The following is a 111,170-nucleotide window of genomic DNA, read 5'->3' on the forward strand; positions in this document are numbered from 1 at the left end:
CAACGTGCCGGGCAACGACGAGGTCAACCGCGAACTCTCAGCGCGCTTCGCGGAGCGGATCCCCGAGCTGTGATCGGCGCGAGCTGCGCCGACAGCTCGAATCGCGCCGCCGAGTAGGTCGACACCGTCCGCTCGACGACGACGCCCTGCGACTCGGACGTCCGGATGAGCTCGAGCACGGGAGCGCCGGCGGCCAGGCGCAGGGTCGCCGCGTCGTCGTCGTGCACGATGCCCGCGCGGATCACCTGCTCGCCGGCGTCGAAGCGCACGTCGTACTCCTCCAGCAGCACCCGGTACAGCGAGTCGGCGGCGAAGTCGTAGCGCTCCAAGCCGGGAAAGGCGTCGGCACGCAGGTGCGTGCGCTCGATCGCCATGGGCGTGCCGTCGGCCAGGCGCAGCCGCACGAGCACGAGCACCGGATCGCCCGGCGCCATGCCGAAGATGGCCGCCTCTGCGGCATCCGCTGCGACGGTCTCGAGCCGCAGCACGGTGCTCGAGGGCTCGTGGCCGCGGGCTCGCATGTCTTCGGTGAAGCTCGTCAGCTGCAGCGGCATCGAGACGGCGGGCCGTGAGACGAACGTCCCGCGACCGACCTCGCGCGTGAGCAGCCCCTGGCGCACGAGCTCGTCGATCGCGCGCCGGGCCGTCATGCGCGAGACGCCGGTCTCGTCGGCCAGCTGACGCTCGCTGGGCACGGGCGCGCCGATCGCGGACGAGCCGATGCGCTCGAGGAGCATGTCGGCCAGCTCGCGGTATTTGGGCGCGGTCACGCTCCGATCTTCCCACCCGCTCCCCCGGGCGCCCTGAACGCGTCGCGGGTCAGTGCCCGCCGACCGATCCGGTCAGACGTCCGTGCAGGGCGGATGCCGTGGCGTTGAGCCCGGCGATCGTCACGGTCTTGCCGTGCCGCTCGTACTTGTTCACGACGGCGTCGAGCGCGGCGACGGTCGAGGCGTCCCACACGTGCGACCGGCTCATGTCGATCACGACGCGCTCGGGGTCGGCGGCGTAGTCGAACTGCGTCGTCAGGTCGTTGCTCGAGGCGAAGAACAGCTCGCCGTCGACCGCGTAGTGCGCCGTCGGCACGCCGTCGTCGGTGCGCAGCGACCGCGTCACGGTGACGAAGTGCGCGACGCGGCGGGCGAACATCACCATGGCGGCGACGACCCCGAGCACCACGCCGATGGCCAGGTTGTGCGTCCACACCGTCGCGATCACGGTGATCAGCATGACCGCCGTCTCGCTCTTGGGCATGCGCCGCAGCGTGCCGGGGCGCACGCTGTGCCAGTCGAAGGTGGCGACCGACACCATGACCATCACCGCGACGAGAGCCGCCATGGGGATGATCGCGACGATGTCGCCCAGCACGAGCACGAGGATGAGCAGGAAGACCCCCGCGAGGAAGGTCGAGATGCGGGTGCGCGCACCCGACGCCTTCACGTTGATCATCGTCTGGCCGATCATCGCGCAGCCGCCCATGCCGCCGAACGCACCCGAGAGGATGTTCGCCGCGCCCTGCCCGAGCGCCTCGCGCGTCTTGCGCGAGTGGGTGTCGGTGATGTCGTCGACGAGCTTGGCGGTCATGAGCGACTCGAGCAGCCCGACGACCGCCATCGCGAGGGCGTTGGGCGCGATGATCCGCAGCGTCTCGAGCGTCAGCGGCACGTCCGGGAACAGGAGAGCGGGCAGGCTGTCGGGCAGCTCGCCCTGGTCGCCCACGGTCGGCACCTGCCACCCGAAGGCTACGACCGCCGCGGTGAGCAGCACGATCGTGACGAGCGGGGCGGGAACCACCCGGGTCAGGCGCGGCATGAACGCGAGGATCAGCAGGCCGACGGCCACGAGCGGCCAGACGAGCCACGGGATGCCGTCGCCGAACAGCTGCGGCAGCTGCGCCGTGAAGATGAGGATGGCGAGCGCGTTGACGAAGCCGACCATGACCGAGCGCGGTATGAATCGCATGAGCTTCGCGATGCCGAGCACCGCCAGGACGATCTGGATGAGACCGCCGAGGATGACGGTGGCGATGAGGTAGTCGACGCCGTGCTCGCGCGCGACGGGTGCGATGACGAGCGCGATGGCTCCGGTCGCCGCCGTGATCATGGCGGGCCGGCCGCCGAGGAAGGCGATGGCGACGGCCATGACGAACGATGAGAAGAGACCGAGGCGCGGGTCGACGCCCGCGATGATCGAGAACGCGATCGCCTCGGGGATCAGCGCGAGCGCGACGACGAGACCGGCCAGCACCTCGCGGGTCAGCAGGCGCGGGCTGCGCAGGGCCTGCAGCACGGTCGGCTCGATGCGGTAGCGCGCGGCGGCGTCACGGCCGGGGATGACAGCGGACACGGGGCCTCCAGACGGGCGCGGATGCCGTCCGCGGGCGGAGAGAATGAGAGGGGCGCGAGAACCGCGCCGAGAGCAAATGTTACGTAACGTGAGGTTTGCTGTCGAATCGAGGAGGGCGACCGCGTGACCGAGGAACGCACGATGCGCATCGGAGAGGTGACCGAGCGCACCGAGCTGTCGTTCCGCACGCTCCGCCACTACGACGAGATCGGCCTCGTCACCCCCTCCGCCCGCACCGACGGCGGGTTCCGGCTGTACACCGAGAGCGACGTCAGCCGCATCCTGCTCATCCGCCGGATGAAGCCGCTGGGCTACAGCCTCGACGAGATGCGCGAGCTGCTGGATGTCGTCGATGCGCTCGCCGCGCGCCCCGGCGACGCCGAGCTGCGCGCGCGACTCGAGACGATCCGCGCCGAGGCCGCCGAGCGCCGCGCCAAGCTGAGCCGTCAGGTGGCGATGGCCGACGAGTTCCTCGAGCAGCTCACCGACATCTGACGGCCGCGCTCACGCGTATGCGCGATGGACGTGCCACCCGGCTTCGCCGCAGTAGACGTCGAAGACGAACGAGCAGCCCTCCGGGTCGGTGCCCTGGAATCGCCACCCGTACAGGCCGCGACGGCGGTCATCCGCGACGTCGAGCGACCACACCGAGTCGCGCAGCCTCGTCGGGGTGTCGCTGACCGTCCAGCGCCGGCCCGCGTAGAACATGCGGGCGGGGATGTCGTCGACGAGCCAGAGGGTCACGTCGTGCGAGCTCGTCGTATCGGTCATGGCATCCGAGAATAGAACAAATCTTCGATTGTCTCTACCCGCCGGTGGTGAGGCTCACCTTGCCTGCCATACCAGGTGAGCGCTCCCACGGAAAGAGGTGCCTCTCGCGCTCACGCTCCGCAACACTGAACCTGTAGGGCGCAAGTGCAGGGGGATCCATGGCAGTGCAGGACGAAACGTCATCGGCGGCAGCCGTACTCGACGCGCTTTCGGCGTACGAAGCGGCCGAGGGCGCCATCCGGGTCCGCCTGCGCGACTCGATGCTCGTATGCGAGAACGACCTGCTGGCGCTCGAGCAGCTGATCGACGCGCAGGACCGCCACGTCGCGCTCACGCCGTCGAACATCACGCATGAGCTGGGCATCTCGTCGGCGAGCACGACCGCGATGCTCGACCGCCTCGAACGCGCCGGCTACCTGCGACGCGAGCCGCATCCGTCCGATCGACGCAAGGTGTTCGTGACGCTCGGCGACCGCCCCATCGAGAACCTGCGACGCTCGGGAACCGACATGCACCACCGCGTCGAGACGGTCATCGCCGACATGCCGGCCGGGTCGGCGACCCTGCTGGTCGACTTCCTCTCGCGCATGCGCGTCGCCGCCGAAGCCGCCTGACCCACCACCCGGCTGAACGGACCTCAAGCCGCTCCAGCGCGGGCGTACGGGGCCACGCGCCCGGCCGGCGCCCACCCGAACAGCAGGAGCGCCACGGCCACGCTGACCGGTCCGACGACGTCGAAGATCAGCGACGCCGCCGACACCTGGCCCCCGGTGGCCGCGAAGCTGTCGGCGATCGACATCCCGATGCCGAAGCCCGAGAACAGGCGCAGGAACAGCGCCGCCCCGATCACCGCGAGGTAGAGGATGCCGAGCCGGCGCGGCGTCAGCCAGGCCCCGCGCGGCCCGAGCGCGACGGCGGTCACGGCGATCGCGACAGCGAGCCACACCCCTGCCCACACGGCGACGAAAGCGACCGCGACCGCCGGCTCGAACCTGTCTCGCTCGATCATCGCGGCGTAGATCGCGTCGAGGCCCCAGCCGGGCACCTTCGCAAGCGGGTTCCAGACCAGTGTGTCGACCGCGCCGAGGCCGAGCAGCGCGGCCACGGCCGCGAGGCCTGCGAGCGCGATCGGCCGTCGCCGCCGAAGCGGTGCGGAGCGCCGCTCGAGGACGAGGGGCATTGCGCGCCAGGCGGCAGCGAGCCCGACCGCGGCACCGGCCAGCGTCAGCCCGACCACCGCGGCGGCGATCTCGGCCGAAATGGCGCTCCCCCACCCGAAGGTCAGCACAGCGACGCCGGCCGCGGTGACGACGAAGGCGATCCGTGCGGCGACAGAGCGCGACAGCGCCGCGGCGCCCGCGAAGAGCGCGACGGCGACGAGCGCGCCGATGAACGCGAGCACCCCGAGTACCGAGTGCGCGGCCGCCAGCACGAGCTCGAGCGCAGACGGGATGCCGCTGCCCGAGCTGCCGGCATCACCGGTAAGCCACTGCGAGACGAGCACCGCGACGATCGCAGCGATCAGTGCGATGCCTCGCCGGCTGAGGCGACGCGGGGCGGCGCCGCGGGGTTCGCCGGTGAGCGCCGGAGCGTCCCGGTCCGCCGTCAGCGCCACGGCGATCGCTCCTCGCACGACATCGCCCGGTCGCATCCCGACACCGGAGGCCCCGGCGACATCCGCCCGCCACTGCTCGAGGTGACGCGAGCGCGAGGCGGCCGGCATCGTCCGACTCACGGCGCGCAGCACGAGGTCGACGTTCATGCGTTCACCCCCAACGCGTCGCCCGGGTCCGGCGCAGCCGTTCCCGCCGCGCTCGCCCGCCGGCGCTGCATCCGGAGGGCGTGCGCATCGATCGCGGCGCGGGCTGCTGCGGCTCCGTCCGGCGTCAGCCGGTAGAGCCGCCGCCGGGGGCCGCTGCGACGCGCATTGACCTCCCACTCGGAGCTCACCCACTCGATCGACTCGAGCCGCTCGAGGATCGGATAGACGCTGCCGGCGGGCCGCCCGGTGCGGCTGACGACGAGCAGACCCCACACCGGCTCGGATGCCTCGACGAGGGCCACGAGCACGTCTACGGTCGCCGGAGTCACGCGTTTCAGGGCTTGCATGGCGCCGACTTTATCTCTATATAGCTAGAGATGACTCGACGCTCCATCTCTGCCTCCCAGGTCAGGGACGGATGCCGAGCACCCGGGCGATCTCGCGACGCGTCGAGACCCCGAGGCGACGCATGATGTTGGCGACGTGGTAGTCGACGGTGCGCTTCGACAGGTGCAGCAGGCCCGCGATCTCGCCGCTCGTATACCCCTGCCCGACAGCGTCGGCGACGATCCGCTGCTGATCGGTCAGGCGGGCTGCGGGGTCTTCGCCCTGCGATCCGCGCACCACCTCGGTCGTCGCCGCGGCCACCGCTTCGTCGTATCGGCGCGCGAGCCCGCCAGCGCCGAGCTCCGTCAGCTCGGCGCTGGCGTCTTCGTAGACGACGAGCGCGCGCCGCGGGTCGGGCCGGCCGTGCGCGCCGAACAGGCTGTAGTGGATGCCGGCGACCACCCGCACCCAGGCGCGCCCGAGGGGGTCGTTGTCGAGCGAGAGCAGTCCGAGGGCTCGGTCGACGGCGCGGGTGGCCTCGGCGTAGCGCCCCTCATGCTCGGCGAGGATCGACACGAACGCCCAGCGGTACGCGCTCTCGTCCGCCCCGGGCTGCGCCGACCAGGCGAGCACGCCGCTGCGGAACTCGTAGATGCGCCCGAGGTGCCACGAGGCCAGCAGGTTCAGCATCAGCCATTCGTCGGGGCGGTACGGATGCCGGTACCCGGGCTCGGCGGCATCGTCGAGGGCTCGTCGCAGGGCCGGCCAGTCGCTCAGCGAGATCGCCGACATGATGCGCGCGTGGGTGAGCACCATCTGCGCGAGGAACGTCGGGGTGTCGCGGCACAGCAGCGCGACGCGGTCGAGCACGGGCCGGCTCGCGTCGAAGTCGCCGCGCAGGGCGAGCAGCAGTCCGTGCACCGCGAGCGCTTGCGGCTCGAGCCAGTCGTGTTCGATCGCTCCGGCAGGGGCGGATGTCCCGCGCACCGCTTCCGCGGCCTCGCGCCACCGACCCTGCCGGATACGGACGAGTGCGAGCTCGACCTCGGCGTGCAGGCGGACGCCTCGCCGCCATGCGGGAGCAAGCCGCGCGCCCCGCACGAGGTTGAGCGCCGCTTCCCCCAGCCGGCCCGAGACGTGTTCGACGCTTCCGAGGCTCACGAGTGCGAGCGCGTGGACGGGCGAGAGGTTGTTGCTCAGCCGAAGAGGAGCGAGGGTTTCGACGAGCGCGCGATGTGCGGCATCGCCCGCGCCCGTGTGCAGCTCCACCACCGCATCGACGCCCAGCAGGTCGTAGGGCACGTACTCGGGCGGTACGCGGCCGTCGACCTCGGATGCCGCAGCGATGACGGCACGCGCGGCGTCGATGCACCGACGCGCCCGCACCCACCAGCCGGCCCCGGCGCAGGCACTGGCCAGGTACGCGAGCAGAAGGGGCAGCAGCATCCCCTCGTCGTCGAGCGGATCGGCCGGCGGGTCGCCCGGCGCGGACGGGGCGGCATCGGCGGCTGCGAGGGCAATGATGCGTGTCACGGCGCCGTCGAGGTTTCCGTCCGCGATCTGCAGCATCGCGAGCACGCCCTCGCGGGGCACACTCGTCGGCAGCGCGGCGACGGCCTCGCGATGCGGGGCGAGCAGATCGGCGCGATATCCCCGCAGCGCGATCGAGCACGCCAGCGCGAGGGCGTCGGAGTCACCGGCAGCGTGCGCGGCGAGCGCCGCGTCGACAGCGGGCTCGGTCTCCCGACGCCGCCACGCCTCCCGGGCCTCGTCGAGGAGGGGGTGTGCTGGCATCCGCCGCCCTTCTGTCGGCGTTCAGTCTGTCAGGTAAGGCGGTGGTCCCGAATGCGTAGCAAGACGCGAGCGCTCGGCCGGATGCTCCGTACGCGCTACCCCTAGGGCGTGTTGATCAAGAGGTTCAGGCTCAGGATCGGCGAGTCTCGATGGTGTGACGCGTCAGGAGATCTCGGATGAGGTGTGGGCTGTTCTGGAGCCGCTGATGCCGGTGCCGGTCGGCAGGTCGCGGCCGTGGACGGATCATCGTCTCGCGGTCGAGGGCATGGCCTGGAAGTACCGCACGGGGGCGCCCTGGCGGGATGTGCCGGAGCGGTTCGGGAAGTGGAACTCGATCTACAAGCGGTTCGCGCGCTGGGCCGAGGACGGCACCTGGGAGAAGCTGCTCGCCGAGGTGCAGAAGCAGTCGGACGCGGCGGGCAAGCTCGACTGGGTGGTGTCGATCGACTCGACGATCGCGCGCGTGCACCAGCACGGCGCGACCCTCAGCCGCGACACAGGGGGCTGTGTCGAATCACAAGAATCCGCGGGAAGAGCCGCCTGATCACGGGATCGGCCGCTCCCGTGGCGGGTTGACGAGCAAGGTGCATCTCGTCTGCGACGGGCGTGGACGTCCGCTGAGCTGGGTGATCACCGGCGCGAACATCAACGACACCACGATGATGACCGCCACACTCGAGCAGATCCACGTCCCTCGAGCTGTCGGCCGTCCGAGGCGGCGCCCGGATCGGGTGCTCGCCGACAAGGGCTACCCGTCGAAGAAGAACAGGGCGTGGCTGCGGGAGCGGAAGATCGCCGCGACGATCCCGGAACGCGACGACCAGATCGCGCACCGCCGCAGGAAGCCTGGCCGGCCCATCGACTTCGGGGAAGCCCAGCAGGAGCGCTACAAGGGACGCAACGTCGTCGAGCGCTGCTTCAACAAACTCAAGCAATGGCGCGGCATCGCGATGCGCTCAGACAAGACAGCCCGCTCCTACCGCGCCGCGATAGCCCTCGCCGCCACGCTGATCTGGATCAAGACCGACTTAATCCACACGGCCTAGTACGAAATACGAGTGCCGCCCGAACACCGCCCCGCGCGGGATGCCGCCTGACCGGGTATTTTCGCGTCTTGTCCCCCAGATGGCGGACATCGCTGACACCAGTGGCAGAGCTACCATCGGCGAGGGGGAAGAGAGTGACGTTCGGCGATCCCTACGTCACATATCGGACACATCTGGCAGGTATTCTCTCCCCGCACCAACCCCAGACCAGCAGTGAGGGAGGACGTCATGCCGTACGACTTCTCCGCTGCGACCACGTGGCCGGCGACCGCGTCCCGCGAACCAGCCGACCCCCCGATCCCCGCGCCGCCCCAGCGCCCGGTGACATCCTCGTCGCCCACGGCGTTCCGCGGTCCGCGCGACTGGCGCCGCCGCTATGCCACTCTGCTGCGGGTCACCGACCTGCTCGTCCTCGTGTGGGTCGTCTACGGAACGCAGATCGCCTGGTTCGGGTTCGGCAATGCCCAGGTGGCGATCCGCGAGGACTCGCGCATCACCGACATCTCCTACTGGCTCTTTTCCGCCGGCCTCATCACCGTGTGGATGTGGACGCTCAGCCTCGCCGACACCCGAGACCATCGAATCATCGGCGCTGGGGCCGAGGAGTACGCGCGTATCGCGCGGGCGAGCCTGTCGCTGTTCGGCGTCATCGCGATCATCGCCTTCCTCACGCGCGTCGACGTCGCGCGAGGGTTCCTCCTCCTCAGCCTTCCGATCGGCGTGGGTCTCCTACTGCTCTCGCGCTGGCTGTGCCGCCAGTGGCTCGTCGCGAAGCGCTCGACCGGCGAGTACTCGGCGCGGGTGCTTCTCGTCGGGTCGGAGGCATCCGTCACGCACCTCGCCCGCGAACTGCAGCGCATGCCCGGCTCGGGCTATCGCGTCGTCGGCGCATGCGTGCCGTCGGGTCGCGTCGCCGGCTCCGTTCACGGAACGAGCATCCCGATCATGGGCAGCGTGGATGCCGTGCCGCAGGCACTCGCCGCGACGGATGCCGACACCGTCGCCGTCACGAGCACCGACGAGCTGCCGCCCGACAAGGTGAAGCAGATCTCGTGGGGCCTCGAGGCCGGCCGCCAGCATCTCGTGCTCGCTCCGAGCATCGTTGACATCGCGGGCCCGCGCATTCAGACGCGCCCCGTCGCCGGCGTGCCGCTGATGCACGTCGAGACTCCTCGGTTCAGTCGCGGCCAGCTGTTCCTGAAGCGCACCGTCGACATCGTCGCCAGCACCGCGGGCGTCATCGTGCTGAGCCCGCTTCTGGTGTTCCTCGCCATCACCGTGCGCTTGTCGAGCCAGGGGCCGGTGTTCTTCCGACAGAAGCGCATCGGCCTGCGCGGCCGCGAGTTCACGATGCTGAAGTTCCGCTCGATGGTCGTCGACGCCGAGGACATGCTCGAGCAGCTTGCCAAACAGCAACGCGACTCGGGCAACGAGGTTTTGTTCAAGATGAAGAACGACCCCCGCGTGACGCCCGTCGGCCGGGTGATGCGGAAGTACAGCCTCGACGAGCTGCCCCAGCTGTTCAACGTCATCGGCGGTTCCATGTCACTCGTCGGCCCACGCCCGCCCCTCCCGTCCGAGGTCGAGCGATACGCGGCCCACGTGCACCGTCGCTTCCTCGTGAAGCCCGGCATCACGGGCCTGTGGCAGGTGAGCGGCCGGTCCAGCCTGTCGTGGGAAGAGTCGGTGCGGCTCGACCTGTCGTACGTTGAGAACTGGTCGCTCCTCACCGACGTAGTGATCGTTGCAAAGACAGCTAGGGCTGCGATCGCGCCCGGTGAGACCGCACACTGAGATTGACGACCAGCGATGCCCTCAAGCAACGCCCGCCAGCACCTGAGGAGACACCATGACCGGCATCATCATCCACGAGTGGATAGAGCGATCAGGCGGCGCAGAGCGAGTGGTCGATGCGTTCACAGCGCAGTTTCCCGACGCGCCAGTATTCACGCTTTGGAGCGACGTCTCGGGCCGATATGACAACGAAGTCATCGAATCCTGGATCTCACGGACACCGTTGCGGCAGCGAAAGGCGCTCGCCCTCCCGTTCATGCTTCCGACCTGGCGCCTCCTTCGCGCAATCGACGAGCCGGAATGGGCGCTCATTAGTTCCCACCTGTTTGCGCATCATGCACGTCATCCTCGATTCCCCGACGTGCCGAAGATGGTTTATGCCCATACGCCGGCCCGCTACATCTGGGAGCCTGAGCGCGATTCACGAGGAGCGGGGCCCCTAGCGCGCGCAGCCTCTCGAGCATTACGCCCCATCGATCGCAGACGGGCACGGGAGGCGACAGCGATCGCAGTCAACAGCGAATTCACTCGACACCGAACGGAACGGGCGTGGAACCGAGACGCCGAAGTGATTTATCCCCCAGTCGACACCGCACGGCTTGTGAGCGGCGGCGATTGGAGCTCGCACCTCTCCGCGCGAGAAGAAGACATCATACGCCGTCTTCCCGAGACCTACCTACTGGGCGCGTCGCGAATGGTTCCTTACAAGAGACTCGACCTGGTGATTGCGGCGGCGGAAGCGAATGACCTGCCCGTAGTCCTCGCCGGCGCGGGGCCCGATCGCGGCCGTCTCGCGTCTATCGCTGAGGGAGCGCACGTGAACACCTTGATAATCGACAATCCGAGTGATGCCCTGCTATATACGTTGATCCAGCGTGCTTTGGTGTTCATCTTTCCAGCGATAGAGGATTTCGGGATATTGCCAGTCGAAGCAATGACGCTTGGAACCCCCGTCGTCACCGCAACGTACGGCGGCGCGGCCGAGTCGGTGCAGTCCGTAGGTGGCGGCTCGCATCTTGAGGGCGTCTCGCCAGAGAACTTTCGTTCCGCTTTGCAAGCAGCCCTAAGCGTCAATACTGAGGCACTACCTGAGCGCTGTTCCGTTTTCTCCGTCGATCGCTTTCAGCGGGACATTGACTCGTGGTTTGAGCGAAACTCCGTTCCTGTCCCGTCCATACGAAACGAGCACTGACGTCCATGACTAGGCAGGCAACGCGCGTCGCGATCCTCATCCTTGGAACCGCCGACTGGAATCAACAGATAGCAACCAATCAGCACTACATGACCCGAGAGCTAGCAGCTATCGACGGCGCTCGTGTTTGGTTCACCGAATCGTTGGGACTCCGAAAACCAGAACTGCGTGTTCGTGACATGAGGCGCGTCGCGCACCGCGTGTTCGGCAAAAGCCGGGGCGGCAGCACCGGCGAACGTCGCCCCGTACCGGACAACGTCCATATCATTTCACCCTTGGTCGCACCATACCACGGCATCAGCACCGCAACTATAAACAGACTGCTCCTCTCACGGTCGGTACGTGAATGGCTACGCAGTCCCGGAGAAAAGGTTCTCTGGTCCTACTCGCCGGTGACGTACGGACTCGAGAAGTATGCAGATGTCAGCTATTACCATTGCGTTGACCTTCTCGATACTATTCCAGGGATCGATGCCGGGGTCATCCGCCGCAACGAGGCTCGTCTCGCCAGTCATCGACACGTCCGAGCAATCGCATCCAGTGATGTGGTCAAGAAGCATCTTGAATCGAGAGGCTTTATCGACCCCGTACTCTGGGAGAATGTTGCAGATGTTTCCAGGTTTGGTACACCTGCGGAACCGGACGTAGCGGCCGGTGAGGCTCGCATTATCTTCGCCGGGAACCTGGCGCCTAATAAGGTGAACTTTGAACTGCTGACTCAGCTCGCCGAGCGTGGTTTGCACGTTTCTTTAGCGGGCCCCCTTGCTGAGGGAGGCGGCGATGTGGCAAACCAGATGGATCGTCTGCTGGCCAGTGGTTGCAGGTATTTAGGATCGCTCAGCATCGACGAGCTATCTGATGCTCTCGCCGCCTCTTCGATCGGCCTAATACCCTACTTGCAGAATGACTACACACGTGGCGTCAGCCCACTGAAGACATTCGAATACCTGGCCTCCGGCTTGCAGGTTGTTGCTACTCCCATACCCGGCGTCCACGCTTCGGAGCGCGACGTCGTTGTCGTTGAACCAGCTCGTTTCGTCGACACAGTTATGCGCTTGGCGTCCGCGAACAGAACGCTCGCTGACGTACAGCGCCGCCGGCAGATTGCGGAACAGCATAGCTGGCACCAACGAGGAGCGGACGCGAGAGCCTTGGTCCGCGGTGACCTCGAACGACGACGAAATACCACGAGGGTGGCAGTCGTTGCTCACGCCGATGTCTGGGGAGGCGCTGAACGATACCTATGTGAACTATATTCTCGCCTCGGCGACACGGTTCAAACGGAACTCGTGGGCGCGATCCCGAACTGGCCCCCTAGCGCTGGTCCGACCGCCGACGCGAGGTTGAGCGCGAAATGGTCGCGGAAGAGCATGCTCCTCGCGCTCCCTCGCGCTCCTCGGGAGCTTAGACGTGTGGAACGTATGGTGGCCGCGTGGGCGCCCGACGTGATTCACATGCAGTACAAACGGGAACAGATCGTATTCACGCGGCGGTTGTCGAGGATAGCGCCTGTTATCTGGACCGAGCACGGAACCCTCCCCCAGAGATCCCTTGCTGCCCGTGCGCTAATGGCGCTTTACCGTGCCGCATCCTCGCACGCATCGGCCATCATCTGCGTATCCAGCGAAGTCGCGCACAGCGTGACCTCGGTGACACGACATTCGCGAGTGACGGTCGTCGAGAACGCCATCGACTCGAGGGCGTTCGCACCGGCGTCCGCGCAACAGCGGGAGGCAGCACGTGAGGTCTTGGGTATCGATCAGGAGGTTCCTCTCGCTCTCTGGGTTGCGCGACTTCATCCCGGCAAACTGCCGGAACTCGCAGTGCGCATCGGCCGGCACTGGCATGGGGTGACCATCATCGCGGGCGATGGGCCTTCCCGCTCTGAGATCGAGGCGGCCGCTAGGACCTCACCTCGAGTCCGCGTCGTCGGCCATGTAGCCGATACTCGAGAGCTTTATGCGGCCGCAGATCTGATGATGTTCACCTCTGCTGGAAGGGGTGAGGGCTACCCGACGACAACCATTCTGGAAGCGTCGGCCATGGATCTTCCGATCATCACTCATAGGTCCTCAGGCGCGGGAGACGTCGTGGAGGCGGTCGACGGCGGGGTGGTGGAGGAAGCTGACGACATCACCTCGTGGCTCACAGGTATGGACGAGGTGCGTAGTCGGTCGTCGAGTGCACGGCGTGCGGAATGGGTAGCTCAACACTCCACGGACCAATGGACTTTGCGTCACGCCGACATCATCGCTGAAGTTCGCAAATGAGCCTCGGGTGAGGGATCTGGTTTACCGAGTCGGTGTCCGTATCGTCGCCGCACTGATGCAAGCTACCAGCCTAGTGTTGCTCGCCCGCCTGCTCGGGGCGAACACCTTCGGACTCTTCACGGTGTGGTACTCTGTCGCTCTTCTGGTATGCGCGACTCTTGGATTCGGCGCCTCCGCTCGGGTGCTGCGTCTCTCCGCGCCCGACGAGCCGATCTACTTACGCGCCTCCCTCGCGACTACCCGCCTAATCAGCGTGGCGATCGTGCTCGCTGTAATGGCAGCAATCGGCTCGATACTTGGCGCCCCTGCATTGTTGCTGGCCTCCGCCACTATTCTTGCGGTCGGTGAATTCACTTCGGAGTTCATGCAGGCTCTCTATGCGGGAGCATCACGCCAGACAGCTTCTCTCGGGATCATCGCATTGTCACGGCTGACGACACTGAGCGCGGTTGTCGCGGCCGGCGCTACGCTCGCAGCACCACTGATCGCGGTCCTGATAGCTTCCTCCGCCCTATCGCTTCTGATGCTCACACTCATCGGCGCAAAGGCGGTGGGTACGAGACGGCTTGCATACGTAATGCAGACTTCTCGCGGGTTCTGGTTCGCCTCGATGGTCGGGAACCTGCGAAATGTGGAGCCACCGCTCCTCGCCAGCGTGGCAACGCCCGCGGTGGCTGGCGGCTTCGCCACCGTGTCCAGATTGACTAACCCACTACTAATCGTTACAAGTTCTATGCAAGCAGTGTTCTTGCCACCACTCAGCGCCGCCGCCGAAAACGTTCTCGAGTTCCGTCGACAGTTCCGCAAGTTGATGCTCGTCGGATCTGCATATGGCCTTACGCTGATGACGCTCTCGCCTTTAGGGGCATGGCTGTTGATCACGACTTTGGGGCCAGATTATGAGTTCCTCTTGCCGGTCGCGATCGGCGTCATAGCCGCGACCGGCTTCTCGTCCATCTCGAATGTGTATCAGATTGGGCTATACGCTTTAGGAAAACCGTCACCAGTCGGGTGGATCGTAGGGTTGACCTCGCTGGCGGGGCTTCCTGTCCTCGCTATTGTTGGTTCGGTGGCCGAGGCGAGTTTCTGGCTTGGGGCCGTTCCGATAGGCGTGCAAGTCGCTCAGCTCGTCGCGAGCAGGGCCGTGTTCAAACGTTTGGAAGGCTGATTCGTGTTCCACAACCGCTCATCCGACGAGAACGCTGACCTCGTTGCACCTATGCTGTCAATCGTTGTTCCAGCGTATAACCTAACTGTTCCGATCCAGCAGTGCTTGCGTTCGATATCGATCAGCGGCCACGGCGAGGAGCGCTTCGAGGTTGTCGTCGTCGACGACTGCTCGACAGACGATACGGCCGAACGCGCAAGACAGCTAATCGCTGAACTGCGGCTCCCGGGTATCGTGCGTAGCACATCCATCAATAGCGGGGTAGGAGAGGCCCGCAAGCTGGGGGCGCAGCTCGCTCGGGGGCGTTGCATATGGTTTGTGGACGGAGACGATGTGGTGACGCGTCCCGCTGTAGCGACCGCCCTCGCAATGGCCGCGCAGCTGCGCGACCATGAGTTCGGGTACTTCTTCCAATTTGAGCGGCTGGACGACATCGGCAACCCAATGGCGGGGGTGCGGTTCCGTCCCGGCAAGCTTCGTGACAATGAGGACGTGATCGTGTCGTACCTCAGAGGAACCATGTCGCAGCTGATGTGGGACAAGATCCTGCCGCGTCACGAGATACTTCCGCACTTGTCGTCGCGGAGAACGCGAGAAGAAGCGCAAACGATGGCAACTTACCTCCCCACAGTGCGAAGAGTGCGCACGTCACCGATCGCGGCTTACGGCTATCGGCAGCGCCGGGGCTCGCTCACCAACGCCGCGCACTACACCGCAACCGTGCTCTCGTCGCAGGCCCAGAAGCGTGAAGAGCTCGAGATATTGGTTGCGAACAGCGCGTCGCCGCGAGTCAAACGCGCCGAACGGGCATTTTGGTCGCGTAATGCTGTGAGCGATGCACTCACTCTCGCACGAATCAAGGGCTCCGTTTCGCAGCGCGACGCAACCTATCGGTGGCGCGATCTGATTGCATTTAGTCGAAGCGCCGCGAGCGGAAAGTCAGTCCTGCTCGCGGGATCTCTTAAATTGTCGCCTCGCTTGTTCAACCTCGTCATGAGGAAGGTGCGACCCCAATGACACCTGTACGCGCCCGCGCTCACGCGACACCCCCCTGGCGCGACCTCGCATTGGCAGCAGTTCTTGCCAGCCTCATAGCGATCCGCATCCCCGGCCCGGGTACGCCGCTGCTTTTTGCCTTTGGGCTTTTATGTATCGCATTCCTAGGCCCGTTGATCGCCAGCCGCCGAGAGTATCAACCCTGGATTCTTCTATTCCTCGCTGGAGTCGGAGGTGCCAGCGTCGCAATCATCGTGAACGGTGCCGCCGTATCTAGCATTCCAACGTCTCAACCCTTTCGTCTACTTGTCTACACGGGGGCGCTCGTCGCATGGAAGACGATCTGGCGTTGCACCTGGCAAAGCATGACGGCCGGCATAGCAATCGGCATCGGTGCACTTTGGCTGCAGACAGCGAACACAGGTTCGCCAGAAGCGACTTGGAAGTACGCTCTCGCGTTCCCCGTGTGTCTGATGGTACTTCTGTTCGTCGACAGCACGAAAAGGGGTAGCCTATTGGCGGGTTTCTGCGTGGCAACGCTTGCAATCACCGCACTTTTCTTCGCTCACAGGACGATGGCGCTGATCCTGATTGCCGCCTTGGTGATCTGGTCGGTTGCGCGCCGCAGGCAGCAGCTGTCTCGCACCGCGCTCTTTCTGTGCGCCGGCGCCTTCCTAGCCATCGCCCAAGTGCTGATATCGAGCGTGCCTCAACTCGCGGAAGACGGTGCCCTGGGCGCCACATTGCAACGCTCATTCGCGCAGAATCAAGAGCGGTCATCGAATGTGATCTTGGGTGGCCGGTCAGAACTCCCAGTCTCTCTATCCGCTGCCCTAGAGAGTCCTGTCCTCGGATCTGGTATGACGCCCCAAGCAGACACGGATATCCTGAATCGAGCGACCGGGTTTGCTCAGGAGCTCGGTGTCGCAGTCAATGACGCGACGCTGCGCACATGGATAAACCCGTCATCTGGTGCGGTTAGCGCTCACTCCGCCATCATGGAGTTCTGGATCGTGGGCGGCGCCCTGGGATTGATCGTCGGCATCGTCATGGTGATAGCTTTTGCGCGCGCACTACGCCCGAATCGTTCACTCATAACCGGCAGCTTGGGGTTCACTTTTCTCCTTACGTGCTCGCTTTGGGATCTCTTCTTCTCCCCCTATCTGACGGGCCGTGACCTAGTTCTCGCGTTCGCTGTATGCCTCGTAGGCGCCTCAGTCTCACAAGATAGAAAAGCGGAATCAGAGCCTCGAGCGAGCGGTCCTGATTTCCCCACGCCGCACGAGCCGCTTCGTAGTACATTCGTCTGAGCAATGTCTTTTCGACCTTGACAACCTACGTTCGCGACGGTGTGGGGCTCAAAACGTCGACGAAGTGCTCAAGCGGAGTCGCTCACGCTTGCGCGGGGGGGCGGGGGCAGGTCGCGCGGGTACCGGGCCCTCACACCCCGATCACGCGGGGACTCGGGCCAAGCCTTCCGTTGAGCTGACGATCAACCCTCGCACCCATTCACGCCTCACTGCCGCCCGAATTGTGCGTATCGCGCTCCCCTGCGTCACGTATGCCAGAGAAGACGTGAACCCGCCTCACCTGTGCATCCCAGACATCTTGAGCTCGAATCCGCCGCGCGGCACGTCGGCGCGATGGTGACCGGCACTGGCGGGCACATGGTGTCGCTCAACGCGAAGGTACGGAGGGCGCTCGGCAAAGACATCGGTGACGTGGTCGACGTCGTCACTGCCCCGCGCTAGCGGCTCCCCGGCCTCCGGGCGAAGTCGCTCCTCCCCCTCCGCCACCGACGACGACTTATCCCCATTCGTTCTGATCTTCGACCTGAGTGTCGTACCCACTTGGCAAAATGGGAACATGCAGACGACAGGCGATGAGTTCGACGACCGGGATGCCGCGTCGTTCGAGTCACCGTACGCGAGCATCATCGACCGGCTGACTGCGGCCGATGACGTCCTGCATGCCGCACAGATCGAGTTGACCCGGGTGCTCGCCGATGCGGGTCGAGCGGCGTTGCAGCGCGCAGCGCAGACCACGACCCGCCCGCGCGGCATGAACTCCGACATGGAGATGCGGTCGATCGCGGCAGAGGTCGCGGGCCTGCGGCGCTCGCACGATCGTCGCGCGCAAAACGAGATCGACAACGCCCTCACCATCGTCGACGACTACCCCGCGGTGTTTGACGCGTGGCAGGCCCGGCGGGTCACCCGCGAGCACGTCGACCTGGTCGTGCGGATGGGATGCGGTATCGGCGACGACCTACGCCCCGAGTACGAGCAGGCCGCGATCGCGATCTGCGAGCGAGATATCGCATCGCGCGTGCGCGAGCCCCTGCGCAATCTCGCCGCCCGCCTGCGCCCCGAGTCCTTCACCGAGCGCCACCTCACCGCCGCCGCCAAGCGCGGCGTGTGGGTCACCCACGGCGACGACGGCATGTCCGAGCTCGCCGCGACGTTGCCGGTGCTCATCGCCACCGGCATCCACGACCGCCTGACCGCCATGGCCCAGTCCGTCAAAGACGCCCGCCAGAGTGCACCGGCCGACCCGAATGCCACCCACTCGACGGATGCCGCGGGCGAAGCGTTCGGGCTACACGCCTCCGCCGCCGTCGACGCGGGCGACCCCGACCTGCGCACGATGGACCAGCTCCGCGCCGACGCACTCAGCGACCTGCTGCTCGGCGGTGCGCCGGTCGTCGATCCCACCTACGGCACCGACGCTGCCAGCCCGCTCGGGGCGATCCGTGCGCGCGTGCAGGTCGTCGTCACCGCAGACACGCTCACCGGCGTCGACGACGCACCGGCCGAGGCCGCGGGCGCATCGCTCATCGACGCCGACACCGCCCGCGAGGTCGCCGCGCGCAGCGCCACGTGGGACCGCCTCTTCATCGACCCCGTCACCCGCACCCCGGTCGAGACCGACACCTACCGGCCCACCGCCTCGATGCGACGCCTCCTACAAGCCCGCGACCAGCACTGCCGATTCCCCGGATGCCGCCGCGCTGCGATCCGCTGCGAGATCGACCACACCATCGACCACGCCCTCGGCGGCCACACCCACATCTACAACCTCGCCCACCTCTGCCAACGACACCACTCGATGAAGCAATTCACCAACTGGAACGTCCGGCAACTCGGCGGCGGAGTCCTCGAGTGGATCTCACCCCTGGGTCGGGTCTATCGCGAGGACGTTCCCGTTCCGAGCGTGTGCTTCGTCCCCGAGTCGGCCAGCGCACCACCCGGGCAACCAGGCGATTCCGGCGGGCCACCGGACGACCCACCACCCTTCTGACACGCGGCCCCCTCCCGGCCCGCGCCACACATCGAACCCCCTCCGCTGCCCTCTGGCTCGTCCGCACTCCCGGCTCTCACGCCGCCCGAATGCGCTCCGCCTCTGCCAGAACAAGAGGATCCACGCACCCGCGCGCGAAACCGGCAATCCGACGGTCGATGTCACGCTGCAGCAGGAACTGCCCCACGCGCTCCGCGACCGGAGCCAACCACCGAGGACGACACGTGAAGTTGTATCGCCACACCGCCAGCGTGCTCGACGCATCGCCCTCGACCGCGGTGAACCGCCAGCCGCCACCCATCCGCTCGAAGAACCACGACCCGCGCGTCATCTTCATCCCGACGTTCGACGGCGGGATGTACGAGACGTACTCGCTCTCCATCCGCAGACCGAACCGCTGCACCGTGAACGTCCGCACACCCTTCGCCGGCCGGTCCGCGTCGATCAGGTGCTGCGGCGGATGAACGGATCCCACCGCTTCCGCGCCTCGCCCTGCGTCTGCGACACCGCGAACGCCACCTCGACGGGAACAGGAACGACGCAACGCGACTCGACGACGGGCACGCGCCCATCGTGGCACGGACCGCCCGCGATCGAGCGGCCCCGCCCCCTCGCGACTGCCGCAATACTGAGAACGAACCCGGCACCGGAACATCCCGGCACCGACCCCGCCCTGAGTCAACGGAGAATCATGCGCCACGTCCCCCTCGGTCGAAGCAACATTCAGGTCCCCAATGTCGTCGCCGGCATGATGCGCATCGAAGAGCTCTCCGATGCCGACATCCGCGCCCTCTACGACAGCTCGCGCGCGGTGGGCGTCGACTTCTTCGACCACGCCGACATCTACGGCTCGACCCGCCACGCCTGCGAGCGACGCTTCACCGAAGCGCTCAACCTCTCGGCATCCGAGCGCGACGAGATCACCCTGCAGACCAAGACCGGCATCATGACCGACGAGTGGCACTTCGACCACTCCTACGAGCACATCGTCGCCTCGGCCGAGGAGTCGCTCGAAGCGCTCGGCACCGACCGCATCGACATCCTGCTGCTCCACCGCCCCGACGCTCTCGTCGAGCCCGACGAGGTCGCCCGCGCGTTCGACCACCTCGAGTCATCCGGCAAGGTCCGCGCCTTCGGCGTCTCGAACCACACGCCCCGCCAGATCGACCTGCTCAAGACGGCGGTGACGCAGCCGCTCGTCGCCAACCAGGTGCAGCTGTCGATCACGCACTCGACGATCATCGCGCAGGGCCTCGCCTCGAACATGGCCGGCGAAGACGACTCCATCACCCGCGACGGCGGCGGCCTGGTCGACTACTCGCGCATCAACGGCATCACCCTCCAGGCCTGGTCGCCCTTCCAGAAGGGCTTCTTCGACGGGGTCATCTTCGGCGCCGAGGAGTATCCCGAGCTCAACGCCAAGCTCGACGAGCTCGCCGCGAAGTACGGCGTCACGCCCACGGCGATCGCCACCGCCTGGATCACCCGCCACCCCGCCGGCATGCAGGTGGTGCTCGGCACCACGAACCCGCAGCGCGTCGCGGATGCCGCCGAGGGCAGCGACATCCCGCTCACCCGCGCCGAGTGGTACGGACTCATCCAGGCCGCCGGCGACAAGGTGCCCTGAGCCCCGCCGCCCCCTCCCGCGGGAGGGGGCACCCGCGGTCAGCGCCCGAACAGGTCGCCCAGGTTCGGCAGCTCGAAGTTCGACAGCTGCTCACCGAAGCCCGACACGTGATCGGCGGCGCCCGACACCTGCTCGCCCAGCCCACCGGTCAGCGCCTCAGCGTCGAAGCCCGACACCAGGGTCTCGGGATCGATGCCCGACGCGATCGCATCGAAGTCGACCAGGCCCGCGGCCTGCTCGAGCAGCGGCGCCGCGACGGCGCTGACCACGGCACCACCCGCGACCGCGGCCAGCAGCCCGCCCGCCGCAGCGACGCCGACACCCGCACCCACACCGGCGAGCGCACCAGACCGCGCGCCGCCGCCGGCACCGCCGCCGATGCCCCGCACGCGCGCGAGCACGCCGCGCAGCGAACCCGGCCGCATCATCTCCGCGCGCGTCGCCGCACGAGCGAGGTGCTCGGGCTCCGCCGAGCGAGGTCGTTCATGCGGCGGAAGGCCGCTCGACAGCCGCTGCTCGACCTCGGCACGCTGCGCCGACGTCAGCTGCGCGAACGCGTCGCGATGGATCTGCTCGAGCCGCGTCGGGTCCGCCGTCTTCACGAGGTAGTCGTATCGGGCGATCGCCGCGCGATCCGCGTCCGTCAGCCCACCCCCGGCCGCAGCGCGAGCGCCCGAAGCGGGCGGAGTCAGCCCCACCGGCCCCCGCGCCGGCGCACTGGTCCCGGCGCCCACCCCTGCCCCGGCCCCCGGCCGACCCGCGTCACGCGCATCACCGGTCAACGCATCCGCAGCGCTGCGCACGACCGACCGCCAGTCCGACCCGCTCGCGCCAGCCGAACCGGAACCGTTCTTGTCGCCGAGCGCCTTCGAGGCCATACCGATCAGACGATTGAGCTTGCTCATCCCAGCACGCTAAGCGGGCAGCTGATGAGACCTCTGAGAACCGCGTGTCAGGTCCCGCAGAAAGTCCGGTACCCGGCGATGAAGTCCGCCGTCGCGGGCTCGGCATACCGCTGCGCCCCCGACCGCTCGGTGAACGGCGTCGACAGCACGATCGTCAGCCAGCGCAGCGGCTCGAGATCACCGGATGTCGCCGCCGCCAGCGCCTCTTCCACGAGGTGGTTCCGCGGAACGTAGATCGGGTTTGCGGCATCCATCACCTCGGCATCCGGCCCGAACGACCGCCACCGCTCGACCCACGCCCCGAGCGCGTCCGACGCGCCCACCGCGAGCTCGAGCGTCGCCGCATCACCGCGCGCGGCGCTCGAGAGCGCCCGGAACGACGACGTGTAATCCGCACGAGTGCGCGCCAGCAGATCGTGGAACTCACCGGCGAGCGCCTCGACGTCCTCATCAGCGACCCCCACCGCAGAACCGTCCGCACCGACGAGCCCGAGCTTGCGCCGCATCCCCGCCGCACGCGCCTCGGCGAACAGCGGCCGGAACGTCGCCAGCGCCTCCTGCGCCAGCTCGACGGCACGCTCCAGCTCGTCGTCGAACAGCGGCAGCATCGCCTCGGCGAGACGCGCGAGGTTCCATTCCGCGATGTACGGCTGATTGCCGTACGCGTACCGTCCCTGCAGGTCGATCGAGCTGAACACGGTCGCCGGGTCGTACGCATCCATGAACGCGCACGGCCCGTAGTCGATCGTCTCGCCCGACAGCGTCATGTTGTCGGTGTTCATCACGCCATGCACGAACCCGACGAGCATCCACCGCGCCACGAGATCCGCCTGCGCCGCGACCACCGCGCGGAACAGCCCGAGCGCCGGCACCGCGTCGTCCGCCACCTCCGGGTGATGCCGCGCGATCGCGTAGTCGACCACCGCACGCAGCAGCTCGATGTCACCCGTCGCACGAGCGAACTCCACACTCCCCACCCGCAGGTGGCTCGCGGCGACCCGCGCGAGCACCGCACCCGGCAGCGCAGACTCGCGCTGCACCTCGCGCCCCGTCGCGACGACGGCGAGCGACCGCGTCGTCGGAATCCCCAGCGCGTGCATCGCCTCGCTCATCAGGTACTCGCGCAGCATCGGCCCCACCGCGGCCAGCCCGTCGCCCGCACGAGCGAACGGCGTCGGACCCGACCCCTTCAGGTGCAGGTCGCGCAGCGAACCGTCCGGCGCCCGCAGCTCACCGAGCAGCAGCGCACGACCGTCACCAAGCCGCGGCGAGAAACCGCCGAACTGGTGCCCCGAGTACGCCTGCGCCACCGGCGTCGCGCCCGGCGGCACCGCGACCCCGACGAGCGTCCGCACGCCGAGCTCGCTCCGCAGAAACGCCACGTCGAGCCCGAGCTCCTCGGCAAGCGACTCGTTCAGCACGAGCAGCCGCGGATCTGGCGCTGCATCCGCCGGCCACCGCACCGCCATGCTCGGCAGCGCATCGGCGAACTCGTGCGACAGCGAAAGCGAAGGCGACGTCGAAAGCGCAGGCTCGGACATGCATCGAGGCTACGCGCGTGCCGAACGCCGGGGGCCGGATGCCGCAACACGGCGCATCCCGGATCACCTACAGTGGGCGGTGAGTTCCAGGACACACCGCCGTGAGCACCTGGGACTTTCGCATTTTGAAGGGGGACAGCATGATGGCCAGTCGTCGACGCCGCCGCCGTCGCGTGAACGCAGCACCCACTCGCCCACCGGGATCCAGCCCTCGCTGGGTCTACGTCGGCCTCGCGCTCGTCGCACTCGGCGCGATCGCCCTCGCCGCCGCGGCGCTCCTCACCCGCTGATCACACACCCGCTCATCACGCCCGCGGTCGCGATTCGCACCCGCGTTTACACGCGCGTCGCATGAAGTTGGTATGAAGAGACGTCGACCCTCCCCGGGTTCGCGGAAAGAGAGCACCATGCGTCTGTCCGTCATCGGCTGCGGCTACCTCGGCGCGGTCCACGCCGCGGCGATGGCCTCCATCGGGCACGAGGTCGTCGGCATCGACGTCGACGAGCGCAAGATCGCCTCGCTCTCGCGCGGCGAGGCCCCGTTCTTCGAGCCCGGCCTGCAAGACATCCTCAGCGAGGCGCTCGCCTCGGGTCGCCTGCGCTTCTCGACCGACATGGCGGATGCCGCCGGCGCCCAGGTCCACTTCATCGGCGTCGGCACCCCGCAGAAGAAGGACGGCGACGCGGCCGACCTCACGTACGTCAACGCCGCCGTCGACGCCCTCATCCCGCACCTCGCCGAGGGCGACATCGTCGCGGGCAAGTCGACCGTCCCCGTCGGCACGGCCGCCACCCTCGCCGAGCGCGTCACCCCCACCGGCGCGACCCTCGTCTGGAACCCGGAGTTCCTGCGCGAGGGCTGGGCCGTGCAAGACACGATCGACCCCGATCGCCTCGTCGCGGGCGTCCCCGCGGGTGCCGAGGGCGAGCGCGCCGCCGACATCCTGCGCGAGGTGTACCACCCCTCGGTCGCGAAGAACACGCCGTTCATCGTCACCGACCTGGCCACCGCGGAGCTCGTCAAGGTCGCCGCCAACGCTTTCCTCGCGACGAAGATCAGCTTCATCAACGCCATGGCCGAGATCGCCGAGGTCACCGGCGCCGACGTCACGACCCTCGCCGACGCGATCGGCCACGACGCCCGCATCGGCCGCCGCTTCCTCGGCGCCGGCATCGGCTTCGGCGGCGGCTGCCTGCCCAAGGACATCCGCGCCTTCTCGGCCCGCGCCGAAGAGCTCGGCCGCGGCGAGTCGGTCGCCTTCCTGCGCGAGATCGACGCGATCAACATGCGCCGCCGCGACCGCGCCGTCGACCTCGTCGTCAGCGCGTTCGGCGGCTCGGTGTTCAAGAAGAACATCACCGTCCTCGGCGCCGCCTTCAAGCCGCACAGCGACGACACCCGCGACTCCCCCGCGCTCGACGTCGCCGTCCGCCTGCACGGCCTCGGCGCCTGGGTCACCGTCACCGACCCCGAGGCGATCGAGAACGCCCGCCGCATCCACCCGCAGCTGAACTACGTCGAAGACCGCGACGAGGCTCTGCGCGCCGCCGACGCGGTCATCGTCGTGACCGAGTGGGATGAGTACCGTCGCCAGCTCGACCCCGAGCACGCGTCCTCGCTCGCGACCGGCCGCGTGATCGTCGACGGCCGCAACTGCCTGGATGCCGCCGCCTGGCGCGCCGCCGGCTGGGACTACTACGGCATGGGCCGCCCCTGATCAGGGCAGCCGCACCGAATCGGTGCGCGGGTGCTCGCGCGGCATCCGGTCACGGTCGTACGTGATCGCGGAGTATCCGTGCGGGATCGGCTGACCCGCCTCGTCGACGCTCACGAACACGAGCCGCTCGATCGAGAGGATGCGCTTGCGCGTGATCATGTTGCGCACGACGGCGCGCATCGTCAGCGACGTGCGCCCGAAATGCGTCGCGGTGAGCCCCATCTCGATCAGATCGCCCTGCACCGCCGACGACTCGAAGTTGATCTCCGAGATGAGCTTGGTCACGACCCGATAGTTGCCGAGCTGGATGATCGCGTAGATCGCGGCCTCTTCGTCGATCCAGCGCAGCAGGCTGCCGCCGAACAGCGTCCCGTTCGCGTTGAGGTCTTCCGGACGCACCCACTTGCGGGTGTGGAAGTTGATGCCGTCCTCCGACCAGTACCACTCGGAGTTCGCTCTGCCGGGATTCGCTTCGTTCGGGTTCGTTGCATCGGTCACGTTCATCCAGCGTAGCCGCGCGAATCTTCGCACGCCCGGGCCGCCCGCGCGAGAGCTTTCCCGGCACCGCGGATCGATCGAGGATGGCGGCATGGACAAGCCCACGAGAGACTACGACTCCGCCGAGCTGGTCGACGAGGTCACCGGTCGCGTCAGCAAGCGCCTGCCCGACGTCGACGGCGACCTCATCCGCCGCGAGGCCGAGGCATCGGTCGAGAACCACTCCGACGCCCGGGTCACCGACTTCCTGGGCATCATCGCCGAGCGCGAGACGCGCGAGCGCCTGTCAGGAATCGCCGAGGCGAGCGACGACGTCGACACGACCGTCCCGCCCCCGAGCTGACCACATCCGCTCGATCCGCTCGATGCGTCCCTCCAGCGCGTCGAGCGAGCCCACGACATCGAGGCTCGGGCTGATCGCGTGCACCTCCAGCCGGTCGCCGTCCAGTCGGGCGGTGAGGCTGCCCGGCATGAGGTTCGCGATCAGCGCGAGCGCCCCGCGCGCGGTCGGCGTGGCCAGCGCGGTCGTGTACGAGAACCATTCCGGCGCGATGTCGGGACGCGGCAGCCACAGCGCCCGGCGCGCCACGTCGAGCCCGCCGAGCACGGAGCGCCACAGCACCCACCCGGCCAGTTCGACGCACCACAGGATGCCGCGCACCCGGCCCCCGAACCGCACGCGGCCGCCTCGTGGGCGCCCGGTCAGCACGTACGACGCGGCGACGACCAGCGGCACCGCGACCGCACCATAAGCCAGGGCTCCCGGCGACGCCTCGGTCGCGGCGAGCCACACCGCGGCGATGACGACGACCCGCCCGACCACCGAGCCCATCACCGACCCGATCACGGCACCCCTCCCCCACCGACGAAGAACCCGGAGAACACCGCGGCGCACAGCGCGACGGCGAGCGTGACCACCAGCACGACGCCCGAGCCGCTCCAGGTTCCGATCGCCCGCTGCATCCGTTCGACGAACAGCCCCGACTTCGGGCCCGCGACGATGCGGGCGACGGCGGCGCCGCGCACGCGACCCAACGCCTCCGACCCGGCCGTCAGCCCGCGCACGAGCCCGCGCGCCGCGCGCTCCTCGAGGACGACGATGTCGCCGGGCGGCACGCTCGGGGCAGGCCGCGACCAGCGCCGCGCCGAACCCCACGCCGCGGCGGCGAGCACCAGCCCGAGCAGCAGCGGCCACGACTGCGCCCACAACGCCGACGGGTCGAACCACCCCGGCAGGCTCAGCGGTGGTTGCCGCGCCCCCGCGAGCACGGCGACCGGCACGACCGCCCCCACCGAGAGCACCGCCCACGCGAACGCCCGCGTCCGCGCCGTTGGCTTCGGGGCGCGCTCGCGACGCAGCAGCACGACGGCGAACCGGGCCATCAGCAGCGTCGACCCGACACCGAACCAGGGCAGCACGTCGCCGACACCCACACCGACACCGACACCCGGCAGCACCGGCACAACGACATCCCCGACGGCCTCCTTCGCGGCATACTTCGCGATGAACCCGCTCGTCAGCGGTGCTCCGACGAGCGCCACGGCGGCGACCGCGAGCGGCGCGACCACCGCCCACCGCGGCATCCGCTCGGTGTCCCACGCCTGCACACCGAGGAACAGCGTCCCCTTCACGAGTCCGTGCGACACGCTGTACACGACGACCGCCGCGATGCACGCCGGCGCCGCGGCGGGAGCGACGAGAGCGGCCCCCACGAGCGCGGCGATGAAGCCCATCTGACTGATCGAGCTGTACGCGAGCACGACCTTCGGGTTGCGCTGCAGGATGCCGGCGGGAACCGCGGCCAGCCCTCCTGCGAGCCCGAGCACGAGGAACGCCGCGCCCCACACGGGCTCTCCGGCGCCCTCGCCGAGCGGCAGGAACCGCAGCCACCCGACGACGCCCGCCTTCAGCATCGCCCCCGACAGCACGGCGCTCGCGGGACTCGGGGCGGCGGGATGGGCCAGCGGCAGCCAGACATGCAGCGGCACGGTGCCGGCCTTGACCCCGAACCCGACGAGCAGCAGCAGGATGATCAGCCCGCCCGCGGGCGAGGCGGCCACCGCGGCCGGCGCGTCCTGCACCCGCGTCACCCCGTCGGCGGCGAGCATCAGCAGCGCCACGAGCACGGCGCACTCGCCGAGCACCGTCAGCACGAGGTAGATCGCGCCGGCCCGACGAGCCCCGCGCGAGCGGTCGTGCACGACGATCGCGTAACCGAGAAAGCTCATCGTCGCGAACGCCAGGTAGAACGTCACGAGGTCGTCCGCCACGAAGACGGCGATGTTCCCGGCGAAGCACAGCAGCAGGAAGGCCGTCAGCACGTGCGGGCGCTCGGCCTTCGACCGCACGACGAACGCGAGCGCCAGCCCGTAGAGCGCGACGGCCATCAGCACGAGCGGCCGGCCGACGTCGTCGACCCGGATCGAGGTGCCCAGCAGCATCCACGCCACCTCGTGACGCTCGGCGCCGTCCCCGAGCGCGGCCGCACCGGCGGGCACGACGGCGATCCAGGCGAACCGCGTGACGAGGTGGCGCGAGCCGAGCGCCCGGGCGCCGCCGACACCGCTCAGCACGGCGATGGCCGCGGCGAGCGCGAGCGGCAGGGCGAAGGCGGGGATCCAGATCACGGCCACGCTCCGTCCGCGATGAACTGCGCCAGCGACCACGGTGAGAACTCCCACCCGGCCCCGACCCCCAGCGCCACCACGAGCACGGCCGTCACGAGCGCCGGCACGAGCAGCGCCGCCGGTGCCTCGATGCGGCGCGTGCCGCGCTCGCTGAGGCGCGGAGCACGCTCCTCCGACGCGGGGATCGCCGCCGGCCGCGTCCACATCGCGATGATCACCGGCAGGAAGTACCCCGCGTTGAGGACGGTGCTCGTGATCAGGACGCCGACGACCCACGGCTGCCCCGCGTCGAGCGCGCCGACCCCGAGCGCCCACTTCGAGATGAACCCGGCGAACGGCGGCAAGCCGATCATGCCGAGGGCGGCCACCGTAAACGCCGCCGCCGTCAGCGGCATCCGCCGCCCCACCCCGGCCAGCTCGCTGACCCGATGCACCTTCAGCTCTTCGGCGAACAGGCCCGCGCAGAAGAAGAGCGTGATCTTCATGACGCCCTGGTTGACCATGTGCACGATGGCCCCCGCCGTCGCCACCGGCGACAGCAGCGCGGCCCCGAGCGCGATGTAGGCGACCTGCGACACCGTCGAGTACGCCAGTCGCTTCTTCAGATCGTCCTGCGTCAGCGCGCGCAGCGAGCCGTAGACGATCGTGACGGCCGCCGCCACCGCGAGCACCTGCAGCAGCCCCAGCTCGGCGAACAGCGCGAAGCCGAACGTGTCCTCCACAACGCGGATGATCCCGAACGCCCCGGCCTTGACCACCGCCACCGCGTGCAGCAGGGCGCTCACCGGCGCGGGTGCGACCATCGCGATCGGCAGCCACCCGTGCAGCGGGAACAGCGCCGCCTTCACGCTCACACCGGTCAGCAGCAGCGCGCCGATCACCGTCGCGGTCGCCGGGTCGCGAGCCGCGAGCTCCGCGACGGCGGGGATGCCGCCGGCGACGAACTCGACGGGCCCGACCTCGAGCGTCAGCCACGCCACGCCCAGCAGCAGCACGACCCCGCCCGCGAGCGTGTAGCCGAGGTAGGTCCGCGCTCCGCGCATGGCCTCGGGCGTACCGCGGTGGGCGACGAGCGGATAGGTCACGAGCGTCAGCAGCTCGAAGAAGACGAGGAACGTGAACAGGTTCTGTGCCAGCGCGATGCCGGTCGTCGCCGTCACGCACAGGCTGAAGAACCCGAAGAACCGGCTGCGGTTGGGCGAGCCCTCCAGGTAGCCGATCGCGTAGATCGTCGTCACGAGCCACAGCGCCGACGACAGCCCGACGAAGAAGAGCGAGAACGTGTCGGTGACGAAGACGATCTCGAGGCCGGGGATCCACGCGAACGACCAGCGCAGCTTCTCGCCCGACAGCACCACCGGGATGAGCACCACCACGATCGCGGCCTTCACGAACGCGCCGCTGAGGTTCAGCGCGGTGCGCACCCGTCGCTGGTCCTCGCGCAACCCGAAGATCACCAGCGCCGGCACGAGCGAGGTCAGCAGCAGCACGAGCGGCAGCACGCTCGGCACGACGGTCGATCCGGGGATCACAGCGCACCCCCCAGCGGAGCGGCCGCCTCGATCAGCGCGACGAGGGGCGCCGGGAAGATCCCGACCACGACGGATGCCGCAGCGAGCGAGAACGCCGCGACCGAGACCGTCCGCCGCGGCGGCGCGTGCGGGGGCGCGGGGTCCTCGCCCGGGGGCGCGAACATCGCGCGGATCATCGTCGCGACGTACGCGAAGGTCAGCAGGCCGCCCACCAGCAGCACCGCCACCCACCACCAGGCGCCGCGCGCGAGCGAGGACTCGAGCAGCTGCCACTTGCCCGCGAAGGCCAGCGTCGGCGGCAGACCCGCGAGGCTGACGCCGGCGATACTGATCGTCGCCGCCGCGAGCGGCATCCGCGCGTGCGCGCCCCGCAGTCCCGACAGCTTGTCGCTGCCGTACGCGACGACGAGCGCCCCGGCGGCGAGGAACATCGCCGCCTTCGCGAGACCGTGCGCGATCGCGAGCACGACCCCGCCGCTCCATCCCGCGACCGCGGCGCCTTCGCCGCCCGGGCCATCGGCCAGCATGAGCGGCAGGATGAGCACGAGGTAGCCCACCTGCGCGACGGTCGAGTACGCGATGACGGTCTTCAGCCGGTCGCGGCGCAGCGCCATGACCCCGCCCCACAGCACCCCGGCCGCACCGGCGGCGGCCGTCGCGATCGCGAACACCGGGGCGAGGTCGATGGCGGTGCCGACCGCGGCGTAGACGCGCCACAGCACGAACAGCGACGCCTTGATGACCAGCGCCGACAGCAGCGCACTGACGGCGGCGGGCGCGGCGGGATGGGCGACCGGCAGCCATGAGTGCAGCGGGAAGAGCGCGATCTTGGCGGCCATCCCGACGGTGACGAGTGCGAGCGCGGCGGCCGCGACGGGGCCATCCGTCAGGCGATCGGCGGCCAGCGTGAGATCGAGCGTCCCGGTCTCGCCGTAGACGAGGGCGACCGCGAGCAGATAGAACAGCGACCCCGTGACCGCGACGAACAGGTACCGCAGCGCGGCGGCGGATGCGCCCCGACCGCCCAGGGCCACGAGGGCCACGGCGGCGAGGGTCAGCAGCTCGAGCAGGACGTACACCGAGAACATGTCGGCCGCGACGAACACACCCGAGATCGCGACGGCGGCGAAGAGCACGAGCGGCCAGAACGCCTCCGAACCCGTCAGGCGCGGCTCGGCGGCCGCCGCCGCGAACACAGCGAGCAGCACGACGTGCGTCAGGGCGAGCATCGCGACCGACGCGCCGTCGACCTGCAGCGCGATGCCGAGGGGCGCCGCCCACCCGGCGAGCTCGACCCGCACGATCCCGGATGCCGCGACCCCGGCCCACAGCACGCCGACCACGACCCCTCCGGCGAGGGTGGCGGCGATCGCGACCGTCCCGCGCGCCCGCACCGGAACCATCGCGCACACCACAGCCGCCACGAGCGGCACGAAGACGACGAGCGGAACGAGCGCGGCCAGGGCCGCCGGCGCGGGCGGCATCACGCGTCCGCCCCGGTCTCGGTCCGGATCTCGGTCTCGTTCTCGGGGTCCTCCACGCGCCGCGCCAGCGCCAGCGCGAGCCCGGTGATCGCGGCCATCACGACGATGCCCGTCAGCACGAGAGCCTGCGGCACGGGATCGGGCGCACCGGTCCCGCGGTCGGCGATCGCGAGGAGCACGAGCATCACGCCGCCCGAGGCGACCCCGAGCGTGACGATGCGGCGGATGAGGTCGCGCACGACGAGGTGCGCGACCACGCCGACCACGAACACGGCGGCTCCGGCGCCGAGGAACAGCAGCGTCGAGGTCATGCCGCCACCTCCGCCGGTGACGCCTCGTCGACGGCACCCGCCGCGGAGAAGATCGCCGCGAGGGCCACGCCGATGCCGACGGCCAGCACCGCCTCGATCGCAAGGATCGCCGCGCCGGCCCACGCGGGATCGAGCCCGAGCCACGAACCCGTCGCCAGCAGGCCGCCGACCGCCAGGGCGACGAAGGCCAGCAGGCTGCCGCCCGCGATGGCTGCCGTGACGCCGGCGCGGGGCGTGACGAAGGAGAAGCCGCACAGCCGCGCGATCACGAGGGCGGCGGCGATCAGCGCACCCGACTGGAACGCACCGCCGGGCTGCACGCTGCCCGCGACGAGCACCCAGACCGCCAGCACGAGCACGACCGGCACGAGGACGACCGCGAGCGCCCGCCGCACCGGGTCGGCCGGCGGCACGGGCCGCAGACGCTCGCGCCCGATCGCCCCGGCCGCCACCGCCGCGACGACGAGCACGGCGATCTCGAGCAGCGTGTCGAGGCTGCGGTAGTTCAGCAGCACCGCCGTGATCGGATGCGACACCCCGGCCTGGTCGGTCGCTTGCACGGCCTGCTGGGCGAGGTCGGCCGGCACGACGCTCATCGCACGCAGGGCGCTCAGCAGCGCGACGAGCCCGACGGCGCCCGCGACGGCGGCGACGCCGACCGTCGCCCATCGCGAGCGCGACGACGCGGCCGACACGGCGGGCGCGGCCGGGCGGCGGCGTTCCAGGGCGTCCACGAGCAGTGCGCCCGCGACACCGCCGCCGAGCGCCGCCTCGGCCATCGCGACGTCGGGGGCGTCGATGCGCCCCCAGAGCACCGCGAGCAGAATGCCGAACACGAGGAACGCCGTCGTCGCCGCCGCTCGCCCGCGCACGAGCACCGCCACGAGCGCCGCGACCACGACACCCGCGACCGCGAGCACGTCGAGCACCTTGAGCACCTCGCCCGCGCCGGACGCCGCGCCGCTCACCGGGCACCCCCGTCGTGGAAGCGCTCGCTGCCGGCGAGCAGATGCGAGTTGCCCGCGGTGCCGAGCAGCGCCAGCACCCAGATGAGCAGCAGCTTCGCGGTGACACCGGCGATCGACATCCCGTCCTCGCCGCGTGCGAACGCGTCGACGATCAGGGCGGCGACGATGAAGCCCAGCCCGAGATTGTCGGCCTTCGCGACGGCGTGCAGGCGGGTCGGAAGATCCGGAAAGCGCAGCAGTCCGAGCGTCCCGACCACGACGAAGGCGCACCCCACGAGCAGCAGCACGATCACGACGGCATCCATCAGCGCACCGACCGGCGGGTGTAGACGATCACCACGACTGTCGCCAGGGCGACGACGGTGATCGCGACGTCGCGCAGCGCTGGCACGTCGAGCGCCGAGGCGAGCACGATGAACAGCGCCGCGCCGCTCGTGCCGAGCAGGACGAACGCCGTCAGCCGGTCTTCGGGAGTCGGACCGCGCACCGCGCGCCACAGCCCCGCGAGGATGCACACGAGCAGCACCGCGGCGGCAGCGGTCAGCGCGATCTGCACGGCAGCCATGGCGTCCCCCATCTGACGTCAAGCTCCAGGCTATCCAGAATACGAAGATTCGCCTGTGCCGACGCTGGGCGCTATCGGCGGTCGTCGGTGGTCTGTCCGTAAACGTTCTGGTACCGGTCGTACAACCTGTCGATCGATTCCTGCGGGATCGGGATCAACTCCCCCGCCTGCCGGGCGATGTGCACCGTACGGGCGACGTCCTCGACCATCACCGCAGCCTTGACCGCATCCTTCGCACTCGACCCGATCGTGAACGGCCCATGATTCTGCATCAGCACCGCACGAGACCGATGACCCCGCAACGTCTCCACGATGCCCCGACCGATCGAGTCATCCCCGATGATCGCGAACGGGCCCACCGGAATCGGACCCCCGAACTCATCGGCCATCGCCGTGATCACACACGGGATCTCCTCACCCCGCGCCGCCCACGCCACCGCATACGTCGAATGCGTGTGCACCACACCACCCACCTCGGGCATGTTCCGATACACATACGCATGAGCCGCCGTGTCACTCGAGGGAGCCCGATCACTACCCGGCGTCCCCGGCACCACATTGCCGTCCAGATCACACACGATCATGTTCTCCGGAGCCAGATCGTCATACGACACCCCCGACGGCTTGATCACGAAAAGATCAGCCCCCGGAACCCGACCCGACACGTTACCCCCGGTCCACACGACCAGCCCGTACCGCACCAGCTCCGCATGCAACGACGCCACCTCGGCCCGAACCCGCGCCACCGACTCGTTCTCCATGGATGCTCCTTCGCCTCGAGCAGATGTTACCGGTAACACTTCGAACGGCCCAGAACCGGGGCTCTGGAAGACTGGCGGGATGGATGACAGCGTCTTCCTCGGCGCGATCGCGATCGGCCTGGGTGCCCTCATGGCCGTCGTGCTCTTCGTGCCCTTCGTCGCGATCCAGTACCGCCGCACCGGATCGCTCACGGCGGCGCAGCTCGTCCTGTGGGGCGCGGCGCTGGTGTACTTCTTCGCGATCTGGACGTACACGCTGCTGCCGCTGCCCGATCCGACGACCCTGCGCTGCGCCGGAGTGAACCTCGACCCGCTCGCCTTCGTCGACGACCTGCGCGCCGCCGCGACCCGGTCCGGCGGCAGCGCCCGCGCCTTCGCGACCGACACGGCCGTGCTGCAGCTCGCGCTCAACGTGCTGCTGTTCCTGCCGCTGGGGTTCTTCGCCCGCGTGCTCGCGCGCCGCGGCATCCTCACGGCACTGCTCCTCGGTTTCGGCATCTCGCTCGTCGTCGAGCTGACGCAGCTGACCGGCGTGTGGGGCATCTATCCGTGCGCGTACCGCGTGTTCGACGTCGACGATCTGCTGACCAACACCACCGGCGCCGTCCTCGGCTCGCTCATCGCCCTCGTCGTCCCGCGCCGCCCCGCCGCGACGGCGCCCGATCGGCCGCGGCCGGTGACGCGCCGGCGCCGCATCCTCGGCATGGTCTGCGATGTGCTGGCCTACACCCTCGTCGGCGTCTTCGTGTCGGTCGCGGTCCAGGCCGCCCTCGTCTTCAGCGGCAACCGCGACCTCGCGATCAGCACCGACATCGCGGGCCAGTTCGGCTCGTACGCCGCGCTCGCGGCCGTCACGGCGACCGTCCTGGTCACGGGCCGCACGATCGGCGACCTCGCCGTGCGGCTGCGCTACGCCGGCGGTCCGCTGCCCGTCGCCGTCACCCGCCTCACCCGCTTCGTCGGCGGCATCGGGGGCTACGCCCTGCTCGATCAGCTGCCCGCCGGCTGGGGACTGCTCAGCGCGGCGTTCGTCCTGACCGCGGGCATCCTCGCGGTCACGACCCGCGGCGGCCGCGGTCTGCCCGGCATCCTCGGCCGCCAGGGGCCGCGCGACAGCCGCGAGGATCCCCCGACGGGACGACCCGATATCACCCGATCGGGGGACGCGCGCCGACCGTGACGGCCCGTAGCGTCGCAGGCATGGACGTCTCAGCCCTCGCCCACACCGCCACCGGCGCCCTCGTCGGCATCGCCCTCGGCTTCGTCGTCGGCCTGCTCACCCTCAATCCGATGCTCGGCGTGATCGTCGGGGGCATCGCGATGGTGGTGTTCGCGATCGCCGCGCCGCTGCTGCTTCCGCGGGTCAACGCCTCGCGCTGACTTGACCCTCACGCGGCGTGAGGGCTCACGGTGGTCATATGACCGACATGTACGACGCGTTCGACATCAGCCCCGTCCCCGCTCCTGCACCGGATGCCGTCGCCCCTGAGCTGTATCGCGGCATCTACGGCATGCCGGCTTTCGTCACCATCCCGACGACCGACCTGGCCACGTCGACCGACTTCTGGGTGCGGGGGCTCGGGTTCTTCGAGCTGTTCGTCATCCCCGGCACGCTCGTCCACCTGCGCCGATGGGCCTTCCAGGACGTGCTGCTCGTGACGGCGGACACTGTTCCGGATGCCGCGCCGGCGGCGAGCTTCAGCATCGCCGCCGTCCTCGGCCAGCTGCCCGAGATCGCCGACGCCTGCCGCGCACTCGCGCCGGAGGCCGTGACGGGTCCGCGCGACACCGCGTGGAACACTCGCGACATCGAGGTCATCACCCCCGAGCGGGCGCGTATCGTCGTCACCGCGGCGAAGCCGTACGATCCCGGCAGCGACGCGGCGCGCGCGCTCGCCGATATCGGGATCGGCACCGCACCTCGAAAGGCCGACGATGACCGACGCTGACGGCCTCACCGTGGGCCAGACGGCGGCGCGCCTCGCTATCACGGTCCGGACGCTGCACCACTGGGACGAGATCGGACTCGCTCCGGCGTCGTCGCGCACCGACGCCGGGTACCGCCTCTACACGGCGGCCGACATCGAGCGCCTGCACCGCGTCATCGTCTACCGCGAGATCGGGCTCGGACTCGACCAGATCCGCGCCGTGCTCGACGAGCCGGGGGTCGAGCCGCTCGCCGCGCTGCGCACCCAGCGCGACGACGTGTCGCAGCACCTCGACCGTCTGCGGCACCTGCGCACCGGCCTCGACCGCATGATCGAGGCGCACGAGCGCGGCGTGCTCCTGACCGCTGAGGAGCAGGCGGTGATCTTCGGGCCCGACTGGAACCCGGACTGGCCCGCGATGGCCCGCCGACGCTACGGCCACACCCCGCAGTGGCAGCAGTACGCCGAGCGTGCCGCGACCCGAACGCCCGACCAGTGGCGCGACGTGACCGCGGCGATGACCGACGTCGACCTCGAGCTCGGCGCCGCGCTCGACGCCGGCGTGCAGCCCGGCAGCGCCGAGGCCGACCGCCTCGTCGAACGACACCGCGACGCGATCGGCGCCTTCTTCCCCGTCACGCGCTCGATGCAGGTGTGCCTGGGCCGCATGTACGAGGCCGACCCCGCTTTCACGGCGCACTACGAGGACATCCGCCCCGGCCTGACGTCGTGGTTGCGGCGGAGCATCGACGCGAGCGCGCGGGCGCACGGGATAGACCCCGACGCGGCGACGTGGGAGTGAGCGCCGGCCTCAGCGACGCCCGCCGGTGAAGGCGCGCCACATGACCGCCGCATGCGACTCCTTCGCGTGCTCGACGCCGACCTCGTCGCCCTCCCGCGCGCTGAACCACTCCTGTACCCGGTATCGCGCGGCACGCCAGACCAGAGCGATCCCGCCGTACGCGGGGTCGGGAACGCGGGCCTCGGCCTCGGACATCTGCCCGCGCCGCGGCAGCGCGTCGGCCACGAAGGCGTTCGTCAGCTCGGCCACGCCGACCGCGCTGCCGTTGATGACCGAGTGCGCCGCCCCGTGGACCTCCCAGCGCGAGGCATCGCGCGCCGCCGCCACGAGCGCGGAATGGAAGTACCGCGGTGACGAGAAGTCGCGCGCTCCGCGGATCAGCAGCACGCGGGCCTCGACGTGCGCGAGCCGCGCAGCCACGGGGTAGCGCATCATGTGGGGCGGCACCCGCATGGAGTAGGCGAAGCCGCACAGCAGGTACGCGCTCACGGCGAGCAGCACGAGCCGGACCGGCTCGAAGAACGACGACTGCGCGAACCGGATCGCCTGCAGCACGAGCGACCGCTCGCGGTCGTTGACGACCGGGCCGATGAGCACGCCGTGACGGATGCCGCGGCGCCGGGCCAGCACCTCGGTCACGATCTGCGCACCGAAGGAGTGCCCGAGCAGCACCGGGTCGTCGAGCTCGAAGCGGTCGAGCACCGCCTCCACCTGGTCGGCGAAGAACGCCACCGACGGATCGGTTCGCGGCGCCCGCTGCCCCGCGAAGCCGGGCAGGTCGAGGGCGTACACGCGGCCGCGCTGGGCGAGCAGCGGCGCGAGCAGGTCGAAGTAGGTCGCGGCGACGCCGATCCCGGCGATCAGCACGAACGCGCGGCCGGACTCGCGCGAGCGCGCCGTGGTGACCCGGGTGACGCGCGTGCGCACCCCGTCGAACTCGACCGTCTCGACGTCGATGTCCGCCGGCTCGTCGTCGACCTCCGCCATCATCCGTCTACCGTCTCATACGGTCCGTTTCCCGCCGTCCGCGGGGCGCGGTGGGGCAGACTGAGCCGATGAGCGTCACCTTCGGAATCGTCGGCAGCGGCTGGCGCAGCGAATTCTTCCTCCGCATCGCCGCCGCGATGCCCGAGCGCTTCACCGTCACGGGCCTCGTGACCCGCAGCGCCGACACCGCCGCCGACATCGAGCGCCGCTGGGGCGTCCGAGGTCACGCCGACCTCGACGGCCTGCTGGCGGCCGGCACGCCGGACTTCGTGGTCGTCTCGGTGCCGCGCGACGTCGCCCCCGGCGTCATCGTCGAACTCGTCGACCGCGGCGTCCCCGTCCTCACCGAGACCCCGCCGGCCGGCACCCTCGACGACCTCGTGGCCCTGTGGGAGCGGGTGCAGCGCCCCGGCGCCCCCACGGTGCAGGTCGCCGAGCAGTACCACCTGTCTCCGCTGCTGTCGGCGCAGCTCGCGGTCGCGCACTCGGGACGACTCGGTCGCCCCACGCAGGCCCTCGTCGCGCAGTGCCACGACTACCACGGCGTCAGCGTCATCCGGCGAGCGCTCGGCATCGGTGCCGACGACGCCGAGGTCACGGCATCCGTCTTCCGCTCGCCCCTCGTGGCCGGTCCGGGACGCGCGGGCGACCCCACCGAGGAGCGCATCGTCACGGCGACCCAGACCACGGCGCGGTTCACGTTCGGCGACCGCCTCGGCGTCTACGACTTCGCCGGCGAGCAGTACTTCTCGTGGATCCGCGGCAACCGGCTGCTCGTCCGCGGCGAGCGCGGCGAGATCGAGAACACCGAGGTGCGCTGGCTGCGGCGCTTCGACGAGCCCGTCTTCGGCTCGCTGCGACGCGTCATGACGGGCGAGGGCGGCAACCTCGAGGGAATGTTCCTGCGCGGCATCCTGCTCGGCGACGAGTGGGTCTTCCGCAATCCCTTCCTGCCCGCCCGCATCAACGACGACGAGATCGCGATCGCGCGGATGCTCGACGGGATGCCGCGGGCGATCGCCGGTGAGGCTCCGGTGTACTCCCTCGCCGAGGCCAGCCAGGACCACTACCTGGCCCTCCTCATGCAGCACGCCGCCGAGACCGGTAACACCCTGCGATCGACCCGTCAACCCTGGGCCGACATCGTCGACGACGAATTGCACGCCCGCGCGGTCAGCGGGTAATTTTTCGGTATGCCGAAAACTCTGCGCCGCCGCGTGACCGCCCTGGTCTCGCTCGGCGTCGCGGTCGCGCTGCTGGCCGGCTGCGGCTCCGCTGTGGAGGGCGGCGCGGACGGTGACGGCTCGAACGGTGACCGCCCGGTCGTGCTGACGACGTTCACGGTGCTCGCCGACATCGCGCAGAACGTCGCCGGCGACCACCTCGAGGTCCGCTCGATCACGAAGGCCGGGGCCGAGATCCACGGCTACGAGCCCACCCCCCGCGACATCGCGGCCGCGTCGGACGCCGACCTGATCCTCGACAACGGCCTGGGCCTCGAAGCGTGGTTCTCGCGGTTCGTCGACACCGCCGACGCCCCGCACGCCGTCGTGTCGGAGGGCATCGAGACGATCGACATCACGGGCGACGCCTACGCCGGCAAGCCCAACCCGCACGCCTGGATGAGCCCGCTGAACGTCCAGACCTACGTCGCGAATATCGTCGCCGCCTTCAGCGAGCTCGATCCCGACAACGCCGACGCCTACGCCGCGAACGGCGAGGCCTACGCCGCCGAGCTGCAGACCATCCACGATGAGCTGGTCACCGCGCTCGCGACCGTGCCCGAGAATCAGCGCGCCCTCGTCACGTGCGAGGGGGCCTTCTCGTACCTCGCGCGCGACGCCGGCCTCACCGAGGCGTACATCTGGCCGGTCAACGCCGAGCAGCAGGCCACCCCGCAGCAGATCCGCCGGACGATCGAGTTCGTCGACGAGAACGGCGTGCCCGCGGTGTTCTGCGAGTCGACGGTCTCGGACCGTCCGATGCGGCAGGTCGTCGAGGCGACGGATGCCGTGTTCGGCGGCATCCTGTACGTCGACTCGCTCTCGGGCCCCGACGGCCCCGTGCCGACGTACCTCGACCTGCTGCGCCACGACGTCGACACGATCACCTCGGCGCTCACGGGGGCGAGCTCGTGAGCGGCTCGACCGCCGCCCCGCCGGCCGGGATCGCCGTGACGGGGGTCTCGGTGCGCTACCGCGAGATCGTCGCCCTCGACGACGTGCACCTCACCGTCGCGCCCGGACGGGTCACGGCGCTGATCGGCATGAACGGCTCGGGCAAGTCGACCCTCTTCAAATCCATCACCGGCATGGTGCGACCCACCGCCGGCGAGGTCACGATCGGCGGTCAGACTCCCGCGGCCGCGCGCCGCCGCGGACTCGTCGGCTACGTGCCGCAGAGCGAAGACATCGACGCCGCCTTCCCCGTCTCGGTGCGCGAGGTCGTCATGATGGGCCGCTACGGTCACCTCGGCATCACCCGTCGTCCCCGCGCCGCCGACCACGCCGCCGTCGACGCGGCGCTCGCGCGGGTCGAACTGTCCGACCTCGGCGAGCGCCAGATCGGCGAGCTGTCGGGCGGGCAGCGCAAGCGCGCCTTCGTCGCCCGCGGCATCGCGCAGGACGCCCGCGTGCTGCTGCTCGACGAGCCGTTCGCCGGTGTCGACAAGAAGTCCGAGGCCACGATCGTCCGGCTCCTGCGCGAGCTCGCCGCCGACGGCCGCACGGTGCTCGTGTCGACGCACGACCTGCACGCGCTGCCCACGCTCGCCGACGAAGCGGTGCTACTGCTGCGCCGCGTGGTGTTCCAGGGATCGGTGTCCGAGGCCCTCCGGCCCGAGATGCTCGGCCGCGCGTTCGGCCTCGAGTTCCCGGGGGATCACGCCGCATGAACGTCCTCGACCTCCTGCTCGAGCCGCTGCAGTACGAGTTCATGCTGCGGGCGCTCGGGGCCACGGCGATCGCGGCGATCGTCTGCGCGGTGCTGTCGTGCTGGCTCGTCCTGATCGGCTGGTCGCTCATGGGCGACGCGGTCAGCCACGCCGTCCTTCCGGGCGTCGTGCTCGCGTACGTGCTCGGGGCGCCGTTCGCCGTCGGTGCACTGGTGTTCGGCTTCCTCGCGGTCGCCCTCATCGGCGTCATCCGCGGCACGAGCCGCATCAAAGAGGATGCCGCCATCGGCATCGTCTTCACGACGCTGTTCGCCCTCGGTCTCGTCCTCATCTCGGTGACGCCGAGCCAGACCGATCTCAACCACATCCTCTTCGGCAACGTCCTCGGCGTGGGCGAGGCCGACCTCGTGCAGATCGCGATCCTCGCCGCCGTCGCCTTCGCGGTGCTGTTCGTCAAGCGCCGCGACCTCACCCTGTTCGCGTTCGACCCCATCCACGCGTTCGCGATCGGGCTGTCGCCGCGCCGGCTCTCGGCGCTGCTGCTCGGCGTCCTCGCGCTCACCGCGGTCGTGGCGCTGCAGGTCGTGGGCGTCGTGCTCGTCGTCGCGATGCTCATCATCCCGGGCGCGACCGCCCACCTGCTCACCGATCGCTTCGGCCGCATGCTCGTCATCGCCCCGACGCTGTCGGCGGTGTCGTCGCTCGTGGGCATCTACCTCAGCTACTGGGTCGACGCCTCCTCGGGCGGTCTCGTCGTGCTCGTGCAGGGCATCGTCTTCGCGATCGTCTACCTCTTCAGCCCGCGCCAGGGCGTCATCGGGCGCCGGATCGCATCGCGCAAGCCCTTCGCCGGATCCGTTTCCGCTGGCTAGCGTGCGGGTATGAAGATCAGCGAGATCCACTGGAACGACGAAGCCCGCCAGAAGGTGCTCGACGACGCCGACCGCGTCCTGCAGGATGCCGTCGCCGCCGTCGCCGCCACCGATGACGCCGCCGACGCCGACAAGGCCTACGCGGCGCTCGTCAGCCACATGAAGGACAAGTTCATCGATTGGGAGCCCGGCCCCGACGTGCGCACGTACGCCGACGCCCTCGCCGCTGGCGAGATCGAGACCGAGTCGCGCGACTGAACGCCTCGGCTCTGAGCCCGTGGCCGCCGGCGAGGGCGATGTCGGTGGCCACGGGTAGAACAGGATGATGCGCGAAGCCGCCCCGCTGCTGCGAATCAGCCGCATCTACGCCGAAGAAGCGGCGCTCGCGCTGCCGCGCGGGCAGCAGATCGTCGCGCGCTGGCCCGACGCCGAGATCGTCCCCGTCGCGTCGCACTGGCTCATCCCCGAGGTGCACGGCGACGAGACGAACGTCAACCGATGGGTGCGCATCAAGACCGAGGCCCTCGTCCTCGGCGTGAAGAAGTCCGTTGCGACACGTCTGAACGGACGCTCCGCCGACTTCATCGCGCCCTCGACCGCGAACGGCTGCGCCATGGCGTGCGCCTACTGCTACGTGCCGCGCCGCAAGGGGTACAGCAACCCGGTGACGGTCTTCGCCAACATCGACGAGATCTCGCGCCACCTCGCCCGCCACATCTCCCGGCAGGGGGTCAAGGCCGAGCCCAACCAGTGCGACCCCGAGGCATGGGTCTACGACATCGGCGAGAACAGCGACTGCTCGGTGGACGCCCTGATCAGTGAGAACGTCCGGGATCTGTGCGAGCTGTTCCGGATGTCGCCGACGGCGAAGGCATCGTTCGCGACGAAGTACGTCAACCGCGACCTCCTCGACTGGGACCCGCTCGGACGCACCCGCATCCGCTTCTCACTCATGCCGCACGACACGGCGCGCGTCACCGACATCCGCACCTCTCCGATCCCCGAGCGCATCGCCGCGATCAACGACTTCGTCGACGCCGGCTACGAGGTGCACCTGAACTTCTCCCCCGTCATCCTCACCCCGACCTGGATCGCCGACTGGACGGCGCTGCTGCGCGAGCTCGACGACGTCCTGTCCGACCGCGCGAAGGCGCAGCTGGCGTGCGAGATCATCTTCCTCACCCACAACGAGGGGCTGCACGAGGTGAACCTCGGGTGGCACCCACGCGGCGAGGAGCTGCTGTGGACCCCCGGCATGCAAGAGCCCAAGCGCTCGCAGAACGGCGCGACCAACGTCCGCTACCGCTCGCCGCTCAAGGGCGATGCGGTGGCCGCGCTGCGCGCCCTCATCGAGCGCGAGCTGCCGTCCTGCCGCGTGCGCTACGCCTTCTGATCCCGGGCAGCGCGAGCAGCCACCCGAGCGTCGCGCCCGACGTGTTCGCCACCACGTCGAGCACGCTCGAGGTGCGCTCGATCAGCAGCAGGCCCTGCGCGAGCTCGATGCCCACCGACACGGCGAGCGCCGCGGGGACGACGAACGGATGCCACCGCGGCCAGCCCCGCGTCGCGCACCACCCCGCGGGCACGAAGAGCAGGACGTTCGCCCCGAACTCGATGCGCGGGTAGGTCAGCCACGGCACGGCCGCCGTCACCTGCTGCAGCAGCCATCCGGCGTCGCGGTCGACGGGGGTGGGCCAGAACGCGATGCCGGCGAGCACGACGATGTAGACGGCCAGCAGCAGTCGCGCGGTGCGCGACCCCGCGGCCGTCACCGTACGATGACGGTCGGCGAGGAGACGTGCGCGGCGACGTGCTCGCTGACCGAGCCCAGCAGCAGGCGCGACAGGCCGGTGCGGCCGTGCGAACCCACGACTGTGAGCACCGCGCTGCGCGAGGCCTCCTCGATCAGCATGGACGCGTCGCCGACGTCGATCCTCGTGCGCACCGTGAGCTCGGGGTGCGCCGCCCGCACCGGCTCGAGCGCGCGGTCGAGCATCGCGGCGGTCGCCTCGGTGAGATCGACGGGCATCGGGCCGGTCCACAGGTCGAGCCCGGGCTCGGTGCCGACGGCCACCGGCTCCCACGCGGCGAGCGCGATGAGCGGCTGGCCCGTGCGCACCGCCTCGTCCGCCGCGAACGCGACCGCGCGCTGCGAGACCTCGGAGGCGTCGACGCCGACGAGGATGCCGTGACGCTCGGCGTCGCCGGCCGGCTCCTCCGGCACGACCGCGACGGGGCAATGCGCCCCGGCGATGATGCCCCGGTAGGGATGGCCGTGCTCGGCGGGCAGCACGAGGATCTCCGCGTCAGCGGTGGCGCGCACCACTTCGTCGACGTCGTCGCGCGCGGGGGCGATCAGCAGCTCGCGCAGCGCCGCTCCGCGGGCGTGCGCCCGTCGCACGGCCCACTCCCGGGCACCGGCCGCCGGCGCATCGGTCACGCCGAGGATGACATCGTTCATGAGAACCGCTTCCTCTCCGCCGGATCGAAGCCCGCGATCCCCCCAGGCTAGCGGCCTGACCGACGCGCCCCACCGATAGAGTCGACGCGTGAGAAAGCGTCCGCGCTCCGACGCGTCGCGACAGTACGTCGTGACCGGGCACTACGAGCCGCCCGCGGACGTCCCGCGCCCCGCCCCCGCCCCCCGTCGTCGGAGGCGGATTCCGCGGTGGGCGTGGATCGCGCTCATCGTCGCCGGCGTCGCCCTCGTCGTCACCGCGATCGCCCTCGTGGTCTCGCTCGTGATGAACGGCGTGCAGATGCTCACCGCCCGCCCGCCGGCCGTGGGCACCGCGTTCGTCGCCCCCGACGAATCGAAGGCGGCGCGCGCCGCCGCGGCAGGAGGGCCGGCCGATGAACTCGCCGCGGCCGAGTACCTCGCGGCGCAGCCCACCGCCTACTGGCTGACGCCCGAGCAGGACCCGATCGGCTCAGTGGGCCCGCGCATCCTCGACATCGCGCAGGAGGCGCGCGAGAGCGACGCCGCTCTCGCCGTCGTCGTGTACGGCCTTCCGGGACGCGACTGCGGCAACCACTCCGCCGGCGGGCTCGACGAGGCCGACTACGAGACCTGGACCACGCAGATCGGCAACGCCCTGCGCTCGGTGCGCGACGTCAAAAAGGTCGTCGTCGTCGAGCCCGACAGCCTGGCACTGGCGCCGCAGTGCGGCAACGTCGCCGAGCGGGTCGAGCAGCTGCGGGGTGCGATCGGCCGCCTGACCGGCACCGACACGTGGGTCTACGTCGACGGCGGACACTCCAACTGGCTCGGCCCCGACGCGATGGCCGACCTCGTCCGCCAGGTCGTCGGCCCGGGGGTGCGCGGCTTCGCGACGAACGTGTCGAACTTCAACCACACGTACGACGAGTTCGCCTACGCGCACGAGCTGTCCGAGCGCCTGAACGGACTGCACGCCCTCGTCGACACGTCGCGCAACGGTGCCGGTGCGCCCGCCGACGGCGAGTGGTGCAACCCGCCCGGACGCACCGTGGGCGACCCGAGCGGCACCTACGGCGACGATGTCGTCGACACCAACCTCTGGATCAAACCGCCGGGCGAGAGCGACGGACCGTGCAACGGCGGACCCGCCGCCGGCGTGTGGTGGCCGGCCGGAGCAGTCGACCTCACGCGCGACGCGACGCGCTGACCGTGTCCTCCGTTCGGGCGACACTGCCGCGACCCGCTCGTGTGGCAAAATAACCCGAACCTGAGCGAGAGAAGTGACGATCATGGCGTCCGAGCAGCTGAAGACCGCGGTCATCGTCGAGGACGACCCGGACATCCGGCATCTGCTCGTCGAGGTGCTCGAGGCGGCGTGCTTCTCGACCGTCTCGGTCGGCAACGGCATCGACGGCATCCAGGCGGTCCTGTCGTACCGCCCGCTGCTGACGACCCTCGACGTCAACATGCCGGGCATCGACGGGTTCGAGGCCGCGCGCCGCATCCGCGCGCAGAGCGACACCTACATCATCATGCTCACCGGCCTGTCGGAAGAGGCCGACGTCGTGCTGGGCCTCGGTGCCGGCGCCGACGAGTACATCGTCAAGCCTTTCCGCCCCCGCGAGTTCCGCGCGCGCGTCGACGCCCTGTTGCGCCGCCCCCGCGCCGCGGCGCCGCAGCAGCAGGCTCCCCGGCAGGATTCGGTCGGACCGTCGTTCCCCGGCGCCCGCCCCGCCGCCGCCCCGGGGGCCGCGACCGCTCCGACCTCCGGCGCCCCGCTGTCGTACGAGGAGTACCTCGCACAGTTCCCCGGCGCTGTCCCGCCCGCACAGGCCGTCCCGCCGACTGCTCCTCCCGCGCCGCAGCAGCCCGTGTATGCGCCCCCGGCGTCCGCGCCGACGCAGCAGCCCGCCCCGGCGCAACCGGCGCCGCCCGCGCAGCAGCCGGTGCAGCAGCCCATCATCGTGCATCACCCGAGCGATCCCACCGCCGTCGCGCCGGCGTCGAGCTCGGAGCTGGTCGTGCACCAGCCCGCGGGCGAGCTCGTCCCCACCGGTGAGAACTGGCTGGTCCACCGCGACCTGCAGGTCGACACCGACACGCGCCTGGCCTACATCGGCGGCCGCGAGCTCGACCTCACCCGCACGGAGTTCGACCTGCTGTCGACTCTGATGGCATCCAAGCGACGCGTGCGCTCGAAGGCCGACCTCACGCTCGTCCTGCGCGGCGAGTCCTATGTCACGAGCTACTTCGTGGGCGAGGCCGACAAGCGCGCGATCGAAGCGCACATGACGAACCTGCGACGCAAGCTCAGCGACAACCCGACGACCCCGCGGTACATCGAGACCGTCCGCGGCGTCGGTTACCGGATGACCTCCGAGGTCGCCGCTCCGGCCTGATCGCCGCTCGGTCGTCAGACCTGGTAGCCGTGCTGGCGGCGCACCAGCTTGGTGAACATCAGCAGCGTCTGCAGGACGGTCACGACGCCGACGATCGGCCAGCCGATCCAGAGGATCGACGACTGCGCGACCGGACCGACGAGGTTCCAGACGACCGCCATCGCCAGCAGCACTGCCGCGAGGATGAGCATCGGCACCCAGTGGCCGATGCTGCCGCCGCCGCTCTCGGCCTTGGCCTGCATCGCCCAGTTGTCGACCTTCTTCTTCGACAGGAAGCGCGACCATGACCGCATGAAGTGCCCCAGTCGGATCCACATGAACGCCTCGGCCGGAAAGACGAGGATGGCGAACAGGATGTCGCGCTGGTTGTGGTCCTTGATGCTGCGCGCCATGCGCAGGTTCAGCAGCACGGCCACGAGCGGCGGGATGAGCCACAGCGGCGAGAACACGAACGCGTTGATCGAGAGCGAGCCCGCGAGCAGGATGAGGAAGGCCACGCGCACGAACAGGTTCGTGAGCATGCCGAAGTTCTCGAACCAGCGCAGGCGCAGGTTGGGGTGGAAGGGCTGGCCCTTGGTGTCGCCGCGCTGCCCGGGCCACATGAGCTCGATCGCGCCGTACGTCCACTTGACCTGCTGCGCGTCGTAGCCCTTCAGCGTCGTCATGCCGCCGACGTTGGCCCGTGCGTAGGGGCTGATCTTGGTGAGGTACCCGGCGCTCTTGATCTGCAGCGACAGCAGCGAGTCCTCGACCTCGGAGTCCTTCACCCACGGCGTTGACTGGTGGTTCTGCTTCATCGCGTCGCGCAGGGCGTTGGTCGAGAAGATCGAGAACTGGCCGCCGAGCACCGCCATGTTGCGCCCGCGCAGCAGGTTCTGCATGTTGAACGCGGCGAACTGCGTGCGCTGACCGGCGATGAGGAACTTGCCGATCGTGCCGGTGATGGGCTTGTCGTCGATCGAGTAGATCGCCGAGATGCCGCCGATGCGCGAGTCGCCGACGGCCTCGGCCTCGAGGTACTCGACGGCCCGCGAGTCGGCGATGGTGTCGCCGTCGACACCGAGCAGGTAGTCGTAGCCCTCGACGAGCGAGTAGCCGTAGTTGAGCGCGCCTACCTTCTTGTCGGGGTTCTTGCCGATGTCGTGGACGAACACCTCGGTGAACTGGGTCCCGAGCTCCGTCGTGACCTCGTGCGGTCCGGCGTACTCCGCCGCGATCTTGACGGTGTTGTCGGAGGTGTTGTTCGCGATGACGTGGATGACGTCGGGCACGCGGCTCTGCGCGAGCAGGCCCTCGATCACCGCGGCGATCGACTCCTCCTCGTTGTAGGCCGGGATGATGCAGCCGATCGTCGAGCGGTGGACGGTCGTGCTCTCGAGCACCGACTCGAAGTCGTCCTCGTACGCCGCGTCGAAGTGCTCGGGAACCGGAAGCGGAGCCGGCTGCACCGACTGCACGGGACGCGAGGGGTGCGCGAACGCCGGAGTCGTGGGGAACGGCGTCTGGGTCATGCGATCACGTCCTGTGCGAGTGCGAAGCGGCGGTGTGTGCCGGAATCCATTGTGGAACGACCGGTGCTCAGACGGGCCGAAGGGAACCGCAATTTTCGCGCAAGGATCGGCGCCGCCGGAGCGCGCGTCAGGGGGTCGCGGACGGCGTCGGGGCGGAGGCCTGCGCCTGATCGGCGGAGAAGATCGCCACCGGCAGGTACTGGTACACGGTCTGCTGCATGAAGCTCGCGTCGTCGTTCGCGTTGCCCTCGACCCAGACGGTCATCGCGAACTCGAGCGTCATGCCGTAGGTGTCGACCGGCAGCCCGTGGATGACGGTCTCGGGCACGTACAGCCCGCCCTGGAAGCTGTTGAGCAGCAGGCCGCGGTCCGAGCGGATGGTGTCGGAGGGCACCAGGGTGCGCGGGTCGGCGCTGAATTGGAACGGGCTCTGCACCTGTCCGGAGGTCTGCGCGGTCTGCGATGTGATCGAGATCGACGAGATGAACACGCGGCGCTTCTGCGACAGCACCGACTTCTCGTCGACGCGGTTGTCGTGGACGTTCACCGCGAACCCGAAGGTCTTCTCGGCGTCGGCGGTCCATTCCTGCGTGCGCTTGGGGTTCTGCGCCCACACATCGAGCCGCAGCTCGAGGTCCTGCGCGACGTCGGACGACAGCGCCACCGAGCCGTCGTAGGTGAACTGCGAGTTGAAGGCCATCGCCGGCGACTCCGACGGAGCGGGTGCGGGGACGGCCGACACCGGCTCCCCCTGCACGGTGTTGATCATGTCGGCGACCTGCGTGCAGCCGCTGAGCACGGCGAGGGAGAGGGCGAGACCGCCCGCGGCGACGGCGGTGCGGAGGGGGAGGGAGCGGCGCGGAGACATGCGAGACCAGGGCTTTCGAGACGGGACGCCGGCGTCGAGTGTCCGCGGGCTCGGCCATACAATCACCCGTCAGGGCGCCGCATCGGCGACTTGGGCGACTCTTCAGTCGGTCTTGCGGCGACCTTGAGCTTTCAGCCCGCGGGCTCCTGCGCCGCGATGGCGACGGTGAGGCTGTCGCTCGCGGTCTGCTTCGCGTACTCGCTCGAGGTGGGCGTCGTCTGCACCAGGAAGTCGTAGGTGAACCGGAGCGTGACGAAGGTCGCGTCGGGCGGCACCTCGCCGACGTAGAACGTCTGCGAGTAGCTGTAGGGCGAGAGCACGAGGTAGCCCGGGTTGGTGGCCGACTGATCGGCACTGGGCTCGAGCGGTCCGAGGTCGCCCTCGGCGTTGCCCGGCACCGCGATCATGGTGGCCTTCTGCAGGTACACCCGCTGACCGTCATCCGGCGACACCGTCGTGACGAGCGACAGGCTCACGGGCTTGAGCGCGCTCGCCGACCAGCGGTCCATCGACAGATCCGACCAGTAGTTGAGGGATGCCGTCACAGCCCCGGCCGTCACCTGACGCTCGGTCGACCCGCTCGAGAGGTCGTTGGGGACGGGCGGCGGCACCACCGAGCGCGAGACGCTCGGCGACGGCGCCGGCTCGCCCGATCCGGTTTCCCCTCCGCCGGAGGGAAGGTTCCACGGCGCGGGCCCGCAGCCCACGAGCGCCACGGCGGTCACCGTCATCGCGGCGGCCGTCGCCCAGCGTCGCATCATCGTTCCTCCCGGTCCCCGTAGCAAAGTGTACGCACGCGCACGCAGGCTGGCCGCCTAGAGTGTTCGGGTGCCGAACGCCGTCTCGTCCCGGCCCCTGCGGAGGGCGCAGCTCGCGCTGATCGCCGTGGCCGCCGCATTCCTGCTCGCCGTCGTCGTCCTCGCCGCGTGGGTGGGCATCCGCGGGGCCCTGGCCTATGGCGAGCTGCGCGAGGTCGAGTCCTCCGCCCGCACCGCCGTCGACTCCATCGCCGATCCCGCCGCGGCGGCCCCGCACATCGCCGACGTCGCCGAGCACGCCGCGAACGCTCGCGACCTCACCTCCGACCCGCTGTGGCGGCTGGCCGAGGGAGCGCCCTGGATCGGCCCGCAGCTGAGCGCGGTCGCCACGATCGCCGCGGCGGCCGACGACGTGGCCCGCGACGGACTCGTACCGCTCGCCGACGTCGCGTCGGCGTTCTCGGCCGACGCCTTCCGCCCCGTCGACGGCCGCATCGACACCGCGATCTTCACCGAGATCGCCGGTCCCGCGCGCGCCGGCGCCGACACCGTGGCCGATGCGGCGGCATCCGTGTCCGCGCTCGATGACACCCCGCTGCTGGCCCCGGTGCGGTCGGCGGTCGACGAGGTCGCCACCCTGCTCGACACCGGCGCCACGGCGACCGACGCGCTCGCCCGCGCCGCGACCCTGCTGCCCGCGATGCTGGGCGCATCGGGCGAGCGCACCTACCTCGTGGCCTTCCAGAACAACGCCGAGTGGCGCTCGATGGGCGGCATCGTCGGCGCGATGGCCGTGATCCGCACCGCCGACGGGCGCATCGAGCTCACCGGCCAGGGCTCGTCGTCGGACTTCCGCAACTTCGGCGAGCCGGTGCTGCCCCTCGACCCCGAGATCGAGCGCATCTACGAGACGCGTCCGGGCCGTTACATCCAGAACGTCACCCAGATCCCCGACTTCACCGTCGGCGCACCGCTGGCCCGCGAGATGTGGCTGCGCGAGAGCGGGCAGTCCGTCGACGGTGTCATCGCCACCGACCCCGTCGCCCTGTCGTACATCCTCGAGGCGACGGGCCCCGTCGAGCTGCCGACGGGCGACGTGCTGTCGTCCGAGAACGCCGTCGCGCTGCTGCTCAACGACGTCTACGCGCGGTACGAGGATCCGCGGGCACAGGATGCCTTCTTCGCGGCGGCCTCCGCGGCGGTCTTCGAGCGCCTCGCCGCCGGCGCCGCCGACCCCGCGACGCTCATCAGTGCCCTCGGCCGCGCCGGCGACCAGCGGCGGCTGCTGCTGTGGAGCGCCGTGCCGGAGGACCAGGCCGTGCTCGCGGACACGACGCTCGCGGGCACCCTGCCCGCGAGCGATGACGACACCGCCGCCTTCGGCGTGTTCCTCAACGACGGCACCGGCTCGAAGATGGACTACTACCTCACCGCCGACACCCGGCTGACGTGGGGCTCGTGCACGACCGACGGCCGCGGCGCCGGCGCCGCTCCGCTCACGCTCGACGTCACTCTCACCAACAACGCCCCCGCCGATGCTGCCACCGCACTCCCCGAGTACGTCACGGGCGGCGGCGCGTTCGGGGTGCCCCCGGGGGTGGCGCGGACGGTCGCCTATCTGTACCTCCCCGAGGGCTACGCGCTGTCATCGGCGGTCCGATCCGACGGCGCCGGCTTCGGCGGCGGATCGCACGCCGGCCGGCAGGTCATGGTGTTCTCGTCAGACCTGGCTCCGGGGCAGTCGGTGACCGCGACCCTCACGGTGACCCCCGATGGCGGCGTCGGCGTGTCGAGCGCCTCCGCCGCCGTGACGCCGACCATCGACGCGAATCGGCCCACGATTGTTGTCGCCGGGTGCGGCGGGGCATAGACTCAGCCCCATCATGCGCCGCACCGCCTCTTTCGCCGCCGCTGCGGCCCTCGCCGCCGCGATCGTCGCGCTTCCCGCCGCGGCATCCGCGTCGACGACCGGTGCGACCATCTACCCGCCGACGAACTCGTGCACGACGACGCCGAGCACGTTCGTCGCCGGCAGCACCGTCGAGTTCGCCTGCGCCGACGGCACCTTCGGCCCCGACGAGGCCGTTACCATCACCGTGCGCGGTGAGAACGGCGCCGGCGTCGTGTTCGCCCGCGCCTCCTTCGCCGTCACCACCGGCACCACGGTCCGCGAGTCCACCGCCAGCGGCGCCCTCGAGCCCGTCGCGCTGACCTTCCCGGCCGATGCCGTCGGCGTCTACAACATCGAGGCGATCTCCGCCTCGTCCGCCGGCGGCACGGCGAGCGCGTCGGTCACGACCGAGGCCGGCCTGCCCGCCACGGGTGGCGACGCACGCACGGCGCTCGGCCTGTGGGTCGGGGGCGGCTCGCTGGTCGCGGCCGGCGCCACGATCGCCCTCGCCGCGGCCGTCCGTCGGGCGCGCGACGCGCGCATCTGACGCGGCGTTCAGCCACCTTCGGCACGTTCCGCCCGCAGCCGCGGCGCGTCGCTTCCGATCCGGATCGCGAAATGTTAACGCGATCGAAACCTTGAGGGTTGCACATCGGAGCGATTTCCCTGGATACTTGCTGAGACCACTCCTGACGTAATCCTTAGCATTTCGTTTCCGTTGGGTGTGCGCCTTTGGACATCCCCAGGAAAGCAGGACTCATGAAGAACCGTTTCATCAAGGCGGCGGCCGCCACGGCCATCGCTGCCGCGGCTGTCTTCGCAGCCCCCGCGATCGCCAACGCGTACACCCCGGCGCCCGTCGGCGGCTCGTCCGCGACGATCGCTCCGGGTGGCAGCGCAACGCTCGCATTCGACGACTTCCAGCCGGGCGAGGCCGTCACCGGCACCCTGACGGGTGAGAACGCCGCCGCCGGCAGCGTCGCATTCGTCAAGTTCGCGGTCACCTCGACCAGCACCACCAAGACGGCCAACGCGGCCGGCGAGGTCTCCTTCGTGGTGACGCTCCCCGCCAACGCGACCGGCACCTACACCTTCGTGGCCGACGGCGCCGTCTCCGACGCCGCCACCGTCACGATCGCTGTCCCGGCCGCGGCCGGCGGCGGCAGCACCGGCGGCTCGGGCACCCTGCCCGCCACCGGTGGCGACAACGCCGCTCTCCTCGGCCTGTGGATCGGCGGTGGCGCTCTCGCCCTCGCCGGTGGCAGCATCGCCGTCGCGAGCACGGTCCGCCGCCACCGCAACGCGGAGGTCGCTGCCTGATCAGGCGCAACGCATGACGGATGCCCCGGAGCTTCGGCTCCGGGGCATCCGTCGTTTCGCGTCTCGGGTGGCCGGGGTCAGCCGGCCTGCGGCGGGTCAGCCGGCCTCGGCCGTGACGAGGATCGGCAGGTGGTCGCTGCGCCCCTGCGGCAGCGTCTGCACCCGGGCGATGTCGAACCCGACGCTCGTCGCGAAGTCATAGTGACCGCGGAAGAACTTGTAGCGCGTGTACGTCCGCGCGTCGCTGAGGGTCAGCTCGTACCCCTGCTGCCGCACGACCTGGCCGAGGTTCTCCTTGAACACGGGGTAGTTGTAATCGCCGACCATGAGGATCGGCAGCCCCTCGCCCAGCTCGCTGAGCGAGGTCAGCGCCGCCTGGATCTGGTTGCGCCGCAGCGAGTTCAGCGCCGTCAGAGGGGCGGCGTGGAAACTCGCGACGATGAGGTCGCGACCGTGGTCGATGTCGCGCAGCCGCACACCCAGCATGCGCTCCTCCGCGGGCTTGAGCACGCGGTCGTGCAGCGACTTCTTCAGCGCGAGCGAGCGGACCTCGACGGCGCGGTAGGTGTTCTCGCGGTAGTACACGGCGAGCCCGAGCCGGTTGCGCGCGGTCGCCTCGGCCAGGCGAAGGCCGCTGATCTCGTCCGGGATGCCGGCGGTGTCGGCCTCCTGCAGGCACAGCACGTCAGCGGCGTGCTGTTCGACGAGGTCGGCGAGTTCGGATGCCGCGCGGTGCTTGCGCAGGTTGTACGAGATGACCTTCATGGTCAGGTCAGGCTACGCCCGCAATCTTTCGGTCAGGTGTCGGTTGCGCGGCGCGCGCGGGTCTGCTCCGCTCGCGCCGCGAGCAGCTCGTCGGCGGGGTAGCCGACCTCCGTCAGCGTGAGCCCGCGCGCCGCCAGCACCGGGAACGCGCTCGTGCGGGTGCGGGCGTCGCGCAGCGCGGCGACATCCGCCACCTGGAGCCGCCCCTCGCCGACCGCGACGCACGCGCCGACGAGCGCCCGGACCATGCTGTGGCAGAAGGCGTCGGCCTTCACGTTCGCCACAAGGACGCCCGTGTCGTCGCGCCGCCAGTCGAACTCCAGCAGGGTGCGGATCGTCGTGGCCTCGGGCCGCGGCTTGCAGTAGGCAGCGAAGTCGTGCAGTCCGGTGAGGCTGCGGGCCGCGGCATCCATCGCCGCCACGTCGAGGGCGGCGGGGACGAACGTCGTCCGGAACCGCTCGAGCGGGTCGTAGCCGGTGGCCCGGTCGGCCACCCGATAGGCGTACCGCCGCCACACGGCGGAGAACCGGGCGTCGAAGCCGGCGGCGGCGACGGACGTCGCGCGCACGTGCACGTCGGCGTAGCGGCCGAGCACCCCGTTGAGCCGCGCCGCGAGGGACGACGGCTCCGGGTCGCGCCCGCGGCCGAGCCGCGCCGCCTGCGCGTCGCTGAGGTCGAGGTGGGCGACCTGACCCGACGCATGCACGCCGGCGTCGGTGCGCCCCGCGACCACCAGCTGCGCCTCTCCACCCAGCACCCGCGTCACGGCGGCCTCGATCGCGCCCTGCACGGTCCGCAGCTGCGGCTGCCGCGCCCACCCCGAGAACGCCGTGCCGTCGTAGGCGATGTCCAGTCGCAGACGCACCCGTCAGGCTTCCAGCTCGGCGCGCGTGGGCGGGTTCGCGCCGGGACGCGACACGGTGATCGCGGCGGCGCGCGCGGCGAACTGCAGGGCCGCGCGCAGCGCGTCGGCGTCCGCCGGCACCCCGCGCTCGACGAGCGTCGCGATGAGACTCGCCATGAACGAATCGCCCGCGCCGATGGTGTCGGCGACGGCGACCGTCGCACCCGGCACCGTGACGAGCACGCCGTCCGGCGCCCGTCCGATCGCTCCCTCGGCGCCCCGCGTCATGACGACGGCGCCGGTCCCCCACGCCGCGATGGTCTCGAGCACCTCATCCGCGGGGGCGCCGGGCCACAGCCACGCGGCATCCTCGTCGCTCAGCTTCACCAGATCGGCTGCCGCGGCGGCGCGGGCGAATCGCGCCAGCGCGGCGTCGTGCGCGCCGACGAGCGCCGGCCGGATGTTCGGGTCGACCGTGACGATCGCACGACCGCGCGCAGCCTCGAGGGCCGCGAGACACGTCTCGCCGCCCGGGTCGAGGAACAGGGCGATCGACCCGGTGTGCACGAGGACGGTCTCGCCACCGTCGTCGGGGGCGACGACCCCGGCGACGGCGAAGGTGTACTGCGCCGAGCCGTCGGCCTGGATGCGCGCGTGAGCGCTGTCGGTGGCGGCATCCGTCCACGCCGTCTCGGAGATCTCGACCGCCGACGCCCGCAGGTGGGCGGCGATGCGCTCACCGCGCGCGTCGCGGCCCAGCCGCGTGGCCAGCCGCACCGGAACGCCCAGGCGCGAGACCCCGACCGCGACGTTGGCGGGGCTGCCCCCCACGTGCTCGCTGACGCTGCCGGCCGACTCGACGACGTCGACCAACGCCTCGCCCAGCACGAGGACCTCCGCAGAGCCCATCATCCACCTCTCACCGAACGCGATCTGCGCCCCACACCCGGTCTACCACATCGCCTCGGGGGCGCCGTCTACACTGGGATGCCGCCGACGCCCGTCCCCCCGACGCCCCCGGACATCGCCGTATGACTTCACCTCCGCTTCCGCGCGCCCGCATCGCCGGGCTCGACGGCCTGCGCGCCCTCGCCGTGCTGCTCGTCGTCCTCGCCCACCTGTTCCCCGCCGGCCCGCTGCGCAACGGCTACATCGGCGTCGACGTGTTCTTCGTCCTCTCGGGCTTCCTCATCACGAGCCTGCTGCTGCGCGAGAGCGCCCGCCACGGCCGCATCCGCCTCCGTCGCTTCTGGGCGCGGCGCGCCCGGCGCCTGCTGCCCGCGCTCGTGGCCGTCGTCACGGTGAGCGCGTCGCTGGCGTGGGTCGTGGGCGGTGACGTCCTCGTCGACATGGGCAGACAGGTCGTCGGCGCAGCGACCTTCTCGTACAACTGGGTCTCGCTCGCCGGGGGCACCGGCTACTTCGCCGCGACCGACCCCGAGCTCTTCCGCAACCTCTGGTCGCTCGCCGTCGAGGAGCAGTTCTACCTCGTCTGGCCGCTCGTGCTGCCGTTGTTCCTGCTGCTGCCGGGGCGACGTTCGCGCACCGCCGTCGCGTCGCTGCTCGCCGCCGCCTCGGCGGCCTGGGCCGTCGTGAGCCTGTCCTCCGGCGCCGACCTGACCCGGGTCTACTTCGGCACCGACACGCACGCGTTCGGGCTGCTCCTCGGCGTCGCTCTGGCGTTCCTCCTGCAGGGCGCGGTGGCGCGACGGGCATCGATCGCCGGCGTCGGTCCGGTCTGGGGCGTGGTGGTCGGCTCGCTCGCGGTCGCCGGCCTCGTCGCCACCGCCGTCATCACCGGCGCTGGCGACGCGGGCGTCACCTTCCCCCTCTCGAGCATCGTCGCCTCGCTCCTCACCGCGGTCGCCGTCGCGGTGGCGGCGTGGCCCGGGTCCTGGTTCGGGCGCGCACTCGACATCGCTCCCCTGCGGTGGATCGGCGAGCGGTCGTACGCCATCTACCTGTGGCACTGGCCGCTCGTCGTCCTGGCGACGTTCCGGCTGACCGGGGCCGGACCCGACGTCGCGGTGCCCGTCAGCGTGGGTCTCGCCGTCCTCGTCGCGACGCTCGCCCTCTCTGCGGGGTCGTACCACTGGCTCGAGCAGCCCGTGCGCCGTCACGGCTTCCGCGGCGCGCTCCGCCTCGCCCGCGCCAACCTGCACGCCCGGCCCGCGCGCCGCCTCGCGACCCTCGCCGTGGCCGCGCTGGCCGTCGTCGCCCTCGGGGGTACGACCGCGGCCGTGGCGGTGGCTCCCGCCGAGACCTCGAGCGAGACCGCCGTCGACGCCGGCCGCGCCGCCCTCGAGCAGGCGCAGCGCGACGCGGCGGCCCATCCCGCGCCGACCGCGCAGGCGGTGGACGGCTCGCAGGTGACGGCCGTGGGCGATTCGGTCATGCTCGCCTCGGCGCCCGGCCTGCTCGCCGAGATGCCGGGCATCGACGTCGACGCCGAAGTATCTCGGTCGCTGGGCGCCGGCGCCCGCATCATCGAGAACCTCGCCGCCTCTGGCGCGCTGCGCCCCTACGTCGTCGTGGGCCTGGGGACGAACGGTCCCGTGTCGGGCGAGGCGCTGCAGCGCATCGTCGACGCCGCCGGACCCGAGCGATCCGTCATCCTCGTCAACGCGTTCGCGCCGCGGGACTGGATCCCCGGCGTCAACCGCGACCTCACCGCCTTCGCCGCGGCGCATCCGCGCGTCGTCGTCGCCGACTGGGCCGGGGCGATCGCGGGGCGCACCGACCTGCTCGCCGCCGACCAGATCCACCCGGGGGCAGAGGGCGGCGCGATCTTCGCCCGAACCGTGCGCGAGGCGGTCGCCGGGGCCGAGACTCAGCGGGCGACCGCCGCGTGGGCCGCCGAGCGCACCCGCACGTTCCTGCTGGAGCTGTTCGAGGGGCGTGGCGCCGATCAGTAGTGCCGGACGAGCACCCGGTCGCGCTCGTACGAGGTGAAGCCGAGTCCGCCGTAGAGCGCGTTCGCGCCCGTCGGGCTCTCGGTGTCGACGTCGAGCACCGCCGTGCCGAGCCCTGCATCGCGCATCGCCGTGAGCGACCGCGCGATGACGCGCGGGGCGAGACCCCGGCGCCGGTGCGAGCGCACGACCCCGACGAGGTCGATGTACGCGTTCGGACCGAGCATCTCGAAGTCCTCCTCGTTGACCGAGGCGAGACAGAACGCGACGATCCGCCCGTCCTCGAGCGCGAGCGTGCACAGGTCGGGGCGCAGCAGCGGCCCCCCGATGAACTGCTGCCACCGCTCCGGCGAGCTGGGGAGGCTCCCCCAGTGATCCCGGAAGGCGTCGTTGCGGGCCGCTCGGGCGTCCTCGGCGCGGTCGGACGTGAACGGCACCAGCTCGATGCCGGGCACAGGCTCGAGCTCGGGGATCGGCTCGCTCAGGTCACGGTGCATCGTCGAGAACCAGCGCTCGGTGCGATAGCCGTGCGCCTCGGCGATGCGCTCGAGCGCGGCATCCTTCTCGGACGCATAGATCTGGATCTGCGCCGGGAGCGCGGCGACGGCCTCCGACGCCGTCGCCGCCTCGACCAGCTGCTGCTCGGCGCGCGCGTGCTGCCACGCGAAGAGCGCCGCGCCAATGCCGCGGCCGCGGCGGTCGGGGCGCACCGCGCCGCTGAGGTGAACGTGCAGGTGCTCGTCGCGCGAGGGGTGCAGCGTGACGGTACCGACGGCGACCGCCTCGCCCTGCGCGTCGAACGCGATCAGGGTGTCGCGGAGGGGGTCGACGTGCGACAGCTCGAACCGCTCGGCGACCTCGTGTCGCGGCGTGGTCCAGGTCGGGTGGTCGACGCGGTCGGCCGCGACCTGCACGCCGTGGATCGCGTCGACGTCGGCGACGGTCGCGCCGCGCCACTGCGCGACATCGGGATGCGTGGGCAGCACCGGATCGGATGCCGTCCCGACGCGTTCGGCCAGGCTCCTCGCGTTGTTCTCGCTCACGTCACCAGCCTCGCACACCGCGCCGCTCGCGCGGGAACGGCGACGGGCCCGCACCCTCTGAGCGAGAGATGCGGGCCCGTCGGACGCGGTGACGCGTCGTTACTTCGTGTCGTCCTCGGCGGGAGCCTCAGCGGCGTCCTCGGCCGCAGCCTCGGCGGCTGCGCCCTCCTCCGGCGACTCGGCGCCGGCGTCGGCGGCGGTGTCGTCGGCCGGAGCCTCGGTGGTCTCCTCGACGGGAGCCTCCTCGACCGGAGCCTCCTCGGCGGCGGGGGCGGTGGCCGACTTCTTGGCCGACTTCGGCTTCGGGTTCACCGGCTCGAGCACGAGCTCGATGACGGCCATGGGGGCGTTGTCGCCCTTGCGGTTCCCGACCTTCGTGATGCGGGTGTAGCCACCCTCGCGCTCGGCGACGAGCGGCGCGATCTCGGCGAACAGCTCGTGCACGACGCTCTTGTCGCCGATGACCGACGCGACGCGACGGCGAGCGTGCAGGTCGCCGCGCTTCGCGAACGTCACGAGACGCTCGGCGTACGGACGCAGGCGCTTGGCCTTGGTCTCGGTCGTGGTGATCGACTTGTGCGTGAACAGGGCCGCGGCGAGGTTCGCGAGAAGCAGGCGCTCGTGGGCGGGGCCGCCTCCGAGGCGGGGACCCTTGGTGGGCTTAGGCATGTCTTGTTACTCCAGAAGAAAGGGGGGCTCAGAGGTTCTCGTCGTCGTATCCGCCGTAGAAGTGCGCACCGTCGAACCCGGGGACCGAGTCCTTCAGCGACAGGCCGAGCGAGACGAGCTTGTCGCGCACCTCGTCGACCGACTTCTGACCGAAGTTGCGGATGTTCATGAGCTGGGTCTCCGAGAGGGCGACCAGCTCGGACACCGTGTTGATGCCCTCGCGCTTGAGGCAGTTGTACGAGCGGACCGACAGATCGAGGTCCTCGATCGGCATCGACAGCTCGTTGGTGAGAACCTCGGCGACCGGCGCGGGGCCGATCTCGATGCCCTCAGCCTCGACGTTCAGCTCGCGAGCGAGACCGAACAGCTCGGTCAGGGTGCGACCGGCCGACGCGACGGCGTCGCGGGGCGAGATCGAGGCCTTCGTCTCGACGTCGAGCACCAGCTTGTCGAAGTCGGTGCGCTCACCGGCACGCGTCGCCTCGACGCGGTAGCTGACCTTGAGCACGGGCGAGTAGATCGAGTCGATCGGGATCTGGCCGGCCTCGGCGTACTCATTGCGGTTCTGCGTCGCCGAGACGTAGCCGCGGCCGCGCTCGATGACGAGCTCGAGCTCGAACTTCGCGCTGTCGTTGAGCGTCGCGATGACCAGGTCGGGGTTGTGGACCTCGACACCGGCGGGAGCCGAGATGTCGGCGGCCGTGACCTCACCGGCACCGGTCTTGCGCAGGTACGCCGTGATGGGCTCGTCGCGCTCCGACGAGACCACGAGCTGCTTGATGTTGAGGATGATCTCGGTGACATCCTCCTTCACGCCCGGGATGGTGCTGAACTCGTGGAGCACACCGTCGAAACGGATGCTGGTCACGGCTGCGCCGGGGATCGACGACAGCAGGCTGCGGCGCAGCGCGTTGCCGATGGTGTAGCCGAAGCCGGGCTCGAGCGGCTCGACGACGAACCGGCTGCGGAACTCGCCGATCTTCTCCTCGGTCAGAGTGGGACGCTGTGCGATGAGCACTATGTGTTCCTTTCGATCACGTGCCCGCTATATGACACGTGCAATTCAGTGAGGTGTTGAGTTTTCAAGGAAACGACGGAAGTCCGGATGCCGCGTGGTGCGGCATCCGGATCCGTGTCGGCTCAGACGCGGCGGCGCTTGGGGGGACGGCAGCCGTTGTGGGCCTGCGGGGTGACGTCCTGGATGGACCCCACCTCGAGGCCGGCGGCCGTCAGCGAGCGGATCGCGGTCTCGCGGCCCGAACCCGGGCCCTTGACGAAGACGTCGACCTTCTTGACGCCGTGCTCCTGCGCCTGACGCGCAGCGGACTCGGCGGCCATGCCGGCGGCGTAGGGGGTCGACTTGCGCGAGCCCTTGAAGCCGACGCCACCCGAGGAGGCCCAGCTGATGACGGCGCCCGACGGGTCGGTGATCGAGACGATCGTGTTGTTGAACGTCGACTTGATGTGGGCGTGGCCCAGCGCGATGTTCTTCTTCTCCTTGCGGCGCGGCTTGCGCGCTGCGGACTTGGCCTGTGCCATGTGCGTGTTCTCCTAAACCTGTGGGGGCCGCGCCTTAGCGCGCCTTCTTCTTGCCGGCGACGGTGCGCTTGGGACCCTTGCGCGTGCGCGCGTTGGTCTTGGTGCGCTGACCGCGCACGGGCAGGCCACGGCGGTGGCGCAGGCCCTCGTAGGAACCGATCTCGACCTTGCGGCGGATGTCGGCGGCGACCTCGCGGCGCAGGTCACCCTCCACCTTGTAGTTGCCCTCGATGTAGTCGCGGAGCGCGACGAGCTGGTCGTCGCTGAGGTCCTTGACGCGGATGTTCTCGTCGATCTCCGTCGCGGCGAGGATCTCGTTCGAGCGGGTACGGCCCACGCCGTAGATGTACGTGAGGGCGATCACCACGCGCTTGTCGCGCGGGATGTCAACGCCGGCAAGACGTGCCATGCGGTTCTCCTAGGAGTAATCGAAGGTGTGGAGCAGGATCGGTGCCCGGGCCTTCGTCCCGAGGTGTCCCCCGCCGGCGGGCCGGTGGGTTCTGATCTGCCTGAAGTGTGTTGAGTTGTGGTTGCCGGATGCCGCGTGGCGCGGCATCCGATCAGCCCTGGCGCTGCTTGTGACGCGGGTTCGACTTGCAGATGACCATGACGCGACCGTGGCGACGGATGACCTTGCAGTGGTCGCAGATGGGCTTGACGGAGGGGTTGACCTTCATGATGTTCCTGATTCGCTGTCTTCGCCGACGAGCCGGGGCCCGGGGCGTTACTTCTCGACCGGTCTCAGCGGTAGCGGTAGACGATGCGCCCGCGGGTGAGGTCGTAGGGGCTGAGCTCCACGACGACGCGGTCTTCGGGGATGATGCGGATGTAGTTCTGCCGCATCTTTCCGGAGATCGTGGCGAGGACCTTGTGTCCGTTGCTCAGCTCGACGCGGAACATCGCGTTCGGCAGAGCCTCGGAGATCACGCCCTCGATCTCGATGACACCGTCTTTCTTGGCCATACGCTCGCTTACAGTTGTGCAGACCGGTCGGTCTGCGTTGGATGGGATTTTCGGTGACACGCCAATGACGGCGCAACGCACCAAAGAGCAAGCATACGCGCTACCGCACGCCCCGGCAACTCCGGGGATCTCCCCCGGCGCGTCGCCTCTCCCGAGACGCGCGCCGCGGGCGTCCCGCTCAGTCGAAGAGCGTCGCGAACGAGCCCTGCGCCGGGATCGCGCTGTTGGAGATGACCTCGCCGTTGATCGCGAGCGTCGGCGTTCCGATGCCGCTCGACCCGGGCTGGACGGGCGTCTCCTTCGTCATCGCGGCGACATACGACGCGTACGTGCGGTCCGCGACGCACGAGTCGATACCGGTCACCCCGACGTCCGACGCGATCTGCAGGATCTGCTCATCGCTCAGGCCCGGCGACTGCTCGGCCGGCTGCTGCTCGAACATCGCCTGCATGAAGGGCACCGCGGCGTCGGGATCGGCCTCGGCGACGCAGTACATCGCGTTCGCCGAGCGGGTCGAGAACTCGGTGCCCTGCGAGAAGCGGTCGAGGATCGAGACCGGGTGGATCTTGAGGGTGATCGTGCCGTCCTCGACCAGGTCGAGGATCTCGGGGCCGTAGGTCGTCTCGAACTGGCCGCAGATCGGGCACATGAAGTCGAGGTACGTGTCGAGCGTCTGCGAGCCGTCGCCGACGACGATCGCCCCGGTCTCCTGCTCGATGCCCGAGCCGGTCGGCGGCGTGCCGGGATCGGTCGCGCTGTTGTTCATCCAGACGACCAGACCGATGATGAGCGCCACCACGACGACCACGGCCGTCGACACCCAGATCGCGAACCAGTTGGTCTTGCCCGTCGCAGCAGTCGCCATCACTTCTCTCCTCAGCCGATCTCCGTCGGGACGATTCCATAGGGAGCGAGCCCCGCGGCGCCACCGTCGGGGGCCGTGAGTACCCAGATGCCCCCATCATGCACGGCGACGCTATGTTCCCAGTGAGAGCCGTCCGTGCCGTCGACGGTCGACACCGTCCAGTCGTCGTCCTCGACGAACGTCGCCTCCGACCCCGCGACGACCATCGGCTCGATGGCGAGCACGAGTCCGGGCTTGACCTCGGGCCCGAGGTCGGCGACGCGGTAGTTGAACACCGACGGCGCCTCGTGCATCTTGCGGCCGATTCCGTGCCCGACGTAGTGGCGCAGGATGCCGTAGTCCTCGCCGGACGCCTCGATCGACGTCTGGATCGCGTCGCCGATCTCGGCGATGTGGCGGGCGTTCGCGAGCGCCGCGATCCCCGCCCACAGCGACTGCTCGGTGGCCTGCGACAGCCGCTCCCGCGCGGCGACGAGCTCGGGGCGCGACGGGTCCGGAAGGACGATCGTGAACGCCGAGTCACCGTTCCAGCCGCGGTACTGCGCTCCGGCGTCGATCGAGAGGATGTCGCCCGGCTCGAGCGGACGGTCGTTCGGGATGCCGTGCACGACCTGCTCGTTCACCGACGCGCACACGGTGTGGCGGTATCCGCGCACGAGCTGGAAGTTCGACTCGGCGCCCCGCGAGCGGATCACCTCGGCGGCGACGGCATCCAGCTCGAGTGTCGTCACACCGGGGGCGACGCGCTCGCGCACCGCCTGCAGCGCCGCGGCCGTGATGAGGCCGGGCTCGACCATCGACCGCAGCTGCGCGGGCGACTTGTAGATGGAGCGGCGGCCGATCACGCGGTGATGCCGCGGGCCGCCAGCGCCGCCGTGATGCGTTCGGTGATCTCGTCGAGCGAGCCCACGCCGTCGATCTGGTCGACGATGCCCCGCTCGCGGAAGACGTCGAGGATCGGCGCCGTCTCGTTCTCGTAGATCGCGAGCCGCTTGGCGATGGACTCCTCGTTGTCGTCCGCGCGCCCCTGCTCGGCGGCGCGCTTGGACAGCCGGGCGATCGACTCGTCGCGCGGGACGACCAGCTCGATGACGCCGGTGAGCTCCTCACCGCGTGCCTGGAGGAACGCGTCGAGGTCGCCGACCTGGGCGAGGTTGCGCGGGTAGCCGTCGAGCAGGAATCCGCCGGCGGCGTCTGCCTGCTCGAGGCGGTCGCGCACGATCGCGCTCGTCAGCTCATCGGGCACGAGGTCGCCCCCGGCGATGATCGCCTGCACCTGCTGGCCGAGCTCGGTGCCCTGCTTCACGTTGGCGCGGAACACGTCGCCGGTCGAGACGGCGGGGATGCCCAGCGCCTCGGCGATGCGGATGCCCTGAGTGCCCTTGCCGGACCCCTGGGGGCCGACGATCAACAGACGTGCAGCCGTCATCGCAGCAGCCCTTCGTAGTGGCGCTGCTGGAGCTGCGCATCGATCTGCTTCACGGTCTCGAGGCCGACACCCACGATGATGAGGATGGACGCCCCGCCGAACGGGAAGTTCTGGTTGGCGCCGACCGTCGCGAGGGCGATGAGCGGCAGCAGCGCGATCAGACCGAGGTAGATGGACCCGGGAGCGGTGATGCGGGTCAGCACGTAGTCGAGGTACTCCGCCGTCGGGCGTCCCGCACGGATGCCGGGGATGAAGCCGCCGTACTTCTTCATGTTGTCGGCGACGTCGACCGGGTTGAACGTGATGGCGACGTAGAAGTACGTGAAGCCGATGATCAGCAGGAAGTAGACCGCCATGTAGAACGGGCTGTCACCGGTGGTGAAGTACTGCTGGATCCAGGCGACCCAGCCGGGCACGTTGCCATCGGCATCCGGGGTCTGGTTGAACTGCGCGACGAGCGCGGGGATGTACAGCAGCGACGAGGCGAAGATGACGGGCACGACGCCGGCCATGTTGACCTTGATCGGGATGTAGGTGTTGGTGCCGCCGTACGTGCGCCGGCCCACCATGCGCTTGGCGTACTGGACGGGGATGCGTCGCTGCGACTGCTCGACGAACACCACGAGCGCCACGACGGCGATGCCGACGGCCAGGACGAGGAGGAAGATCTCGAAGCCGCGGGCGATCGCGATCGACCACAGCGCGGCGGGGAAGGTCGCCGCGATCGAGGTGAAGATGAGGATCGACATGCCGTTGCCGACACCGCGCTCGGTGACGAGCTCGGCGAACCACATGATGAGGCCGGTGCCGGCGGTCATCGTGATGATCATCAGCAGCTGCGCGTACCACGCCTCGGACGTCAGCAGCTGCTCGCACTCGGGCACCCCGGCCACGGGGATCAGCTGGCCCGAGCGGGCGACCGTGACGAGGGTCGTGGACTGCAGCAGCGCCAGCGCGATCGTCAGGTAGCGCGTGTACTGCGTGAGCTTCGCCTGACCCGACTGGCCCTCTTTGTAGAGGGTCTCGAAGTGCGGGATGACCACGCGCAGCAGCTGCACGATGATCGTCGCGGTGATGTACGGCATCACGCCGAGCGCGAAGATCGACAGCTGCAGCAGGGCGCCGCCCGAGAACAGGTTCACGAGCGAGAGCAGGCCCTGCGCGGTGCCGCTCTGACCGAGGCAGCTCTGCACGTTCGGGAAGTTCACGAACGGCGTCGGCACGTGCGCGCCCAGGCGATAGATGGCGATGATCGCCAGGGTGAAGCCGATCTTCCGCCGGAGATCCGGGGTGCGGAAGACCCGCGCAATGGCGCTGAACAAGTGGATTCCTCCCAGGGGATGGGCGGCGTCTCGGGACGACACCGTCAACCAGGGTATCCCAGCGCGTTCACAGACGCGCCCCGGGATACGACGAAGCGAGGGCCGGAGCGAACTCCGGCCCTCGCTGGCGCATTACTTGATGGAACCGCCGGCTGCGACGATCTTCTGCTCGGCAGAACCCGAGACCTTGTCGACCGACACGTTCAGAGCCACCGAGATGTCGCCGGTGCCGAGCACCTTGACCTTCTCGTTCTTGCGAACGGCACCCTTGGCGACGAGGTCGCCGATCGTGACGTCGCCACCCTGCGGGTACAGCTCCGCGAGCTTGTCCAGGTTCACGACCTGGTACTCGACGCGGAACGGGTTCTTGAACCCGCGCAGCTTCGGCGTGCGCATGTGGAGCGGCATCTGGCCACCCTCGAAGCCCGCCTTGACCTGGTAGCGGGCCTTCTGGCCCTTGGTTCCGCGGCCCGCGGTCTTACCCTTCGAGCCCTCACCGCGACCGACACGGGTCTTCGCGGTGTTGGACCCGGGGACGGGACGCAGGTGGTGCACCTTCAGCACACCGGGGCGGGCGGCCGTGGTCTCGGCCTTCGCCTTCTTGTCGTCCTTCTTCTCAGCCATCAGTCGATCTCCTCAACCTTCACGAGGTGCGCGACGGTCTTGACGTAACCGCGCGTCTGCGCGTCGTCGGGGCGGACGACCGAGTCGCCGATCCGCTTGAGACCCAGCGAACGCAGCGTGTCACGCTGGTTCTGCTTCTCGCTCACCTTGGACTTGACCTGGGTGACCTTCAGTCGAGCGGCCATCAGGCACCTACCTTCTGTGCAGCGTTCGCCTCGGCCTCGGCACGCACGAGACGAGCCGGTGCGACCTGGTCGAAGTCCAGGCCACGGCGTGCGGCGACCGCACGGGGCTCCTCGAGCTGCTTCAGCGCCTCGACGGTCGCGTGCACGATGTTGATCGTGTTCGACGAGCCGAGCGACTTCGACAGGACGTCGTGGATACCGGCGCACTCGAGCACGGCGCGGACCGGACCACCGGCGATAACACCGGTACCGGCGGCAGCCGGACGCAGGAGCACGACACCAGCGGCGGCCTCACCCTGCACGGGGTGCGGGATGGTCGAGCCGGTGCGGGGAACGCGGAAGAAGTTGCGCTTGGCCTCTTCGACGCCCTTCGAGATGGCCAGGGGCACCTCGCGGGCCTTGCCGTAGCCGACACCCACGAGACCGTTGCCGTCGCCGACGACGACGAGCGCCGTGAAGCTGAAGCGACGACCACCCTTGACGACCTTCGACACGCGGTTGATCGTGACGACGCGCTCCAGGAACTGGCTCTTGTCGGCGTCGCGCGAACCGCGGTCGCGGTTGTTGTTGCGCTCACGGCTGCCGCGACGGGGCTCGCGGGCCTCGCGCTCGACGGGAGCGGTGGCCGCAGCCTGCTCGGTCGTAGCCTGTTCGGTCACAGGGTTCTCTCCGTTGTTGTTGGTCACTGCATCGCTCACAGGTTCAGACCTCCCTCGCGAGCGCCGTCGGCGATCGCTGCGACACGGCCCGCGTAGCGGTTGCCACCGCGGTCGAACACGACGTCGGCGACGCCGGCGGCCTTGGCGCGCTCGGCGACGAGCTCGCCGACCTTGCGAGCCTTGGCGGTCTTGTCACCGTCGAACGTGCGCAGGTCGGCCTCGAGGGTCGACGCCGAAGCGACCGTGTGGCCCTTGGCGTCGTCGACGAGCTGCACGAAGACGTGGCGGGCCGAGCGGGTCACGACCAGGCGCGGCCGCGACTCGGTGCCCACGATCTTCTTGCGAAGGCGGGCGTGGCGACGCGCACGCGCGTCGGACTTGCTCTTCAGAGCCATGCTTACTTACCAGCCTTTCCGGCCTTGCGGCGGACGACCTCGCCCGCGTATCGCACGCCCTTGCCCTTGTACGGCTCGGGCTTGCGGATCTTGCGGATGTTGGCCGCGGTCTCGCCGACCGCCTGCTTGTCGATGCCGCTGACCGTGAGCTTGTTGTTGCCCTCGACGGTCAGGGTGATGCCGGCGGGCGCGTCGACGGTCACGGGGTGCGAGAAGCCGAGAGCGAACTCGACGGACGAGCCCTTCTGAGCCACGCGGTAACCGGTGCCGACGACCTCGAGGCCCTTGGAGTAGCCCTGGGTCACGCCGATGATGTTGTTGTTGATCAGGGTGCGGGTCAGGCCGTGCAGGGCACGCGACTCGCGCTCGTCGTCCGGACGGGTGACGAGAACCTGGTTCTCCTCGACCTTGGCCTCGATGGGCTTGGCGACGGTCAGTCGCAGCTCGCCCTTCGGGCCCGTGACGACGACGTCCTGGCCGGTGACCTCGACGGTCACACCGGCAGGGATGTCAATGGGAAGACGTCCAATACGCGACATCAGATCACCACACGTAGGCGAGGACTTCCCCGCCGACGCCCTTCGACTCGGCCTGGCGGTCCGTGAGGAGGCCAGAGGAGGTGGACAGGATCGCGACACCCAGGCCACCGAGGACCGTGGGCAGCTCGGTCGACTTCGCGTAGACGCGGAGACCGGGCTTGGAGACGCGCTTGATGCCGGCGATCGACCGCTCGCGGTTCGGGCCGTACTTCAGGGTCATCGTGAGGGTCTGGCCGACGCGGGCGTCGGTGACCTCCCAGCCGGAGATGTAGCCCTCCTGCTGGAGGATCTCGGCGATGTGGGTCTTGAGCTTGGAGCTCGGCAGCGACACGGAGTCGTGGTGCGCCGAGTTCGCGTTGCGCAGACGGGTCAGCATATCTGCGACCGGGTCTGTCATCGTCATAGGTTTTATCCTTCGATCATGAGGTTTCGGATGCCGTTACACGACAGCCGACCTTCGATGAATGTCCATATTCAGTTGTGCAGTCGTTCGGCCCCGGAGCACGCCCCGAGGCCGAACGATCGATTGTACCGGATTACGCCTGAGCGTCGGTCGACGTGAACGGGAAGCCCAGCTGACGCAGCAGCGAGCGACCCTCGTCATCCGTCTTCGCCGTGGTGACGATCGTGATGTCGAAACCACGGACGCGGTCGATGCGGTCCTGGTTGATCTCGTGGAAGACCGCCTGCTCCTGCAGACCGAACGTGTAGTTGCCGTGGCCGTCGAACTGCTTGGGCGACAGACCGCGGAAGTCGCGGATGCGGGGCAGCGCGAGGTTCACGAGACGGTCGATGAACTCCCACGCACGGTCACCGCGGAGGGTGACGTGCGCGCCGATGGCCTGACCCTCGCGCAGCTTGAACTGAGCGATGGACTTGCGGGCCTTCGTGACGATGGGCTTCTGACCGGTGATCTTGGTCAGGTCGTCCACGGCGCCGTCGATCACCTTGCTGTCGCGAGCTGCCTCGCCGACACCGGTGTTCACGACGACCTTCACGAGACCGGGGATCTGCATGACGTTGGCGTAGCCGAACTCGTCCTGCAGAGCCTTCTTGATCTCGCTCTGGTACTTCTGCTTCAGGCGGGGCTGGATCTTGCCAGCCGCCGCGGCAGTGGTGCTGCTCATATTCAGAGGTCCTTGCCGCTCTTCTTCGCGTAACGCACGCGGACGGTGCGCTTCACGCCGTCCTTCGTCTTCTCCTCGACGCGGTGACCGACACGGGTCGGCTTCTTCGTCTCGGGGTCCACGAGCTGGACGTTCGAGATGTGGATGGGAGCCTCGAGGGTCTCGATGCCGCCCGTCTTGGTGCCGCGCTGGGTCTGGCCGACACGGCTGTGCTTGGTGACGTAGTTGACACCTTCGACGATGACGCGGTTCTGCTCGACGAGGACCTCGAGGACCTTGCCCTGCTTGCCGCGGTCGCCGCCACGCTCGGGCTTCGCGCCCGTGATGACCTGAACCAGGTCACCCTTCTTGATGTTCGCCATGATCAGATGACCTCCGGGGCCAGCGAGACGATCTTCATGAACTTCTTGTCGCGAAGCTCACGGCCGACCGGTCCGAAGATGCGGGTGCCGCGGGGCTCCCCGTCGTTCTTCAGGATGACGGCGGCGTTCTCGTCGAACTTGATGTACGAGCCGTCGGGACGGCGCGTCTGCTTGACGGTGCGGACGATGACGGCCTTGACGACATCGCCCTTCTTGACGTTGCCGCCCGGGATCGCGTCCTTGACGGTCGCCACGATGATGTCGCCCAGTCCGGCGTACCGACGGCTGGAGCCGCCGAGCACGCGGATGGTGAGCAGCTCCTTGGCGCCGGTGTTGTCGGCGACCTTGAGGCGGGATTCGGTCTGAATCATGAGATCACTTCGCCTTCTCGAGGACCTCGACCAGACGCCAGCGCTTGGTGGCGCTCAGCGGGCGAGTCTCGTTGATGAGGACGAGGTCGCCGATGCCGGCGGTGTTGGCCTCGTCGTGGGCCTTGACCTTCGAGGTGCGCCGGATGACCTTGCCGTAGAGCGGGTGCTTCACGCGGTCCTCGACCTCGACGACGATCGTCTTGTCCATCTTGTCGCTCACGACGTACCCACGACGGGCCTTGCGGTAACCGCGGGCCTGCGGGTCGCGGACGTCGTGCTCGCTGTGCTCGTGGCCCTCGGCGACAGCCTCAGCGGCGTTCTTGTCGGTAGCCATTACTCGGTCTCTTCCTTCGCGGCCTCGGTGGCGTCATCCGCCTTCTTGGCCTTGGTCTTCTTCGCCTTCGGCGCCTCGGCGACGGGCGTGGCACGGATGCCGAGCTCGCGCTCGCGGATCACCGTGTAGAGCCGCGCGATGTCGCGCTTGACCGCACGGATGCGGCCGTGGCTCTCGAGCTGGCCGGTGGCCGACTGGAAGCGCAGGTTGAACAGCTCTTCCTTGGCCTTGCGCAGCTCCTCCACGAGGCGCTGGTCTTCGAACGTGTCGAGCTCGCTCGGGGCGAGCGTCTTGGTGCCGACAGCCATTACGCGTCGCCCTCCTCGCGCTTGATGATGCGTGCCTTGAGCGGCAGCTTGTGAATGGCACGGGTCAGGGCCTCGCGAGCGAGCTCCTCGTTGACACCGGCGACCTCGAAGAGGACGCGACCCGGCTTGACGTTCGCGACCCACCACTCCGGCGAACCCTTACCGGAACCCATGCGGGTTTCGGCCGGCTTCTTGGTCAGCGGTCGGTCGGGGTAGATGTTGATCCACACCTTGCCGCCACGCTTGATGTGACGCGTCATGGCGATACGAGCGGACTCGATCTGACGGTTCGTCACGTAAGCGGGCGTGAGAGCCTGGATGCCGAACTCGCCGAAGGAGACCTTCGTGCCGCCGGTGGCCTGGCCATCGCGCTTGGGGTGGTGCTGCTTGCGGTACTTGACCTTGCGGGGGATAAGCATCAGGCCGACGCTCCTTCTGCCACGGGGGCCTCGTTGCGGGGGCCGCGACGGCGGTCACCGCGGTCATCGCGACCACGCGAGGTCTTCGGCGCGTTCGCCTGCTCGCGAGCGAGCTCCTTGGCCGTCAGGTCGCCCTTGTAGATCCAGACCTTCACACCGATGCGGCCGAAGGTGGTCTTGGCCTCGTAGAAGCCGTAGTCGATGTTCGCGCGGAGCGTGTGCAGGGGCACGCGGCCCTCGCGGTAGAACTCCGAGCGGCTCATCTCCGCGCCGCCGAGACGGCCCGAGACCTGGATGCGGATGCCCTTGGCGCCGGCGCGCTGCGCGCCCTGCAGACCCTTGCGCATCGCGCGGCGGAAGGCCACGCGAGCCGAGAGCTGCTCGGCGATGCCCTGGGCGACCAGCTGAGCGTCGGCCTCGGGGTTCTTGACCTCGAGGATGTTCAGCTGGATCTGCTTGCCGGTGAGCTTCTCGAGGTCGGCGCGGATGCGCTCGGCCTCGGCGCCACGGCGACCGATCACGATGCCCGGACGGGCGGTGTGGATGTCGACGCGGACGCGGTCACGGGTGCGCTCGATCTCGATGTTGCTGACGCCGGCGCGGTCGAGCGACGTGGTCAGCAGTCGGCGGATCTTGATGTCCTCGGCGACGTAGTCGGCGTAACGCTGGCCCGGCTTGGTCGAGTCCGAGAACCAACGCGACACGTGGTCCGTGGTGATGCCGAGGCGGAAGCCGTACGGGTTGACTTTCTGTCCCATTACTTGCTCGCCTTCTTGCTCGTACCGGCGGTCGCGGCATCCGCGTCCTCCGGCGTCGACAGCACGACCGTGATGTGGCTCGTGCGCTTCTTGATCTGGAAGGCGCGACCCTGGGCACGGGGCTGGAAACGCTTGAGCGTCGTGCCCTCGTCCACGTACGCGTTCTTCACGTACAGGTCGGCCTCGTCCAGGAACTCGTTGTCCTTGTCGGCCTTCACGCGAGCGTTGGCGACCGCCGAGGCGACGAGCTTGTAGATCGGCTCGCTGGCGCTCTGCGGGGCGAACTTCAGGATGGCGAGAGCCTCCTGAGCCTGCTTGCCCTTGATGAGCGCGACGACACGACGAGCCTTCTGAGGGGTCACGCGGATGTGCTTCACGCGTGCGGTGGATTCCACCATGTCTCTCCTCCTCTGTCCTCTCTAGAACTGCCCCCGCGTCAGCGGCGGCGGCCCTTCTTGTCGTCCTTCACGTGGCCGCGGAAGGTGCGGGTGGGCGCGAATTCGCCCAGCTTGTGGCCGACCATGGTCTCGGACACGAACACGGGGATGTGCTTGCGTCCGTCGTGCACGGCGATCGTGTGGCCGAGCATGGCCGGGATGATCATCGAACGGCGCGACCAGGTCTTGATGACGTTCTTGGAGCCGGCTTCGTTCTGCGCGACCACCTTGCGAAGCAGGTGCTCGTCGACGAAGGGGCCCTTCTTCAGGCTGCGAGGCATCTTCCTCTACTCCTACTTGCGCTTCTTGCCGGCGTTGCGACGGCGGACGATGTACTTGTCGCTCTCCTTGTTGGGGTGGCGGGTACGACCCTCAGCCTGGCCCCAGGGAGTGACGGGGTGACGACCACCGGAGGTCTTACCCTCACCACCACCGTGCGGGTGGTCCACCGGGTTCATGGCGACACCACGAACCGTCGGGCGGACGCCCTTCCAGCGCTTGCGGCCGGCCTTGCCCCAGTTGATGTTCGACTGCTCGGCGTTGCCGACCTCGCCGATGGTCGCGCGGCAGCGCGCATCGACGTTGCGGATCTCGCCCGAGGGCAGACGCAGCTGGGCGTAGGGGCCGTCCTTCGCGACCAGACGCACGCTGGCGCCGGCCGAACGAGCCATCTTGGCGCCGCCGCCGGGGCGGAGCTCGATGGCGTGGATGACCGTACCGGTCGGGATGTTGCGCAGCGGCAGGTTGTTGCCGGGCTTGATGTCGGCGCCGGCACCCGACTCGACGATGTCGCCCTGCTGGAGCTTGTTCGGGGCGATGATGTAGCGCTTCTCGCCGTCGACGTAGTGCAGCAGCGCGATGCGCGCGGTGCGGTTGGGGTCGTACTCGATGTGAGCGACCTTGGCGTTGACGCCGTCCTTGTCGTTGCGACGGAAGTCGATCACGCGGTACTGGCGCTTGTGGCCACCACCGATGTGACGCGTCGTGATGCGGCCCTGGTTGTTACGGCCGCCGGTCTTGGCCAGCGGGCGGAGGAGCGACTTCTCCGGCGTCGATCGCGTGATCTCGGCGAAGTCGGCCACCGACGAACCGCGGCGACCCGGGGTCGTGGGCTTGTACTTGCGAATAGCCATGTTCGTTGTCCTCTATCCCGACCGTCAGCCGACTGCCGTGAAGATGTCGATGGTGCCCGACTTCAGGGTGACGATGGCGCGCTTGGTGTCCTTGCGCTTGCCGGTGCCGAAGCGGGTGCGACGGGACTTGCCCGCGCGGTTGAGCGTGTTGACCGAGGCGACCTTGACGCCGAAGATCTTCTCGATCGCGAGCTTGATCTCGGTCTTCGACGCACGGGGGTCCACGAGGAACGTGTACTTGCCCTCGTCGATGAGCCCGTAGCTCTTCTCGGAGACGACCGGCTTCAGGATGATGTCGCGCGGGTCCTTGTTGACGGTGGTCATGCCGAGACCTCCTCGGTGGCGCCGGCCTTGGACGCGACGAACGCGTCGTAGGCGGCCTTGGTGAAGACGACGTCGTCCGAGACGAGCACGTCGTAGGCGTTGAGCTGGTCGAACGACAGCACGTGGACGTACGCGAGGTTGCGGACGCTCTTGACGGTGAGCTCGTCACCGCGCTCGATCACGACGAGGACGTTCTTGACGGCGCTGAGGCCCGTGAGCACGGCAGCGGCGGCCTTCGTCGAGGGGGCTCCCTCGACGCCGAACGAGTCGACGATGTGCAGACGCTGGCCGCGAGCGCGGTCGCTGAGCGCGCCCAGCAGGGCGGCGGCAACCATCTTCTTGGGGGTGCGCTGCGAGTAGTTGCGCGGCTTGGGGCCGTGCACGATGCCACCACCGGTCATGTGCGGCGCGCGGATCGAGCCCTGACGGGCGTTACCCGTGCCCTTCTGCTTGAAGGGCTTGCGGCCGGCACCGGAGACCTCACCGCGACGCTTGGTCGAGTGGGTGCCCTGGCGAGCCGCGGCGAGCTGCGCGACGACGACCTGGTGGATGAGGGGGATGTTCGTCTTGACGTCGAACAGCGCGGCGGGCAGCTCCACGGAGCCGGCCTTCTTGCCGTCTGCCTTCAGGACGTCGAGCGCGAGAGTCGAGTCAGCCATGATCAGGCACCCTTCACTGCGTTGCGGACGTAGACGATGCGGCCACGAGCACCGGGGACGGCGCCCTTGACGAGCAGCAGACCCTTCTCGGCGTCGACGGCGTGCACCGTGAGGTTGAGGACGGTGACGCGCTCGCCACCCATGCGGCCGGCCATGCGCATGCCCTTGAAGACGCGGCTGGGCGTCGACGAGGCACCGATGGAACCGGGCTTGCGGTGGTTGCGGTGCGCACCGTGCGAGGCCGAGACGCCCTTGAAGTTGTGGCGCTTCATGACACCCGCGGTGCCCTTGCCCTTGCTGGTGCCGACGACGTCGACCAGCTGGCCGGCCTCGAACGTGTCACCGGCGGTGAGCTCCTGGCCGAGCGTGTAGTCAGCGGCATCCGCGGTGCGGATCTCGGTGACGTGACGGCGGGGGGTCACACCGGCGGCCTCGAAGTGGGCCGTGAGGGGCTTGTTGACCTTGCGGGGGTCGATCTGACCCGCGGCGATCTGAACGGCCGAGTAGCCGTCCTTCTCGGGCGTGCGGAGCTGGGTGACCACGTTCGGCGCGATCTCGATGACCGTGACGGGGACGAGCTTGCCCTGCTCGTTCCAGACCTGGGTCATGCCGAGCTTGGTGCCGAGGAGGCCCTTGGAAACCTTGGAGTTGATGTCAGCCATGTCGAACCTCAGAGCTTGATCTCGATGTTGACATCGGCCGGGAGGTCGAGACGCATGAGCGAGTCGACAGCCTTCGGCGTCGGGTCGACGATGTCGATCAGACGCTTGTGGGTGCGCATCTCGAAGTGCTCGCGGCTGTCCTTGTACTTGTGGGGCGACCGGATGACGCACACGACGTTCTTCTCGGTCGGCAGCGGCACGGGGCCGACGACAGTCGCGCCCGCACGGGTCACGGTGTCGACGATCTTGCGTGCCGAGGTGTCGATGACCTCGTGGTCGTACGACTTCAGGCGAATGCGGATCTTCTGTCCCGCCATTTGTCTGCTCACTCTCTTTATCGCGTCTTACGTCTCGCTGGTCGCGAGCGCATTGGACGCCCGGTGGCGCGGTTCGCGCCGGGCACTTCTCACCGCCGGGGCGGTGATGCTGCACCACTGTTCTGATGTCAAACCCGCCGGTCTCCCCGCGGTTCCGCACCGTGCGCGCACGCGCGCATCCTGTCTCCAGGGTGGTGTGGGGTTCGATGTTCGTCTGCCCGTGGCCTAGGACTCTGCGCTGCGCGCCGCCTATGCACTGTCGTGACAGTGATCCGGGATGCCAGGCACCCGTCGGAATGTGGAACCTGAATAGTCTACGTGCCGCCCGGGCGTGTCGCAAACCCGGGCGTGTCGCGATATCCGCGCCGCGTCGCCGGGGAGCAGCGGCGGGACGCCCAGCACGTACCCTTCCCGCGACCACGCACCTTCCATGGTGCACCCTCGCGACGACGGTGCGTTCTCGCGCGGCGGTTCCAGCTCAGCGCAACAGGCCGTGGGAGCGAAGGAACGCGGCGAATGTCGCGCGAGAGGCGAGGCGCTCCCAGCCCCAGCGGACCGGGGTCCAGCCGGTCGCAGCGACGATGCGCCCCTCGCGCTCGCGCTGAGCGCGCAGCACGGCGCGGGGCGACCGGCCCGCCGTGAGCGCGGGATCGAGGTACTTGCCGTCGCCATCGAACTCGCCGAAGCGCCGCAGCCGCGGCCACGCGAAGTCGAGGTAGGCCCACCGTCCGCCCTCGAGCGGCACCGAGTGCTGGAGCACCGGCTTCTCCGCACCGAGCTGCGACATCCACAACCGGCTGATGCTCTCCCCCGGCAGCTGCGCCCGCCCGTCTGCGATCGAGGCGACGAAGCGCGCACGACGGATGCCGCGGGCGCCGGCGGCCAGGCCTACACGCGCTGCCACGTCCTCGAGGAGCACCGCCGCGGCACGCTCGTCGTACACGCCCCTCCCGCGCCATGCGACCGCCCGCAGCGCGGCATCCATCGCGGCGATCGCGGTCTCGGCCGTTTCCGCGCAGAGCACGTCGAACAGGGTGCGCGCGAGGTTCGTGGCCCGTAACTGACCGACGAGCGCGATGTCCGCCGCCTCGACCTCGTGCCGATGGCGCACGACATCGCTGCGACTCGGCGCGGGCACGGGCCCGAGCTCGACGGTGTGAACGCGCCCGTCATCACCGCGGTGGACCGGCAGCCCGTGCAGCGCGGCCGCCGTCGCGTGCGAGAACACCGGCGCACGAGACGCGACAGCTGCGAGGGCGTGCGCACGCAGCCGCATCCGTTCCTCCGGCCGTGCAGCGTCCCACCGGGATGCCGTGACGTAGACGCCCCGCCGCACGCGGACGAGCTCCCCGGCGCCGACGGCACGATCCAGGATCGACGTCTCACCGCGAGGCTGTGCATCGCGCCGCAGGATCGGGTCATCGCACTCGGCCACTCCCCCACCGTGCCCCGGCGCCCCACGAGAGTCCCGCACCCCAGCACACCCCGTGGACCATCGCCCACCCCACACCGCTGGGGAGGAACCCCGCTGCGCACGCGAGAACGCACCGTCCCCGCGAGCGCCGACCGAAGACGGTGCGGGCTCGCGAAGGCGGTGCGTCCTGGGGGCCGGGCCTACTGGTTGCCGATGTTCTTGTCGACGTTCGCGCGCACGTCGTCGACCTTGGCGTGGTGCTGATCGGGGACGACCTTCTTGACCGCGTCCGCCGCGCCCTGCAGGAACTTGTCGCTGACGTCCTCGGCCTTCTCGGTCTTGAGCGCCTCCTCGATCTTGTCGCGGTTCTGCTCGAACATCTGCTTGCCCTTGTTGATGATGTCGTCGACGCCCATGGTCATCCTTTCGACGGGTCGATGTACCGCTATGACAGCGCGCCGGCCCTCCTGCCGTCAACGGCTTGCGCTCGACGACAGAACCCCCCGGACCCGAAGGTCCGAGGGGTTCTGCGAAGGAAGTCGGAAGACTTACTTGACGATCTTGGTCACCGTGCCGGCGCCGACGGTGCGGCCACCCTCACGGATCGCGAAGCCGAGGCCCTCTTCCATGGCGATCGGCTGGATGAGCTCGACCGACATGTCGGTGGTGTCACCGGGCATGACCATCTCGGTGCCCTCGGGCAGCGAGATGACGCCGGTGACGTCCGTGGTGCGGAAGTAGAACTGCGGGCGGTAGTTCGTGTAGAAGGGGTTGTGACGGCCACCCTCCTCCTTCGAGAGGATGTAGGCAGTGCCCTCGAAGTTGGTGTGCGGGGTAACCGAACCCGGCTTCACGACGACCTGGCCGCGCTCGACGTCATCACGCTTGGTGCCGCGCAGGAGCAGACCGCAGTTCTCGCCGGCCCAGGCCTCGTCGAGCTGCTTGTGGAACATCTCGATACCCGTGACCGTGGTCTTCTGCGTCGGGCGGATGCCGACGATCTCGACCTCGGAGTTGATCGCGAGGGTGCCGCGCTCGGCGCGACCCGTGACGACGGTTCCACGACCGGTGATCGTGAAGACGTCCTCGACGGGCATGAGGAACGGCTTGTCCTTGTCGCGCACCGGGTCGGGGATCGACTCGTCGACGGCGTCCATGAGCTCGACGATCGCGTCGACCCACTTCTCGTCGCCCTCGAGAGCCTTCAGGCCCGAGACGCGGACGACGGGAGCGTTGTCGCCGTCGAAGTCCTGCGACGACAGCAGCTCGCGAACCTCGAGCTCGACGAGCTCCAGGATCTCCTCGTCGTCGACCATGTCGGACTTGTTCAGCGCGACCAGCAGGTAGGGAACGCCGACCTGCTTGGCGAGCAGGACGTGCTCGCGGGTCTGAGCCATCGGGCCGTCGGTGGCGGCGACCACGAGGATCGCGCCGTCCATCTGAGCGGCACCGGTGATCATGTTCTTGATGTAGTCAGCGTGACCCGGGGCGTCGACGTGAGCGTAGTGACGCTTCGGGGTCTCGTACTCGACGTGCGAGATGTTGATCGTGATACCGCGCTGACGCTCTTCGGGCGCCGAGTCGATCGACGCGAAGTCACGCTGCACGTTGGTGGCCGACGGGTACTTGTCGGCGAGCACCTTCGAGATCGCCGCGGTGAGCGTCGTCTTGCCGTGGTCAACGTGACCGATCGTTCCGATGTTGACGTGCGGCTTGGTCCGCTCGAACTTGGCCTTAGCCACTGGGTCCTCCTCAGGACTGTCGTTGTAGATGCCCGGGCGCTGGATTGCGACCGGATCTCTACGGGGTTGTTTTCACTCTAGTAGAGAGGTCGATATTCAGTTTGAGTGGATGCCGGGAGCAGGGCGCCCCCGGCATCCGTCAGGGCTTACTCGCCCTTGTTCTTCTGGACGATCTCGTCGGCCACCGCGCGGGGGACCTCGGAGTAGCTGTCGAACTCCATGGAGTAGACGGCACGGCCCGAGGTCTTCGACCGCAGGTCGCCGATGTAGCCGAACATCTCCGACAGCGGGACGAGGGCGCGGACGATCTTGATGCCCGAACCGTCCTCCATCGACTGGATCTGACCACGACGCGAGTTCAGGTCACCGATCACGTCGCCCATGTACTCCTCGGGCGTACGCACCTCGACGGCCATCAGCGGCTCGAGGATGACCGGGCTGGCCTTGCGCAGCGCCTCCTTGAAGCCCATCGAGCCGGCGATCTTGAACGCCATCTCGGACGAGTCGACGTCGTGCGAGGCACCGTCGAGGAGGATCGCCTTGACACCCACGATGGGGTAGCCGGCGAGCACGCCGACGTTCATCGCGTCCTGGAAGCCCTGGTTGGTCGGCTCGATGTACTCGCGCGGGATGCGGCCACCGGTGACCTTGTTCTCGAACTCGTACGTCTTGTCGGCCGTGACCTCGAGGGGCTCGATCGCGAACTGGATCTTCGCGAACTGACCCGAACCACCGGTCTGCTTCTTGTGGGTGTAGTCGTGACGCTCGACGGCCTTCTTGATCGTCTCGCGGTACGCCACCTGCGGCTTGCCGACGTTCGCCTCGACGCGGAACTCGCGCTTCATGCGGTCGACGAGGATGTCGAGGTGCAGCTCGCCCATGCCCTTGATGACCGTCTGGCCCGTCTCGGGGTTGAGCTCCGTGCGGAACGTCGGGTCCTCTTCGGCGAGCTTCTGGATGGCGACACCCAGCTTCTCCTGGTCGGCCTTGGTCTTCGGCTCGATCGCGACCTCGATGACGGGCTCGGGGAAGGTCATCGACTCGAGGACGACGGGCTCGGCCGGGTCGGCGAGGGTGTCACCGGTGGTGGTGTCCTTCAGGCCGATGACGGCGTAGATGTTGCCCGCGGTGAGCGAGTCGACCGGGTTCTCCTTGTTGGCGTGCATCTGGAAGATCTTTCCGATGCGCTCCTTCTTGCCCTTGGTCGAGTTGACGACCTGCGCGCCCGAGTCGAGGTGACCCGAGTACACGCGGACGTAGGTGAGGCGACCGAAGAACGGGTGCACCGCGACCTTGAACGCCAGCGCGGCGAACGGGTCGTTGGCGTCGGGGTGACGCTCGATGATCTTCTCTTCGTCCTTCGGGTCGTGCGCCTCGATGGCGGGCACGTCGAGGGGCGACGGGAGGAAGTCGACGACCGCGTCGAGCATCGGCTGGACGCCGCGGTTCTTGAAGGCCGAGCCGCAGAGAACCGGGTAGAGCTCGCCGGCGACGGTGAGCTTGCGGATGGCGCCCTTGATCTCGGCGACCGTGAGGTCCTCGCCGCCGAAGAACTTCTCGAGCAGCGCGTCGTCGGACTCGGCGACGGCCTCGAGCAGACGCTGGCGGTACTCCGCGGCCTTGTCGGCGAGGTCGGCCGGGATCTCCTGGATCTCGTACTTCGCGCCCATGGTCACGTCACCCTTGGCGTCGCCGGGCCACACCAGTGCGCGCATCTCGACGAGGTCGATGACGCCCACGAAGTCGTTCTCGGCGCCGATCGGCAGCTGCAGCACGAGCGGCTTGGCGCCCAGGCGGCTGACGATGGTGTCGACGGTGAAGTAGAAGTCGGCGCCCAGCTTGTCCATCTTGTTGACGAAGCAGATGCGGGGGACGTCGTACTTGTCGGCCTGACGCCAGACGGTCTCGGACTGGGGCTCGACGCCCTCCTTGCCGTCGAAGACCGCCACGGCGCCGTCGAGGACGCGCAGCGAACGCTCGACCTCGACCGTGAAGTCGACGTGGCCGGGGGTGTCGATGATGTTGATCTGGTTCTTGTTCCAGAAGCAGGTGACGGCGGCCGACGTGATCGTGATGCCGCGCTCCTTCTCCTGCTCCATCCAGTCGGTGGTCGAGGCGCCGTCGTGCGTCTCGCCCAGCTTGTGGTTGACGCCCGTGTAGAACAGGATGCGCTCGGTCGTCGTCGTCTTGCCGGCATCGATGTGCGCCATGATGCCGATGTTGCGGACCTTGTTGAGGTCGGTGAGCACTTCTTGTGCCACGGGCTGTTCCTTACGTTTTGTCGGGTGCGCCGGCCGGGAGGGTTCCCCCGGCCGGCGCCGAGAAGCTGTTTACCAGCGGTAGTGCGCGAACGCGCGGTTGGACTCGGCCATCTTGTGGGTGTCCTCGCGGCGCTTGACCGCGGCACCGAGGCCGTTCGAGGCGTCGAGGATCTCGTTCTGCAGACGCTCGGTCATCGTCTTCTCACGACGGCCCTTCGCGTACGAGACGAGCCAGCGCAGCGCGAGGGTGTTCGCGCGGTGCGGCTTGACCTCGACCGGCACCTGGTAGGTCGAGCCACCGACGCGGCGGCTCTTGACCTCGAGGGTCGGACGGACGTTGTCGAGCGCCTTCTTCAGCGTGGCGACGGCGTCCTGCCCGTTCTTGGCCTCGACGCCCTTGAGGGCGGTGTAGACGATCGACTCGGCGATCGACTTCTTGCCGTCGACGAGGATCTTGTTCACGAGCTGCGTGACGATCGGAGCACCGTAGACCGGGTCGTTGACGACGACGCGGCGGGGTGCGGGTCCCTTACGAGGCATCTAACTCAACCCTTCTTGGCGCCGTAGCGGCTGCGAGCCTGCTTACGGTTCTTGACGGCCTGGGTGTCGAGCGCACCGCGGACGATCTTGTAGCGGACACCGGGGAGGTCCTTCACACGACCACCGCGGACGAGCACGAGCGAGTGCTCCTGGAGGTTGTGGCCCTCACCGGGGATGTAGGCGGTGACCTCGGTGCCGTTGCGGAGCTTGACACGAGCGACCTTGCGCATGGCCGAGTTCGGCTTCTTGGGCGTGGTCGTGTACACGCGGGTGCAGACACCCGCCTGCTGGGGGTTCGCCTTCAGGGCGGGCGCCTTGGTCTTCGAGACCTTCGGCGTGCGGCCCTTGCGGACCAACTGCTGAATGGTTGGCACGTTCTCTCCTTGTTGTGCTGCACGGTGACAGCGTCGTGGTTTCACCACAGATCCACCGGCGCGTCACGAATGCTGCGTTTTCAGGGGGTGGATATGCCGTGGGGGCGTCCTGTTCGCAGGACGATCCCGGTTCGTATGCGTCGCGTCGACCTGATCGGACCGAGGCACGACGCAGGGCGCGCGCGAACGCACACCCGCCCAATGATACGCCTCTGCGGCGAGGCGGGCAAACGGTGATCGGAGCCGGTGGTATCGCGACTCAGGCGCCGGGGCGCTCGATGCGCAGTTCGGCGTCGCCCAGGAGGAAGCGCTCCCCCGCCGGCGCGTCCGATCCGGGTTCGAGCTCGATCTCGGTGCCGAGGAAGTTCGTCAGCACGACGCCGTTCGTGGAGTGCAGATCGGTGATGTGCCACAGGCCCGATCGCAGCTCGAGGCGGGCATGCGTCTTCGAGACGGTGCGCGTGCGGTCGTCGATCGGCACGAGCTGGGCGCGGGGGAAGGCGGGATCGGGCGCGGGCTGCCGGCCGACGATCGCGACGTCCGCCGTGAGCGGCACCGTCTCGCCTTCGGGCAGCACGAGCTGCCAGTAGACGCGGCGCCGTGCGACGACGACCGTGTGGTCGACCTCGGCCTCGTCGTCACTCGCCTCGGCGCGGCGCAGCTGAGCCGGTACGGCGCCGGCAGCGGTGCGCGGAGCGCCGGCCGCGGGTGCGCCGATCACCGCCGACACCTCACCCGAGAGCTCGGGGAACTCCTCCGGCGCGCCGGCGAAGGCCCGCCGAGCGATGGGGTTCGCGGCCACGGCATCCCACGTTCGTCGTCCGGCGTGCGGCGAGGCCGCGGCATCCGGATCGGCGAACGACGGCACCACGCCGGGGCGATCGGACGCCGCGCGCGAGGGGAACGGCGAGGGCGAGAGCGCCGAGACGTCGTCGATCTCGGACGGCCAGCGCGCGTCGGTGTGCTCGTTCTCCGGCTCGTCGGCCTCGACGGCCTCGGCCTCGACGGACCGGACGGATGCCGCGGGGGCGGGCGCCACGACCGGGGCGGGCTCCGCGGATGCAGGCTCGGCCGGCTCGGGTGCCGCGGGGGCCGCCCACACGGCGGGCTCGGGCGCCGCGGGCGCGGCCGGCGCCGCCGGCTCGGCGGGGCGGGCCGACTCGAACGACACGACGGGCTCGGACGCGACCGGCGTCGCCGCGAGGCTTTCCGGCGCCGCCGCGGGCGCGGACTCGCGGGCGGACGAACGCCCCACCTCGGGGGCGGACTCCGCTGCCGGGGCGAACGGCGACGGCGGTGCCCACGGCGAGGGCTGCAGGCCGGCCGGCGCCTGCTCGCGCGCGGGAGCGGCAGGCTCGGCGGAGGCCGCTGCGGGCGCGGCATCCTCGTCGGATCCGTCCTCGCCGCTCGAGGCCAGCGGCGCCGGGCGGAAGTGGTGGGGCGACAGCACCGGCGACGCGAGGGTGGGCGGCGCCACCGGTTCGTCGGTGCGTCGCGCGACCGCAATGGTGTCATCGACGTCGTCCGACATCGGCGGCGCGAAGGTCCACGGCGGGGGCGTCACGACGGGTCGCTGGCCGCGCCACGACGCCGGACCGAGCCCGAGGATGCTGGCCCAGACGACGAACAGGAACGCCGCGAGCACCGTCATGCCGGGTCCGACACCGAAATCGCGGCCGATGCGGTGCGCCGCGACGACGATGAGCACGTACAGCGCGATCCAGCCCACGATGGGCACGAGGCCCACGAGCACGAGCCAGGGGCTGAAACCGCCGAGCCGGAGGACGACGGCCATGTTCAACACCGGGACCCACCCCTGCCAGGGCTGCTCCTCGGTCTTGCGGAACAGTCCGGCCAGCGCGAGCGCCGTCCAGACGTAGAGGACCGCACCGAGCACCGTCGAGAGGACGACGAGCAGGATGAGGAGCGAATCGTTGGCGGAGGTGGTCATCGCATCCCACGATAGAGCCAGCCGAGCCGCTCCCCCGGGATCACGACTGCCGTCCGGGGTCCGCGCCGGGCTCGAAGGGGGCGTCGAGCGACCGGGTCAGGTCGGCGAGCATCGCCTCGATCTGCGGCTCGACGTGCTGCGCGATCTCGGCCTGCACGCGGAGGCGGTGATGCAGCAGCAGCGAGCAGATCTCGCGACCGACCATGTTGGCGTAGTCGTCGGCCAGGGCGACCTCCTGGCGCAGCGCCGACTTGGCCTCGTCGCTGAGGGGTGGCAGCTCGGGAACGGCGGCATCCGATTCCTGGGCGAGGCCGGAGATCGTGAACAGGAACGGCGCACCCGGCACCGGGTCGGGATCGAGCGGCAGCCCCTCGAACTCGGGCTCCAGCCCCTCGGCGGGACGGTACGAGCGCGCCCGGTTGCGTGCGGCCTGCTGGTCGAGCTCGGCCTGAAGCATGGGGAGGTTGCGCGCGGTATAGGCGGCGACAGCCTGATCGACGATCGTCTTCATCCGCGTCGAGAGCCCGTGCTGGACGCCGTGGGGAACGTCCGAACCGAGACCGGCTGCCGACAGGATGGGCGAGCCGAAGCAGCGCCGGCAGGGAGCGACGCGACCGCGGTGCGTCGCGGGCTGCCACCGGGGCAGCCAGCGCAGCCAGGCATCCACCGCCTGGCTCACCTGGGTCTCGAGCGACCGCTCCACGGCCCTATTGTCGCCGATCCGGGGCCATCAGCGCGGGATTGCCGGTCATTCGTCCTCGTCGCGTTCCCAGCGCCAGCGCGGCGCCTGCGCCCGCGTGCGCACGAGCGCGACGCCCGTCCATCCCGCGGCGGCGCCGCACCCGGCGAGCACGACCGCGAACCACGACAGCGCGAACGCGCCGGCAGCCGCGACGGCACGCGCCGGGTCGACCCCGACGACGACCGCGGCCACGACCAGGCCGGCGAGGTGGGCGAGGACGACCGCGAGAGCGGCGACGGCGGCGAGCCCGTACGACGGATGCGGCCGGCGCAGACCGCCGCCCAGCACGAGCGTCAGTGCGGCGACCGCGAGCGCGAACCCGGCCGCGCCCGGCAGGGCACCGAGCCCGCGCACCGCGACGACATCCGCGCCCGTGGCCAGGCTGAGCACGCCGAGCCCGCAGATGGCGAGCGCCCCGAACCCGACGACCGAGAAGAGGGTCGCGAGTCCGGGGCGCAGTCCGCCGGTGTCGGAGTCCATCAGTACCGGTGCAGCTGGGGTCCCGCTTCGAGAGTGCGCTCGTACTCGCGCTGCGCCTCGGCGTTGAGCTCGGTGACGCGCTTGCCGCGTGCCGCGACCCACGCGCCGAACCAGATCGTCAGCTCGCGGCCGGCAACGAGGGCGACGAGTGCGAGCGGAGCGAAGGCCTGCTCGCCCACGAGACGCAGCGCCTCGCTCGGGGCGATGTTCCAGAACGGCGCCTGGAAGAGCTGCCCGAGGATGTGCCCCGCGTACGAGGCGATGCCCACGAGAAGACCGAGGAGCACCCACAGGCCCCAGCGGCCGCGGTTGATGAACGCGCCGAGGATCCAGAACGCCAGGAAGAACACCACGACCGGCACCCAGAGCCACCACGAGGTGACGGCTGCCAGTGCCTCGTCGCCGATGGTGGCGACGGTGACGTCGCCGCGGATCGCGCCGATGCCGAGGTGGGCGCCGAGGTAGATGATCGCGAAGGCGATCGCCGCGAGCAGGCCGATCGCGCCGGCCGCGCCGCGGTTGCCGCGGGGCGTGGGGGCCTCGGGCGCCTGGACGAAGATGGGCTGCGGCTGCGGCGCGGCGGCAGCCGAGGAGGACCCGACGGCCGGCTCGCTCGCGCTGACGGTGGTGGTGCGCGACGCATCGTCATCCGCGCTGTAGGCACGCGTCGCCGTCTCGCTGGCCTCGGGCCGGGCATCGGCGTCGGCGCGGCGCGCGTCGGCGACATCGCGGCGCGTCTCGAAGTCGGGAGTCGCGTCGCCGTCGCGGGGCGTGTCCCACTCGCTCGGCGAGTTCCAGGTGTCGTCGGCCGACGTGCTGGATGCGGCTGCCGCGGGGGCTGCGGCCGCCGCGTACGAGCTCGTCGAGCGCTCGGTCACGCCGCGATCGGCGTCGGCAGCGTTCCCGTCGGCGTCGCGATCGGACGAGTCGGAGGTGGCGGAGTCGGTGGCGGCCGAGTGGTCCGCGGCGGAGCGCTCGGGCAGCGTGCCCGACCCGGCGAATGCGTTGTCCCAGTCGTCGGCCGATACGGCACCGCGCGACGCCTCCGCATCCGCGAGCCCGGCACGGGCGCTGCCCACGACATCGTCCACCGGCTTCGGCTCTTCGACCGGCTCGCCGTACTTGGGGTCGCTCATGCGGTGCTGCTCCTCACGCGGTGGCCGGCGCCACCGCAGTCGTGAGGATATCCCGGGGATGCGGATGGGACGCGCAGGCGTGCCGACGTGTCTGCGCACCCGTGTCGATCCGCCGACGTATCGTCGGAACCATGACCTCGCGCGCCCTCACCCGCTCCGCTCCGGCGGCGCTGCTCCTCGCGCCGGTGCTGGTCTCGACGGTGCTGCTCGCGGGCTGCGCACCCGAGCCCGGATCCGCCCCCGCGACGGGCTCCCCCGCGTCCAGCGCGCCCGCACCGACCGCGACGCCGACGCCGCTCGAGACCCGCTCGGTGCAGGCGGGCGGCCCGCCGCCGACGGCATCCGGCTCTGCGGGGTCGACCACCGTCATCCCGCGGGACTGCGCCGGCATCCTCGGCACCGCGGCGCGCACGGCGCTCGCGAGCGTTCCGCTCAACGATCCCGCCTTCGGCGAGACCGGCACGCTGCCGGACGGTTCGCTCCGGTGCGTGTGGGCCGACCCGGGCGCCGACACGGCGAAGATCGTCACGACGATCGCGCACGCGGCGGAGAACCCCGTCATCGACTTCATGAACGAGCTCACCGGGATCGGCTTCACCTGCTACGAGCCCGACGCGGGCGTGCGCTGCGAGAAGACCTGGGAGAACGAGCGCTACCCGGTCACCGACGGGCGCACCCTGTACTTCCGCGACGGCGTGCTCATCGACACGCAGTTCTCGCACCTCGCGCCCGAGGGCTTCACGAGCGGCGTCATCGCCTCGGTCTGGCCGGCCGGAGCCCCGACGCCCGCGGCTCCCTGATCCCGACGCACCCCGAACCCGCGGACCTCACTCGGCCGCGAAGACGGCGTCGCCGACGCGCCGCGCGTAGCCCTCGGGGTGCCAGGCCGTCTGGAACGTCGAGACCCAGTGGCCGCCACCGGCCTCGATGGTCTCGACCAGGTCGCCGTCCGCCCGCGTGCAGAGCACCCGCTCGCCGTCGTCGGAGCACGAGAAGCCCTGGCCGGGCAGGGCGGTCGCCGCGATCGAACCGGCATCCGTTCCGACCTCGCCGACCGTCGTGGCGATCGAGCCGATCTCGGCCGTCCACGTGCAGGTGAACCGCACGGTCGGGGCGAGGGCGTCGACGAAGGCGCCGGCCGTCGTCGCGGGCGCATCCGTCGATGCGGTCAGCTCGGCGCCCGGGGTGTACTGCAGCGCGGCCCAGAGCGCCTCGGGGTACAGGTCACGACACTGATCCGGGCCGTCGGCCTCCTCCGCCGCCTGCGTCGACGAGCCGCCGCCGAGCAGCCCCATACCGGTCGTCACGAGCGGCAGAGTGAGCACGGCCAGAGCGCCGACGACCGCGATGCAGACGACGCCGACGACCCAGGCGAAGACGACGTTACGACCCCCGATGCGCGACACGCCTCCACGCTAATCGGCTCGCGGGTCCGCTGCCGTTCGACACACGACGAAGGGCCCCGGGACATGCCCGGGGCCCTTCGCGAGATCAGCGATCGATCAGTTGTAGCTGGTGAAGTCGCCGTCCGTGGAGAAGCTGTCGAAGTCGACGTAGCTCAGGTCGGCGTCGCTGTACGCGCCGTCCGACGCGAAGATGCGGTTGGGGTACCGCTCGCTCTTCGCCTCCTCCGTCGCCTCGACGGCCACATTGCGGTACTTCGCAAGGCCCGTTCCGGCGGGGATGAGCTTTCCGATGATGACGTTCTCCTTGAGGCCGACGAGCGGGTCGCTCTTGCCCTCCATGGCCGCCTGCGTCAGGACGCGGGTGGTCTCCTGGAACGATGCGGCCGACAGCCACGACTCGGTCGCGAGCGACGCCTTCGTGATACCCATCAGCTCGGGACGGCCCGACGCGGGGCGCTTGCCCTCTGCCACGGCCTCGCGGTTGATCTGCTGGTACTTCTTGAAGTCCACCAGCTCACCCGGGAGCAGCGTCGTGTCGGCGTGGTCGACCACGGTGACCTTCCGCAGCATCTGACGGACGATGACCTCGATGTGCTTGTCGTGGATCGGCACACCCTGCGACCGGTAGACACCCTGCACGCCGCCGACGAGGTACTTCTGCACCTCGCGGGCACCCTGCACGCGCATGATGTCCTTCGGGTCGAGCGTGCCCACCTGCAGCGGGTCGCCGACCTCGACGTGCTGGCCGTCCTCGACGAGGAGCGTCGCACGCTTGAGCACCGGGTAGACGAAGGGCTCGTCGCCGTTGTCGGGCGTGATGATGACCTTCTTGGCCTTCTCGGTCTCGTCGATCGTGATGCGGCCGCTGGCCTCGGCGATCGGCGACGCACCCTTGGGGGTACGGGCCTCGAAGAGCTCCTGCACGCGGGGCAGACCCTGCGTGATGTCGTCGGCCGAGGCCGAACCACCGGTGTGGAAGGTACGCATCGTCAGCTGGGTACCGGGCTCACCGATCGACTGGGCCGCGATGATGCCGACGGCCTCGCCGATGTCGACGATCTTGCCGGTGGCCAGCGAACGGCCGTAGCACTTCGCGCAGACACCCACGGCCGAGTCGCAGGTCAGGACCGAGCGGACCTTGATGGAGGTCACCCCGCCCTCGACGAGCTTGTTGATGAGCACGTCGCCCACGTCGTCACCGGCAGCCGCCAGCACCTCGCCCGAGGGCGAGACGGCGTCGGCGGCCAGCGTACGAGCGAACACCGAGTTCTCGACGTTGGCGTCCTTGATGAGCACGCCGTCGGCGCCGGCTGCGGCGATCGGGAGCTCGAGGCCCTTCGAGGTGCCGCAGTCGTCCTCGCGGATGATGACGTCCTGCGAGACGTCCACCAGACGACGGGTCAGGTAACCCGAGTCGGCGGTGCGCAGAGCGGTGTCGGCCAGACCCTTACGGGCACCGTGCGTCGCGGTGAAGTACTCCGCGACCGACAGCCCCTCGCGGTACGAGGAGATGATCGGACGGGGCATGATCTCGCCCTTGGTGTTGTTGACCAGGCCTCGGATACCGGCGATGTTCCGGATCTGCAGCCAGTTACCACGGGCGCCCGACGACACCATGCGGTTGATGGTGTTCTCGGCGGGGAAGTTCGCCTTCATGGCGGCCTGCACCTCGTCGGTGGCCTCGGTCCAGATCTTGATCTGCTCCTGACGACGCTCGGCGTCGGTCACGAGACCCTTCTCGAACTGGCCCTGGACCTTCGACGCGAGCTTCTCGTACTTCGAGATGATCTCGGCCTTGTTCGGCGGCGTCAGGACGTCGCTCAGCGCGACGGTGACACCCGAACGGGTCGCCCAGTGGAAGCCCGCGTCCTTGATGCGGTCGAGGGATGCCGCGACCTCGGTCTTCGGGTACTCCTCGGCGAGCTTGTTGACGATCTGCGACAGCTTGCCCTTGTCGGCCTGCTCGCGAACGAACGGGTAGCCCTTGGGCAGGGTGTCGTTGAAGATCGCCTGGCCGAGCGACGCGTCCACGAGGCCGTGGCGCTCGTAGCCCTCGGGGGCGTCGCCCTCGAGGAACGTCAGGCCGGGGATGCGGATGCGGACCTTGGCCTGCAGGTCGAGGGTGCCCTCGTCCTTCGCCAGGATCGCCTCGCCCACCGAGCCGAACACGCGGCCCTCGCCGGCAGCACCCTCGATGACCGTGGTCAGGTGGTGCAGACCGATGATCATGTCCTGCGAGGGCAGGGTCACCGGACGACCGTCGGACGGCTTGAGGATGTTGTTCGAGGCGAGCATGAGGATGCGCGCCTCGGCCTGAGCCTCGACCGACAGGGGCAGGTGGACGGCCATCTGGTCACCGTCGAAGTCGGCGTTGAACGCCGCGCAGACGAGCGGGTGCAGCTGGATCGCCTTGCCCTCGACGAGCTGGGGCTCGAAGGCCTGGATGCCCAGGCGGTGCAGGGTGGGTGCACGGTTGAGCAGCACGGGGCGCTCGCGGATGATCTCCTCGAGCACGTCCCAGACCTCGGGACGCGTGCGCTCGACGGCGCGCTTGGCGGCCTTGATGTTCTGCGAGTGACCGAGGTCGATCAGGCGCTTGATCACGAACGGCTTGAACAGCTCGAGCGCCATCTGCTTGGGCAGACCGCACTGGTGCAGCTTGAGCTGGGGTCCGACGATGATGACCGAACGGCCCGAGTAGTCGACGCGCTTTCCGAGCAGGTTCTGACGGAAACGTCCCTGCTTTCCCTTGAGCATGTCCGACAGCGACTTCAGCGCGCGGTTGCCCGTACCGGTGACGGGGCGGCCGCGGCGACCGTTGTCGAACAGCGCGTCGACGGCCTCCTGCAGCATCCGCTTCTCGTTGTTGACGATGATCTCGGGAGCCCCGAGGTCGATCAGACGACGCAGACGGTTGTTGCGGTTGATCACGCGGCGGTACAGGTCGTTGAGGTCGGAGGTCGCGAAGCGGCCACCGTCGAGCTGGACCATGGGACGCAGCTCCGGCGGGATCACCGGGACGACGTCGAGCACCATCGAGGCCGGCGACATGCCGGTCTGCAGGAACGAGTTGACGACCTTCAGGCGCTTGATCGCACGGATCTTGCGCTGGCCCTTGCCCTCGGAGATCTGCAGGTGCAGCGAGTCGGCCTCGGCGGCCAGGTCGAACGCCGCGAGGCGACGCTGGATGCCCTCGGCGCCCATGTAGGCCTCGAAGTACTGACCGAAGCGGTCCTGCAGCTCGTGGAAGACGTCGTCCTCCTGCTTGAGCTGGCCGACCTCGAGGGAGCGGAACTCCTCCCACACCCGCTCGAGGCGCGAGATCTGCTCGTCGAAGTTCTTGCGGACCGTCGCCATGTCCTTCTCGGCGGAGTCCTTGGCCTTCTTCTTCTGGTCGGCCTTGGCGCCGTCGGCCTCGAGGGTCGCGAGCTCCTCCTCCAGCTTGGCCAGACGCGTCGCCACGCGGGCGTCACGGCGGTCGCCGAGGTTCTTGATCTCGAGGCGCAGGTTGTTCTCGTGCGTGGGGAGGTCGCGGTGACGCGCGTCCTCATCGACCGAGATGACCATGTACGCGGCGAAGTAGATGACCTTCTCGAGGTCCTTCGGCGCCATGTCGAGCAGGTACCCGAGGCGCGAGGGCACGCCCTTGAAGTACCAGATGTGGGTCACGGGAGCGGCGAGCTCGATGTGGCCCATGCGCTCGCGACGGACCGAGGACTTGGTGACCTCGACGCCGCAGCGCTCGCAGACGATGCCCTTGAAGCGGACGCGCTTGTACTTTCCGCAGGCGCACTCCCAGTCGCGGGAGGGCCCGAAGATCTGCTCGCCGAAGAGGCCGTCCTTCTCGGGCTTCAGGGTGCGGTAGTTGATGGTTTCGGGCTTCTTGACCTCGCCGAAGGACCAACGACGGATGTCGTCAGCGGTGGCCAGGCCGATGCGAAGCTGATCGAAGGTGTGTGACTCGAGCACTGATTCTCCTGTGTCGGAATTCTGTTCGTTGCCTGGCCGGATCAGATCTCGTCGATCGACGAGGACTCGAAACGGCTGGAGATGTTGATGCCGAGCTCCTCCGCTGCGCGGAAGGCTTCATCGTCGGTGTCGCGGAGGTTGACCTCGGTGCCGTCGGCCGAGAGGACCTCGACGTTCAGGCAGAGCGACTGCATCTCCTTCATGAGCACCTTGAACGACTCGGGGATGCCGGGCTCCTGGATGTTCTCGCCCTTGACGATGGCCTCGTAGACCTTCACTCGGCCGACGATGTCGTCGGACTTGATCGTCAGGAGCTCCTGGAGGGCGTACGCGGCGCCGTAGGCCTCGAGGGCCCACACCTCCATCTCACCGAAGCGCTGGCCACCGAACTGCGCCTTACCACCGAGCGGCTGCTGGGTGATCATCGAGTACGGGCCCGTCGAGCGCGCGTGGATCTTGTCGTCGACGAGGTGGTGCAGCTTCAGGATGTACATGTAGCCGACCGAGATCGGAGCCGGGAACGGCTCGCCGGAGCGGCCGTCGAACAGCTTCGTCTTGCCCGAGCGGTCGATCAGACGCTCACCGTCGCGGGTGGGGTTGGTCGAATCCAGCAGACCGGCGATCTCGGACTCGAACGCGCCGTCGAACACGGGCGTCGCGACCTTGGTGCCGGGAGCGGCCTCGCGGGCGATCTCGGGCAGGCGCTCGGCCCACTCGGGGTTGCCCTCGACCTTCCAGCCCTGCGCCGCGATCCAGCCGAGGTGCAGCTCGAGGACCTGGCCGAAGTTCATTCGACCGGGGATGCCGAGCGGGTTCAGCACCACGTCGACGGGCGTGCCGTCGGCGAGGAAGGGCATGTCCTCGACGGGGAGGATCTTGGCGATGACACCCTTGTTGCCGTGGCGGCCGGCGAGCTTGTCGCCCTCGGTGATCTTGCGCTTCTGGGCGATGTAGACCACGACGCGGCGGTTGACGCCCGAGCCGAGCTCGTCGTCGCCGTCCTCGGCGTTGAACTCCTTGACGGCGATGATCGTGCCCTGCTCACCGTGGGGCACCTTCAGCGACGTGTCGCGGACCTCGCGGCTCTTCTCGTTGAAGATCGCGCGCAGCAGGCGCTCTTCGGCCGACAGCTCGGTCTCGCCCTTGGGCGTGACCTTGCCGACGAGGATGTCGCCGGGGCGGACCTCGGCGCCGATGCGGATGATGCCGCGCTCGTCGAGGTCCTTCAGCAGGTCGGGCGCGACGTTGGGGAGGTCACGGGTGATCTCCTCCTTGCCGAGCTTGGTGTCGCGGGCGTCGACCTCGTACTCCTCGATGTGGATCGAGGAGAGCGTGTCGTTCTTCACGAGCTCCTGGCTGAGGATGATGGCGTCCTCGAAGTTGTGGCCCTCCCACGTCATGAACGCGACGAGGAGGTTCTTGCCGAGCGCGAGCTCGCCGTTCTCGGTCGCGGGACCGTCGGCGATGACCTCGCCGACCTCGACGCGCTCACCGGCCGAGACCACGACGCGCTGGTTGTACGACGTGCCCTGGTTCGAGCGGTCGAACTTGCGGAGGAAGTAGTCCTGCGTGCCGCCCTCGTCGAGCTGCACGGTGACGACGTCGGCCGAGACCTCGGAGACGACACCGGCCTTCTGCGCGGTGATGACGTCACCGGCGTCGATCGCGGCGTAGCCCTCCATACCGGTGCCCACGAGCGGCGAGTCGCTGCGCAGCAGCGGCACGGCCTGACGCTGCATGTTCGCACCCATGAGGGCGCGGTTCGCGTCGTCGTGCTCGAGGAACGGGATGAGCGAGGTCGCCACCGACACCATCTGGCGCGGCGAGACGTCCATGTAGCCGATCTCGTCGTTCGGGAAGAGGTCGACCTCGCCGCCCTTGCCGCGACGGGCGAGGACGCGGTCGGCGACGAACGAGCCGTCCTTGTTGAGCTCGACACCGGCCTGCGCGACGACGTAGTCGTTCTCCTCGCTGGCGGTGAGGTAGTCGATCTCGTCGGTGACCTTGCCGTCGACGACGCGGCGGTACGGGGTCTCGATGAAGCCGAACGCGTTGATGCGGGCGAACGATGCGAGCGAGCCGATCAGACCGATGTTCGGGCCTTCCGGCGTCTCGATCGGGCACATGCGGCCGTAGTGCGAGGGGTGGACGTCGCGGACCTCGACGCCGGCGCGCTCACGCGACAGACCGCCGGGGCCCAGCGCCGACAGGCGGCGCTTGTGGGTCAGACCCGCGAGCGGGTTGTTCTGGTCCATGAACTGCGACAGCTGCGACGTGCCGAAGAACTCCTTGATCGCGGCGACGACGGGTCGCACGTTGATCAGGGTCTGCGGCGTGATCGCCTCGATGTCCTGCGTGGTCATGCGCTCGCGGACGACGCGCTCCATGCGCGACAGACCGGTGCGGACCTGGTTCTGGATGCGCTCGCCGACGGCGCGGATACGGCGGTTGCCGAAGTTGTCGATGTCGTCGGTGTCGAGGCGGATCTCGACGGCCTTGCCGTCGCGGACGCCGTCGAACGTCGCGTCGCCGCGGTGCAGACGAACCAGGTACTTGATGGTCGCGACGATGTCGGCGACGGTGAGCACCGACTCCTCGATCGGGGTGTCGAGACCCAGCTTCTGGTTGATCTTGTAGCGGCCGACCTTGGCGAGGTCGTAGCGCTTGGCGTTGAAGTAGAAGTTGTCGAGCAGCGCACGGGCGGCCTCGGCGGCGACCTGCTCGCCCGGACGCAGCTTGCGGTAGATGTCGCGGAGCGCGTCCTCCTTGGTGAGGATCGTGTCCTTCGCGAGCGTCTCCTCGATCGAGTCGAATCCGGCGAACTCGGCCATGATGTCCTCGCTCGTCAGGCCGAGGGCCTTGAGGAAGACGGTGACCGACTGCTTGCGCTTGCGGTCGATGCGGACGCCGACCTGGTCGCGCTTGTCGATCTCGAACTCGAGCCATGCGCCACGGCTGGGGATGACGCGGGCCGACACGATGTCCTTGTCGGAGGTCTTGTCGGGCGTCTTGTCGAAGTAGACACCGGGCGAACGCACGAGCTGCGACACGACGACGCGCTCGGTGCCGTTGATGATGAAGGTGCCCTTGCCGGTCTGGAGCGGGAAGTCGCCCATGAAGACCGTCTGGGTCTTGATCTCACCGGTGAGGTGGTTCATGAACTCGGCCTCGACGTACAGCGGGGCCGCGTAGGTCTTGCCGCGCTCCTTGCACTCCTCGATGGAGTACTTCTCGGGCTCGAGGTAGGGGTTCGTGAACGACAGCTGCATCGTCTCGCCGAGGTCCTCGATGGGCGAGATCTCCTCGAAGATCTCCTCGAGGCCGCTCTGCAGCGCGATGTCGGTGCGGCCTGCGGCCTGCGCCTCGGCGAGGCGGGCCTTCCAGGTGTCGTTGCCGACGAGCCAGTCGAAGGACTCCGTCTGCAGCGCGAGCAGGTCGGGGACCGTGAGCTTGTCGGAGATCTTCGCGAACGAGAGGCGGGAAGCGCCGCGACCGTTCTTGGGGGTGGTGGTGGATGCGTTGCTCGCAGCAGCCAAGGGGATTACCTCCGTGGCCCGAGGGGGGCCGGTTCCTTGTCGTCAGGTGGAGTGCTCCCGATCCAGCTCGCGCGTCTCACGCCGTCGAACGGGGCGGAATCGCGCAGAGCACAAGCCGACCACCATATGAGGGCAAGGGGACGGGAGCGCAACTACCAACTATAGGCGGCACGACGCGCCATGTCCAGCACTATCCTTGACGACCTCCGATCGCTGCGGTATAAACGCGCGCCGCCCGCTCGGATGAGCGGGCGGCGCGGCTGCCGGCGGGGCCGGTCGGGTCTGATTACGCCCAGGTCCAGGTGGCCAGAACCGACTCGTAGACGGCGGCGCGGTCGGCCTCGGTGACCTCCGGGCTGAACGAGAAGGTGATGACGTAGGTCTGGTCACCCTGCGAGGCGTAGAACTGGTCGATGTTGTACTGCACGCCCTGCTGGTCGAGCGCGGCCGACAGGTGCGCCGACTCCTCGCCGGCGACGGTCGTGCGCTCCTCGACGGTGACGTCGGTGGCGCCCGCGGCACCCTCGAGCTCATCGACGCCGAGCGACTCGACCTGGTCGGCGGTGATGGCCTGCGGCGCGGGCGAGAGCACGACGTTCACGTTGTCGGCGAACCCGTCGGCCGAGGCGTCGGAGAGGTTGGCGACGAACACGTCGATGCCCTCCGTGCCCGGCAGCTCCTGCTCGGGGATGCCCCAGCCCTCGGGGACCGAGAAGCTGTAGCCGGTGCCGGTGATGGTCTCGCCCGCGGCGGGCTCGACGGCGGGCGTGCTGGCGGAGGGCGACGCGGACGAGCCGGCGTCCCCCGACGCGGCGGGCTCGGCGTCACCGGACTGTCCGCCGCAGCCCGCGAGGAGCAGGGCGGCGGAGACGAGAAGGGCGGCGGCGGTGGTGGTTCTGGTGCGAGTCATGGCTGACACGCTAGGGGAAGAGCGTCGTCGCGGGCGGCCCTTGACAGGGGGAGTTCTCCCCTTGACACACCCGCGTTCACCACTCTGCCGGAGAGGCCGCGGCCGGCCGCAGGCGTACCCGGTCGCCGGGCCGGGCCTGGGCCAGTCGTGCACGGCCCGCGGCGGTGACGACGCCGACGACGGGATAGCCGCCCGTGACCGGTCCGTCGACGCCGAACACGACCGGCGACCCCGACGGCGGCACCTGGATCGCCCCCGGCAGCATCCCCTCGCTCGGCAGCTCGTCCGTGCGCGCGCGTTCGAGCGGGGGCCCGTCCAGACGGATGCCGATGCGGTCCGCCTCCGCCGACACCGTCCACACCGCCTCGGCGAGCGCGCGGCGCGACGCCGTCGTGATCCAGTCGTCGCGCGGACCCGGCACGAACGGGACCTCGAGCGGGGCGGCATCCGTCGCGGCCGGCGGGAGCCCCCAGGGATGCAGCGGCAGGGCGGGGATCGCGCCGGCGGTCTCGTCGCCCGCGGCGACACGGTCGCCGGCGCGCACGGGCGCGGGCCCGAGCCCCGAGAGCGTGTCGGTCGACCGGCTGCCCGCGGCCGCGGGTGCGAGCCACCCGCCGCGCACGGCCACGTAGGCGCGGGCACCGCCGACGAGCGCGTCCATGCGCAGCTCCGCGCCCGCGGCCCAGGGATGCACGACGTACGGGTCGCACGGACGCCCGTCGATCGTCAGCGGCGCCCATCCGCCGGTGACGGCCACGGCGAGATCGCGCTCCGCCACGGCGCGGAACCCGCCGAGCACCACCTCGATCGCGGCGGCGTCGGGGCGATTGCCGAGCAGCCGGTTCGCGAGCGCCCACGCGGGCGGGTCGGCGGCGCCGGAGCGGGCGATGCCCTCGGCGGCGCGTCCGGGCCGGCCGGCATCCTGGAACGTCGCTCGCGCGCCGGTCGCGAGCACCCGGATGCCGCTCCCCGGCGCCTGCGCCCCCTCGCCGCCGGCCCGCGGCCCCGCGTCGATCGCGCCGCGCCCGAGGCTGACCGGCCGAGTCGCCGCGAAGCGGACGGCGGCGCCGGGCGTCAGGAGGGCGGGGCGGTCCGCATCCGGGTCGAAGAGGACGGCGTCGGTCGTGCCGATGAGCTGCCAGCCCCCGGGGGTCTCGCGCGGGTAGGCGCCCGAGAACGGGCCGGCGAGCGCGACCGAACCGGCCGGCACGCGGGTGCGGGGCGCGGCGCGGCGGGGGACGTCGAGGTCCCAGCCGTCGCCGACGAGGTAGGCGAAGCCGGGGGCGAAGCCCGTGAACGCGACGCTCCACGCCGCGCGTTCGTGGCGCGCGACGAGGGCTTTGGGGCTCATGCCGAGCAGCCCCGCGGTCTCGGCGAGGTCGGCTCCGTCGTAGTCGACGGGAACGACGATCTCGGCCCGCGGGGGCGGCGGATCCGCGGGCGTCGCGGCCGCCCGCGCGATCCAGGCCCGCGCCCCCTCGGATGAGAGCGCGCGCGGGTCGGCGCGGACCAGCACGGTGCGCGCCGCCGGGACGATGTCGACGACGCCCCGCGGCGGGTCGGCGACGAGCCGGGCGTGCAGCGCGACGGCCGCGGCGAGGCCGTCGACCTCGACGAGGACGGCATCCGCCCCCATCCGCAGCATCCTCATCGGAGCGCCGCCGCGGTGTTCACCAGGGCGCACGGACGTCGACTCCCGCGGCGTCCAGCGCCGCGCGCACGGCACGGGCCATCGCGACCGCCCCGGGCGAGTCGCCGTGCACGCACAGCGACACCGCGTCGCTGTGCACGGGCTCGCCCGTCACCGCGACCACGACTCCCTCGGCGGCGAGCCGGAGCGCGCGCTCGGCGACCGCGTCGGGGTCGTCCAGGAGGGCGCCGGGCTCTCCGCGCGGAACGAGTCCGCCGCCGGGGAGGTACCCCCGATCGAGGAACGCCTCGTGCCGGAACGGCAGCCCCGTCGCGGCCGTCGCCGACGCGATCTCGCCGCCCAGACCCAGGATCGGCACGGCCCGGCCGAGCTGTGCCGAGAGGTCGGCCACGGCTCCCGCGACCGCCGCCGCCGTCGCGGGGTCGTCGGTCGCCGCGTGATAGAGCGCGCCGTGCGGCTTGACGTAGCGGATGTCGCCGCCCGCGGCCACGAGCGCGGCGAGCTGGTCGCGTACCTGCCCGCGCAGCACCGCGGCGTCGACCGCGATGCGCACGCGTCCGAAGCCGGCGCGGTCGAGATACGACGGATGCGCGCCCACCGCGACCCCGGCGGCGGCGGCGCCGGCGACGGCCGCACGCATCGAGGCGGCGTCGCCGGCGTGACCGCCGCACGCGATCGAGGCGCTCGAGACCACCGCGAACATCGCCGCGTCGTCGGCGGTGGGGACGCCGTCGACCGTCTCGCCCAGGTCGGCGTTGAGATCCATGTCACAACGCTAGCCCGCGTTACGTCGATGTAACGGCTCGCGTGGGGGCGATGCGTTCGGGCCCGCGGCCGGGCAGGATGGGCAGATGACAGACTCCCCCACTCCCCTGCTGCGGGTGCGCGACATGGCCGTCGACTTCCGCACGCTCGAGGGCCCCGTCCACGCCGTCGAAGGCGTCGACCTGGAGATCTCGGCCGGCGAGACGGTCGCGATCGTCGGCGAGTCCGGCTCGGGCAAGTCCACGACGGCGATGGCGGTCATCGGCCTGCTGCCCGGGAACGGGCGCGTCGTGCGCGGCAGCATCCAGCTCGACGGTCAGGAACTCGTCGGAGCGTCCGAGAGCACGATGCGCGGCATCCGCGGCGGATCGATCGGCCTGGTGCCGCAGGACCCGATGTCGAACCTCAACCCGGTGTCGAAGATCGGCACGCAGGTCGCTGAGACGCTGCTCGCGCACGGGCTCGCCACGACCAAGGACGTCGACCGCAAGGTCGTCGAGACCCTCGCCGCCGCCGGCCTGCCCGACGCCGCCGAGCGCGCCAAGCAGTACCCGCACGAGTTCTCGGGCGGCATGCGCCAGCGCGCGCTCATCGCGATCGGCCTCGCCTGCAACCCGCGGCTGCTCATCGCGGACGAGCCCACGAGCGCCCTCGACGTCACGGTGCAGAAGACGATCCTCGACCAGCTCGGCCGCATGACCGGCGAGCTCGGCACCTCGGTGCTGCTCATCACCCACGACCTCGGGCTCGCCGCCGAGCGCGCCGCGCGCGTCGTCGTGATGCACCGCGGGCGCATCGTCGAGCAGGGCCCCGCCCGGCAGATCCTCGAGGACCCGCAGCAGCCGTACACCCAGGCGCTCGTGAAGGCCGCGCCCTCGGTCGCCGCGGTGCGCCTGCGCCCCGATGCCTACCGCCCGGCGGCATCCGTCGGCGCCCCGGCATCCGTCGGCGCCCCGGCATCCGTCGGCGCCCCGGCATCCGCACCGGCAGCCGGCAACATCGTCGAGATCGAGAACCTCACCAAGCTCTACAAGATCCGCGGCAAGAAGGAGGACTTCGCCGCCGTCCGCGACGTCTCGCTCGCGATCCCCCGCGGCGAGACGGTCGCGATCGTCGGCGAGTCCGGCTCGGGCAAGACCACGACGGCACGGATGCTGCTGAAGGTCATCGAGCCGACCTCGGGCAGCATCCGCTACGAGGGCCAGGATGTCGCCGGGCTCAGCGGTGCGAAGCTGCGCGAGTTCCGCCAGAAGGTGCAGCCGATCTTCCAGGACCCCTACTCGTCGCTGAACCCCATGTTCACGATCGAGCGGATCATCGGTGAGCCCCTCGACTTCTACAAGCGCGGCTCGTCGAAGGATCGTGCCGCACGCGTGCGCTCGCTGCTCGACGACGTCGCGCTGCCCCAGAGCATGCTGCGCCGCTACCCCTCCGAGCTGTCGGGCGGCCAGCGGCAGCGCGTCGCGATCGCACGCGCCCTCGCCCTCAGCCCCGAGCTCATCGTGTGCGACGAGCCGGTGTCAGCGCTCGACGTGCTCGTGCAGGACCAGATCCTCACGCTCCTGCGCGACCTGCAGAGCGAATACGGGCTCAGCTACCTGTTCATCTCGCACGACCTGGCCGTCGTCCGCCTCATCTCGGACTACGTCTGCGTCATGAAGGACGGCGCGCTCGTCGAAGCCGCCTCGAGCGAGGAGATCTTCACCAATCCGCGCGACCCGTACACGCGCCGGCTGCTGTCGTCGATCCCCGGCAACGAGCTCGACATCGCCTCCTGACCCGGACGGACGGGAAACGCCCCGCGCACCGCAGATGCGGGCGCGGGGCGTTCTCGTGGTGCCGGAGGGTTCAGCGGGCGCGGGTGCGGGGATCCATGGCCTCGCGCAGCGACTCGCCCAGCAGGGTGAAGCCGAGCGCGGTGATCATGATGCACAGGCCCGGCAGGAACGCCAGCCACGGCGCGATGGCGAGCTCGCTCTGCGCATAGGTGAGCATGCGTCCCCACTCCGCCGTGGCCGCTCCCCCGCCGCCGAGGCCGAGGAACGACAGCGCCGCAGCGTCGATGACGGCGGTGGCGAGCGTCAGGGTGCCCTGCACGATGACCGGGCCGAGACTGTTGGGCAGCACGTGGCTCATGGTGATCTTGCCGCGTCCGAGACCCAGGGTCTGAGCCGACAGGATGTAGTCGGCGCTGCGCTGCTGCAGCATGGACGCCCGCAGCAGGCGGGCGAAGATCGGCACCTGCGATGCTCCGATGGCGATCATGATGGCCAGCTGCGACTGGCCCAGGATCGCGGCGATCGACACCGCCAGCAGCAGGTTCGGCACCGACAGCAGGATGTCGACGAAGCGCATGACGATCGTGTCGACCCAGCCGCCGAACATGCCGGCGATCAGGCCAAGCAGCATGCCGCCGGCCAGACCGAACGCCGTCGAGATGACGCCGATGAGCAGCGAGGCGCGCGCGCCCCAGATGAGCTTCGACAACACGTCGCCGCCGAAACGGTCGAGCCCGAGCGGGAAGCCGGCGATCTCGCCGGGCCCGGGGATGTGCGTCGGCGTCACCTCACGGGCACCCGGGAGCGCCGTCTCGGGATACGGCGCGAGCCACGGCGCGAGGATCGCCACGAGCAGGAACAGCAGCACGATCGCGGCGCCGATCCAGGCGACCGGGTTGCGGCGCAGCCGCGCGAACACGTCGTGCCAGAAGCCGCCGCCGGTGCGCGCTTCGAGCACCTCGTGCTCCGCGGCAGCGGTGGCGGGGCCGCCACCGGGGGCGGGAGGGAGCGCGTTGGTGCTCATGAGACCCTCACTCTCGGGTCGATCAGGCTGTACGACACATCGACGATCAGGTTGATGAGCGCGTAGATGATCGCGATGAAGATGATGAAGCCCTGCAGCACCGGGAAGTCGCGGGCCGTGATCGCGCGGGCCAGGAACGAGCCGATGCCCGGGAAGGCGAACACCGTCTCGGTCAGGATCGCACCGGCCAGCAGCAGTCCGACCTGCAGGCCCACCGTCGTGGCGACCGGCAGCATCGCGTTGCGCAGGATGAACCTGCCGCGCAGCGTCCGCCGCGCGATGCCCTTCGCGCGCCCCGTGCGCACGTAGTCGGAGTTCTGCACCTCGAGCACCGAGGCGCGGGTGATGCGGACGATGATCGCGAGCGGGATCGTGCCGAGGGCGAGCGCCGGCAGGATCAGGTGCAGCACGGCATCCCACGCCGCGTCGAGCTCGCCCGTGAGCAGCCCGTCGAGGACGTAGAAGTTCGTGTAGTGCGTCGCGTCGATGCGCGGGTCCTGACGCCCGTCCGAGGGCAGCCAGCCGAGCTGCACCGCGAAGACGTACTTGAGCATGAACGCCAGGAAGAACACCGGGATGGTGACGCCGACGAGGCTCAGCACGACGGCGAGGTGGTCGCTGACCTTGCCGTAGTGGCGCGCGGCGAGGTACCCCAGCGGGATGCCGATGCCGACCGCGAAGATGAGGGCCGCGACCGAGAGCTCGATCGTGGCGGGGAAGCGGCGCAGGAACTCCTCGACGACGGGCCGGCCCGTCTCGATGGAGGAGCCGAAGTCGCCGGTGAGCAGACGCCCCATGTAGGTGACGTACTGCTCGAGGATCGGGCGGTTGAACCCGTACAGCTCGTTGATCCGCTCGATCGCGGCGGGGGTCGCCTTCTCGCCCAGGAGGGCGACGGCGGGTCCGCCGGGAAGAGCGCGGACCCAGAGGAACAGGAGGATGCTGAGGCCCAGAAGGGTCGGGATCAGCAAAAGCAGCCGGTGGCCGATGGTTCGCAGCAACGCGGAATCTTTCGGTGAGGAGTGCGGGGCGGGCTCGCGCCCGGGACGGTCGCCCGCCCCGCGTGGTCAGCGGATCGCCGTCACTCGGTCAGGACGATGTCCGTGAAGACCTCGTCGTTGACCGGGCTGGCCGGGTAGCTCTCGACCCGCGGCGCGAAGGCCAGGGTCGGGGCCGGGTGGGCCAGCGGAACGCCGGGGATGAACTCGGCGACCTGCTCGTTGATCTGCTCGTAGAGAGCGGTCTGCTCCTCGAGGTTCGGCACGCCGCGGGCCTCGTTCAGGGCCGCGAACAGCTCGGGGTTGTCGAAGCCCCACTCCGCCGAGGCTGCTCCGAAGAACACGCCGACGAAGTTGTCGGTGTCGTTGTAGTCACCGGTCCAGCCCAGGAGGTGGATGCCGTGGTCCGGCGTGCCGGTGATCTTGTCGAGGTAGTCGGGGCTCCAGGCATCCGTCTGCGGCGTCAGCTGCACGCCGACCTCGGTCAGCTGGGTCGAGATGACCGTCGCGATCTGCTCGGGGTCCGGCATGTACGGGCGCGAGACGTTGACCGGGTAGTTGAACGTCAGCGAGAGCGGGTTGGCCTCGGTGTAGCCGGCCTCGGCGAGCAGCGCCTTGGCCTGCTCGGGGTCGTACTCGTACGTCGTGACGTCCTCGTTGTAGCCGTTGACACTGTCGGGCATGAACTGGGTCGCGACCTCGGTGCCCTCGGGGAGGACCTGCGAGATGAGCGCTTCCTTGTCGATCGCGTGCGACAGGGCCTGACGGACGCGGACGTCCTGCAGCTCGGGCTGCGCCTGGTTGAACGCGAGGTAGAGGATCGTGAACGGCGGGCGCGAGACCATCGTGAAGCCGGCCTCTTCGAGCGCGGCGGTGTCGGCCGGGCCGACCAGGTCGTAGCCGTCGATCGAGCCGGCCTCGAGGGCCTGGCGACGCGCGGTCGGGTCGTCGATGACGCGGAAGATGATGTTGGTCACCTGACCCGCCTCGCCCCAGTAGTCGTCGTACGCCGAGAGGGTGAGCTCCTCACCGGGCGACCACTCGTCGAACTTGTAGGGGCCGGTGCCGGTGGGGTGGCCCGCGCCGTACTCCGACAGGGACGGCGCCTCCTCGGTGCCGCCGATCTCATCGGCGCCGTACTCCTCGAGCGCCGTGGGGCTCTGCATCGCGAAGGCGGGCAGCGAGAGCGCCGGGATGAAGCCGGCGAACGGCTGCTTGAGCGTCACCGTGGCCTTGAGCTCGTCGTCGGCGGTGCACGACTCGTACACGGCGGTGTCGGGGGTCTCGACGTAGCCGCGGAAGAGCTTGCCGTAGTAGTACGACAGCGCCTCGCTGGCGGCGAGGCCGGTCCAGTTGTACCAGCGGTCGAAGTTGGCGCACACGGCTTCGGCGTTGAAGGGGGTGCCGTCGTGGAACGTCACACCCTCCTTCAGCTGGAACGTGTGCGTCAGGCCGTCCTCGGACGACTCCCAGCTCTCGGCGAGCAGCGGCGCCGGGTCGGCCGTGCCGGGCTCGGTGCCGACGAGGCCTTCGAAGATCTGGCGCGAGACGCGGAACGTCTCGCCGTCCTGGGCGAAGGCCGGGTCGAGGTTGGCCGGGTCGGCGGAGGCCGCGAAGACGAAGGTGCCGTCGACGTCGGAGGCGGCATCCGTCTCGCCGCCACCTCCGCGCTGGCTGGTGCACGCCGAGAGGGCGAGGGCGCCGACGGCGACCACCGCCAGACCCGCGAGCGCGCGCTTCCGAGGAGTGGAGAGCATGGGGGTGTCCCTTTCTGAGGTCCGGAGCGGGCCCACCGCGGCGCGCTCCGAGGTAATGCGTTTGAACCTATACGGGCCGGAGGGTCGAAGTCATTACATCGATGTCTCGATCGTGTTTCGACTGCGCAGAACGGCCCGGCCCCTGCCAGTAGCGTTGAGGAATGGCACGAGCGCGCGTCGAGGAGTCCGGGCCCCGGACGCGACTGTCCGACGGGACCATCGCCCGGATCGCCCCGAGCGGCATCACCTCGGGCTTCGAGCTCGACGTCGACGGCACTCCGCAGTCGCACGTCGACCTCGACGATCCGACGCACCTGCACTTCGAGTACATCGCGCGGATGGCCGCCGTCATCGATCGCCTGCGGATGCCGGGGCAGCCGCTGACCGCCGTTCACCTGGGTGCCGGCGCCCTGACCCTGCCGCGGTACATCGCGCACACGCGCCCGGGCTCGCGCCAGCAGGTGATCGAGCTCGAGCAGCCGCTCGTCGACCTCGTGCGCGAGGCCCTGCCGCTGCCCCGCGGCGCCCAGATCCGGGTGCGGATCGGCGACGCCCGCGCCGTCGCCGAGAAGCTGCCGCCCGGGCTGACCGGTGCCGCCGACCTCGTCGTGTCGGACGTCTTCGCGGGAGCCCAGACGCCCGCCCACCTGACCACGGTCGAGTACTACCGCTCGCTCGCGCGCCTGCTCGACCCCGCGGGCGTCCTGCTCGTCAACGTCGCCGACGGCGCGGGCCTCGCCTTCGCCCGGCGCCAGGTCGCGACGGTGCGCGCCGTGCTGCCCGAAGTGCTGCTGCTGGCCGAGGTGCAGCTGCTCAAGGGCCGGCGCTTCGGCAACATCGTGATCGCGGCATCCGCCTCGCCGCTGCCCGCGGAGTGGCTGCCCCGGCTGATGGCGGCCGGCCCCTTCCCCGCGAAGGTCGCGCAGGGCGCCGAGATCGACGAGTTCGCCCGCGGCGCCCGCGTCGCGACCGACGCCGATGCGACGCCGTCGCCCAAGCCGGCGGCATCCGTGTTCGAACGGTGATCGGCGCGGCGGGCGGACGCTTCGGCGGGTTCGGGTCAGACTGGGATACACCGTTCTCGAATCGCGGAGGGGGATGACGGTGGGCTACATCCTCGGGTACGACCCGGACACGCTGCGGGAGATCGTCGACCCGGAGCAGTGCGCCGAGCGCCTGGACGAGATCGGCGAGCAGCGCAGCCTGCCCGCCCTGCTCGAGCGCGTCTGGCTGCTGAAGGTGCTCGGCCGCCTCGACGAGGCGCTCGTCCTCGCCGAGCAGGCGGTGCGCGTCGCCCGGATGGGCGGCACCCGCAAGGACCTGCTGCGCGCCCGCGTGCTGCACGCCACGATCCTGCAGAACCGCGGCGCCTTCGCCGCGGCGATCCAGGAGCTGACGACGTGCGCCGAGGAGGCCGAAGGGCAGAACTGGCCGCTGCTGGCCGCGTTCGCCTACCAGCACCGCGGCAAGGTCTCGTACGACGCCGAGGACTTCGTCACCGCCCGCACCGACTTCAAGCGCGCGCTGTTCCTGCGGCAGGAGGGCGGCGCACCCGAGGACCAGCTCGAGTCGACCCTGCTCGCCGTCGACGCCGCCGAGCGCCGCTCGCGCTCGAGCATCGCCAGCTGACCGGCCCCGGTCTGTCCCACCCCGCGCGTAGCGTCACCGTCATGAGCGATCTCGATCGGGTCCGCGTCTGGGCCGAGGCGCTCATCGCCGCGCACCTCGACGACTCGTGGACGTTCCGGTTCGACAACGCCAAGCGTCGGGCCGGGCAGTGCGACTACACGCGGCGCGTCATCAGCGTCTCGCGCTACCTCTCCGCGCGCTTCGACGACGACGAGAACCACCAGACGCTGCTGCACGAGGTCGCCCACGCGATCGCGGGGCCCGCCGCGGGCCACAGCCGCGAGTGGCTGCGCATCGCGCGAGACCTCGGGTACGTCGGCGGCACCACCCACCGCGGCGAGACCGCCGTCGAACTGGCGCCCTGGGTCGGCCATTGCCCCGCCGGGCACGTCGCCTATCGGCACCGCCGTCCCACGCGCGCGGCCTCGTGCCGCTCGTGCGCCCCGTCGTACGACGAACGGTTCCTCTTCCGCTGGGTTCGCCGCGAGATCTCCGCCGCCGACCGTCGCGCCGCCGCCACCCCCCGCTGACCCACGGGCGGCCCGGGCTCACCGCCTCGGCGTTGCGGCGGCGTTGCGCTAACTCCTCAGATCTATCCGGGCACCGGTCTGGACGGGGTGCCTAACGCCCGCGGCGACCGGTTTTTGAGGAGTTGGCGTCAGGCCTCGGCGAAGACGCCGTCGCGGAAGACCGGCACGGACGTATCGGCGTCGAGCTCGGCGGCGGCGAGGGCCTCGTCGCGACGGTCGGCGGCGACGAGCTCCTGGCCCGACCCGCTCGCGGTGAGCAGGTGGCGCACGGCTCCCCGCAGCCCGCGGAACGACTCGCAGGCGGCGGCGGCTTCGGGTGCGGTGTGGTCGATGCCGCGCAGCGACAGGGCGTCGACGACGGCGCCCGCACCCAGCAGGTCCTCGACGGCGAAGCGCAGCCCGGCACCGCCCGGGTCGCCCACCGCGATGACGGCGATGCTCGTGCGCGCAGCACGGCGCTGCTGCTCGGCCAGCACGGCGTCGGCGACGGCGCTGGCGTTGCGCAGGCCGCCGCGCAGCACGAGGGAACCGGATGCCGCGGCGGCGGCCGCCACGTCCCCGGCGGCGTCCGGCGACCCGGTGCGCAGCACGTCGACCACGACCACCACGTCGGCGGCGGCGAGACACCCCAGGCCCGCGTGGCCCCAGTCGAGACGCACCTGGTAGCGGGACTGGTCGAACGGCGAGGATGCGGCGGGCGACGGCATCCGTTCAGCCTACGACGGGGCAGACTGGGCTCATGCGCATCCTCCAGAAGCTCGTGCTCGACTGCGACGCCGACGCCGCCTGGCGTGCTCTTCACTCGCCCCGGGCGCTCGCGGACCTGTACGCGCCGCTCATGGGACTGCGGCCGCTCGCGGCCGAGGGGATGCCGACCTCGCTCGAGCCGGGGGCCGACGTCCCGGTGCAGCTGACGGCTTTCGGTGTACCGGTGGGGCGCCAGCTCATCCACGTCTCCGACCGCTACGTCGAGGAACGCCGCACGGAGGAGCCGGGCGGTGCCGTCGTGCGCATCCTTCGCGACAGCGGCATCCCCCTCACCGGCCCGCTGTCGGTGCTCGACGTCTGGGACCATCAGATGGCGGTGTCTCCGGCACCCGGCGACCCGAGCCGCACGCTGTGGCGTGAGCGCCTCGTCATCGGCGGGCTCGCCGCCCCGGCGCTCTGGCCGATGCTGTGGGCGACGTGGCAGTGGCGCTCGACGCGGCTGCGTCAGGTCGCCCCCACGTGGGCGTTCGATCCCGAGACCGAAGCCGCCGCACCGGATGCCGCCGAGGCGGACGCCGGCACCCCGGACCGCGCCGGCGCGTGACGCCGACGCCGTCCGGGGACGGGCGGGCCTCACTCGGCGAGGGCCTCGACCGGTGACACGCGCGTCGCGAGGCGGGTGGGCACGACCGCGGCGATGAGCGTCAGCGCGGCGGTCGCCACGACGATGCCGGCCACGGCGAGCCACGGGATGCCCGGCAGCACGAAGGTCGGCGACAGCCACAGCGGCGGGATGGGCACCGAGCCCAGCAGGGACTGGGCCGCGGCCCACCCGTAGGCGATGCCCAGGAGCAGCCCGAACACGACCGAGGTGATCGTGATGTGCGCGGCCTCGAACAGCACCATGGCGCGGATCTGCCGCCCCGTCAGCCCGAGCGCGCGGAGCAGCCCCAGCTCGCGCGTGCGCTGCACGACGCCGATCGTGAGGAGGTTGACCAGGCCCACGGCGGCGATGACGGCCGAGACTCCGACCAGCGCCATCATCACGGCGCTGAAGCTGTCGAGCAGACGCGCCATCTCGCCGCTGACCTCGCCGCCCCCGGATGCGGCGATCACGCCCTTGACCGACTCTGCGGCGACGGCGAACATCGTCACGAGGGTCACGCCCATCACGACGCCGATCGCCATGCGGCTCGACCGCTCGGGGTAGCGCAGCGCGTTCTCGGAGGCGAGGCGCGCCGCGGCCGAGCGGCCGAACATCCGGCCGCTCAGCCGCAGCAGCGGCGGCATGACGAGCGTCGCACCGAGGCTCAGGCCCGTGAATGAGGCGAGTCCGCCGAAGAAGGCGACGACCACGCCGAGCGGGGTGACGAATCCGACCACGATGCCGAGCGCGAGCAGCGCCGCTCCGAGGACGAACAGGGCGATGGCGGCGACGCGGCGGGGGCGACGGCCCGCGGCCTCGTCGGCGGTGCGGGGCGCCGCCCCCGACAGCGCGGCCAGCGGCGTCACCTCGAGCACGCGGCGCGAACCGGCCCAGGCGGCGGCCCATGTCGTGAGCGCGACGATGATCGCGGGAGCGAGCAGCACCGGCTGGACGATGCTGTAGTCGACGTCGATCCCCCAGGCGGCATCCGCGATCCGCTGCAGGGCGACCGCCGCCGCCGTGCCGCCGATCAGGCCCAGCACGGCGCCGATCGCGCCGACGACGAGCCCCTGCCGCGCGATCTGCGCGCGCTGCGACCGGGCCGAGGCGCCGATGAGGCGCAGCAGCGCGATCTGGCGGGTGCGCCCCGCGACGATCGTGGCGAACGTGTTCGCCGTGACGATGGCCGCGACGTACATCGCCACGGCCACGAGCAGGACGCTCAGGATCGCCACCACCGCGATGACGGTGTCGCCGCCGGCGAGGAACGGGTCGGCGAGCAGCCACGCGCCGAGCAGGCCCGTCACCGCGACCAGCAGCACGCCGAACCCGCCCGAGATCGCCGACACGAGCACCGACGCGCCCATGCCGCGCTCGCGCAGCCACGCCAGGCGACCGGATGCCGCCGCGCGCGGGGCCCGCGACGCCCCCGGTGCCGGCGAGGCGGGCGCCGGCGCGGTCACGGCGGTCATGCCGACACCTCTGCCGCGAGCATGTGCGCCGAGATGGCCTCGGCGGTCTGACGGGGCTTGTCGGCGACGATGCGGCCGTCGCCGAGGAAGAGCACCCGGTCGGCGTGCGAGGCGGCGATCGGGTCGTGCGTGACCATCGCGATCGACTGGCCGTGCTCGCGGCTGGCGGTCGCGAGCAGCGCGAGCACCTCGCGGCCGGTGCGCGAGTCGAGGTTGCCGGTGGGCTCGTCGGCGAACACCAGGTCGGGGGCGGTCGCGAGGGCGCGGGCGATCGCCACCCGCTGCTGCTGGCCGCCCGAGAGCTGGTGCGGCCGGTGGCGCAGGCGGGCGCCGAGCCCGAGCGAGTCGATGAGGCCGTCGATCCGCGAGCGCTCGAGCGCCGAGGGCGTGCGGCCGTCGAGCTCGAACGGCAGCGTGATGTTGCCCAGGACGTCGAGGGTGGGCACGAGGTTGAACGACTGGAAGATGAAGCCGACGCGGCGGCGCCGCAGGATCGTCAGGTCGAGGTCGGACAGGCCCGAGATCTCGGTGTCGCCGATCCAGGCGCGACCCGAGGTCGGCGCATCGAGCCCGGCCATGATGTGCATGAGGGTCGACTTGCCCGAGCCCGAGGGGCCCATGATCGCGGTGAACTCCCCGCGACGGATGCCGACCGAGACGCCGTCGAGGGCGCGGACGCCGGTCTCGCCGGCGCCGAAGGTCTTGGTGAGGTTCTGAACCCGGGCGGCCAGGCCCAGGTCGGTGGTCGAGATCTGCATGTCTTCGACGCTACGAATCGGCCCGGCGGTGCCGCATCCGTCCGGCGTCGCCCCGGCGTACATCTGCCGGATGATCTCCGGCACCGGCGGACGCCGACGTCAGGCCAGGCCGTGCTCGAAAGCGAAGACGACGAGCTGCACGCGGTCGCGCAGGGCGAGCTTGGCGAGGATGCGGCTGATGTGCGTCTTCACGGTGGCCTCGGAGAGGTATTCGCGCTGGGCGATCTCGGCGTTCGAAAGCCCGCGCGCGGCAAGGCCGAAGATCTCGCGCTCGCGCTCGGTGAGCTCGGCGAACGCCGGCGGCACCGGCTTCTTCTCGGGGGCCGAGAACGTCGCGAACAGCTCGCGCGTGGCGGATGCCGCGATCACCGACGACCCGGAATGCACCGTGCGCACGGCGGCGAGCAGGAACTCTGGGTCGGCGTCTTTGAGCAGGAAGCCGCTCGCCCCCTGCCGGATCGCCCGGGCGGCGGCCTCGTCGAGGTCGAACGTCGTGAGCATGACGATGCGCGGCGGCTCACCGCCGAACACCGGGTCGTCGAGCAACTGCGCCGTCGCGGTGAGGCCGTCCATGACCGGCATCCGGATGTCCATGAGTACGACGTCGGGCTTCGTCTCGCGCACGACGCGCAGCGCTTCGGCTCCGTCGGACGCCTCGCCGACGACTTCGAGGTCGGGCTGCGACGCGATGACCATGCGGATGCCGGCGCGGAACAGTGCCTGGTCGTCGACGAGGACGACGCGCACGCTCACGCCGGTCCGCCGATCGGCAGGGTCGCCGCGACGACGAAGGCGTCGCCGACGGGACCGATCTCGATCTGCCCGCCGATCAGCTGCGCGCGCTCGCGCATGCCGACGAGGCCGTACCCGCCCGACGACGCTCCGCCGGCGGTCGCCGTCGCGGGCGGGAGCGGATTGCTCACACGCACCTCCACGCGATCGGGCAGCCAGGCCAGGGACACGTCCACGGTACCGCCCGCGCCGTGGCGCATCGCGTTCGTCAGCGCCTCCTGCAGGATGCGGTACACCGCGATCTGCACGGCGGCCGGCGGCTCGCCCGGCGGCACCGGGTCGACATCGACCCGCAGGTCGAGGCCCGCGGCGCGCACCTGCGCGTAGAGCACCTCGAGCTCGGTCACCGTCGGCTGCGGACCCTCGCCCTCGCTGTGGCGCAGCTGGGTCAGCAGCATCCGCACATCCGACAGCGCCGAGCGCGCGGTCGTCGAGATCGTCTGCAGCGATGCGGCGGCCGCGTCGGGATCGGCCGCCGCAGCGTAGCGGGCGCCGTCGGCCTGAGCGATGACGACGGCGAGCGAATGCGCCACGACGTCGTGCATGTCGCGGGCGATGCGGTTGCGCTCGAACTCGGTGCGGGCGCGGGCCTCTGCCCGGCGCTGCGCCTCGGCGGTCCCCCGCGCACGGATGCCCACCCGCACGAGGGCGCCCACGGTCCAGGCGAGCAGCAGGCCGAACACCGACGCGATGAACAGCATCGAGCCGGTGATGAGCAGGTAGACCAGGTCGTCGCCGGCGGCTGTGACCGAGTACACCGCCGTCGGCACGAGCAGGTACACCGTGATGGCCAGCGCGCCCGCGATCGACGAGGCGAACCCGAGCCAGAAGACCCGGTTGGTGCCGTAGGCGGCGCACGTGTAGAGCACGGCGAAGATCGCGATGTCGACCGGCAGCGGCGGCAGCTGCGCGAGCATCTGCAGGACGGCACCGACCCACGCCAGCGCGAGGGCGAGCGGCGGCGAGATGCGGCGCAGCGCGACGGCGGCGCTGAACGGACCGACCAGCAGCACCGCGATGATGGCCGACATCCGGTCGTTCGGGATCCCCACCCCGATGACGCCGCCCCACGTGAACAGCAGCATCACGATCGCGAAGGCGACGGCCACCGCGACGTCGGTGACGATCTGGTAGCGGTGCAGCGGGCGGATCACGCTTCGACGCTACGCGAGCGGCCCGGGCGCGGCATCCGTCTGGGGATGTATCCCGGGCGCCCAGATGCGCAGGCCGTCGGGGACGACCCGGATCCGCATCCGGAACCCGTCGGCCCGCGCCTCGGCGAGCTCGCCGTCGTGCGCGAACACCGGCGGGGCGTCGCCCGGGCGCACCTCGAGGTCGATCGAGGCGTCGACGATCCGCTCGAGATCGGATGCCGGGGGCATCAGGCGCAGCGCCCGCATCACAGCCAGCGTGCGGCGGCCGAACGCGAGCGAGGCCACGGCGCGCAGGCGCGTGCCCCGCGCATGGTGCACACGCACGTCGAGCACCGGCTCGTCGAGGTTCTCTCGCCGCATCATCGCGATGCGGCGAGAGTCGCCGCGCCCGATCCCCGCGAACACCGACCACACGCGTGCCCGGCGGCCGTCGCGCACGATCGTGATGCGGTGGGCGCCGTGGATCTCGCGCCACGCGGCGACGGCACCGCCCCACCATTTGCCGAGGCTCGTCCGCTTCTCGCGCTCGGCGAGCAGCTCGGGGTATGCGCCGAGCGACACCGCGTTGAGCACGGTGATCGGATCGTCGTCGTCGACGGCGACTTCGGCGACGACGACGGACCGCACCGCACCGGCGGCGTAGGCATCGAGGGCCGTCTCGACGGTGTCGAGACCGGCGGCCCGGGCGAAGTGGTTGAAGGTGCCGCCGGGCAGCACCAGCAGCGGCAGGTCGTGCGAACGCGCGAGGTGGGCCGCCCGTGAGACCGATCCGTCGCCGCCGAGGACGGCGAGCGCGAGCGGGGCATCGTCGCCGGCCATCGCGTCGGCCACGATGTCGTCGAGCGAGGCGCCCTCGAGCGACGCGATGCGCGCGGCGGGCAGCCGGCGGCGGATCTCGGGCATCGTATCGGGACGCACGACCGAGGTGCCCGATCGCGGGTTGGCGACGAGGAGCAGCCCCCGGCCGTCGCGCCCGGGCAGAGCGCGGTCGTCGGACTGGTCGGGAGCGGGCATGGTGCGACGTTAACGCGGCCGGCGGGCGCTCGCCACGCCTTGACACCTCGCGGGCAGACGGCGGGACAGCGATACACGCGTCGGAGCCGCGCGGC

General features: G+C 70.0%; 121 protein-coding genes and 1 pseudogene (1 of these 122 only partly in view). 38 read left to right on the top strand and 84 right to left on the bottom strand.

What is annotated here, in order from left to right; genetic code table 11:
• Positions 1-73 carry the 3' portion of a sugar isomerase domain-containing protein gene (locus JOF37_RS06850; protein ID WP_210006167.1) on the top strand. The gene continues 629 nt to the left of window position 1, outside the view, so the window shows 73 of its 702 coding nt (coding positions 630-702); the start codon falls outside the window, past its left edge; the stop codon is at positions 71-73.
• Here JOF37_RS06850 and JOF37_RS06855 read toward each other — a convergent pair.
• Positions 24-770: a GntR family transcriptional regulator gene (locus JOF37_RS06855; protein ID WP_210006168.1), complete on the bottom strand. Its 747-nt coding sequence runs from the start codon at positions 768-770 to the stop codon at positions 24-26. The genes JOF37_RS06850 and JOF37_RS06855 overlap by 50 nt on opposite strands.
• Before the next feature lie 49 nt (positions 771-819).
• Positions 820-2,346: a SulP family inorganic anion transporter gene (locus JOF37_RS06860; protein ID WP_210006169.1), complete on the bottom strand. Its 1,527-nt coding sequence runs from the start codon at positions 2,344-2,346 to the stop codon at positions 820-822.
• Between the two features lie 141 nt (positions 2,347-2,487).
• Between JOF37_RS06860 and JOF37_RS06865 the strand changes: the two genes are divergently transcribed.
• Entirely contained in the window at positions 2,488-2,841 is a 354-nt protein-coding gene (locus JOF37_RS06865) for a MerR family transcriptional regulator (RefSeq protein ID WP_245338523.1), read from the top strand.
• Positions 2,842-2,850: 9 nt separating this feature from the next.
• On the opposite strand, the gene JOF37_RS06870 is transcribed toward JOF37_RS06865, so the two are convergent.
• Positions 2,851-3,117, bottom strand: a complete 267-nt coding sequence (locus tag JOF37_RS06870; protein WP_210006171.1) for a hypothetical protein — start codon at positions 3,115-3,117, stop codon at positions 2,851-2,853.
• Between the two features lie 158 nt (positions 3,118-3,275).
• Between JOF37_RS06870 and JOF37_RS06875 the strand changes: the two genes are divergently transcribed.
• A complete protein-coding gene (locus tag JOF37_RS06875; RefSeq protein ID WP_210006172.1) occupies positions 3,276-3,731 on the top strand; it encodes a MarR family transcriptional regulator in 456 nt (151 codons plus the stop codon).
• Between the two features lie 23 nt (positions 3,732-3,754).
• On the opposite strand, the gene JOF37_RS06880 is transcribed toward JOF37_RS06875, so the two are convergent.
• From JOF37_RS06880 to JOF37_RS06890, 3 genes are all read right to left on the bottom strand, one after another.
• On the bottom strand, positions 3,755-4,879 hold the full coding sequence (locus tag JOF37_RS06880) for a hypothetical protein (RefSeq protein WP_210006173.1): 1,125 nt from the start codon (positions 4,877-4,879) through the stop codon (positions 3,755-3,757).
• Positions 4,876-5,226, bottom strand: coding sequence for a PadR family transcriptional regulator (locus tag JOF37_RS06885; RefSeq protein WP_210006174.1), 351 nt, complete (start codon positions 5,224-5,226; stop codon positions 4,876-4,878). The genes JOF37_RS06880 and JOF37_RS06885 overlap by 4 nt, the downstream gene beginning before the upstream one ends.
• Before the next feature lie 61 nt (positions 5,227-5,287).
• Positions 5,288-7,000, bottom strand: a complete 1,713-nt coding sequence (locus JOF37_RS06890; protein WP_210006175.1) for a helix-turn-helix transcriptional regulator — start codon at positions 6,998-7,000, stop codon at positions 5,288-5,290.
• A gap of 154 nt (positions 7,001-7,154) precedes the next feature.
• Between JOF37_RS06890 and JOF37_RS06895 the strand changes: the two genes are divergently transcribed.
• The 9 genes from JOF37_RS06895 (at position 7,155) to JOF37_RS06935 (ending at position 18,766) form a co-directional block, all read left to right on the top strand.
• A protein-coding gene (locus JOF37_RS06895; RefSeq protein ID WP_372445425.1) for an IS5 family transposase occupies positions 7,155-8,046 on the top strand; the annotation gives its coding sequence in 2 pieces (ribosomal slippage) (positions 7,155-7,540 and positions 7,539-8,046; 894 coding nt in all).
• A 228-nt stretch (positions 8,047-8,274) separates the two neighbouring features.
• Positions 8,275-9,840: a sugar transferase gene (locus tag JOF37_RS06900; RefSeq protein WP_210006176.1), complete on the top strand. Its 1,566-nt coding sequence runs from the start codon at positions 8,275-8,277 to the stop codon at positions 9,838-9,840.
• A 55-nt stretch (positions 9,841-9,895) separates the two neighbouring features.
• Entirely contained in the window at positions 9,896-11,032 is a 1,137-nt protein-coding gene (locus tag JOF37_RS06905) for a glycosyltransferase (RefSeq protein WP_210006177.1), read from the top strand.
• Positions 11,033-11,037: 5 nt separating this feature from the next.
• A complete protein-coding gene (locus JOF37_RS06910; RefSeq protein WP_210006178.1) occupies positions 11,038-13,302 on the top strand; it encodes a glycosyltransferase in 2,265 nt (754 codons plus the stop codon).
• A gap of 7 nt (positions 13,303-13,309) precedes the next feature.
• On the top strand, positions 13,310-14,470 hold the full coding sequence (locus tag JOF37_RS06915; protein WP_210006179.1) for a lipopolysaccharide biosynthesis protein: 1,161 nt from the start codon (positions 13,310-13,312) through the stop codon (positions 14,468-14,470).
• 3 nt (positions 14,471-14,473) lie between these two features.
• Positions 14,474-15,487 carry a glycosyltransferase family A protein gene (locus JOF37_RS06920; protein ID WP_271174981.1) on the top strand — a complete coding sequence of 338 codons (1,014 nt, stop codon included), beginning with the start codon at positions 14,474-14,476 and terminating at the stop codon, positions 15,485-15,487.
• A complete protein-coding gene (locus JOF37_RS06925) occupies positions 15,484-16,776 on the top strand; it encodes an O-antigen ligase family protein (RefSeq protein ID WP_210006180.1) in 1,293 nt (430 codons plus the stop codon). Before JOF37_RS06920 ends, JOF37_RS06925 begins: the two co-directional genes overlap by 4 nt.
• Before the next feature lie 333 nt (positions 16,777-17,109).
• Positions 17,110-17,217, top strand: a complete 108-nt coding sequence (locus JOF37_RS15825) for a DUF1905 domain-containing protein (protein WP_210007705.1) — start codon at positions 17,110-17,112, stop codon at positions 17,215-17,217.
• A 115-nt stretch (positions 17,218-17,332) separates the two neighbouring features.
• Complete coding sequence (locus JOF37_RS06935) at positions 17,333-18,766, top strand: HNH endonuclease signature motif containing protein (protein ID WP_245338114.1); 1,434 nt, start codon at positions 17,333-17,335, stop codon at positions 18,764-18,766.
• Positions 18,767-18,842: 76 nt separating this feature from the next.
• On the opposite strand, the pseudogene JOF37_RS06940 reads toward JOF37_RS06935, so the two are convergent.
• Positions 18,843-19,330: pseudogene (locus JOF37_RS06940) on the bottom strand (SRPBCC family protein).
• Between the two features lie 127 nt (positions 19,331-19,457).
• Here JOF37_RS06940 and JOF37_RS06945 point away from each other — a divergent pair.
• Entirely contained in the window at positions 19,458-20,393 is a 936-nt protein-coding gene (locus JOF37_RS06945; protein WP_210006181.1) for an aldo/keto reductase, read from the top strand.
• A gap of 38 nt (positions 20,394-20,431) precedes the next feature.
• On the opposite strand, the gene JOF37_RS06950 is transcribed toward JOF37_RS06945, so the two are convergent.
• Positions 20,432-21,298, bottom strand: a complete 867-nt coding sequence (locus JOF37_RS06950) for a cation-transporting ATPase (RefSeq protein WP_210006182.1) — start codon at positions 21,296-21,298, stop codon at positions 20,432-20,434.
• A 47-nt stretch (positions 21,299-21,345) separates the two neighbouring features.
• Entirely contained in the window at positions 21,346-22,839 is a 1,494-nt protein-coding gene (locus JOF37_RS06955; RefSeq protein WP_210006183.1) for a protein adenylyltransferase SelO, read from the bottom strand.
• Between the two features lie 140 nt (positions 22,840-22,979).
• On the opposite strand from JOF37_RS06955, the gene JOF37_RS06960 reads away from it, so the two are divergent.
• Positions 22,980-23,129, top strand: coding sequence for a hypothetical protein (locus tag JOF37_RS06960; protein ID WP_210006184.1), 150 nt, complete (start codon positions 22,980-22,982; stop codon positions 23,127-23,129).
• 117 nt (positions 23,130-23,246) lie between these two features.
• Positions 23,247-24,557, top strand: coding sequence for a UDP-glucose dehydrogenase family protein (locus JOF37_RS06965; protein ID WP_210006185.1), 1,311 nt, complete (start codon positions 23,247-23,249; stop codon positions 24,555-24,557).
• On the opposite strand, the gene JOF37_RS06970 is transcribed toward JOF37_RS06965, so the two are convergent.
• A complete protein-coding gene (locus JOF37_RS06970; RefSeq protein WP_271174983.1) occupies positions 24,558-24,980 on the bottom strand; it encodes an acyl-CoA thioesterase in 423 nt (140 codons plus the stop codon).
• Between the two features lie 166 nt (positions 24,981-25,146).
• Here JOF37_RS06970 and JOF37_RS06975 point away from each other — a divergent pair, with 166 nt between their 5' ends.
• The gene (locus JOF37_RS06975; RefSeq protein WP_210006187.1) at positions 25,147-25,398 is read left to right on the top strand and encodes a three-helix bundle dimerization domain-containing protein; all 252 of its coding nucleotides are present in this window, start codon (positions 25,147-25,149) and stop codon (positions 25,396-25,398) included.
• On the opposite strand, the gene JOF37_RS06980 is transcribed toward JOF37_RS06975, so the two are convergent.
• The 9 genes from JOF37_RS06980 to JOF37_RS07020 all read right to left on the bottom strand — a co-directional run bounded on the left by JOF37_RS06980 (position 25,342) and on the right by JOF37_RS07020 (position 33,304).
• On the bottom strand, positions 25,342-25,902 hold the full coding sequence (locus JOF37_RS06980; RefSeq protein ID WP_210006188.1) for a Na+/H+ antiporter subunit E: 561 nt from the start codon (positions 25,900-25,902) through the stop codon (positions 25,342-25,344). The genes JOF37_RS06975 and JOF37_RS06980 overlap by 57 nt on opposite strands.
• Positions 25,899-27,683 carry a complex I subunit 5 family protein gene (locus JOF37_RS06985; RefSeq protein ID WP_210006189.1) on the bottom strand — a complete coding sequence of 595 codons (1,785 nt, stop codon included), beginning with the start codon at positions 27,681-27,683 and terminating at the stop codon, positions 25,899-25,901. The genes JOF37_RS06980 and JOF37_RS06985 overlap by 4 nt, the downstream gene beginning before the upstream one ends.
• A complete protein-coding gene (locus JOF37_RS06990) occupies positions 27,680-29,215 on the bottom strand; it encodes a complex I subunit 5 family protein (protein WP_271174980.1) in 1,536 nt (511 codons plus the stop codon). Before JOF37_RS06990 ends, JOF37_RS06985 begins: the two co-directional genes overlap by 4 nt.
• Positions 29,212-30,699 (bottom strand): complex I subunit 5 family protein, encoded by a 1,488-nt coding sequence (locus JOF37_RS06995; RefSeq protein WP_210006190.1) that lies wholly within the window; start codon positions 30,697-30,699, stop codon positions 29,212-29,214. Before JOF37_RS06995 ends, JOF37_RS06990 begins: the two co-directional genes overlap by 4 nt.
• The gene (locus tag JOF37_RS07000; protein WP_210006191.1) at positions 30,699-31,010 is read right to left on the bottom strand and encodes an NADH-quinone oxidoreductase subunit K; all 312 of its coding nucleotides are present in this window, start codon (positions 31,008-31,010) and stop codon (positions 30,699-30,701) included. The genes JOF37_RS06995 and JOF37_RS07000 overlap by 1 nt, the downstream gene beginning before the upstream one ends.
• The gene (locus JOF37_RS07005; RefSeq protein WP_210006192.1) at positions 31,007-31,978 is read right to left on the bottom strand and encodes a hydrogenase subunit MbhD domain-containing protein; all 972 of its coding nucleotides are present in this window, start codon (positions 31,976-31,978) and stop codon (positions 31,007-31,009) included. Before JOF37_RS07005 ends, JOF37_RS07000 begins: the two co-directional genes overlap by 4 nt.
• Entirely contained in the window at positions 31,975-32,283 is a 309-nt protein-coding gene (locus JOF37_RS07010; protein ID WP_210006193.1) for a cation:proton antiporter, read from the bottom strand. Before JOF37_RS07010 ends, JOF37_RS07005 begins: the two co-directional genes overlap by 4 nt.
• The gene (locus JOF37_RS07015) at positions 32,283-32,543 is read right to left on the bottom strand and encodes an MrpF/PhaF family protein (RefSeq protein ID WP_210006194.1); all 261 of its coding nucleotides are present in this window, start codon (positions 32,541-32,543) and stop codon (positions 32,283-32,285) included. Before JOF37_RS07015 ends, JOF37_RS07010 begins: the two co-directional genes overlap by 1 nt.
• 71 nt (positions 32,544-32,614) lie before the next feature.
• Positions 32,615-33,304, bottom strand: coding sequence for an L-ribulose-5-phosphate 4-epimerase (locus JOF37_RS07020; protein WP_210006195.1), 690 nt, complete (start codon positions 33,302-33,304; stop codon positions 32,615-32,617).
• A gap of 79 nt (positions 33,305-33,383) precedes the next feature.
• On the opposite strand from JOF37_RS07020, the gene JOF37_RS07025 reads away from it, so the two are divergent.
• From JOF37_RS07025 to JOF37_RS07040, 4 genes are read left to right on the top strand one after another with little or no spacing between them, the layout of a single operon-like run.
• The gene (locus JOF37_RS07025; protein WP_210006196.1) at positions 33,384-34,484 is read left to right on the top strand and encodes a VanZ family protein; all 1,101 of its coding nucleotides are present in this window, start codon (positions 33,384-33,386) and stop codon (positions 34,482-34,484) included.
• Positions 34,485-34,504: 20 nt separating this feature from the next.
• Positions 34,505-34,684 (top strand): hypothetical protein, encoded by a 180-nt coding sequence (locus JOF37_RS07030; RefSeq protein WP_210006197.1) that lies wholly within the window; start codon positions 34,505-34,507, stop codon positions 34,682-34,684.
• 38 nt (positions 34,685-34,722) lie between these two features.
• A complete protein-coding gene (locus JOF37_RS07035; RefSeq protein WP_210006198.1) occupies positions 34,723-35,253 on the top strand; it encodes a VOC family protein in 531 nt (176 codons plus the stop codon).
• Positions 35,240-36,034 (top strand): MerR family transcriptional regulator, encoded by a 795-nt coding sequence (locus JOF37_RS07040; RefSeq protein WP_210006199.1) that lies wholly within the window; start codon positions 35,240-35,242, stop codon positions 36,032-36,034. The genes JOF37_RS07035 and JOF37_RS07040 overlap by 14 nt, the downstream gene beginning before the upstream one ends.
• Positions 36,035-36,043: 9 nt before the next feature.
• On the opposite strand, the gene JOF37_RS07045 is transcribed toward JOF37_RS07040, so the two are convergent.
• Positions 36,044-37,024: an alpha/beta fold hydrolase gene (locus tag JOF37_RS07045; RefSeq protein WP_245338115.1), complete on the bottom strand. Its 981-nt coding sequence runs from the start codon at positions 37,022-37,024 to the stop codon at positions 36,044-36,046.
• 65 nt (positions 37,025-37,089) lie between these two features.
• Between JOF37_RS07045 and JOF37_RS07050 the strand changes: the two genes are divergently transcribed.
• The 6 genes from JOF37_RS07050 (at position 37,090) to JOF37_RS07075 (ending at position 42,179) form a co-directional block, all read left to right on the top strand.
• Positions 37,090-38,205: a Gfo/Idh/MocA family protein gene (locus JOF37_RS07050; RefSeq protein ID WP_210006200.1), complete on the top strand. Its 1,116-nt coding sequence runs from the start codon at positions 37,090-37,092 to the stop codon at positions 38,203-38,205.
• A gap of 9 nt (positions 38,206-38,214) precedes the next feature.
• Positions 38,215-39,159 carry a metal ABC transporter substrate-binding protein gene (locus JOF37_RS07055; protein ID WP_271174906.1) on the top strand — a complete coding sequence of 315 codons (945 nt, stop codon included), beginning with the start codon at positions 38,215-38,217 and terminating at the stop codon, positions 39,157-39,159.
• A complete protein-coding gene (locus tag JOF37_RS07060; RefSeq protein WP_271174905.1) occupies positions 39,156-39,914 on the top strand; it encodes a metal ABC transporter ATP-binding protein in 759 nt (252 codons plus the stop codon). Before JOF37_RS07055 ends, JOF37_RS07060 begins: the two co-directional genes overlap by 4 nt.
• Positions 39,911-40,786: a metal ABC transporter permease gene (locus JOF37_RS07065; RefSeq protein WP_210006201.1), complete on the top strand. Its 876-nt coding sequence runs from the start codon at positions 39,911-39,913 to the stop codon at positions 40,784-40,786. The genes JOF37_RS07060 and JOF37_RS07065 overlap by 4 nt, the downstream gene beginning before the upstream one ends.
• A 9-nt stretch (positions 40,787-40,795) precedes the next feature.
• The gene (locus JOF37_RS07070; protein WP_210006202.1) at positions 40,796-41,044 is read left to right on the top strand and encodes a hypothetical protein; all 249 of its coding nucleotides are present in this window, start codon (positions 40,796-40,798) and stop codon (positions 41,042-41,044) included.
• Between the two features lie 67 nt (positions 41,045-41,111).
• Positions 41,112-42,179, top strand: a complete 1,068-nt coding sequence (locus tag JOF37_RS07075) for a spore photoproduct lyase family protein (protein WP_210006203.1) — start codon at positions 41,112-41,114, stop codon at positions 42,177-42,179.
• Here JOF37_RS07075 and JOF37_RS07080 read toward each other — a convergent pair.
• Positions 42,133-42,558 carry a VanZ family protein gene (locus JOF37_RS07080; protein ID WP_210006204.1) on the bottom strand — a complete coding sequence of 142 codons (426 nt, stop codon included), beginning with the start codon at positions 42,556-42,558 and terminating at the stop codon, positions 42,133-42,135. The genes JOF37_RS07075 and JOF37_RS07080 overlap by 47 nt on opposite strands.
• On the bottom strand, positions 42,555-43,247 hold the full coding sequence (locus JOF37_RS07085; protein WP_210006205.1) for a universal stress protein: 693 nt from the start codon (positions 43,245-43,247) through the stop codon (positions 42,555-42,557). The genes JOF37_RS07080 and JOF37_RS07085 overlap by 4 nt, the downstream gene beginning before the upstream one ends.
• 88 nt (positions 43,248-43,335) lie before the next feature.
• Here JOF37_RS07085 and JOF37_RS07090 point away from each other — a divergent pair, with 88 nt between their 5' ends.
• Positions 43,336-44,433, top strand: coding sequence for a glycoside hydrolase family 6 protein (locus JOF37_RS07090; protein ID WP_271174904.1), 1,098 nt, complete (start codon positions 43,336-43,338; stop codon positions 44,431-44,433).
• Between the two features lie 82 nt (positions 44,434-44,515).
• On the top strand, positions 44,516-45,625 hold the full coding sequence (locus JOF37_RS07095; RefSeq protein ID WP_210006206.1) for a response regulator transcription factor: 1,110 nt from the start codon (positions 44,516-44,518) through the stop codon (positions 45,623-45,625).
• Positions 45,626-45,639: 14 nt separating this feature from the next.
• Here JOF37_RS07095 and JOF37_RS07100 read toward each other — a convergent pair whose 3' ends face one another.
• The 3 genes from JOF37_RS07100 to JOF37_RS07110 form a co-directional block, all read right to left on the bottom strand.
• Entirely contained in the window at positions 45,640-47,136 is a 1,497-nt protein-coding gene (locus JOF37_RS07100) for a glycosyltransferase family 2 protein (protein ID WP_210006207.1), read from the bottom strand.
• A gap of 127 nt (positions 47,137-47,263) precedes the next feature.
• On the bottom strand, positions 47,264-48,004 hold the full coding sequence (locus JOF37_RS07105) for a fructose 1,6-bisphosphatase (protein ID WP_210006208.1): 741 nt from the start codon (positions 48,002-48,004) through the stop codon (positions 47,264-47,266).
• Positions 48,005-48,135: 131 nt separating this feature from the next.
• Positions 48,136-48,765, bottom strand: coding sequence for a hypothetical protein (locus tag JOF37_RS07110; RefSeq protein WP_245338116.1), 630 nt, complete (start codon positions 48,763-48,765; stop codon positions 48,136-48,138).
• Positions 48,766-48,832: 67 nt separating this feature from the next.
• Here JOF37_RS07110 and JOF37_RS07115 point away from each other — a divergent pair, with 67 nt between their 5' ends.
• The 3 genes from JOF37_RS07115 to JOF37_RS07125 all read left to right on the top strand — a co-directional run bounded on the left by JOF37_RS07115 (position 48,833) and on the right by JOF37_RS07125 (position 51,973).
• Positions 48,833-50,632 carry a DUF4012 domain-containing protein gene (locus tag JOF37_RS07115; RefSeq protein WP_271174902.1) on the top strand — a complete coding sequence of 600 codons (1,800 nt, stop codon included), beginning with the start codon at positions 48,833-48,835 and terminating at the stop codon, positions 50,630-50,632.
• Between the two features lie 13 nt (positions 50,633-50,645).
• A complete protein-coding gene (locus JOF37_RS07120; RefSeq protein ID WP_210006209.1) occupies positions 50,646-51,200 on the top strand; it encodes a cell wall protein in 555 nt (184 codons plus the stop codon).
• 212 nt (positions 51,201-51,412) lie between these two features.
• Positions 51,413-51,973, top strand: coding sequence for a hypothetical protein (locus JOF37_RS07125; RefSeq protein WP_210006210.1), 561 nt, complete (start codon positions 51,413-51,415; stop codon positions 51,971-51,973).
• 96 nt (positions 51,974-52,069) lie between these two features.
• Here the strand turns inward: JOF37_RS07125 and JOF37_RS07130 are convergent, their stop codons facing one another.
• The 3 genes from JOF37_RS07130 to JOF37_RS07140 are packed head-to-tail and all read right to left on the bottom strand — an operon-like array spanning position 52,070 to position 54,495.
• Positions 52,070-52,738 carry an endonuclease/exonuclease/phosphatase family protein gene (locus tag JOF37_RS07130; protein WP_210006211.1) on the bottom strand — a complete coding sequence of 223 codons (669 nt, stop codon included), beginning with the start codon at positions 52,736-52,738 and terminating at the stop codon, positions 52,070-52,072.
• A gap of 32 nt (positions 52,739-52,770) precedes the next feature.
• Complete coding sequence (gene truA, locus JOF37_RS07135; protein ID WP_210006212.1) at positions 52,771-53,604, bottom strand: tRNA pseudouridine(38-40) synthase TruA; 834 nt, start codon at positions 53,602-53,604, stop codon at positions 52,771-52,773.
• 3 nt (positions 53,605-53,607) lie between these two features.
• Positions 53,608-54,495 (bottom strand): PfkB family carbohydrate kinase, encoded by an 888-nt coding sequence (locus tag JOF37_RS07140; RefSeq protein WP_210006213.1) that lies wholly within the window; start codon positions 54,493-54,495, stop codon positions 53,608-53,610.
• 119 nt (positions 54,496-54,614) lie between these two features.
• Between JOF37_RS07140 and JOF37_RS07145 the strand changes: the two genes are divergently transcribed.
• On the top strand, positions 54,615-56,498 hold the full coding sequence (locus JOF37_RS07145) for an acyltransferase family protein (protein WP_210006214.1): 1,884 nt from the start codon (positions 54,615-54,617) through the stop codon (positions 56,496-56,498).
• Here JOF37_RS07145 and JOF37_RS15770 read toward each other — a convergent pair.
• The 41 genes from JOF37_RS15770 to JOF37_RS07350 all read right to left on the bottom strand — a co-directional run bounded on the left by JOF37_RS15770 (position 56,492) and on the right by JOF37_RS07350 (position 84,578).
• Positions 56,492-57,538 carry a GNAT family N-acetyltransferase gene (locus JOF37_RS15770; RefSeq protein ID WP_210006215.1) on the bottom strand — a complete coding sequence of 349 codons (1,047 nt, stop codon included), beginning with the start codon at positions 57,536-57,538 and terminating at the stop codon, positions 56,492-56,494. The genes JOF37_RS07145 and JOF37_RS15770 overlap by 7 nt on opposite strands.
• A gap of 99 nt (positions 57,539-57,637) precedes the next feature.
• Positions 57,638-58,207, bottom strand: coding sequence for a 50S ribosomal protein L17 (gene rplQ, locus JOF37_RS07155; protein ID WP_210006216.1), 570 nt, complete (start codon positions 58,205-58,207; stop codon positions 57,638-57,640).
• Positions 58,208-58,235: 28 nt separating this feature from the next.
• The gene (locus JOF37_RS07160) at positions 58,236-59,225 is read right to left on the bottom strand and encodes a DNA-directed RNA polymerase subunit alpha (RefSeq protein WP_210006217.1); all 990 of its coding nucleotides are present in this window, start codon (positions 59,223-59,225) and stop codon (positions 58,236-58,238) included.
• A gap of 122 nt (positions 59,226-59,347) precedes the next feature.
• A complete protein-coding gene (gene rpsK, locus JOF37_RS07165) occupies positions 59,348-59,746 on the bottom strand; it encodes a 30S ribosomal protein S11 (protein WP_023954078.1) in 399 nt (132 codons plus the stop codon).
• Between the two features lie 34 nt (positions 59,747-59,780).
• Entirely contained in the window at positions 59,781-60,155 is a 375-nt protein-coding gene (gene rpsM, locus JOF37_RS07170) for a 30S ribosomal protein S13 (protein WP_056371363.1), read from the bottom strand.
• 151 nt (positions 60,156-60,306) lie between these two features.
• Positions 60,307-60,423: a 50S ribosomal protein L36 gene (gene rpmJ, locus JOF37_RS07175; protein ID WP_005050492.1), complete on the bottom strand. Its 117-nt coding sequence runs from the start codon at positions 60,421-60,423 to the stop codon at positions 60,307-60,309.
• A gap of 64 nt (positions 60,424-60,487) precedes the next feature.
• Positions 60,488-60,709: a translation initiation factor IF-1 gene (gene infA / locus JOF37_RS07180; protein WP_017201569.1), complete on the bottom strand. Its 222-nt coding sequence runs from the start codon at positions 60,707-60,709 to the stop codon at positions 60,488-60,490.
• 178 nt (positions 60,710-60,887) lie between these two features.
• Positions 60,888-61,574: a DsbA family protein gene (locus JOF37_RS07185; protein WP_210006218.1), complete on the bottom strand. Its 687-nt coding sequence runs from the start codon at positions 61,572-61,574 to the stop codon at positions 60,888-60,890.
• 11 nt (positions 61,575-61,585) lie between these two features.
• Entirely contained in the window at positions 61,586-62,419 is an 834-nt protein-coding gene (gene map / locus JOF37_RS07190) for a type I methionyl aminopeptidase (RefSeq protein WP_372445427.1), read from the bottom strand.
• Positions 62,416-63,003: an adenylate kinase gene (locus JOF37_RS07195; RefSeq protein WP_210006219.1), complete on the bottom strand. Its 588-nt coding sequence runs from the start codon at positions 63,001-63,003 to the stop codon at positions 62,416-62,418. Before JOF37_RS07195 ends, map begins: the two co-directional genes overlap by 4 nt.
• The gene (gene secY / locus JOF37_RS07200; protein ID WP_210006220.1) at positions 63,000-64,325 is read right to left on the bottom strand and encodes a preprotein translocase subunit SecY; all 1,326 of its coding nucleotides are present in this window, start codon (positions 64,323-64,325) and stop codon (positions 63,000-63,002) included. Before secY ends, JOF37_RS07195 begins: the two co-directional genes overlap by 4 nt.
• Positions 64,326-64,457: 132 nt before the next feature.
• Positions 64,458-64,949, bottom strand: coding sequence for a 50S ribosomal protein L15 (gene rplO / locus JOF37_RS07205; RefSeq protein WP_210006221.1), 492 nt, complete (start codon positions 64,947-64,949; stop codon positions 64,458-64,460).
• Positions 64,949-65,134, bottom strand: coding sequence for a 50S ribosomal protein L30 (rpmD, locus tag JOF37_RS07210; RefSeq protein WP_023954062.1), 186 nt, complete (start codon positions 65,132-65,134; stop codon positions 64,949-64,951). The genes rplO and rpmD overlap by 1 nt, the downstream gene beginning before the upstream one ends.
• Complete coding sequence (gene rpsE / locus JOF37_RS07215; RefSeq protein ID WP_372445428.1) at positions 65,134-65,832, bottom strand: 30S ribosomal protein S5; 699 nt, start codon at positions 65,830-65,832, stop codon at positions 65,134-65,136. Before rpsE ends, rpmD begins: the two co-directional genes overlap by 1 nt.
• Positions 65,829-66,188, bottom strand: coding sequence for a 50S ribosomal protein L18 (rplR, locus tag JOF37_RS07220; protein ID WP_210006223.1), 360 nt, complete (start codon positions 66,186-66,188; stop codon positions 65,829-65,831). The genes rpsE and rplR overlap by 4 nt, the downstream gene beginning before the upstream one ends.
• A gap of 2 nt (positions 66,189-66,190) precedes the next feature.
• Entirely contained in the window at positions 66,191-66,727 is a 537-nt protein-coding gene (gene rplF / locus JOF37_RS07225; RefSeq protein ID WP_210006224.1) for a 50S ribosomal protein L6, read from the bottom strand.
• 4 nt (positions 66,728-66,731) lie between these two features.
• The gene (gene rpsH, locus JOF37_RS07230) at positions 66,732-67,130 is read right to left on the bottom strand and encodes a 30S ribosomal protein S8 (protein WP_210006225.1); all 399 of its coding nucleotides are present in this window, start codon (positions 67,128-67,130) and stop codon (positions 66,732-66,734) included.
• 133 nt (positions 67,131-67,263) lie between these two features.
• Complete coding sequence (gene rplE / locus JOF37_RS07235; protein ID WP_210006226.1) at positions 67,264-67,854, bottom strand: 50S ribosomal protein L5; 591 nt, start codon at positions 67,852-67,854, stop codon at positions 67,264-67,266.
• A gap of 2 nt (positions 67,855-67,856) precedes the next feature.
• Positions 67,857-68,216 (bottom strand): 50S ribosomal protein L24, encoded by a 360-nt coding sequence (gene rplX, locus JOF37_RS07240; protein ID WP_178012758.1) that lies wholly within the window; start codon positions 68,214-68,216, stop codon positions 67,857-67,859.
• Positions 68,217-68,218: 2 nt separating this feature from the next.
• Complete coding sequence (rplN, locus tag JOF37_RS07245) at positions 68,219-68,587, bottom strand: 50S ribosomal protein L14 (RefSeq protein ID WP_210006227.1); 369 nt, start codon at positions 68,585-68,587, stop codon at positions 68,219-68,221.
• A 4-nt stretch (positions 68,588-68,591) separates the two neighbouring features.
• Complete coding sequence (rpsQ, locus tag JOF37_RS07250; RefSeq protein WP_210006228.1) at positions 68,592-68,921, bottom strand: 30S ribosomal protein S17; 330 nt, start codon at positions 68,919-68,921, stop codon at positions 68,592-68,594.
• Positions 68,921-69,229, bottom strand: coding sequence for a 50S ribosomal protein L29 (gene rpmC, locus JOF37_RS07255; protein WP_023954048.1), 309 nt, complete (start codon positions 69,227-69,229; stop codon positions 68,921-68,923). The genes rpsQ and rpmC overlap by 1 nt, the downstream gene beginning before the upstream one ends.
• Complete coding sequence (rplP, locus tag JOF37_RS07260; RefSeq protein ID WP_045275476.1) at positions 69,229-69,648, bottom strand: 50S ribosomal protein L16; 420 nt, start codon at positions 69,646-69,648, stop codon at positions 69,229-69,231. The genes rpmC and rplP overlap by 1 nt, the downstream gene beginning before the upstream one ends.
• The gene (gene rpsC, locus JOF37_RS07265) at positions 69,648-70,406 is read right to left on the bottom strand and encodes a 30S ribosomal protein S3 (RefSeq protein ID WP_023954045.1); all 759 of its coding nucleotides are present in this window, start codon (positions 70,404-70,406) and stop codon (positions 69,648-69,650) included. Before rpsC ends, rplP begins: the two co-directional genes overlap by 1 nt.
• Positions 70,406-70,804 carry a 50S ribosomal protein L22 gene (rplV, locus tag JOF37_RS07270; protein ID WP_210006229.1) on the bottom strand — a complete coding sequence of 133 codons (399 nt, stop codon included), beginning with the start codon at positions 70,802-70,804 and terminating at the stop codon, positions 70,406-70,408. The genes rpsC and rplV overlap by 1 nt, the downstream gene beginning before the upstream one ends.
• Positions 70,805-70,842: 38 nt before the next feature.
• Positions 70,843-71,124, bottom strand: coding sequence for a 30S ribosomal protein S19 (gene rpsS, locus JOF37_RS07275; protein ID WP_023954043.1), 282 nt, complete (start codon positions 71,122-71,124; stop codon positions 70,843-70,845).
• A 12-nt stretch (positions 71,125-71,136) separates the two neighbouring features.
• The gene (gene rplB / locus JOF37_RS07280; protein WP_210006230.1) at positions 71,137-71,976 is read right to left on the bottom strand and encodes a 50S ribosomal protein L2; all 840 of its coding nucleotides are present in this window, start codon (positions 71,974-71,976) and stop codon (positions 71,137-71,139) included.
• 24 nt (positions 71,977-72,000) lie between these two features.
• Positions 72,001-72,300 carry a 50S ribosomal protein L23 gene (rplW, locus tag JOF37_RS07285; protein ID WP_210006231.1) on the bottom strand — a complete coding sequence of 100 codons (300 nt, stop codon included), beginning with the start codon at positions 72,298-72,300 and terminating at the stop codon, positions 72,001-72,003.
• On the bottom strand, positions 72,297-72,959 hold the full coding sequence (rplD, locus tag JOF37_RS07290) for a 50S ribosomal protein L4 (protein WP_210006232.1): 663 nt from the start codon (positions 72,957-72,959) through the stop codon (positions 72,297-72,299). The genes rplW and rplD overlap by 4 nt, the downstream gene beginning before the upstream one ends.
• A gap of 2 nt (positions 72,960-72,961) precedes the next feature.
• A complete protein-coding gene (gene rplC / locus JOF37_RS07295; RefSeq protein WP_210006233.1) occupies positions 72,962-73,621 on the bottom strand; it encodes a 50S ribosomal protein L3 in 660 nt (219 codons plus the stop codon).
• Between the two features lie 8 nt (positions 73,622-73,629).
• Positions 73,630-73,938 carry a 30S ribosomal protein S10 gene (rpsJ, locus tag JOF37_RS07300; protein WP_017201594.1) on the bottom strand — a complete coding sequence of 103 codons (309 nt, stop codon included), beginning with the start codon at positions 73,936-73,938 and terminating at the stop codon, positions 73,630-73,632.
• Between the two features lie 478 nt (positions 73,939-74,416).
• Positions 74,417-75,373, bottom strand: a complete 957-nt coding sequence (locus JOF37_RS07305) for a hypothetical protein (protein WP_210006234.1) — start codon at positions 75,371-75,373, stop codon at positions 74,417-74,419.
• Between the two features lie 179 nt (positions 75,374-75,552).
• Positions 75,553-75,768: a hypothetical protein gene (locus JOF37_RS07310; RefSeq protein WP_210006235.1), complete on the bottom strand. Its 216-nt coding sequence runs from the start codon at positions 75,766-75,768 to the stop codon at positions 75,553-75,555.
• Between the two features lie 132 nt (positions 75,769-75,900).
• On the bottom strand, positions 75,901-77,094 hold the full coding sequence (gene tuf / locus JOF37_RS07315; protein WP_210006236.1) for an elongation factor Tu: 1,194 nt from the start codon (positions 77,092-77,094) through the stop codon (positions 75,901-75,903).
• 146 nt (positions 77,095-77,240) lie between these two features.
• On the bottom strand, positions 77,241-79,355 hold the full coding sequence (gene fusA, locus JOF37_RS07320) for an elongation factor G (protein WP_210006237.1): 2,115 nt from the start codon (positions 79,353-79,355) through the stop codon (positions 77,241-77,243).
• A gap of 69 nt (positions 79,356-79,424) precedes the next feature.
• A complete protein-coding gene (rpsG, locus tag JOF37_RS07325; RefSeq protein WP_023954027.1) occupies positions 79,425-79,895 on the bottom strand; it encodes a 30S ribosomal protein S7 in 471 nt (156 codons plus the stop codon).
• Between the two features lie 5 nt (positions 79,896-79,900).
• A complete protein-coding gene (rpsL, locus tag JOF37_RS07330; protein WP_067194597.1) occupies positions 79,901-80,269 on the bottom strand; it encodes a 30S ribosomal protein S12 in 369 nt (122 codons plus the stop codon).
• 259 nt (positions 80,270-80,528) lie between these two features.
• Positions 80,529-82,220, bottom strand: coding sequence for a DUF5684 domain-containing protein (locus JOF37_RS07335; protein ID WP_210006238.1), 1,692 nt, complete (start codon positions 82,218-82,220; stop codon positions 80,529-80,531).
• Positions 82,221-82,260: 40 nt separating this feature from the next.
• Entirely contained in the window at positions 82,261-82,923 is a 663-nt protein-coding gene (locus JOF37_RS07340) for a spermidine/putrescine ABC transporter substrate-binding protein (protein ID WP_210006239.1), read from the bottom strand.
• A gap of 45 nt (positions 82,924-82,968) precedes the next feature.
• Complete coding sequence (locus JOF37_RS07345; RefSeq protein WP_210006240.1) at positions 82,969-83,442, bottom strand: DUF6121 family protein; 474 nt, start codon at positions 83,440-83,442, stop codon at positions 82,969-82,971.
• Positions 83,442-84,578, bottom strand: a complete 1,137-nt coding sequence (locus tag JOF37_RS07350; protein ID WP_210006241.1) for an ABC transporter — start codon at positions 84,576-84,578, stop codon at positions 83,442-83,444. Before JOF37_RS07350 ends, JOF37_RS07345 begins: the two co-directional genes overlap by 1 nt.
• 131 nt (positions 84,579-84,709) lie before the next feature.
• On the opposite strand from JOF37_RS07350, the gene JOF37_RS07355 reads away from it, so the two are divergent.
• A complete protein-coding gene (locus JOF37_RS07355; RefSeq protein ID WP_210006242.1) occupies positions 84,710-85,378 on the top strand; it encodes a hypothetical protein in 669 nt (222 codons plus the stop codon).
• A 27-nt stretch (positions 85,379-85,405) separates the two neighbouring features.
• Here the strand turns inward: JOF37_RS07355 and JOF37_RS07360 are convergent, their stop codons facing one another.
• The 6 genes from JOF37_RS07360 to pxpA all read right to left on the bottom strand — a co-directional run bounded on the left by JOF37_RS07360 (position 85,406) and on the right by pxpA (position 96,816).
• Positions 85,406-85,984, bottom strand: a complete 579-nt coding sequence (locus JOF37_RS07360) for a hypothetical protein (RefSeq protein WP_210006243.1) — start codon at positions 85,982-85,984, stop codon at positions 85,406-85,408.
• A 96-nt stretch (positions 85,985-86,080) separates the two neighbouring features.
• Positions 86,081-89,953 carry a DNA-directed RNA polymerase subunit beta' gene (locus tag JOF37_RS07365; RefSeq protein WP_210006244.1) on the bottom strand — a complete coding sequence of 1,291 codons (3,873 nt, stop codon included), beginning with the start codon at positions 89,951-89,953 and terminating at the stop codon, positions 86,081-86,083.
• A gap of 41 nt (positions 89,954-89,994) precedes the next feature.
• A complete protein-coding gene (gene rpoB, locus JOF37_RS07370; RefSeq protein ID WP_210006245.1) occupies positions 89,995-93,489 on the bottom strand; it encodes a DNA-directed RNA polymerase subunit beta in 3,495 nt (1,164 codons plus the stop codon).
• A gap of 286 nt (positions 93,490-93,775) precedes the next feature.
• Positions 93,776-94,399, bottom strand: a complete 624-nt coding sequence (locus tag JOF37_RS15665) for a hypothetical protein (protein ID WP_210006246.1) — start codon at positions 94,397-94,399, stop codon at positions 93,776-93,778.
• A gap of 76 nt (positions 94,400-94,475) precedes the next feature.
• Positions 94,476-96,050 carry a 5-oxoprolinase subunit B/C family protein gene (locus tag JOF37_RS07380; protein WP_210006247.1) on the bottom strand — a complete coding sequence of 525 codons (1,575 nt, stop codon included), beginning with the start codon at positions 96,048-96,050 and terminating at the stop codon, positions 94,476-94,478.
• A 19-nt stretch (positions 96,051-96,069) separates the two neighbouring features.
• Positions 96,070-96,816, bottom strand: a complete 747-nt coding sequence (gene pxpA / locus JOF37_RS07385) for a 5-oxoprolinase subunit PxpA (RefSeq protein WP_210006248.1) — start codon at positions 96,814-96,816, stop codon at positions 96,070-96,072.
• Positions 96,817-96,901: 85 nt separating this feature from the next.
• Between pxpA and JOF37_RS07390 the strand changes: the two genes are divergently transcribed.
• On the top strand, positions 96,902-98,593 hold the full coding sequence (locus JOF37_RS07390; RefSeq protein ID WP_210006249.1) for an ABC transporter ATP-binding protein: 1,692 nt from the start codon (positions 96,902-96,904) through the stop codon (positions 98,591-98,593).
• A gap of 70 nt (positions 98,594-98,663) precedes the next feature.
• Here the strand turns inward: JOF37_RS07390 and JOF37_RS07395 are convergent, their stop codons facing one another.
• The 3 genes from JOF37_RS07395 to JOF37_RS07405 all read right to left on the bottom strand — a co-directional run bounded on the left by JOF37_RS07395 (position 98,664) and on the right by JOF37_RS07405 (position 102,372).
• The gene (locus JOF37_RS07395; protein WP_210006250.1) at positions 98,664-99,617 is read right to left on the bottom strand and encodes an ABC transporter permease; all 954 of its coding nucleotides are present in this window, start codon (positions 99,615-99,617) and stop codon (positions 98,664-98,666) included.
• Positions 99,614-100,618 carry an ABC transporter permease gene (locus tag JOF37_RS07400; protein ID WP_210006251.1) on the bottom strand — a complete coding sequence of 335 codons (1,005 nt, stop codon included), beginning with the start codon at positions 100,616-100,618 and terminating at the stop codon, positions 99,614-99,616. The genes JOF37_RS07395 and JOF37_RS07400 overlap by 4 nt, the downstream gene beginning before the upstream one ends.
• A gap of 80 nt (positions 100,619-100,698) precedes the next feature.
• Entirely contained in the window at positions 100,699-102,372 is a 1,674-nt protein-coding gene (locus JOF37_RS07405; RefSeq protein WP_210006252.1) for an ABC transporter substrate-binding protein, read from the bottom strand.
• A 161-nt stretch (positions 102,373-102,533) separates the two neighbouring features.
• On the opposite strand from JOF37_RS07405, the gene JOF37_RS07410 reads away from it, so the two are divergent.
• The 3 genes from JOF37_RS07410 to JOF37_RS07420 all read left to right on the top strand — a co-directional run bounded on the left by JOF37_RS07410 (position 102,534) and on the right by JOF37_RS07420 (position 104,531).
• A complete protein-coding gene (locus JOF37_RS07410) occupies positions 102,534-103,397 on the top strand; it encodes a spermidine synthase (RefSeq protein ID WP_210006253.1) in 864 nt (287 codons plus the stop codon).
• Positions 103,398-103,476: 79 nt separating this feature from the next.
• Positions 103,477-104,001 carry a hypothetical protein gene (locus JOF37_RS07415; RefSeq protein WP_210007715.1) on the top strand — a complete coding sequence of 175 codons (525 nt, stop codon included), beginning with the start codon at positions 103,477-103,479 and terminating at the stop codon, positions 103,999-104,001.
• A gap of 41 nt (positions 104,002-104,042) precedes the next feature.
• A complete protein-coding gene (locus tag JOF37_RS07420) occupies positions 104,043-104,531 on the top strand; it encodes a SprT-like domain-containing protein (RefSeq protein WP_210006254.1) in 489 nt (162 codons plus the stop codon).
• Between the two features lie 128 nt (positions 104,532-104,659).
• Here the strand turns inward: JOF37_RS07420 and JOF37_RS07425 are convergent, their stop codons facing one another.
• Entirely contained in the window at positions 104,660-105,238 is a 579-nt protein-coding gene (locus JOF37_RS07425) for a 2-phosphosulfolactate phosphatase (RefSeq protein ID WP_210006255.1), read from the bottom strand.
• 32 nt (positions 105,239-105,270) lie between these two features.
• On the opposite strand from JOF37_RS07425, the gene JOF37_RS07430 reads away from it, so the two are divergent.
• Positions 105,271-105,843: a hypothetical protein gene (locus JOF37_RS07430; RefSeq protein ID WP_210006256.1), complete on the top strand. Its 573-nt coding sequence runs from the start codon at positions 105,271-105,273 to the stop codon at positions 105,841-105,843.
• A 29-nt stretch (positions 105,844-105,872) separates the two neighbouring features.
• On the opposite strand, the gene JOF37_RS07435 is transcribed toward JOF37_RS07430, so the two are convergent.
• The 5 genes from JOF37_RS07435 to JOF37_RS07455 form a co-directional block, all read right to left on the bottom strand.
• Positions 105,873-107,357, bottom strand: a complete 1,485-nt coding sequence (locus tag JOF37_RS07435) for an ABC transporter permease (RefSeq protein ID WP_210006257.1) — start codon at positions 107,355-107,357, stop codon at positions 105,873-105,875.
• Positions 107,354-108,115, bottom strand: a complete 762-nt coding sequence (locus tag JOF37_RS07440; protein ID WP_210006258.1) for an ABC transporter ATP-binding protein — start codon at positions 108,113-108,115, stop codon at positions 107,354-107,356. Before JOF37_RS07440 ends, JOF37_RS07435 begins: the two co-directional genes overlap by 4 nt.
• A gap of 99 nt (positions 108,116-108,214) precedes the next feature.
• Positions 108,215-108,868 carry a response regulator gene (locus JOF37_RS07445; RefSeq protein ID WP_210006259.1) on the bottom strand — a complete coding sequence of 218 codons (654 nt, stop codon included), beginning with the start codon at positions 108,866-108,868 and terminating at the stop codon, positions 108,215-108,217.
• Entirely contained in the window at positions 108,865-110,061 is a 1,197-nt protein-coding gene (locus JOF37_RS07450; protein WP_271174997.1) for a sensor histidine kinase, read from the bottom strand. Before JOF37_RS07450 ends, JOF37_RS07445 begins: the two co-directional genes overlap by 4 nt.
• A 9-nt stretch (positions 110,062-110,070) precedes the next feature.
• Positions 110,071-111,075, bottom strand: coding sequence for a diacylglycerol/lipid kinase family protein (locus tag JOF37_RS07455; RefSeq protein ID WP_210006260.1), 1,005 nt, complete (start codon positions 111,073-111,075; stop codon positions 110,071-110,073).
• Between the last annotated feature and the right edge of the window lie 95 nt (positions 111,076-111,170).

It is taken from the genome of Microbacterium imperiale, from assembly GCF_017876655.1.
Taxonomy (GTDB): Bacteria; Actinomycetota; Actinomycetes; order Actinomycetales; family Microbacteriaceae; genus Microbacterium; species Microbacterium imperiale.

Bases quoted from the DNA above. Each gene is read 5' to 3' on its own strand.
- JOF37_RS07425 (WP_210006255.1), bottom strand. From the start codon at position 105,238: ATGCCGTCGCCCGCCGCATCCTCGCCGTTCGACCAGTCCCGCTACCAG.
- JOF37_RS07040 (WP_210006199.1), top strand. From the start codon at position 35,240: ATGACCGACGCTGACGGCCTCACCGTGGGCCAGACGGCGGCGCGCCTC.
- JOF37_RS07050 (WP_210006200.1), top strand. From the start codon at position 37,090: ATGAGCGTCACCTTCGGAATCGTCGGCAGCGGCTGGCGCAGCGAATTC.
- JOF37_RS07395 (WP_210006250.1), bottom strand. From the start codon at position 99,617: ATGAGCACCAACGCGCTCCCTCCCGCCCCCGGTGGCGGCCCCGCCACC.
- JOF37_RS06925 (WP_210006180.1), top strand. From the start codon at position 15,484: ATGACACCTGTACGCGCCCGCGCTCACGCGACACCCCCCTGGCGCGAC.
- JOF37_RS07025 (WP_210006196.1), top strand. From the start codon at position 33,384: ATGGATGACAGCGTCTTCCTCGGCGCGATCGCGATCGGCCTGGGTGCC.
- JOF37_RS06935 (WP_245338114.1), top strand. From the start codon at position 17,333: ATGCAGACGACAGGCGATGAGTTCGACGACCGGGATGCCGCGTCGTTC.
- JOF37_RS06975 (WP_210006187.1), top strand. From the start codon at position 25,147: ATGGACAAGCCCACGAGAGACTACGACTCCGCCGAGCTGGTCGACGAG.
- JOF37_RS06870 (WP_210006171.1), bottom strand. From the start codon at position 3,117: ATGACCGATACGACGAGCTCGCACGACGTGACCCTCTGGCTCGTCGAC.
- rplV (WP_210006229.1), bottom strand. From the start codon at position 70,804: ATGGTGGAATCCACCGCACGCGTGAAGCACATCCGCGTGACCCCTCAG.
- JOF37_RS07105 (WP_210006208.1), bottom strand. From the start codon at position 48,004: ATGTCTCCGCGCCGCTCCCTCCCCCTCCGCACCGCCGTCGCCGCGGGC.
- rpmC (WP_023954048.1), bottom strand. From the start codon at position 69,229: ATGGCTGTCGGCACCAAGACGCTCGCCCCGAGCGAGCTCGACACGTTC.
- JOF37_RS07440 (WP_210006258.1), bottom strand. From the start codon at position 108,115: ATGCAGATCTCGACCACCGACCTGGGCCTGGCCGCCCGGGTTCAGAAC.
- rpsH (WP_210006225.1), bottom strand. From the start codon at position 67,130: ATGACGATGACAGACCCGGTCGCAGATATGCTGACCCGTCTGCGCAAC.
- JOF37_RS07055 (WP_271174906.1), top strand. From the start codon at position 38,215: ATGCCGAAAACTCTGCGCCGCCGCGTGACCGCCCTGGTCTCGCTCGGC.
- JOF37_RS07100 (WP_210006207.1), bottom strand. From the start codon at position 47,136: ATGACCCAGACGCCGTTCCCCACGACTCCGGCGTTCGCGCACCCCTCG.
- rplX (WP_178012758.1), bottom strand. From the start codon at position 68,216: ATGGCGAACATCAAGAAGGGTGACCTGGTTCAGGTCATCACGGGCGCG.
- JOF37_RS07095 (WP_210006206.1), top strand. From the start codon at position 44,516: ATGGCGTCCGAGCAGCTGAAGACCGCGGTCATCGTCGAGGACGACCCG.
- JOF37_RS07455 (WP_210006260.1), bottom strand. From the start codon at position 111,075: ATGCCCGCTCCCGACCAGTCCGACGACCGCGCTCTGCCCGGGCGCGAC.
- JOF37_RS07420 (WP_210006254.1), top strand. From the start codon at position 104,043: ATGAGCGATCTCGATCGGGTCCGCGTCTGGGCCGAGGCGCTCATCGCC.
- JOF37_RS06965 (WP_210006185.1), top strand. From the start codon at position 23,247: ATGCGTCTGTCCGTCATCGGCTGCGGCTACCTCGGCGCGGTCCACGCC.
- JOF37_RS06880 (WP_210006173.1), bottom strand. From the start codon at position 4,879: ATGAACGTCGACCTCGTGCTGCGCGCCGTGAGTCGGACGATGCCGGCC.
- JOF37_RS07085 (WP_210006205.1), bottom strand. From the start codon at position 43,247: ATGAACGATGTCATCCTCGGCGTGACCGATGCGCCGGCGGCCGGTGCC.
- rpsM (WP_056371363.1), bottom strand. From the start codon at position 60,155: ATGGCACGTCTTGCCGGCGTTGACATCCCGCGCGACAAGCGCGTGGTG.
- JOF37_RS07310 (WP_210006235.1), bottom strand. From the start codon at position 75,768: ATGGGCGTCGACGACATCATCAACAAGGGCAAGCAGATGTTCGAGCAG.
- JOF37_RS07070 (WP_210006202.1), top strand. From the start codon at position 40,796: ATGAAGATCAGCGAGATCCACTGGAACGACGAAGCCCGCCAGAAGGTG.
- JOF37_RS07390 (WP_210006249.1), top strand. From the start codon at position 96,902: ATGACAGACTCCCCCACTCCCCTGCTGCGGGTGCGCGACATGGCCGTC.
- JOF37_RS07125 (WP_210006210.1), top strand. From the start codon at position 51,413: ATGAAGAACCGTTTCATCAAGGCGGCGGCCGCCACGGCCATCGCTGCC.
- JOF37_RS07075 (WP_210006203.1), top strand. From the start codon at position 41,112: ATGCGCGAAGCCGCCCCGCTGCTGCGAATCAGCCGCATCTACGCCGAA.
- rplF (WP_210006224.1), bottom strand. From the start codon at position 66,727: ATGTCGCGTATTGGACGTCTTCCCATTGACATCCCTGCCGGTGTGACC.
- JOF37_RS07345 (WP_210006240.1), bottom strand. From the start codon at position 83,442: ATGGACTCCGACACCGGCGGACTGCGCCCCGGACTCGCGACCCTCTTC.
- rplO (WP_210006221.1), bottom strand. From the start codon at position 64,949: ATGGCTGAGAAGAAGGACGACAAGAAGGCGAAGGCCGAGACCACGGCC.
- rplR (WP_210006223.1), bottom strand. From the start codon at position 66,188: ATGGCTCTGAAGAGCAAGTCCGACGCGCGTGCGCGTCGCCACGCCCGC.
- JOF37_RS07140 (WP_210006213.1), bottom strand. From the start codon at position 54,495: ATGATGGGCTCTGCGGAGGTCCTCGTGCTGGGCGAGGCGTTGGTCGAC.
- JOF37_RS07000 (WP_210006191.1), bottom strand. From the start codon at position 31,010: ATGACCTCGACGCTGCTGTTCCTCGGCGCCGGAGCCGCCGTGTTCGTG.
- rplE (WP_210006226.1), bottom strand. From the start codon at position 67,854: ATGAGCAGCACCACTGCCGCGGCGGCTGGCAAGATCCAGCCCCGCCTG.
- rpsQ (WP_210006228.1), bottom strand. From the start codon at position 68,921: ATGGCTACCGACAAGAACGCCGCTGAGGCTGTCGCCGAGGGCCACGAG.
- rpsK (WP_023954078.1), bottom strand. From the start codon at position 59,746: ATGGCACAGGCCAAGTCCGCAGCGCGCAAGCCGCGCCGCAAGGAGAAG.
- JOF37_RS07010 (WP_210006193.1), bottom strand. From the start codon at position 32,283: ATGGATGCCGTCGTGATCGTGCTGCTGCTCGTGGGGTGCGCCTTCGTC.
- rpmJ (WP_005050492.1), bottom strand. From the start codon at position 60,423: ATGAAGGTCAACCCCTCCGTCAAGCCCATCTGCGACCACTGCAAGGTC.
- JOF37_RS06900 (WP_210006176.1), top strand. From the start codon at position 8,275: ATGCCGTACGACTTCTCCGCTGCGACCACGTGGCCGGCGACCGCGTCC.
- rplW (WP_210006231.1), bottom strand. From the start codon at position 72,300: ATGACCACCGTCAACAAGGACCCGCGCGACATCATCCTGAAGCCGGTC.
- JOF37_RS07015 (WP_210006194.1), bottom strand. From the start codon at position 32,543: ATGGCTGCCGTGCAGATCGCGCTGACCGCTGCCGCCGCGGTGCTGCTC.
- JOF37_RS07380 (WP_210006247.1), bottom strand. From the start codon at position 96,050: ATGAGGATGCTGCGGATGGGGGCGGATGCCGTCCTCGTCGAGGTCGAC.
- JOF37_RS06950 (WP_210006182.1), bottom strand. From the start codon at position 21,298: ATGAGCAAGCTCAATCGTCTGATCGGTATGGCCTCGAAGGCGCTCGGC.
- rpsS (WP_023954043.1), bottom strand. From the start codon at position 71,124: ATGCCTCGCAGCCTGAAGAAGGGCCCCTTCGTCGACGAGCACCTGCTT.
- JOF37_RS07020 (WP_210006195.1), bottom strand. From the start codon at position 33,304: ATGGAGAACGAGTCGGTGGCGCGGGTTCGGGCCGAGGTGGCGTCGTTG.
- JOF37_RS07145 (WP_210006214.1), top strand. From the start codon at position 54,615: ATGACTTCACCTCCGCTTCCGCGCGCCCGCATCGCCGGGCTCGACGGC.
- JOF37_RS06905 (WP_210006177.1), top strand. From the start codon at position 9,896: ATGACCGGCATCATCATCCACGAGTGGATAGAGCGATCAGGCGGCGCA.
- rplN (WP_210006227.1), bottom strand. From the start codon at position 68,587: ATGATTCAGACCGAATCCCGCCTCAAGGTCGCCGACAACACCGGCGCC.
- JOF37_RS07430 (WP_210006256.1), top strand. From the start codon at position 105,271: ATGCGCATCCTCCAGAAGCTCGTGCTCGACTGCGACGCCGACGCCGCC.
- JOF37_RS06955 (WP_210006183.1), bottom strand. From the start codon at position 22,839: ATGTCCGAGCCTGCGCTTTCGACGTCGCCTTCGCTTTCGCTGTCGCAC.
- JOF37_RS07185 (WP_210006218.1), bottom strand. From the start codon at position 61,574: ATGGCGACTGCTGCGACGGGCAAGACCAACTGGTTCGCGATCTGGGTG.
- JOF37_RS07195 (WP_210006219.1), bottom strand. From the start codon at position 63,003: ATGACGGCTGCACGTCTGTTGATCGTCGGCCCCCAGGGGTCCGGCAAG.
- rplQ (WP_210006216.1), bottom strand. From the start codon at position 58,207: ATGCCTAAGCCCACCAAGGGTCCCCGCCTCGGAGGCGGCCCCGCCCAC.
- pxpA (WP_210006248.1), bottom strand. From the start codon at position 96,816: ATGGATCTCAACGCCGACCTGGGCGAGACGGTCGACGGCGTCCCCACC.
- JOF37_RS06910 (WP_210006178.1), top strand. From the start codon at position 11,038: ATGACTAGGCAGGCAACGCGCGTCGCGATCCTCATCCTTGGAACCGCC.
- rplB (WP_210006230.1), bottom strand. From the start codon at position 71,976: ATGGCTATTCGCAAGTACAAGCCCACGACCCCGGGTCGCCGCGGTTCG.
- JOF37_RS07120 (WP_210006209.1), top strand. From the start codon at position 50,646: ATGCGCCGCACCGCCTCTTTCGCCGCCGCTGCGGCCCTCGCCGCCGCG.
- JOF37_RS07065 (WP_210006201.1), top strand. From the start codon at position 39,911: ATGAACGTCCTCGACCTCCTGCTCGAGCCGCTGCAGTACGAGTTCATG.
- rplD (WP_210006232.1), bottom strand. From the start codon at position 72,959: ATGGCTGACTCGACTCTCGCGCTCGACGTCCTGAAGGCAGACGGCAAG.
- JOF37_RS07130 (WP_210006211.1), bottom strand. From the start codon at position 52,738: ATGAAGGTCATCTCGTACAACCTGCGCAAGCACCGCGCGGCATCCGAA.
- JOF37_RS06995 (WP_210006190.1), bottom strand. From the start codon at position 30,699: ATGCCGCCCGCGCCGGCGGCCCTGGCCGCGCTCGTTCCGCTCGTCGTC.
- JOF37_RS07045 (WP_245338115.1), bottom strand. From the start codon at position 37,024: ATGATGGCGGAGGTCGACGACGAGCCGGCGGACATCGACGTCGAGACG.
- JOF37_RS07355 (WP_210006242.1), top strand. From the start codon at position 84,710: ATGACCTCGCGCGCCCTCACCCGCTCCGCTCCGGCGGCGCTGCTCCTC.
- JOF37_RS07435 (WP_210006257.1), bottom strand. From the start codon at position 107,357: ATGACCGCCGTGACCGCGCCGGCGCCCGCCTCGCCGGCACCGGGGGCG.
- JOF37_RS06945 (WP_210006181.1), top strand. From the start codon at position 19,458: ATGCGCCACGTCCCCCTCGGTCGAAGCAACATTCAGGTCCCCAATGTC.
- JOF37_RS15825 (WP_210007705.1), top strand. From the start codon at position 17,110: ATGGTGACCGGCACTGGCGGGCACATGGTGTCGCTCAACGCGAAGGTA.
- JOF37_RS07030 (WP_210006197.1), top strand. From the start codon at position 34,505: ATGGACGTCTCAGCCCTCGCCCACACCGCCACCGGCGCCCTCGTCGGC.
- rpsG (WP_023954027.1), bottom strand. From the start codon at position 79,895: ATGCCTCGTAAGGGACCCGCACCCCGCCGCGTCGTCGTCAACGACCCG.
- rplP (WP_045275476.1), bottom strand. From the start codon at position 69,648: ATGCTTATCCCCCGCAAGGTCAAGTACCGCAAGCAGCACCACCCCAAG.
- rplC (WP_210006233.1), bottom strand. From the start codon at position 73,621: ATGGCTGACATCAACTCCAAGGTTTCCAAGGGCCTCCTCGGCACCAAG.
- rpsC (WP_023954045.1), bottom strand. From the start codon at position 70,406: ATGGGACAGAAAGTCAACCCGTACGGCTTCCGCCTCGGCATCACCACG.
- rpsJ (WP_017201594.1), bottom strand. From the start codon at position 73,938: ATGGCGGGACAGAAGATCCGCATTCGCCTGAAGTCGTACGACCACGAG.
- JOF37_RS06885 (WP_210006174.1), bottom strand. From the start codon at position 5,226: ATGCAAGCCCTGAAACGCGTGACTCCGGCGACCGTAGACGTGCTCGTG.
- JOF37_RS07410 (WP_210006253.1), top strand. From the start codon at position 102,534: ATGGCACGAGCGCGCGTCGAGGAGTCCGGGCCCCGGACGCGACTGTCC.
- JOF37_RS07110 (WP_245338116.1), bottom strand. From the start codon at position 48,765: ATGATGCGACGCTGGGCGACGGCCGCCGCGATGACGGTGACCGCCGTG.
- JOF37_RS07350 (WP_210006241.1), bottom strand. From the start codon at position 84,578: ATGAGCGACCCCAAGTACGGCGAGCCGGTCGAAGAGCCGAAGCCGGTG.
- JOF37_RS06960 (WP_210006184.1), top strand. From the start codon at position 22,980: ATGATGGCCAGTCGTCGACGCCGCCGCCGTCGCGTGAACGCAGCACCC.
- JOF37_RS06865 (WP_245338523.1), top strand. From the start codon at position 2,488: ATGCGCATCGGAGAGGTGACCGAGCGCACCGAGCTGTCGTTCCGCACG.
- JOF37_RS06875 (WP_210006172.1), top strand. From the start codon at position 3,276: ATGGCAGTGCAGGACGAAACGTCATCGGCGGCAGCCGTACTCGACGCG.
- infA (WP_017201569.1), bottom strand. From the start codon at position 60,709: ATGGCCAAGAAAGACGGTGTCATCGAGATCGAGGGCGTGATCTCCGAG.
- JOF37_RS15665 (WP_210006246.1), bottom strand. From the start codon at position 94,399: ATGACTCGCACCAGAACCACCACCGCCGCCGCCCTTCTCGTCTCCGCC.
- rpmD (WP_023954062.1), bottom strand. From the start codon at position 65,134: ATGGCCGCTCGACTGAAGGTCACCCAGGTCAAGTCCAAGGTGAGCGAG.
- JOF37_RS07405 (WP_210006252.1), bottom strand. From the start codon at position 102,372: ATGCTCTCCACTCCTCGGAAGCGCGCGCTCGCGGGTCTGGCGGTGGTC.
- JOF37_RS07035 (WP_210006198.1), top strand. From the start codon at position 34,723: ATGACCGACATGTACGACGCGTTCGACATCAGCCCCGTCCCCGCTCCT.
- JOF37_RS06890 (WP_210006175.1), bottom strand. From the start codon at position 7,000: ATGCCAGCACACCCCCTCCTCGACGAGGCCCGGGAGGCGTGGCGGCGT.
- JOF37_RS07335 (WP_210006238.1), bottom strand. From the start codon at position 82,220: ATGACCACCTCCGCCAACGATTCGCTCCTCATCCTGCTCGTCGTCCTC.